The organism is Pontibacter harenae (assembly GCF_020907245.1).
In the GTDB taxonomy this organism is placed as follows: domain Bacteria; phylum Bacteroidota; class Bacteroidia; order Cytophagales; family Hymenobacteraceae; genus Pontibacter; species Pontibacter harenae.
The window spans coordinates 1-115,343 of the sequence record NZ_JAJJWH010000011.1 but is presented as its reverse complement, the minus strand read 5'-3'; the positions used below and the strand labels follow the sequence as shown (position 1 = coordinate 115,343).

Here is a 115,343-nt window from a genome sequence, read left to right as displayed (position 1 = left end):
GTGGTAAACCAGACTGCTTTTTTTGATGGAGCGGCCTCTGTTTCTTATGCCACTGTAGAACTGGTGGAGGAACTAACGCAGTATATGTTAAACCCAAGGGTGTTGATGATTGGCGTGGGTGAGATTGGGGCAAATGTTTGTGATAACTTCCAGAAAAGGAACTTAGACAACATAGTAATAGCCAACCGTACATACCGAAAAGCACTAGAGCTAGCGCAACGTACTAACTCAACTGCTGTATACTGGGAAAACGTGTGGGAAGAGATCAGCGTGGCCGATGTGATTATTTCATCAGTTCCTGGTGGTTGCTTTTTCATTAGCAAAGAAGCCGTTCAAAGGCAGGTACCTCAGTCGCCGAAGTTTTTTATCGATTTGTCAATGCCACGCAGCATCGACAGCGAGTTAGAAAACCTGCCTGGCATGAGCGTTTACAACGTTGACTCTATCCGAAACCGTGCAACAGAGGCTTTGGAAAACAGAATGGCTGCCATTCCTGTTGTGAAAGAAATTATAGCTGAGGCTGTGGCTGAGTTTCGAGCTTGGTCAAAAGAGATGGCTATATCGCCAGCTATTCAGCAGTTCAAGCAGCGCCTGGAGCAAATCAGGCAGCAGGAAATTGCACGTGCGTTTAAGAACTTAGGTTCTGAAAACAGAGAGCTGATAGAGACCATCACAACTAACATCTTGAACAAAATTGTGAAAATGCCTGTGTTGGAGCTGAAGTCAGCTTGCCAGCGCGGCGAATCTGAAGCTTTGATTGAAGGATTGAGTGCCTTGTTTAACCTGGAGAAGCAGGAGGCATAAGCTGCCTCCTAAGTAAAATATTATTTTATGTTTGGTGTAGCTCTTGTGCTGCGTTAGTAAAACAACGTGGAGCAAGAGCTATTTGTTTTTAATATAGGACTTTAGTTGTATAGTTTTACATTAATCTGGCTAATGGCTGTTTTTGCACTTTTACGTCAAAATTTCTCTTATATTTAACTAAAGCTCCTTCTGTAAATACTAACGTCTGATACCAGATTATTTTAGGAAAGGGTAAACTAATCTGGTTAAGTATGATGTTAGGGTACTGTTTTTTAAGGCTTCCTGAGCCTTAATTAAGGAGCCAAGCCAATATAGTTTTAAGAGGAATGAATCACAGAGAAACAGCTGAACAACAGGACCTGCTACAAAAGCTTATCGAGACGCAGCAAAAGTTGGAGGAACGTAATGAGCAGTTGGAGTTGCTTAACCAGGTAGGTGCCATACTTACTTCAGAACTGGAGCTAGAGAAGGTTGTTCAGAATGTGACTGATATTGCTACAAAGGCCAGCAAGGCACAGTTTGGCGCTCTCTTCTATAAAAAGCAAAACGAAAAAGGCGAAGACTATACACTCTACGCCTTGTCGGGTGCAGACAGAAGCCATTTTGCACATTTACCAGTACTACGTGAAACTCCAATGCTTTCTATCACTTTCCACGGGGAGGGAGTAGTAAGGTCTGATGACATTACAAAAGATGCTCGTTACGGAAATAACAGCCCTCACCGAGGAATGCCCAAAGGACATTTGCCTGTTAAAAGTTATCTGGCGGTTCCTGTTATCTCTAAAAGCGGCACAGTGCTGGGAGGTTTGTTCTTCGGCCACCGCGAGTCAGGTATATTCACCCAAAAAGAAGAAGATTTAGTAGTAGGCATTGCTGCACAGGCTGCTGTGGCTATAGATAATGCTCAACTGTATGAGGCAAAGCTACAGGCTGAGCAGCGTGTAAGTTTAGTTGTAGAGTCTATTCCTCACATGGCCTGGACTTCGCTATCTGACGGAATACCGAACTACTACAACAAGCGATGGTATGAGTATACAGGGCAAACAAAAGAACAGGTACTAAGCGAAGGCTGGGCAAGTGTGCTTCACCCACAAGACCTGGAGCATTCTATTTCTGTGTGGGAAGAAGCCAAGAAGCATGAAGAAGTTTATGAAGTTGAGCATCGTTTCAGACGCGTATCAGATGGAGCTTACCGTTGGCACATTACCAGGGGAGTACCTGTAAAAGATGACAATAACAGAGTTGTGCTCTGGGTGGGTACCTGCACCGATATTGACGATTACAAGAGGGCTCAAAAAAGCCTGCTGGCGAAGAATGAAGAACTGGTGAAGATAAATGAGGATCTGGATAACTTTGTGTACATCGCCTCGCACGATCTCAAGTCTCCTGTTCTGAACATTATGCAACTTGTAAAAGAACTGCACCAGTCTGCCACCTATACCTCAAAGGATTCTGAGGTACTGCTAGACTATCTCGATAAGTCGTTGCAGCGGTTAAACAGCACGATTAAAGACCTGGCAGAGGTTGCTAAAGTGCAGCGTGATGTAGGTACATCGGAAGATGTGTTTTCTGTAGATGAAATAGTGGAGGATTTGCTCGGAAGCCTAGTCGATATCACGAAACAAACGGGTGCAACTATCACAACAGATCTGCAGCCAGGTACTTCAGTTGCATTAACAAAGGTTAACCTGATGAGCGTGTTGTATAACCTGATTAGTAACAGTATCAAATATCGTTCTCCTGATCGGCCATTAGAAGTAAATATTACAGGAAGAGAGGAAAAAGAGTATTATAAGCTTGTTTTGGCTGATAACGGTTTGGGAATGGATATAGAAGGGCAGCGGGAAAAACTGTTTCAGATGTTCCGCCGTTTCCACGACCATGTGCCTGGTTCTGGTGTAGGTTTGTATATTGTAAACCGCATTATTAAAAACCAAGGCGGTTACATTGAGGTGACCAGTAAGGTAAACGAAGGTAGTACCTTTACACTCTATCTCAGAAAAAGGGATAAAGAGAACTAATACTAACTTGTTTAAAGGTGCTTCCATTGCTCAGAACTTTGTACGAACCTATTATGTCTATCTGTAATTTTTGAGGCACATTGCATTCTGCTGGCTTTTGCCTCGCCGGCATGGCCTTACTTTTCTCCTTGATGAGAAAAGTAAGCAAAAGAATCAAGACGATTTTGAACTCGCTGAACGCTCAAACAAAAAATCGTCGTTGCTGCACCTAGCAAAAGCCTTCTATTTTGTAGCAGAAACTGTGAACCTTATTTGTTACACAGATATGGAAGATGCTGGATACTAATTGATATAACTACAGGCGCTCTATAATATATAAAAGCAAAGGCCTCTCCTGATATGGAGAGGCCTTTGCTTTTTTTACGCTGTAACTATAGGTGGAGTATTATCCGACACCGTTGCCGTCACCTTGTTTTGTGTCGTCGTTGCGGATGCTCTTTTTCGGCTTGCGTGGCTTTTGCTGTTCCATTTTACCGAAGTTATAGTTAAAGGTCATTCTTACACCGCGGTTGTAGTTGTTTATGCGGATGTGCTGCTCATAAGCAATCGGGTTGTTAGGTGTTGCCGCAGCTTGAATATTGTGCTTCATGAGCATATTCTGACGGAAGGGGTTGTCCAAACCGATGCTGATGCCACCTTTCTTGTCAAACAGTTCTTTTTTGATGGCAAGCCCGTGATAGGAGAACGAAGCAAACTCTCCAAGCAACTGGATTCTTTGGGAGTTAAAGCCTCCGTTAAACTGCGCACTGAACCCTTTTCCGAAGTCATAAGAAGTGTTCATGTTAATGTTGTACATCCAACCGCTGTTGCTGGCGTAGGCACTGTTCAAATCGACATAATAGATGTTAGAGCTACCACTGATCATCCAGGCATTGGTTGGTTTAGTATTACCAAACAAGCTGATGCCATATGTCTTGTTCTTGGCAATGTTCTGGAAGCTCAGCAAAGTGGCAGGGTTTCCTTCTTCATCCTCGAAAAAAGTAGCCAAAGGCTCAATGGCATTATCAGTCTGGCGCATGTAGAGCGAAGCACTCAAAGAAGTTGTTTTAAAATAAGTGCTGTAGCCTAATTCATACAGGTCTGTTAGTTCTGCATCCAGAGTTGGATTACCCTCCATATAGGTGTTAGAAGTTTGCTTCTGACGGTAAGGGTTCAGGTAAAACATAGACGGACGCTGAATACGTTGTGTGAAATTTGCCTTCAGAGTGTGCTTATCCTTGATGTTGTACGAGAAGGCTATACTAGGTATGAAGTTATCGTAGTTGGTGCTGTAATTCTGTTCGTCATCCTGCAGGTCGGCGTTTACATCCGTATACTCATAGCGGCCACCCAATTTAACGTTAAGCTTTTTCTTTAGCGTAAAACCATAGGTCAGGTAAGAGGCATATACATCCTGCTCATAAAACAAATCGTTATCTGGCCTCGGGTTGGTAGAGGGAGATTCCATATAAGAAGCATCGCTTTCTACATCACGCAAAATGTTTTTTACACCAACCTCCAACATAGTTTTGTTTGCGAAAGGGTGGGTATAATCAACCTGAAAAGTTAATTCTTTGTTGATGTTCTCGTTTGTGTTATGAATCTGCTGGAATGGTTCTTCACCCTCGTTGTAGTACTCCTGGTTAATTTTATTGTCAGCGTTTGTAACAGAGTAAAGCGAAAGTATCGCCAACTCCTGCTGCGGCTTTTTAAAGGAATGTACAAAGTCGAGGTTATAGTCTGTGCCAATGCGCTGCGTGCGGTTCTTTATCCTGTTCAGGAAATCGTAACTCTGAAAACCAGTTGCATGGGCTTCCTGGTTATTGCGCATACGGAACCGACCGCCGTTTGTACGGATGCCACCAGACAGGTTATTTTTTGGCGTAATATCATAATCAAACCCCAACTGGCCGTTCATAAAAGCACCGTTTATGCGAGTATCACCGCTCTGGAAGCTGTAAGAACTTTCGTCTTGAGGCGTAGTGATGTTATCAAAAGAAGTAATGGTATTGCTCATGCTACCTTTGTTGTAGAACATGTTTCCGCCGAAGGTGCCGTTAATACCTAGCTTTCCACGTCTGACATTCAGGTTGGCGTTACCGTTGCTGCTGCGCGTACCACCAGTTAATGAAACAGAACCTGTTACACCCTGTAAGCCTCCATCTTTCTTCGTGATGATGTTGATAATACCAGCCGTGCCCTCAGCATCGTACTTGGCAGATGGGCTGGTAATTACTTCCACAGACTTGATCTGATCTGCTGGAATTTGCTTTAGTGCATCGGCTATGTTACCAGCCATAATTGCTGATGGCTTGTTGTTGATAAGCACACGCACGTTAGAACTTCCGCGGAGCTGCACGTTACCATCGTTATCCAAAGAAAGGGAAGGAACCTTTTGCAGCACATCGGCGGCATTGCCTCCAGCGTTGGTTATGTCTTTTTCAGCATTATAAACCGTACGGTCTATCTGTTCTTCTACCAGTGGCCTTTCGCCTGTTACCACCACTTCGCTCAATTTTTTGGCATCAGAAGCCAAAGAAACAGTGCCGAGGTTTACATTGGCATTATCAGCGGCAACATCTACATTCTCTACAACCTGCTGTTGATATCCCAGAAAAGAGACCTGTAATTTATACTTGCCTGCTGCTACTTTATTTATGGTGAATTTACCTTTATCGTCGGCCATGGTGCCGTCTACTGGTTTGCCTGTGCTCACACTGATGAGTGCCACCGTAGCAAACTCAACTGGTTTTTTTGTTTCGGCATCCAATATGATGCCACTTACTGTTGCATTGCCTTTGGGTGCTACAGCTACAGCGCTCTGCTGCTGTGCAGGCTGCCCCTGGCGGGGAGCAGGAGCTTGGGCAAATGCAGGCGCGGTTGCCAGCCCTAGCAAGATTAGAAGTAATTGCTTTTTCATAGTTTAGAGGTATAAGTCGTGATTTTCAATTTAATTTGGAGGCTTGATTATGCTCCACATTACAAAGTAAGAGAGCATTTTTTAGCTGCTAAAACAGATTATACCAAAGCAGGGCTTTTCTATATGAATAGGCAGAAGAAGACTATCAGCCGTTCGTCGTGAGAATTGGCGTTTTGATCTTTAAAAGCGGAAAATATGCTGAAAGCAGCGATTGCAAAGCTTAGCCAGAGAGTGGGTTTTAGGTGGTATTTTATACCTTAAACTATAGCTGCGGCTTTACGTTTATTTACAGTAGGATGGCAAAGGAACTATTTAGCTGTATTATTGGTAGGAAATAACGAACGTTATTTATAATTTTGCAACTTAATACTATCGCCTAGCAGCGGTAAATTTATAAAGAAGAGACGAGAGAACAGGCTCCGCGACCCTCTGGCAACCATCCTTTGGAAAGGTGCCAACTCCTGCCCAAACCAATTTCGGGGAATATAAATAAAATGACCATGAACAACTCAAGAGGCTCCATATACATCACAGGGTTACCAACCTCTACTCGTTTATCCGTGGCACTTCCTGCCACAGGATACCTTACATGCTGTTGTTGCTGTTGTTAAGGAAGTAATTTCCTCACGGTCTGTTGTCGCGTTTAATTATAAGTACTGAGACAGCCAGACATAACCAGTTTCAAACTAGATCACCCACACCAAGCATTTTGCAGCGCCATATTAGCGGTACCAGAACAAAGCAAGGTGAACAAGCAACAGCCCATGTATATTATAATAAATTGTTTTACTTCCTTTTTATACCTTACTCATGCTCCTCGTGTTTTTACAGGGCGTGTAGCTGTTAATATATAATTGTACCTGATGTGCTGTTAGGGCGATATCAGGTAATTAAACTATAGATCCAGACTTTATTTAAATAACAATGCAAAGTTTTAGAACTGAATTAGAAAATCCTCTGGTAGAGAAAGATATAATTGACCTGGAGCGAAAGATTCGTCTTTTCCGCGAGGGTAAATTACAAGAAGATAAATTCAAGAGCCTGCGCCTGGCTCGCGGTGTTTACGGACAGCGCCAGCAAGGGGTGCAGATGGTGCGCATCAAGCTCCCTTTTGGCAGACTGACCACAAAGCAGTTGCTCAGAATTTCAGATATTTCAGACGAATACTCAACAGGTAACCTGCACCTGACTACGCGCCAGGACATACAGATTCACTTTGTGAGCCTGGACAGAACACCTGAATTGTGGGCAAAACTGGAGCAGGACGATATTACACTGCGTGAGGCCTGCGGTAACACTGTGCGTAACATCACAGCTTCGCCAGAGGCAGGTGTAGACCCGAATGAGCCTTTCGACGTGTCGCCTTATGCCGATGCAGCCTTCGAATATTTCCTGCGTAACCCGATTTGCCAGGACATGGGCCGTAAGTTTAAGGTTTCCTTCTCCTCAAGCGACAGCGACACTGCCATGGCCTACATGCACGATATTGGCTACATTGCCAAAGTGCGTGAAGTGAATGGCAAACTAGAGCGTGGCTTTAAAGTAATGCTTGGCGGCGGTTTGGGCGCACAGCCTGTGCTGGCCGAGGTGGCTTACGAGTTCCTGCCAGAAGACCAGTTTATACCTTTCATGGAAGGTGTAATCCGCATCTTCGATCGCTACGGCGAACGCAACAACCGTAACAAAGCTCGTTTCAAGTACCTGATGAACAAATTCGGGAAAGAAGAAGTGATGCGCTTAGTAGAAGAGGAGGCGAAAGCTTTTAAAGTACACTCTTTCCAGGTTGATAAAACAAAAGACTATACACCTGCTATCCCTGCGCCACAGGAAATTCCTGATTATATAATTGAGGATACCGATAAGTATAACACTTGGCTGAAAACGAATGTATTCAAGCAGAAGCAGGAAGGCTACTATGGTGTTTACCTTAAAATTCCGATTGGCGACATCAGCAGCGTGACAGCCAGAAAACTGGCACCGTTGGTGAAAAACTTTGCAGCCGACGAACTACGTGTAACGCAGAGCCAAAACCTGTTGCTGAAATGTGTAAGAGAAGAGGCGTTGCCTTACGTTTTTGCTGAGTTGGATGTACTTGGTTTGGCAGAGCCTGGCTTCAACAGCGTGGCTGACATCACGACTTGCCCTGGTACTGATACTTGTAACCTGGGTATCTCTAACAGCACCAACTTTACAAAAGTGCTGGAGAACGTGGTGGTACAGGAGTATCCTGAGTTGCTGTTTAACCGCGACATTAAAATCAAGATCAGTGGCTGTATGAACTCCTGCGGTCAACATGGTATGGCAGATTTGGGTTTCCACGGTTCTTCTATCAAGAACGGTAAAAACGTGTTGCCAGCACTGCAGGTGTTGGTTGGCGGCGGTACGCTGGGCAATGGCGAAGGCCGCATCGCGAACAAAGTGATCAAGGTTCCAAGCAAGCGAGGTATAGATGTGCTGCGCTACGTGATCAACGACTATAACGAGAACAAGCAGGAAGGCGAGAAGTTCTATGCCTATTACGACAGACAAGGCAAAGACCACTTCTACCAACTGTTAAAGCCGTTGGCAGACCTGACTACCCTTGCACCAGAAGACTTCGTTGACTGGGGCCACCAAGAGGAGTTTGCTACAGCAATTGGTGTAGGCGAGTGTGCGGGTGTAATGATTGACCTGGTTGCTACGCTATTGTTTGAATCAGATGAGAAGCTGGAGTGGGCAGAAGAAGCCTTTGCAGATAAGCGTTTTGCCGATGCGATTTACCACAGCTATACTGCTTTCATCAGCACAGCAAAAGCGTTGTTGCTTGACAAAAACGTGAAGTGTAACACGCAGAGCGGCATCATCAACGACTTTGATACAAATTATGTAGCGGAAGGTATCTTTAAGTTTGAGCCTGACTTCAAGAGCGTTGTGCTGCAGCTAAACCAAAACGAGCCTACCGATGCGTTTGCAAAAGAGTACCTGAGCCAGTCGCAGTTGTTCCTGCACGAGGCAAGCAGATACAGACAAGAGGAACTGGGCAAACCAGCACCACAACCGCTTAAGTACGAAGCATAAAATGATATGAGGTAGCTGAATGATTGATTGCAGATTATCTCTTTCAGTTGTTCAGCTACTTTATCATTCTAATCAATGAGGGCGGAGTTCAGTCTATGCTGTGATTCGCCCTTTTTTTGGCTGTATAGTTTTTAGAAATGATAATACTAGTGGCCGATTAATACTTAAAGAATGACTACTACGCAACAAATATCAACCGTTCAACCTGCCGCTGCTGAACCCAAACAGCAGTTTAACCCGCTGTTCCCTGTTTTTCTGAAGCTAGAAGAATTGCAGACTCTGGTTGTGGGTGGTGGTAATGTAGGGCTTGAGAAATTAACTGCTGTACTAGGTAATAGCCCCAAAGCTGCTGTTACAGTAGTTGCCCCTCTTATTAAGGAAGAGATTTTTGCTCTGACGGCCAAGCACCCTGGTTTAGTATTGGTACAGCGGGAGTTTCAAGAAGAGGACCTGCAGGACAAAGATATTGTACTGGTTGCAACCGACGACCACGAAGTAAACATTAGGGTTAAAGCTCTGGCAAAAGCCAAGAAAATACTCACTAACGTAGCCGACACACCGCTGCAATGCGATTTTTATTTGGGTTCTATTGTGCAGAAGGGCAGCCTGAAGCTAGCTATTTCTACCAACGGTAAATCCCCGACAGTTGCCAAGCGCATCAAAGAAACGCTGAACGAGACTTTTCCTGAGGAGATAGAGCAGGTGCTGGATAACCTGACGCAGATACGTGCAGGACTGGCAGGCGATTTTGCTTTCAAAGTAAAAAAGCTGAACGAGATTACCCAAACGATGGTAGCGCCAGTAGAGGCGAAGCCTAAGCCTAGGAAGCGGTTCAGTGTGAAATGGACACTGCTGATTAGTTTGGCTGCGCTGGCTTTAATGATAACTGGCCACCTGCTGTTCAGCTACATTCCGTTCGAGACTATCGGAAATTATGCGCTGGATCGTTTCTATGAAATTGATTCGGAGATACTGGTATATATTGCAGCTGGTTTTGTGGCGCAGTTGATAGATGGTGCACTGGGAATGGCTTATGGTGTGAGTGCGACTACTTTTCTGCTGAGTTTCGGCGTGAGCCCTGTTTTTGCAAGTGCCAGCGTTCACGCTTCCGAAATCTTCACCTCGGGCGCTTCAGGCCTGATGCACCTCAAGTTCGGCAATGTGAACAGCAAGCTTTTCAAGTCGCTGCTGATACCTGGTATACTGGGAGCCATAGTTGGGGCATACATGCTTTTTGCCTTAGAGGAATACCTTTACATCATCAAGCCGATTGTAGCCTGCTATACGTTGTTCCTGGGTATTCTGATTATCCGAAAAACGCTCCGTAAGAGGGTAAAGAAGAGCCCGATCAAAAGGCTGGGACCTTTAGCGACCGCTGGTGGTTTCTTTGATGCCATTGGTGGTGGTGGCTGGGGGCCGATTGTTTCTTCTACGCTTATTGCCAAAGGTCGTCACCCAATGTACACCATCGGTTCGGTTAACCTGGCGGAATTCTTTGTCTCTATCGCCAGTTCTATTACCTTTATTTCACTGACAGGACTTTCGCATTGGCAGGTTATACTGGGTCTGGTGTTAGGTGGAACAATTTCGGCTCCGCTTGGTGCTATGCTTGCCAGGAGGTTGCCTATCAAAACTATGATGATTATCGTAGGTTTGGTTGTTATTGTGATGAGCCTGCGCCTTATCTTTATGGCGTTTGTATAGCAGACACAGTATGTAAGGCTTTTTTGAGGTAAAGCAAATCGTCATTTCGAGCAAAGCGAGAAATCTGCTACTTTAGAAGACACGACGAAACACGCGTTTTTGCATTGTGTTTAGTACCTTTGCCGCTGTTGTGTGTTTTCACCAACAGCAATAAAAACTGACTAAAGACATTTAACATATAAAATAGTGTCGGATAATAAAGAAACCCAAGCCATACGACTACAGGCGCAGCGTTCGCAAAACCGCGAGCACTCGGTGCCTTTATATTTAACCTCCAGCTTTTTATTTGAAGATGCTGAGCAGGCAAGAGCTGTTTTCGCCGATGAAGAGGAGGGAAGCATTTACTCCCGCTACTCAAATCCTAATGTGGATGAGTTGCTGGAAAAAGTATGTTTCTTGGAAAAAGCGGAAGACGGCTTTGCTTTTTCTTCTGGCATGGCTGCCGTTTTTGCTAGTATGGCGGCACTGCTAAAGTCAGGCGACCATGTGCTTTCGGCTCGTGCGGTGTTTGGCTCAACGCACCAGTTGTTAACACGCGTGTTCTCGAAGTGGGGTATTACCCATTCGTATGCCGATGCCAGCGCACCCGAAACCTGGGAAAGCCTGATCAAGCCAGAAACGAAAATGATTTTAATCGAGACACCCTCTAACCCTGGGTTGGAGCTGATTGATCTGGAGTTTATTGGAGAGCTGAAGCGCAAGCATGACCTGATTGTGGTGGTGGACAACTGCTTTGCCACCCCAATTCTGCAAACGCCAATAGATTACGGCACTGACTTAGTTGTACATTCTGCTACGAAGTATATGGATGGGCAGGGGCGCGTGTTGGGCGGTATTGTGGTAGGTAGAAAAGACTTGATTGAGGAGATTCGTTTCTTCTCTCGCCATACTGGTCCTGCCATGTCACCGTTTAATGCTTGGGTTATTTCTAAGAGTCTTGAAACGCTATCGCTGCGTGTAGAGAAGCATTGCGAAAATGCACTGAAGCTGGCGCAGACGCTGGAAAATAACGAGGCGCTGGAGTTTGTGCGCTATCCGTTCCTGCCGTCGTTCCCGCAGTATGAGCTGGCTAAAAAGCAGATGAAAGCTGGTGGTGGTATCGTAACGTTTGCCGTAAAAGGTGGCTACGATGCAGCTAAGCGATTTATTGATAACCTGCAGATGCTGAGCATTACTTCTAACTTAGGCGATACCCGTTCTATTGTTACGCATCCTGCCTCTACCACACATTCTAAGCTAACAGAAGAAGAGCGACAGGCAACAGGTATTACGCCTGGTCTGATTCGGGTGTCGGTTGGTTTGGAAAATGTGGCAGATATTATTGAGGATATTACACAGGCTTTGGCAAAGGTGTAACCTCCCCCTGTCCCCTCTTAAGAACAGGAGGGGGTGTTGTTAAAGTATCTTTAAGGCCAATACTACTCTTTTGAAAAGGCAAGACGACATGCTGCAAGTTGAAAACTTGCTTCATGAAAAGCTCCAAGTTGAAAACTTGAAGCATAGCCTCGGTCAGCGTAGTTCGAGGGGGGGCGATTAAAGAACATAAATCAGATAAAACAATAAGAGCCGTTACAGATGTTGTAACGGCTCTTATTGTTTTATAAAATACTTGCCTCTTAAGCAGTAGCTTCAGTCAAATTCACTTCAAAAGAATGTGTGATGGTAGCTGTTTTGTAAAGTATAGCGGCAACAGAGCAATACTTATCCAGCGATAAATCAATTGCTTTCTTCACCTTCTCCTTATCCAGCGGACCACCAAGTATAAAGTGGATGTTAATCGATTTGAACAGGGACGGAACTTCTCCTGGCGTACGTTCAGCTGTTACCTGTATGTCGAAACTGTCGATTTGCTGGCGCTGCTTTTTTAAGATTTGAATAACGTCGATGGCGCTGCAGCCACCGAGGCCCATCAAAAGCAACTCCATCGGGCGTGCTCCTGCGTTATGCCCGCCTATTTCAGGGGAACCATCTATATTAATTGCCACACCAGAAGCACCTGTTGCCTGGAAGTGGAAGTCCTGATCTACACGTGTTAAATTTACCTGCATATTTATATGTAAGTAGCACTAAGGCTATCTTTAGGTCTGTGATCTATTAATTCTATTATTCTGAAAAGTCTTTTGTTTTATAAGCGAGTGCTTAACTTCTCCCTGCAAACAAGATCTTTTTAGGATGACAACAGTAAGACAAAGGTAAAATACAGAACGGAAAAGTCTTACGTCCTGTGTCTTACGTCTATACTTATTAAATCATGTAGCTGAGTTTGCTCTCGTCTACGGTGCTGGTTACCATACCTGCGCCTACAGTAGTGAAAGAAATTTCGTCTACTAATATAAAGCCTCCATTTGAGCGGTTGTCCTCGTACTTATCGAGCAGGAGAGGAGTGGCAGTACGGATGCGGACACAGCAGATGTCGTTAAGCTGTACCTGGTCTACGTCCTGAACATCTTCCAGCGCATTTACATCTACTTTATACATGATCTCTCTCACAACAGCACGAGAGTCTGTAGAGTTGTGACGAAGCAGCAGCTTAGCACCAGGCTTCAGTGGCTTGGTAGCCATCCAGCATAGTAATGCTTCAAATTCCTGTGTTGTCTCCAGTTCATCCTCTTGCTTTACAAGCACATCTCCACGGCTGATATCTACAGCGTCTTCTAGTTGCACTACAACCGACATGGGTGCAAAAGCTTCTTCCAGTTCTTTGCCGCCTAATTGTACAGATTTGATAGTTGATGTCTGGCCAGATGGCTGTACCACTACTTTATCGCCTTTTTTATACACACCGCTGATTACTTTACCAGCATAGCCACGGTAGTCGTGGTATTCTGTAGTGTGAGGGCGAATAACGTACTGCACAGGGAAACGGGCATTTTCTAAGTTGATATCAGAAGAAACAGGTACCTGCTCCAGGTGCTCCAGCAGGCTAGGTCCGCTGTACCAGTCCATAGCCGTAGATTTCTCTACAATGTTATCGCCTTTGAGGGCGCTAACAGGTATAAACTGGATGTCTTTGGCGTTCAGCTTCTGCGCGAAGAGCTTGTAATCTTCTACAATTTTATTGTAAACAGCTTCATCGAAACCCACCAAATCCATTTTATTGATGCAGATAACCAGGTGCGGAATTCCCAGCAGCGATGATATGATGGAGTGGCGGCGTGTTTGCTCCTGCACTCCTTTACGAGCATCAACCAGAATAATGGAAAGGTTAGAATTGGAGGCACCTGTTACCATGTTGCGGGTATACTGAATATGGCCAGGGGCATCAGCAATAATAAACTTACGCTTCTCAGTGTTGAAGTACTTGTAAGCCACATCAATCGTAATACCTTGCTCACGCTCGGCCTTCAGACCGTCGGTTAGCAAAGAAAGGTCAACCTCTCCGCTCTCGTTCAGGCGGCCAGATTGCTCTATTGCCTCTAGTTGATCGGCAAAAATCTGCTTTGTGTCGTACAGCAGTCGGCCGATCAGGGTACTTTTACCATCGTCTACGCTACCAGCGGTAATAAATCTAAGTATATCCATGTTAAAAGTATCCTCCTTTTTTACGGTCTTCCATTGCGGTTTCAGACAGCTTGTCGTCTATGCGGGTGGCACCGCGTTCGCTTATTTTTGATTCGATGATTTCGGCTATCACGCTATCGATGTCGAAAGCGACAGACTCAACGGCGGCAGTACAGGTCATGTCGCCTACAGTACGGAAACGCACCTGACGCTTGATCACCACATCTTCTGGATCTTTGTGTATAAAATCAGACCAGGCCATCAGCTTGTTGTCGCGTACTAAACACTCACGCTCGTGTGTGAAGTAGATGTTCGGCAGGGCAATTTCCTCACGCTTGATGTAATTCCAAACGTCTAGCTCCGTCCAGTTACTAATTGGGAACACACGCACATTCTCACCTTTGTGGATGTGCCCGTTATAGATGTTCCATAGTTCTGGGCGCTGCAGTTTCGGGTCCCACTGGCCAAATTCGTCGCGCACCGAGAAGATGCGTTCTTTGGCTCGGGCCTTTTCTTCGTCGCGGCGAGCACCGCCTATACAGGCATCAAAACCGAATTCCTCTATCGTTTCGAGCAAAGTATAGGTTTGAAGTCCGTTGCGGCTGGCATATTTGCCTTTTGGCTCGGTCAGGTTCTGGCGTTTGATCGTGTCTTCTACGTTGCGCACAACCAACTTTTCACCCAGGCGCTCAGCCAGTTCATCGCGGTAAGCAATAGCTTCAGGAAAGTTATGGCCTGTGTCTATGTGCACCAGTGGAAATGGGAATTTGCCAGGGCGGAAGGCCTTCTCTGCCAGTCGTACCAGGGTGATGGAGTCTTTACCGCCTGAGAACAGCAGCGCTGGTTTCTCAAACTGCCCTGCCACCTCACGCATAATGTGTATGGCCTCTGCCTCCAGTTGATCCAGGTAATCGAGATATCTTTTAGTCATCGTTTTAAGTTAGAAAGTTAGAGCATTGAAGAGTTAGAAAGTTGAATATTACTCTTTGCTCCACCTCTAAATATAATTTCTAATTTTGAATTTCTAATTCTTAATTAACTCGCGTGTAAGCCGCACTCTTTTTTAGAAGTATCTTCCCACCACCAGCGACCTGCTCTAAAGTCGTCGCCTTCGCGAACAGCGCGGGTGCAAGGGGCGCAACCTATACTTATAAAGCCTTTATCGTGCAGCGGGTTATACGGTACGTTGTCTTTTTTGATAGCGGCTCTAACTTCATCCAGCGTCCAGTGCAGGAGCGGGTTATACTTGATAAGTTGGTTACCTTCATCCCACTCAAGCAGTTGCAGGCTTTGGCGCGCATCCGATTGGTCGGCACGAATACCTGTTACCCACAGCTGCACACCTTTCAGCGCACGCTTCAACGGCTCTACTTTACGAATAAAGCAGCACTCTTTTCTATCTTCCAAAGACTGGTAAAAGCTCAACGGACCTTTCTCGGTCAGCAGTTTTTCCACCGCCTCATTCTTCGGAAAGTATACCTGAATGCGCTTATCGTAGCGGCTGTTAGTTCTGTTCAGCAGGTTGTATGTCTCGTTAAAAAGACGGCCTGTGTCCAATGTGAAAACACGAACAGGTATATCGTTAGAAAAGATATAATGCGTAATCAGTTGGTCTTCGATGCCAAGGCTGGAAGAGAAGGCAATAGAGCCTTCGAATTCTTTTGCCAGCAGGCGTAGGCTATCTTCAATAGAAAGGCCTTCCAAAGCTTCAAGGAGCGCTGGTATTTTTGTTTCTAAAGCTGGTAAATTGCTCATGAACTATAAATTAATGTTTTTGATCTTGTTTAGGTGGCGGCACAACATGTATTTCAGGTGGTTTGTCTTTGGTTGCCTGGTGCCTTTGGTAATGCAAATGCGAATATAATGCCAGACAAAGCCAATAAAGGCGAAAAAACAGAGCTGAACAGGGAGTGGCGCTTGTGCTACAGCAGAACTATAACACTTCAAATCTTTAGGAGCTTAGATTTGAAAAGCTAAAATTTGCAACAGCAACAACAACACACAAGCCTTTGTTTGAAGGCGGCATCAGTAGCTGCAAAATAAGAAAATAGAGGAGAGGAAGTAGAAGTACTACTGCCTGAAACTGATGTCGATGTGTTTACGGTCGTTTGCATTGCGTTTTCAAATTTATATGTCCCGACTGTTCGGGATAGGACTTGGCACCTTCCAAACTGGTGGTTGCCAGAGGGTCATGGAGCCTAGTCTCTCGCCTCTTCTTTATAAATTTTCTTTAACTTACGTTGTGTATAAGTATAAGAAGTACAAAGGTATAGCTTTTTTAGATAATCTGAAAACCATCTGCAAAAAACTATGCCCTTTGATGTTTAAACGCAATAAGGAGGGTGGATTGTTCCATTCTTGTATAGACAAATAATTTAAGTGGTGTTGGTGTGATTATGTCTGCGCTGGAAACATGGAGGACTGGTAGGACCTGTGCATGACTTGCCTCTTCACTTCTTGTCATTTTGGAAAATCTTGGAGGAAGGGAGGTTAAGCATTTACTACTGGCATAGAAGTTTAAGTTCGCATAGCAAACTTAATGTTTAACATCAATTGAGCATGTTTTATAGCTTAAGTCTCTGTTCTTTTTGTCTTGATACAAAAAGAACCAAAAAAATCAAGACGATTTAAACTCGCTGAACGCTCAAACAGTAAATCGTCAAAATGTGCACCTGGTAACAGTTCTCTGCCCTGTAGTTTCCGAACTTTGTTGCTGGTACTCAATAAACTCGCTTAAGTTGTGATAGCTACTTAATGCAAAATGGAAAAAGTATTCTTGTAGCCAAGTTTGCAATAGCCAGATATGGAACTGTCATATTTAACGATAGTTAGAGTCTGCTAGTTGCCTTACGTCGAGATGGCAGCTTTTACGCTGCCATCTTCGCCACATACTTTACTAATGTGCGTTTGGCAATGGGCAATAGCGAGTGCTCCAACGGTACTGGTACTTTGGAGGCTATTACAAAAGTGGCAGGGTTGGGCAGTTCCTGGTTTTCTTTTAGCAGCTGCACTTTCAGGTTTTCGTGGGTTTGGCTTAGGCCACGGCGAACAGTTTTCAAGTGCTGCGTATTTATGCCTCGGTACTTTTCGTAGGTGTTTTCGAATACGGTGATGCGGTAGAGGTATACCTGGGTTTCTTTGCCAGGAAAAGCATCCAGGAAAAGATAACCTTCATTGAAGTACATAGGAGAAATACCTACAGGGTTAATCTCGATGTGGCGCTCAATAAAGTCGTACAGTTCTTTGCCTTCACCTACAGCGTTTACCATCAGCGGTGCTGCAAACTGAATTATTTCCTCAATCTGCTGCATGGTTTCATCATCTTCTATAATCTTTTCGTATACGAGTTCCAGTTTCTCAAAATCGGCGCGGCTGATGCGTTGCGGGAACTGTTCGTACACGAGCTTCTTATGCTCCTTTACCTGTTGCAGGTTGCGGTAATGCATAATCAGGTCCGAAAAGATAGGGTAGAGGCGCTGCTTTCCGAATTCGGTTTTGGCGGTTTGTAGGTAAGCCAGCAGCATGTATTTCTTATACTCGAAGTCGAGCAGTCCTTCTGTAAGCCAGTTGATGGGAAGGGTGTTCATAGCCTTCAACTTTTAATGGTATAGAAAAATGTGGTAATTAGCTCGTAACCATAGTACGAAGCTTAACAAAAGATACAGATTAAATTATTTTTACGCAATTGCTCTTTGCAGTTTCTGTTCACAATAACGAATAATTTACACTTTATATTTTGTATAAGGCGTTAGAGGAGAAATTTTAGGTTTAGATTAGTGTTGTAACCTATTATTTGGGTTGCATTGCTGATAACATATATCGTGTTACGATGGCTAAAACTATAGCCAGCAGTTTAAGAAATGAGAAATAATGTAGCAACTCACTTTTATCATATGAAATTGTAGAATTAACACTATATTGAGTTCGCATTTACCTTGGCACCACTGCAGGAGCCACCTTTAATTTAACATCCACTTTAAAAATTAAGCAGAAAATAATCAGTACGATGAAAAAAAGGTCTTTCTTACAAAATTGTGTCAGTGCGTACTTACTACTGGTCTGTATGATTGTTATTGCTTCTTGCAGCGACAAACGCTCAGGTCAGCCTAGAGTACTTGTTTATAGTACTTCCAGCGATTTCCATCGTGCTTCTGTAACGAATGGAAATGCAGCAATCTTTAAGCTAGGCCAGGAAAATGACTTTGCCGTAGACACCACTTCCAACCCTGGCTTATTTACACAGAATAACCTGGAGAAATATGGAGCGGTTGTTTTTCTGAGCACTTCAGGCGAAGAATTGAATTCAAATCAGCGTGCAAACTTCGAGCGCTATATTCAGGCTGGTGGTGCTTTTGTGGGCGTGCATGCTGCAGCAGACACTTCTTATACTTGGGATTGGTACAGCAACTTGCTGGGAGGCACCTATCAAGGCAATCCGCAGACAAGACAGACTACGGTGCAGGTGGTGGCAAAGAACCATGCAGCTACCGAAGAGTTGCCAGCGCAATGGCAGCTTACAGATGAGTGGTTTACATTCAATAATCTGAACAAAGATTTACAGGTGCTGCTCCAGCTAACAGGCGGGAAAAACAATTCACCCGTAGCATGGTACCACAACTTTGATGGAGGACGTTCTTTTTATACGGCTTTAGGCCATACGCCTGCTTCTTATGAAGACCCGCAGTTTCTGAACCACTTGTTAGGAGGCATAACATATGCTATCGGCGATAACGAGGAGTTGAACTATGGAGCTGCCACTTCCGAGCAAATACCAGAAGAAGAGCGTTTTGTGAAAACTACTCTTACTGAGGGAACACTTTTTGAGCCAACAGAGATGGCAGTGCTACCGAACCTGAACATATTGGTGGCGCAGCGAAGGGGTGAACTAATGCTCTATAACCAGCAAGACAAAAGCATTAAGCAGGTTGGTTTCCTGAATGTGTATTTCAAAACAAATACCCCAGGAGTTAACGCTGAAGAGGGTTTGCTAGGTATAGCTGCCGACCCTAACTTTGCCGAGAATAACTACATCTATCTTTACTATAGCCCAATAGATACTTCTGTAAACAGACTATCACGGTTTGTATTTAAGAACAATAAGCTCGACTTAAGTTCCGAAAAAATTGTTCTGCAGCTTTACTCGCAGCGAGAGATTTGCTGCCACACTGGTGGTTCCATTGCCTTTGGCCCTGATAACATGCTGTATCTTTCTACAGGTGATAACTCAACACCATTCGATGAGAAAGGCCAGGCTTATTTAAGCCACGGTTTTGCTCCGCTTGACGACAGACCTGGGCACGAACAGTATGATGCACGACGTACAGCTGGTAATACAAACGACCTGCGCGGTAAAATTCTTCGCATTAGGGTAAAACCAGATGGTACTTACGAGATACCAGAAGGAAACCTTTTCCCTAAAAACGAGTCGAAAGCACGACCTGAGATTTATGTAATGGGAGACCGAAACCCTTACCGTATTTCGGTGGACCAGAAAAACGGCTTTTTATATTGGGGCGAGATAGGGCCAGACTCAGGTGTTGATAGCTTAAGTACACGTGGCCCACGTGGCTACGATGAGGTAAACCAGGCACGTAAGGCAGGTTTTTATGGGTGGCCGTATTTTATCGGAGACAACTACTCTTACAACCGTTACGACTATGGCACAGGCAAAGTAGGTGCAGGTTTCGATCCGAAAAACCCTATTAACGACTCCAGAAATAATACAGGCTTAAGACAGCTGCCGCCTGCTCAGCCTGCTTTTATCTGGTACCCATACAGCGATTCACCTGATTTTCCGCAGGTTGGTTCTGGCGGGCGTTCGGCAATGACTGGCCCCGTATACTACACCGATATGTTTCCTGCTGCCACCCGCTACCCTGACTACTATAACGGCAAGCTGTTTATATATGAGTGGATTAGGAATTGGATAAAGGTAGTAACCTTGAAAGAGAACGGTGACTATGACAGGATGGAGTCTTTTATGGGAAGCGCCAAGTTTAATGCCCCAATAGACATGGAAGTTGGTCCTGATGGCAGGTTCTATGTGTTAGAGTACGGTGCAGGCTGGTTTGCCAAAAACCCTGATTCGGGTATATCCAGAGTAGATTATGTGTCTGGTAACATGCCACCACAAATAGCCTCTTTCTTAGTAGATAAAAGGAACGGTGATACGCCTCTAACCATAAAAGCTTCCGTAGAAGCTAATGATCTGGAAAATGACCAGTTAAAGTATATTTGGAAGGTTGGTAACTTTCATAAAGAAACAAAGGAGCCTCGGTTTGAATATACTATCAACAGCAGGGGAGACCATAATGTTAGCGTAGAGGTAGTAGACAGCAAAGGCGGTATAACCAAGAGCAGCGAAATACCTGTGTATGTAGGTAATGTGCAGCCTCGGGTAAATATTGAGGTACAAGGCAACCGCTCTTTCTACTTCCCTGGCAAATCTGTTAAGTATAAAGTGGCTGTTACGGATGAGGACGGAGAAGTTGATCCTGAAAACCTTTTTGTCTCAAAAGACTATGTGCAGGGGCTGGATTTGGCTGGAGCTTCTATGGGGCACCAGGTACTGACAGAGGCTATGATTGGTAAAAACCTGATGTTGGAATCAGACTGTAGGTCTTGTCATCAGGTAGCAGAAAAATCTATCGGGCCATCTTTCACACAAGTGTCAGTGCGTTACCAGAAAGATCCTGAAGCACCTGCCTTCCTGACGCAGAAAATTATAAAAGGCGGCGGCGGCGTATGGGGCGAAACGGCTATGCCAGCTCACCCGAACATGCCAGAAGGCGAGGCTCGCCAGATTGTGCAGTGGGTACTTTCTTTGGCTGATAGAGAAGCCATGTATAAGTCTGAGCCAGCCAATGGAGAGCTAAATCCAACTGTAGAGGCAGCGGGTAAGCAGAATTCTGTTCTGAAGCTTACAGCTACTTATACCGATAAAGGCGGAAAAAACGTGAAACCACTGGCAGGTTCGCAGGCACTGTACCTTCGTAGCAACACCATTAATGCAGGCGAGCTAAAAACTTATAGCTGGTTTGCAGAAAGGAAAACTGCTGGAAACACTTCATTGGCTTTCCCGACAGGCGACGGTTGGGTAAAAGTAGATAAAATTGATTTAACAGGTTTAAGTGCTGTAGAACTAACTGGTGTAAGCAACGGACAGGCTGCTCGCTACCAAGTAGAACTGCGAGTAGGTGACAGCGAAGGCACAAAAATAGGCGAGGGTACAATTGCTTTTGGAGATGGTAACAGCGAAGCAACAGGTCGTATTCCGGTGCAGGCAAATTCAGCTAAAAATGAACTGCAGGATGTGTATGTGGTGGTAAGACCTATAACTGAAGTTGGTAAGAACCGACCTTTACTAAGAACGATTAAGTTCTTGCCGAAGTAATCAAGGACACTAAGAGCGGCACCTAAAAGTGCTTTAATGTTATAAGCAACAAAGCAGGCTTCCATCTAATGGAAGCCTGCATTGTTTTGGAATAAAGCGTAACAAACGTAGTTGCTTGAGTAGCTGTTCTTTTTGAATGGAATCGTGAAAGCAGCAGCCTAGGCGTTAGGAGCGACTTTAGCAATAAGCTAAGGCCACTGTTTTGGTAGCTTAGCTTTTCGAGCCTGAAGTGGTGCTACTTTCTGGTGGAGCTGCGTTAGAATGTAGTTCACATGGCTTTCGTGTTCCACATAAAAATCTTCATGTAGCTTTGAAAGTTTTTGCAGCACAACCTGCATGCGCTTTACCAGGTAATCCTGTAGTGATTCGGCACGATAGAGGTGAGCCACGATAAAATCCACGTGCTCTTCCAAAGCTAAGCGCAGCATGAATAAGGTCAGCTGCACTTCGCCTTCTTTGTCTTTGGTATACTTTACATGCCGAGAGATAACACCGTTAAGCGAACGAAGGTCCATCATGAGGTAACCTGGTGAATAAGGATCGTACTTTAGGGTTCTCCTGATTTCCTCTTCTACAGCATCTCGCCGTTCATGCAGCGATTCTTTCTGCTCTACCAACTCATACTGCAGGCGGTTGCACAGGTCCAGGTCTTTCTTTAGGAGGCGAAACAGCAGCTTGTCTTTTTCGGCATGAGGCAGATTGCTGATGGCTTTCTTAAACTCGGCTGGGAATTGCATAGTATATCTGTTTTTGAAGAACTACGGAATAGAACTGAAAAAGCTTAATAATGCTTTCTGATGTCTTTGCTTAAGTTAAGATTAAAGCTTTCATCAGAAATTTAAGCTTAAAACCAAAAACACTTTACTATGAAAGACTATTATACTTCCAAAACAATACTTATAACAGGCGGAGCACAGGGCATAGGAAAAGGCATTGCGCAAGCTTTTGCCAGGGCAGGAGCTCAGGTTATTATCACAGATATTGACCAGGAAGCAGGTCAGGAGGCGCAGGAATGGCTGCAGAATCAGGAGTTGCAGGTGGAGTTTATAGCTTGTGATGTAAGTGAAGAAGAGCAGGTGGTGGCACTGATGGAGCAAGTGGGGCAGAAGTATTCGCAACTAGATGCTTTGATCAACAATGCTGGTATTGCCAACCCAGATGTAGGGCCGCTTCAGGACCTTTCAATCTCTAGTTTCGATAAAGTAATTGCCGTCAATTTGCGCGGACCTTTGCTATGCACTAAATATGCGCTGCCGCTGCTGCAGAAAGCAACCCATCCTGCAATTCTTAATATCAGTTCAACAAGGGCTTTTATGTCTGAGCCAAACACGTTCCCCTATTCTGCCTCTAAAGGCGGGCTAGAAGCGCTGACCCATTCGCTTGCTGTTAGCCTTACAAAACCACGCATTCGCGTAAACGCCATTGCACCTGGCTGGATAGAAGTAGGCCCTTGGGAAAAAGAAAGCAAACGATACGAGCCTAACCATAGGGAGCAGGACAAAGAGCAGCACCCAGTTGGCAGAGTAGGTTTGCCTGAAGATATAGCGGAAGCAGCCCTGTTTTTATGCTCAGATAAAGCTGGATTCATAACGGGACAGAGCTTAACTATAGACGGTGGCATGACCGTAAAAATGATTTATAGCTAAATGAAATAGAGCAACTTGGCGATACTGTAACTTATAGCTTATATATTGTTTCAAGGGTGTGATTACACCAGAAGAATAGAATTACCCAACAATTCTGTTGCTCTTGCGGTACACTATAGGCAGGAATAATGATTACAGACAGGTTAATTTTATGCAAAATAATCTTCAGAACCCTACTCTTCTTTATATAACCAACCCTATGTGTAACTGGTGCTATGGTTTTACGCCAGTTGTAAGAAGGCTGAATGCACTTTGGCAAGGCAGACTTAATATTCGTGTTTTGTTGGCTCCATTTCAGGCTCATGCCAAAGACCCCGTTTCTGCTGATGAAAAAGAAAGGTTGGCTGTGGCATGGCATAGGGTTCAGGAACGTACCAACCAACCTTTCGATTACAGAATTTTCACAAAAAAAAATGCTTTTGTATACAACACAGAGCCGGCTTGCAGGGCTTTACTGTGTGTGAGGCTGCTACGACCTGTGCTAACCCTGGAAGTATTGCGGGCGATGCACTCTGCTTTTTACGCTGATGGCAAGGATCTGACAGATGTTCGGGAGCTTGTTAAAATCGCAGGACTGTTTGGGATATCAGAAAACCTGTTCCTAACCTTGTATGAATCCGATGAGGTTATTGCGCAACTGGAGGATGAATTTAACTACGTGCATAACTTGGGTGTAACTAGTTTTCCAAGCATCTACATTGAAACAACGCATGGACCTGAACCTCTTACCAAAGGTTATTTTGAACTGCATGAACTCGAGGAAAGACTTTTAAAAAGACTTTCTCAGGTTACAGGTTAGTTTAGCAAGATATTCTACTTGAAGATCGTAAGATAATAGTATGCTTGCATAAATATCAATATAGTAGTATATTTAGGCTCTCTATAAATCGACAGAGAGCGCTAAACATATGAGAACTAAGACCACTGCGAATCAGGTAGACGAATACCTGGAGAAATTGACGCCAGAAAAGTTAGAACTAGCCCAGGAAATACGCCGCATCATCAATAATTCTGTTGCGCACCTGGAAGAATGTGTCCGTTGGGACCAACCCTGTTATTTCTTTTACGGACCTGTCTGTTATTTCGCATCCTCCCGCAGTGGTATCCATTTTGGCTTTTTCCGAGGAAAAGAACTTGCGGATAAGGACAACAGGTTAGTTAGCCGCAATGGGCAAATGCCGCACATAAAGGTTCGTTCTATGGAAGACATCGACGAAGAATATTTTTCGGAACTGATTCGTGAGGCGGTACTTCTAAATCAAAACTAAATTTCTAGAGCTTACCTGCCTTACTAGTACCAGCATTTGTTTTGAGCAGAAGGAAGGTTTTCCTTCAGGGCACAGCACGCTCTTTTGCAGCTTTTGGGTTGCAAAAGAGCGTGCTGTGCCTATACTTTTCATGAGTTTTTAATGGGTAGGAGATAAGCTAGTTTAGAGCAGCTGCAGTAAAAGCTTATGTACTGCAGTCCTGGTGCCTACATTCCTGGCCTGGCATTTCCAGTTCAACTGTCACGTGTTTGATTTCCATATTGGCCATGGCAGCACGTACCTGTTGTTTTATCTGTTCTGCCTCCTGCATCTGCAGGTTAGCATCAACCACAGCATGTAGGGTAAGTATGTGGTTGGTGCCATCTAAAGACCAGACGTGTAAATCATGAACCGATCTAATGGGAGGCAGCTTTTCCAGCTTCGTTTGTATATCCTGGATGTCTAATTGAGAGGGAGTGCCCTGTAACAAGATCTTCAGGCTCTGGCCTAAATTTCTGAACACGTTGTAAACCACGAAGAGCGTGATGCCGATCGAAAGAAGTGGGTCAACGATAGGAATATCGAAAAAGTAGATGATGATGCCCCCAACCAGTACGGCCACCCAACCCAGTACATCCTCTAAAAGGTGTAGCCTCACCACGCGTTCGTTTAGCGATGCACCACCTTGCAGGCGTAAAACAGCTGCTCCGTTCACGATGATGCCCAGAACAGCCAAACCCATCATGCCTGGTGCATTTACAGACTGTGGGTCCCAAAGCCTCGGAATAGCTTCTGTGAGTATAACAACAGAACCTACCAGTAATATAACCGAGTTTATAACAGCACCCAGCAAGGAAAAGCGTTTGTAGCCATAAGAGTAGTTTTGATCCCTGCCACGCTTCGAGAGGTTCTCGAAATACCAGGCCAGCCCCAATGAAAGTGAATCTCCTAAATCGTGCAGTGCATCCGAAAGTATAGCAACACTGTTTATGTACAAGCCGCCTATAACCTCGATAATGGTGAAGCTTAGGTTGAGAAAGAAGGCTACCTTAATGTTATCGCTGGCGTGGTGGTGATGTCCATGCCCTTCGTGCTTATGATGTTCATGTGCCATAGTTATCGGAACGAATTAGTGCTGGAATTGATGCAGTGGCTTATGATTTATCGGCATTGTAAAAAATTGTAGTTTTGTATAAGAGCAATATACTGTATAGAGCTAACGTAGCATAACAGATTTTCCGCAAACCATACCATGAAGATACTGCTGATTGAAGATGAGCCCAAAGTGGCCTCTTTTATAAAAAAAGGACTGGAGGAACAGGCATATGAGGTTGACCAGGCTTATGATGGAACTTTTGGGGTAAAGCTAGCTCTGCAAAATGATTACGACCTGATTTTGCTGGACATTATTTTGCCGAACATGAGCGGGATAGAGGTTTGCCGTGAAATAAGAAAAGAGAAAAATTCGGTGTCTATTCTTATGCTTACAGCGCTGGGCGCCACCGACGATAAAATAGCTGGCCTGGATGCTGGAGCAGATGATTACCTTACTAAACCTTTCGAGTTTAAGGAGCTATTGGCTCGTATCAGGGCGCTAACGAGGCGAGGAAACGAAAGCAACTACAGCGAAAAGCTATCTATTGCCGACCTTGAACTGGATACGATGAAGAAGACAGCAACACGTGGCGGTAACCCCATCAACTTAACGGCAAGGGAGTTTACGCTATTACAGTACCTGCTCCGCAACCAGGGCAGGGTAGTCTCTAGGGTAGATATTACAGAACAGGTGTGGGAGACGTCGTTCGATACAGGCAGCAATGTGATAGATGTTTACATCAACTTTCTGCGAAAGAAAATTGATAAAGGTCACGAGACCAAACTGATTCATACACTGGTGGGGATGGGATATGTGCTAAAGGTTCAGGAGTAAGTATGAAAATAAGAACAAAGCTGACCCTGCAGTTTTCGAGTATCTTCGCATTTATATTGCTTCTTTTCTGCCTGGTTGTCTACTACTTTACCTCTATTTATCGTCAGGATGATTTCTACGAGAGCATCAGAGGGCGCACCTTAGTTATTGCCAAGTATGTGCTAGAAAATGGTGAGGTGTCTGCAGAAACACGCCATCAGAATGAAATAAAATACTACCACGAGCTTCCTGACGAAGCTGTGCGTGTTTATAAAAGCAATGGCGAACTTATTTTTTCTCATGGTGATGGAGACCTGGGTGTTGTAGAAGAGGTGTTGCAACGTGTGCTAAGCAAAAAGTATTTGCAGTATACCCAGGGCGTAAGGCAAGTAGTAGGAGTGCGTTATCAGGATAGTCAGGGCGATTTTGTGGTACTTGCTTCCGCTGTGGATGCTTATAGCCTTAAAAAGCTACAGCACCTAAAAGTTATTTTGGTAGTAGGCTTTTTAGGTTCTATGGTGGTAGTGGTGCTGGCAGGTTGGGGTTTTGCAAAACAAGCGATGCGGCCTATAACTAAAATTGTAAAACAGGTGGAGCGCATAAGTGCAACAGACCTGGACAGGCGCCTGAGCAACGCAGACGGAAAAGACGAGGTATCGCACCTGGCACAGACCTTTAATAAAATGCTTGACAGGCTGGAACTGGCATTTGAGATGCAAAGCACCTTTGTTTCAAATGCTTCGCACGAGCTCAGGACACCACTTACCGCCATGATCGGAGAATTGGAAGTGGCCCTGATGAAGCCACGGGAACAGCAGGAGTATGAGCGTGTACTGCAGTCTACTTTAGAGGATGCCCGTTTGCTCGCAGAGCTTTCGAACGGTTTGCTACAGATAGCACAGGCAAGTATAGATGCCTCTAAAATAAAGCTTACGCAGCTTCGTTTCGATGAACTGGTATGGACGGCACGTGAGCAGGCGTTAAAACGACACCCAAAGGCACAGATCGCTATCGATTTTGAGAATTTCCCAGAGGATGAAGACCGCTTGCTCGTAAAGGGAAACGAAGCACTGTTGCTAATCGCAGTGTTAAACGTGCTTGAGAATGCTGTAAAGTTTTCTCCCTCTGGTCAGGCAGCCACTGGGCGTATAGTTGTGCAACAGCAGGATGTGTTGCTACAGGTTAGTGATAGGGGTTTAGGTATAGCAGAAGAAGACCTAAAACATGTTTTTGTTCCGTTCTTTAGGGCAGATAATGTCCGCAATATAACAGGGCATGGCATTGGACTGCCGCTGGCAGAGCGGATTCTGAAAATTCACCGCGGTAGTATCAGCGTAAACTCTAAAATTAACCAAGGCACCGAGGTAACGATAAAGCTTCCACAGGCTAAATTATTTGTGTCTTAAACTTGCTTTCGGTGCTGCTTTAAGTTGAGATTAAGCTTTATACAAGAAAGGCCCTGGCTTAGTAGTCAGGGCCTTTCTTGTATAAAGCATCATCTTCTGCTTAATGACTTACAATATAGCTCAGCATTAGTTTGAAGCCAGAGTTGCGAATCTTTCTGTCGGTTAAAGAACCTTCGTCAAAAAGGTTCTTGAAACCACCGTTGTATCTTAACTCTATACCTAATCCAGCGCGGTTTCTGAAGCCTAAACCAGCCACGTAGCTAAAATCTGTAGGGTAAGGAAGGTCAGTGATTTCATTATCAACAGTAGTGGTGGAAGAACCAGAAGTTGTTTCGCGTATATAGCGACCTTTTGTGATGAAGGACACCTGCGGGCCAACATCTACAAACATGCCACTTGCAGAAAAATGTAGCAGAAACGGCACATCCACATAGTTAAGCCTGTATATTTCTTCTGTGTTCGTGTTTTTGATTTTGGCTCCTTTAGAAGTATAAAGAGCCTCAATCTGAATACCCACTAAACTGTTAATGTGTTGCTGGTACATCAAACCAGCAGTGTAGCCCATTCGGTAGTCAAAGTTTTTGGCGTCGTCGCCTTTAAAGGAGGAATAGTTGGCACCGCCCTTTATACCCATAAACTGAGCAAAAGCTGCGCTGGACATGAGTGCAAACAGTACTAGTAAAAAACTTTTTTTCATGATAATCTAAAAAGGGTAGAAATAATATTTAATGGCGCGAGTATGCAGACACCACAAAATGTCTTGTTGGCAAAAGTATAAAAATTTGTTTATCGTGATGCTATAAAAGTAAAAAGCCCCGATGTTTTTCATCGGGGCTTTTCTGTGGAGTTTCATCCACTATTCAAAGTATAACTTAAATCAGGTGATTGTACAAAAAATATTACCCGTTTAAGTTTCTACCATTCATAATCTCTTCTAGAAGATGATCCGTAAGAGTAGGGAGGTCCGCTATAGGTGCTTCTGGAAGAGGTGCCTCCTGACCTTCCATATCGTTGATCATCGTTGCGGTCGCGCATTTCGTCTCTTCTTCTGCGGCGCTCCGACTCGTCGTCACCAAACCAGGATTTTACTTCATCACCGGCACGGTCAAAAAAGCCACGATCGTTGTTGTTTCTGTCCCTGTCGTAGTCCGAAGAAAAACGGTTGCGATCGTTGTTGTAGCCAGAGTTATTGCGCCAGCCATCAGTGTCGCCAGTCCAATCGTTTGATCTTCTTGAATCATTGGTTCTGTAGCGAGAGGCAGCGTTGTTGCTCCAGTTGTTTGAGGAGGAACCGTAGAATGAACCTGTGTTTAGAGATGAACCAGAGTTGTTTCGGTCATTTCTATCGTTGTCATAGTCTCGGTTGAAATCATTATTTCTGTTGTAGCTGTTACTTCTGTTGTAGTAACCTCTATCGTCTGATCTTCTTCTATCGTCATCGTCGTTAAACCACGATTTTACCTCGTCTCCTGCTTTATCAAAGAAACCGCGGTCATTGCGGTCGTTGTTCCAGTTGTCTCTGTCGTTGTCCCAACGGTTGCTAGAGCCTCTTCTTGAAAAGCTCTGGTCGTCGCCGTAAGAATTTTGTCTTGAACTGTAGTTGTTATTGTCCGAAGAGCCATAGTTAGATCCGCCGTAATTATTAGATCGGCCAGCTGAACGACCATAAGTTGAAGTACCTCCGTATCCAGATGTTACGTTCACATCACGGTCTGTACCTAAAGCACTATTGTGGGAGCTGCCAAAGCTGTCTGTACCATGTGCACCTCGCTCACGACCTGTTAAATCAAAATCGTCAGAGTAGTAGTTTCTTGCCGAACTCCTGCTCTGGCTCCTGTAATTGTCATTATATGGGTTATACCCCGAATTTTCATAGCTTCTCATAAGTTAGTCTTATTTTATGTTACACAAATATTTCTTTTGTCAAGGCAGATTATACATCCGCTACATTTTTTTACGACATAAACAGCTATAAGTTATCCCGCACCTCAAAGGGCTATACTGCATCATGATAGTAGGAAACAAAGCTAGCGCTGTGTTTCCTGCTTATTTATACATGGTCAGGAGTAGCCACTCTAGCTATTCTAAAAAATAGGATTAATTTTTAATAAAAACATAACAAGGAACTGCTACTTTTAAACAATGGTTAAGCAAGCTTATGATTGCATATTTAAGATTAAATATGCTTTCGGTTCAGAAGTAAACTTTTGTACATTAGCAGGAAATTTGGCTTAGTTAGTTTAGCCAGTTGAATCTAAATAGCGAGGTTGTGCTCTTTAGCCAGAGGTAAGGCCCGCCAGTTTTAATGGGTAAAATTTAATTGTATGAAATTAAGATCAGTGATATGCAGCGTGGCTGCATTGGTTCTGTTTGCGGCATGTGATGATTTGTTTGATGATGGGTTAACGCCAGACGGTTCTGTTCCTAATCTGACGCTAAAAGCCCCTGTAGCAAATCAGAACATAACGAAAGCACAGGGAGTGTCTATAGATGTGATAGTAACGGATAAAGACGCTGTAAAGGAGCTTAACTTCCTAATTAAAAAGGATAACGCTGTAACTCCTTTAGTTAGTTTTAAAAAAACGCCAGACAAAAACATTGTTGAGTTCGATACACTGGTATCAGTTAATGCTTTTGAGTCAGGAACTTACAAATTAGAAGTGAATGCTACCGATGGCCGAACAAACCTTGCTACAAAAGAAGTTAGCTTTAGAGTGCAGTAGTGAAGAGTTAGAAAGTTAGAAAGTTAGAAAGTTTTTTCCTAGCTAACAGGTTAAGTTTGATATTTATAACTAGGGGCGGCAGCTAAAATAAATAGCTGCCGCCCCTGGCTTTTAATCGAACTGGTAGACTACTTGGCCTTGCTCGTTTATAGTTAGGGATGCATCGAAGGCGTTGCCTGTTTTAGCTGAAGTAAAGCCTTTTATCTTTCCTGTTTTGCCTTTCAGCAACAGTGTCCCGATTTGTTTTTCAGTTAGCTGCTTACCACCCATCTCAAAAGGAACCACAAATTGGCAACCTTCTCTAAAGCGGCTGCAACCGTAGGCAGCTTTGCCCTTCAGTAGTTTACCTTGCTTGCAACGTGGACATTTCTCAAAGGGATTTGCGCTACTGGCTTTTTCTGCCTGCTCAAACAGTAGCTGGAAGTTAGCGTCTAGTTTTACGATAGCATCAAAGCTATCGCCGCTGTCGTTCTTAAAGCCTTTTATCGTTCCCGTTTTGCCTTTGCTAAGCAAGGTGGTAACCTGCTTTTCGGTTAGCTGCTTGCCGTGCTGCTCAAACGGAATCAGGAAACGGCAACCTTCTTTGTAGCGAATGCAGCCATAGGCTTTCGAGCCCTTCAATATATGACCTTCTTTGCAGGCAGGGCAGGAGCCAAGGCCTGCTATTTGTGTTTCGGTCTTTGCTGGCTTCTCTTTCTTCTTGCCTTTCTCTTTTCCTTCTTTAGCAACAGGTGTTGCTGCTTCCTGCTGCGGCTCAAGGGTTACGGTGGCTTTGTCGTACTTTACTTCCTGCACCAGGTTTACCACAAAGTCCTGCAGTTCCTGCAAAAAAGCCTCCGCTTTAAACTCTCCGCCTTCAATCTGGCGTAGCTTGCGTTCCCATTGCCCCGTCATCTCCGCCGACTTCAGTGTCTGGTTTTTGATCACGCCAATCAGGTCAATTCCCATTTGAGTAGGAATTATTTTTTTCTTTTCCTTTCGGATATACTGGCGCTTAAACAACGTTTCTATAATAGCAGCACGAGTAGATGGCCTGCCGATGCCGTTTTCCTTTAGCGCATCCTTCAGTTCCTCGTCCTCCACTTGCCTGCCAGCTGTTTCCATGGCTCTAAGCAGAGTAGCCTCGGTATATTCGCGCGGCGGGTTTGTCATTTTCTTGTCCAGCAACGGCTGATGCGGACCATGCTCGCCAATATCAAAGTGAGGTAAAACACCCGCGGCTTCCTCCTCGTCTTTACCATCTTTACCCGAAGGCGTATCGGACGATTTTATATCCTCAGCACCATAAATAACCCGCCAGCCTGGCTCCAGTATCTGCTTTCCTTTCACTCGGAAAGTATAACCAGCCGATTCTGCCATCACTGTAGTATTACTAACAATACAATCGGGGTAAAAAGCCGCTATAAAGCGACGCGTAATAATGTCGTAAACTTCGGCCTCACGACCGTACAAACCACCTGCCGCTGCACCTGTCGGTATAATGGCGTGGTGATCGGTTACTTTGTTATTGTTAAATACTTTCTTTGTTTTTCTGATTTTGCTTTGCAGCAGCAGCGCCACTTCCTGGCTATAGTTGCTCAGGCCCTGCAAAATGCCAGGTATTTTCGGGTAGATATCGTCTGGCAAAAAGGTAGTGTCTACACGCGGATAGGAAACCACTTTCTTCTCGTAGAGGCTCTGCACCGTCTTCAGGGTTTCATCTGCCGAAAGGCTCAGTTTGTTGTTGCACTCAATCTGCAGCGAGGTCAGGTCGAAAAGCTTAGGCGGCGACTCTGTGCCTTTTTTAGTGTCAACATCCGTAATCTTCAGCTCCGCTTGTTGTATCGCCTCTAATATCTTCTGCGCCTCTTCCTCTTTCTGAAAACGGCCATTGGTGCTGGAAAAGGTGGTTTCGCGGTAAAGTGTTTTGAGCTCCCAATAGGGTTGCGGCACAAAGTTGGCGATTTCGTGGTGGCGGTTCACCAGCATAGCCAGCGTGGGTGTTTGCACACGGCCTATTGAAAGCGTTTGCCTGCCTTGCCCGTATTTTAAAGTAAACAATCGGGTGGCATTCAGGCCCAGCAGCCAATCGCCAATGGCGCGGCTTTTACCAGCCTGGTAAAGCGAATCGAACTCAGAACCTTCGCGTAGTTTGGCAAAACCTTGGCGTATGGCTTCTTCTGTAAGCGATGAAATCCAGAGGCGTTTGAAAGGCCTTTTGTATTTTGCCTCCGTTAGTACCCAGCGTTGAATTACTTCTCCTTCCTGCCCTGCGTCACCACAGTTTATCACTTCCTTGGCTTTTTCCAGCAGTTTCTCAATTATTTTAAACTGCTGCTCTACCCCCTTGTTCTGTATAAGTTTAATGCCGTAGCGCTCGGGCAGCATGGGAAGGTCGTACATACTCCAGCGCTTCCACTCGGGGCGGTAATCATCAGGTTCGCGCAGCTGGCAAAAGTGGCCAAAGGTCCAGGTTACCTGGTAGCCGTTGCCCTCGTAGTAGCCGTCTTTCTTGGTTTTAGCACCAATTACCATGGCTATCTCGCGGGCGACACTCGGTTTTTCAGCAATGCAAACTTTCAAGGTAAAGAAGATTTAATGAGATTATAGAAGCTAGATTTTAGAAGTTAGACTCTTTTCTTGACTAATAAAGAATGAGAAGTTAGCCTGTTCGGATGCTTATACCGCACGAATAAGCAAAATTTCTAATTCTTGATTTCTGATTCTTAATTAGGCGCAGCCGTCACACTAGCTTTCAAAGTTACTGCTTTTGGCGCTTATTTCCGAGCCTGTTTCCGAAGAGAAGTAGTGGCATATTGGTTGTCTTTGGTGCGCCATCTGGTTTAGTTTTATACTTTTGTAGCCGAAGCATAAAGAAGCTATAATGAAAGTCAGTGGGTTTACTTTTGTCCGAAACGCCATCAAATACGACTATCCAGTTGTAGAGGCTATCCTGTCTATACTTCCGCTGTGCGATGAAGTAGTGGTTGCCGTGGGCAAGTCAGAAGACGATACGCTTGGTCTGATCCAGGGGATAAATTCACCTAAAATAAAGATAATAGAAACTGTTTGGGACGATAGCTTGCGAGAAGGTGGACATGTGTTGGCTGTGGAAACAAATAAAGCTTTCGCGGCTGTGTCAGAAGACGCAGATTGGGCTTTTTACATTCAAGGCGATGAAGTGCTTCATGAGCAATACCTGGATGCTGTACGCGAGGCCATGCAAAAGTATAAAGATGCACCTGAAGTAGATGGGCTGCTACTGAAGTATCGCCACTTTTACGGTTCTTATGATTATGTTGGCGACTCATTGCGTTGGTACCGTCGGGAGATAAGGGTGGTTCGGAAGCGGAAGGATATCTATTCTTTTCGTGATGCACAGGGCTTTCGGAAAGGCGACAACCATAAGCTGAATGTAAAGCTGGTTGATGCCTATATGCATCACTACGGATGGGTAAAAGAGCCCAAGGCGATGCAGGGAAAGCACGAGAGCTTTGGAAAGCTATGGCACTCCGATGAGCAACTGGAAAAGATAGTGGTGAAAGCAGAAGAGTTTGATTACTCGGGTATAGATGCTCTCAGGCTGTACGAAGGTTCTCACCCAAAAGTAATGCAAGAAAGAATAGAAAGGCTTAACTGGAAATTTAACCACGACCTGAGCAAAAATCACCTTAAACTGAAAGACAGAATAAAACTTTTCGTGGAGAAGATTACTGGTAAAAGGTTAGGAGAATATAGGAATTATAAAATAATATAGAATAGAGAGTAATTATTCCTGATGCAACCATTTCTCTTGTTAAGGTATCTTCATAATACTAGTGTCGCTGAAACTAAGTGCAATTCGTGAAGTATAAAACAAGGTACTGCTACTTTAGTTGATACTATGAAAGCTATGAGAAATGAAAAGAAATATTATACCATACGTACTAGTGCAGTTTGTGCTGGTATTCCTTTTGTCGTCTTGCGAGAAGTTTGAATATAGCCCCTACGAAGTCCGACTAAAGAACGGGGAAAAAGATCTGAACGCCAAAAATGTTGCTCGAATAGAGGCCCTTAACTTAAGGGCTAGCGATACCGTTCGGTTTGTGCTGACAGGAGACACCCAAGGTTTTTATGGAGACAACGATGCCATGGTGGCACATGTTAATACCCGAAACGACGTAGCTTTTGTGCTGCATGGCGGAGATATAACAGATTTCGGACTGCTGAAGGAACATAAACTTATTCACAGAAGCTTGCGGAAACTGAAAGTGCCATGTGTGGCAGTAGTTGGTAACCACGATGCCACCAATAACGGCAAAGAAGTTTACCAAGCCATGTACGGAGACTTTGATTTCAGCTTTACGGTAGGGCGGCGCAAGTTTATCTTTCTAAACACGAACTACCTTGAGTTTGACAAGCAAGCCCCAAACCTGAGTTGGCTGGAACAGCAGTTTGCTGACACCTCACAATATGATCAGGTGTTTGTGGTGTCGCATATTCCTCCAACAAGTAATGAGTTTGGGAAAGAAAAATCGAGGCGCTATGAAGAGATCATAAACAAATACAAGGCAAGTTTTTCTATACATGGGCACAACCACAGCTTCGACTATTACAGAATGACGGCCGATGGCGTAGTACATCCTCAGGAAAGTATAGATAACCTAAACAATTTTGGAGAGGTGAATCTTACGAATAGTTCTTCAGCAAACAGTGCACAAATAGGAGTAGAGCACATTCATGTACCCACCACAAGCAAACGTGAATATATTGTGATGACGGCTTACAACGGAGGAGTTGAGTTTGAAAGGGTGGCGTTCTAAAGACTAAATAATGAGAAAATTACACCTTTTGCTGGCATTGTGGTGTATGCCCTGGCTGGCTAAGGCACAGGAAACAACTTTGCAGGATAGTGTTTCAAAATCGCGCACCTGGTTTGTTCCTGATGGCGCGGTGTTACAATTTGCTGGTAATATGGGTTTGTTGGCGGTAGGGCCAAGCTACGACCTTTTTGACGAGAAGCTAAGCGCTGAGTTGCTTTATGGGTATGTACCGAAGTTTGATGGAGAAACCCCCAATCACCTACTTACTTTAAAAGGAACTTATCACCCATTCCTTGTTAGCATAAGCGAGCGGTACAGTGTTACGCCTTTACGCGTGGGACTGGCAGGTAGCTATTACTTCGGAGACAGATATGCCTTATCCTGGGGAGATAATTATCCTAAGGGCTACTATTGGTGGTCTTCTGCCGTCAGGATACTAGGTTTTGCAGGTTCGTCTGTTAATTATAAATTTGGAGAGCAGCAAAAGCTGCTACGGGATGCTAGCTTATACGCTGAAGTAGGAACTTTTGACCTGATCCTGACTTCCTGGGTAAAAGAGGACGGACTCTCGCTTTGGGATATCATGAACGTGTCTGCGGGGTTACGAATTCGGTTTAAGTAGTAGAGCTTTCTTTACCCCCGTGAGTTAACTTGATCTAATTAACAAATAACAAAGATAAATGCAGCCAGTAGGAAAGTACATAGTTGTAGCGGGTGTAGTTTTGGTCTTGATCGGTTTGGTAGTTTGGTTGGCTGGCGATAAGTTTAGTTGGTTTGGCAATTTACCTGGCGACATTAAGGTAGAGCGTAAGAATATGCGCTTTTATGCCCCTATCACCAGCATGCTTTTGCTGAGCATTCTGCTATCTTTCCTGCTTTGGCTTTTCAGGAGGTTATTTTAAATCGTGTGTTATTTTGTGGAAGCCATTTTATATATTGTGCTGAATTTATAGGTGCGCAAGATAGAACTGTAAAACCATTTGCAAAGAAAAGAATAACGATGCAGATGCGACTCATTACCAGACCCTGCTTAGATGTTTTTCATCCTTTCTAAAATGTTACACTTTGTACTAATGCCTTTTTTGTGGGTGTTGGTGCTTTTGTTTCTGGCTCTTTTTCTGAAGTCTGCAAAGTGGAAAAGGGTTTCTTTGGCTACTGCGGTTGCTATCCTACTTGTGTTTTCGAACCCTTTTCTGGCGAATGAAGTATGGCGTGCTTGGGAAGTAGATGCCACGCCTGTAGCAGAAGTTGCTAACCATGAGATAGCCGTCATACTATCAGGAGTAACAGGTTATAGAGAAGACATGCCTGATCGAATTCATACCCATAAAGGTGCCGACCGTTTTTTGCATCCGCTGCAGTTGTACCGTTTAGGTAAAGTAAAACGTTTGCTGATATCGGGTGGGAGTGGTTATGTTACAGGCAATGCGGTGCCAGAGGCTGAGCAAATCGAGAAGATACTGTTGATGGCAGGAGTAGCAGAAGAAGACATCATTACAGAAGCCAATAGCCGGAATACACGCGAAAATGCCCTAAATACTGCTGCTTTACTTAAAGATTACCCTGATTGGCAACAGCCTTTGCTGGTAACCTCAGCTTTTCATATGCGCCGGTCCAGGGCATGTTTCGAAAAAGTAGGTTTGCAGCCCATTATCTACAGCACCGATTTTTATTCTACTCCCAGGCGCTTTACCCCAGACGAAACCATCATACCAAATGTGGGTGCCTTCGAAAAGTGGCACCTGCTTATACATGAAGTTACAGGGTTTATTGTGTACAAAATCTTAGGTTACTGCTAAACCTTGCTTCGCTCTTTCTTTAGCAATCACTTCGGTGGCTTTTGCTTCTTTCCTAATTCATCAGCTACTGTTGAGTGCATTACCTTACTTCATAATCCTTTCTTACACTATCGCCAGACCCCCATTTTTTACACAGCACTTGTACAGTAGCTAAAGGAAAGTTAATGTTTAACATTTAATTAACTTCAGGAATCGTATTAGCTATATTAGAATATTGTTAACTTGCTATATCAGCATTCATGAACGGAGTAATTTTACTATTTTGTAACCAAAAATTATGTTTAATGTTAAAATAGCTAAATAAGCTGCTCTTGCAAAACCTTACTTCAGATATCGCCATACTACTTTTCACCAATACTGCTACTCAGGAAGCAGTAGAAAAGAACTTTGTGCCTGGTAGTGGAGGTGGTGATGCTAATTACCTGATTGCCCATACGCTGTTGTGCTACACACTAGATATGCTGCAAGAGGTGGGGCTGCCACTCATTGTGTGCACATCAGAGGAGCAGCAAGGCTATACTTTTGGCGAAAAATTGTCTAACGCTTTTCATGATGTGTTTGAGCAGGGTTACCAACGGGTAATCTGTGTTGGAAGCGATTGCCCTACCTTACAGGCAAAAGATTTGCTAAATGCTGCTGAGCAACTCCTTAAGCATAACATGGTGGTGGGGCCAACCAAAGATGGCGGCGCTTACCTCATAGGCATGCACATAGACTGCTTTAACCCTGAGGCATTTTCTATGCTTAACTGGCAGACAAGTGAAGTGCTGAATGAATTAACTATCTATTCGTTCAGGCAGCAGAGCTGTATGGGCTGTTTCTTTAAACTGGATGAAAAGTCAGATGTTGATAACAGCGCTGATCTGAGGCGAGCTCTGCAAGAACTGCCTGTGCTAAGCGACCTCAAACGCGACCTTCTTGCCATTCTTTTAGAGGCGACAAACCCCTATTTACATCCTTCTAATTCCCGCTTTGTATTACAAGAGCAAAGCGTAAGGGATATGCACTTACGTGCTCCTCCTGTTTATTAAGATTTCTACCATTATTTAGAGCAAGTATAAAACACTTTGCTTTGGAGCTAGTATTAGCTGTCTGGCTGGTGTGTTGTTTATACTTATCCATAGCTTATCTAAAACATTTCGACAGTTTCTTGTTATAAAGCAAATTCAACAGATACATTCAAATGGAAAAAACATACTATAACCCCGCAGACCTTGCCAAGTTTGGCAGCATATCAGAATTGCAGCCAGAAATGGGAAGTAAATTCTTCGACTACTATGGAGAAGTGTTCAAAGAAGGAGCGCTAACGGCTCGTGAGAAATCTTTGATAGCACTAGCTGTGGCGCATGCCGTGCAGTGTCCCTATTGTATTGATGCCTACAGCACCGATTGTTTAGAAAAAGGAGCCGACGAAAATCAGATGATGGAGGCTGTGCATGTGGCGGCAGCCATTAAGGGTGGTTCAGCGTTGGTGCATGGCGTGCAAATGATGAACAAGATAAAAGAAGTGACGATGTAGCCTATGCTGAAATCTGTTAGATCTTTACAGGGCCAGCAACATGAACTGTCCGATCCTGCACTGCAATTAAACGTGTTGCAGCAGCCTGCCTTGCACGGAGACCAGTTTCCTGTGTTTGCCGAAAAACTGCTGCAGCACGACCTGTACCCACTCAAACCGACTGGCTCTACTATACTCCAGATTAATGTTGGCAAAATGTGCAACCAGGTTTGCAAGCACTGCCACGTAGATGCAGGTCCCGATCGGAAGGAGATCATGACAGCGCAAACCATGCAGCTTTGCCTCGATTCTCTAAAAGCAGCACCGCAAATTACGACCGTAGATTTAACAGGCGGAGCACCTGAGATGAATCCCAACTTTAGATGGTTTGTAGAAGAACTTTCTAAGCTGGGTAAGCAGGTGATGGTGCGGTGCAATCTTACTATTATTCTGGCTAACAAAAAGTACCACGACCTGCCGCTTTTCTTTAAAGAGCACCAGGTGCATGTGGTTTCTTCGTTGCCCTACTTTTTGGCCTCCCGTACCGATGCCCAGCGAGGAGACGGTGTGTTCGAAAAATCGATAAAGGCGTTGCAGATGCTGAATGAGGTGGGCTATGGTAAAGAGGGCAGTGGCTTGGTGCTGGACTTGGTGTACAACCCTTCGGGCGCGTTTCTGCCAAGCGGACAGCAGTCGTTGGAGGCGGAGTTTAAGCGGAGGCTCAAAAACGGGTACGATATCGAGTTTAACAGCCTGTTTTGCATCACTAATCTTCCTATTAGCCGCTACCTGGATTATCTGGTGAACAGCGGTAACTATGAGAGCTATATGCATAAGCTGATTGATGCTTTCAACCCAGCAGCAGCGACAGGTGTAATGTGTCGGAACACGATATCGGTGGGTTGGGATGGCTACCTTTACGATTGCGATTTTAACCAAATGCTGGAGTTGAAAGTGGCGCAATCGGCTCCGCAACATATCCGTGATTTTGATGTAGCAGCCCTGGACGAGCGAAACATTGTGTTGAACCAGCATTGCTACGGCTGCACGGCAGGAGCAGGCTCAAGCTGCGGCGGGGAAACAGTAAAGTAAATTCCAATTATATAAGGCTTGACTCAACTTTCTCAACTAAAGTTGACTTGCGCTGTCATTTTTTCTTAAGGAACGTTGCCCTTTGCAGCTGAAGTGGCTGTTGACAGGAGAGTGAATCCATACGATATGAAAAATAAAAAGCTGATAATGGTGTTTGTGCGCAATCCTGAACTAGGTAAGGTGAAGACGCGATTGGCAGCATCAGTTGGTGAGGAAAAAGCACTCCAAATATACCTGTATCTGCTTGAGCACACGCAAACTGTTACACAACATGTTGAAGCAGATAAGGTGGTGTACTATGCCGAAAGAGTTGAAGAACATGACCTGTGGCCATATGCCTATCACCATAAAAAGCTACAGCCTTCGGGTGATTTAGGCGAAAAAATGCTCGCTGCTTTTGAGGCTGCGTTTGCTGAAGCATACGAATCAGTGGTGATAATTGGGAGTGATTGCCAGCAACTTAAGCAGGAGATTATAGAGCAGGCCTTTGATGAACTGCAAACGCATGATGTGGTGATAGGCCCAGCGGTGGATGGTGGTTACTATCTTCTAGGAATGAATCGTCTGTACCCAGATTTTTTCCAGAACAAACATTGGAGCACAGATCAGGTTTTTACTGCCACAATAGAGGATATAGAGCGGTTGGAAATAACGTACAGTCTTTTGCCCACACTTAAAGATGTAGATTACCTAGAAGACCTGGAAAAGCCAGAGCAGTGGCTGAATATGAGCGGCTAAAATGACAGGTATAACGTAAGAACTATAAATTTGCGTGAAACCTTAATCAAGAAATGTCAACAACTATAAATAAAGCTACGCTTGAATTTTTAGCCGATCTGGTAGAACATAATACCCGCGAATGGTTTGCGGAACACAAGAAAAAATACGAAGCAGCTCGTAAAGACTATATTCTTTTTTTAGACGAACTAGTAAAGGAAGTGCAGCATTTCGACCCTGCTGCACAAGGGCAGCAAGGCAAAGACCTGGTGTTTCGGATTTACCGAGATGTTCGCTTCTCCACCGACAAACGTCCTTATAAAGATCATTTTGGCGCCTATCTGGCCGAAGGGGGCAGGAAATCCATCAACCCTGGGTACTACCTGCATTTGGCTGGTAAAAATAAATCTTTTTTGGCAGGAGGTATTTGGTACCCGCCTGCGGCGCAGCTTAAGGTTGTGCGCCAAGAGATTGATTATAACCTAAACGAGCTCAAAAGTATCATTGAAGCCGAGGATTTTGTGAAGCGTTTCGGACCTTTGCAGGGAGAGCAGCTAAAAACTACCCCGAAAGGCTATGACAAAGACAACCCCGCCATAGAATATCTTCGATTCAAAAGCTGGAATGCCATCATGCCTCTTTCTGATAAAACAGTGTTAAGCTCCGATTTTATAGATGAAGTGCTTGACGGGTTCAAAGCACTAAAGCCGCTAAACGATTTCTTTATGCAGCCTTTGCAGGATCTGGAGGGGGATTCTTAAAAACAGGTGGCATGTAAGAGTAGTATTCCTTCTGCTTACACATTTTCAGGCTCTATACCGTGGAAAGGTTGTTTTACTTATCCCAAAGCTGTCTACTACTCAACAAGTGTGCTGGATGGAACATTTTTAAACCATTCTTGTTTATATTTGCGAGAGTTTAGAGAAAAATCTGTAGGGAATGGACACTTTGAATATAGGAGATAAAGCTCCTGATTTTGAGTTAATGCGAAAAGATGGCCGGTTCTTTCGACTGTATGAGGTGCTAAAGGAGCACAGTGTGGTGCTTTACTTTTATCCTCGCGATAATACCTCTGGCTGCACAAAGCAGGCATGCGAGTTTAGAGACCAGTACGATGCGTTTAAAGAACTTGGTGCCGAAGTAGTAGGTATTAGTTCTAACAGTTTAGAATCGCACAAAAGGTTTGAGCGAGTCTATCATCTCCCGTTTGTGCTTTTGAGCGATGAAGATAGCCAACTTAGGAGTTTGTACGGCGTACCACGGAAATTCGGTATTTTACCTGGGCGTGTTACTTACGTCATAGATCAGAAAGGAATTGTACGTTATATTCACAACTCGTTTAACAAACCACTAGAGCATGTAGACAATGCTTTGATGGTGCTCCGAACATTGCGAAAAAAGGAAAAAGTACAAGCATAAAGCAAAGGCCCGTTCTTGAACGGGCCTTTGCTTTTATTGATCACTTACAAGTTTATACTCTCTTCTGTCATAAAGCTCATAGTACAGAACTCCATGAGATTTGTTAAACAGCAAACGCTTCAAACTATATGTTCTGGTGCTGTCGGCTGTTATTTCATATACATTGCTGTAGTTTTGCCCATTTACCTCTAGTGTTTCAAAGTCTGGGTTTTCTACATTTATTTCATGCATCCCCCGGCTTTCGAGCATAACGTTCACCTTCAACTTATCGGATGATCTGGTTACAGCTGTTCCAAAGGTCGGGTGCTGGTTTTTTAAATCCTGCATAGTTACAAGGTGCTGCACATCAACCTTCTCTATACATTCGTCAGAAGCTGAATAACCTTCACCAGGCAATTGGTTTTCTGTCGCATTTACACGCGTAAACGTGAGCAGCACATTATCCTGGTTCACAAATTTAATAGAGTCATCTTGTCCGTACACAAGCCACTCTAGGTCATCTGTAGTTGCTCGAGAGTATTTAACCTCATCACATTTGTCGCATGATGAAAAAAGCAGGGCGCCCACTACAAAACTGAGCATAAGGGTAAAGGTGGATTTCATAATGTTGTAAGGAAAGTAGTTATTGCAAAGTAAGCAGAAAAAACGGAAAGCCGTATCAGTTCCCCAACGTATTCAAGGCTGGCTTAGTATGCAAATGCTCCTGCTTGTTTAAACCACTGCACTACTTGCAGGAAGTGGTCTTTGGGCGCATCGGCATGCGTGAGCAGGCTAATGTGGTTGTAGTTGTGCAGGTTTCCGTTGGCTTTGCTAACTACATGAAATGCACTGTTCTTGCTACCCGTTTCCTGCATTAGTTTCTCCACAACTGTCGGGTGCCCCAGCACATCGTCATTTACTCCTGTTAGGTACAATGTAGGCGGGAGGTGCATCTGTTGCAGCGCAGCGGCGTAGTTGAAGCAATCCTTCCAGTCTAGCCACTTTTTCCGTACTACCCATTCGAGGGTTTGCTTGTGGGTGAGGCGTGTTTCGCTGTCTGAACCAATACGTAGTTTTTTTGCGGGTAACCAGCCTATTGCTGCAATCACTGCTTTCGAGAACCAGTTCCAAACTACACCTATCATCAAAAGTCTTTTTAAGCTCCAGATACTGATACGCCGCTTGCTGCCGAAAAAAGCCATAGCACGCACCTGAACTGCAACTATAGGGCTTGTCAGGTAAGCCAGCATTAATACCCCTCCCCAGGAGTGGGCACCCCAATATTGCGGCACGTCGCCTTTTAGTTCTTTTATTTTGCTGATAAAGGCAGGAAAGTCCTCCTGAAGTGTATGTGTTAATCCAAAATCTGATCTGCTAGAAATAGATGGTTTGCTTTTGCCGCGGCCTCTGAGGTCGGCCACAAACACATCGTGACCTTGCTTTGCCAGAAAAGGAGCAAAGCCTTTTCCTGATTTAGAATAGAAAATGTGTCCGTTTTCTATGGAGCCATGCACAAGAAAGACAGGTGCTCCGCCTTTGTCGGTATAGAACCGTTTCAGGTGCAGCGTGTCGGTGGGGGTAACAGGTATATAAATAGATTCTTGTTGCATTGTGAGTTCTGGGGCGGTAAAAAAGAAGCATTAGCTCCACTTGTCGAGGAGATAAAAAAGCAGCGAATCAGCGGCTTCTCCTCCTTTATTCAAAGATAAGATTTCTACCGCTCATTCGCTGCTGGTATTATACTGCTTTGTGCTTGACCTAAAGGTTAGCTTCTGACAGGGATAGGCTGTGGTTGTAAACGAGGTCTTAAAACGAGCCAGGCTAGTGTGCCAAAAATCGTTCCTGAGAAAAATGTTAGTGCAACAATCATAAATCCGTTTACACCGCGCTGTTCTGCATCGAAATAGACCCAGGTAAGAATAAAGCCAAGCAGTGCCAGGTACAATGCTATAGTTGCTAGTAAAAGTATATTTAAAATATTTATAGTGAATGGTTCCATAACGTCAGTATTAAATTGTATATGTGCAGAGCTGATTTTGCTTATGCTATACTTAATTAAACTGATGTTAGATCTTATTGTTTTGTATTATTATAATATAATTGTTTTAAATTGGTTGAATAAATAAATTTGAATAGTATTTTAGTTGTAGCTACTCTTGTTTTATTAATTGTACTGAATACCGATGGCTACTGCTTCAGGTTTAGGCGTAGCAGTTTCGAAAGCATCTCTGTAATATAGGTGCCGCTTTGGGGACCATAAAAGTTCATGTCTCGCACTTCGTATTTCTTGAGTGGGTAGTGCTCTTCTGGAACAACGTAGCCAAGGTAGCTGCCATTAAAGCTGGTAACTACCAGTTGCTTCTGCAGTTCAGAGGCAGTTGCTTGCAAATTTTCCATAAACTCCCCAGAATAGTCTGCTGGCACGCCTAAAAAGACAATATCTCCTACCTGCAGGCTTGTGAGGTACGCCTCATACTTTCCGAAAAAGGTGTTAAAGAGAAGTGGTGCAAAGCGTTTATTTTCACCTATTCTCCATTGTGGTTCTGGCAGATACAACGGAACACGCACCGATTGCAAATGAGTAGTGTGGGCCAGTGGTAACGAGGCTGAGGCTTTGAGTATAAGCTGCGCTAGTTCTTTTCCTACCTGTTCTGTACTTTCAAAGCTACCGCCGTGCTGGTAAACAGTTTGGTGACTACCCACAGCGCCTGCCGAAAAAGCTGCAAAGTCTACTGTACGTTCAAGTTCCTTTACCAACTCGCCTGGGTAATCTCTGGAGAGTATAGGTTGCATAGAAGGTAAAATAGTAGGGTGGCCTGAAAAGGTGCATAATAGTGCAGTCTGCCCATTAAGTTGCTCAAACTTTATAAAGCGTAAGGTAGAGTCGAGGGTGGTGGAGGAACCTGTTAGGCGGTTTCGTACAAAACCAGCTGCGCTTGCTTGGCCATAGCTCAGGCGAGTAGGTTGTAAATTTGCTTCGGCCTGTTTTATACTCTGAATAATATGCTGTACCGTTTGTGCGACTACCTGCTTTTTATACTTGCCTGCCATCAGGCGACCAGCCAGCTTTTTAGCCCAACCACCAAAACTAGTGTGGGTATGTGTGGCAGAAAGATATACCTGTTCGGGCTTTATACCTAGTTTTGGGTACTCCTTTTCCAATGCCGCTGTAACGCTCATCGGCACGATCAGCATATCCAAGGTAACAAAGTATGCTTTGTTGCTACCGTTGCTGAAAGCAAACGTACGAACCCAAGTCGAATCGTGCACCTGCTCATACTTCATGCCGAGCCGCTTACCGTAGCCAGCCATAGGTGTGCCTACAGGTGGCGTAATGTTTACTTTAGCCCAGCCTACTTGCAAGGTATCCGCCTCTATTGCTGTTGTAGTTTGCTTCTGTACCTCAGCTAACGTGGAGCGGTAATAATCCGTCTGTTGATAAGGAGTATGGTCCAGGCGTTGTACAAGGCAGCTTTGCAGCAGCACAGCATTTAAAAGCCAGTAAAGGTTGCGGCTAACTATATGTTGATACTGTTTTTTCAAGTATGCAAATTAACGCTATTAATGTAAAAAGTGATATTTTATGAAGGTTATGATGAGGCCTATCCTATCTACCTATTGATTGGTGTTTTTACGTTACAAAAAATGAGTATTTAATAACATATCTGTGTTTCATCCTATGCTTTGAAACAGCAGACGTGAATTTAATCTAAAGGAAATTTTCTCATTTAGGCATTATCCTTAAATTTGGTGCTCACTAATAATAATCCATCCAAGCGGTATGCTTAAAGAGGGGAAGGCAAGACAGGAGAAACTTATCTATTAACTTTCTGAATTTTCTGGCGATTCCGCCTTTCCAATCTATCTACTGAGACCAGTATCAAATTTACATATGGAACCCAATATCAATCATTTATTAAAAATTGCCACAGAGCTTGCTATTACAATCAAGCAAGTGGAGGCAACCGCTACTTTGCTAGACGAGGGAGCAACGGTGCCTTTTATCTCACGTTACCGAAAAGAAGTAACAGGCTCGCTAGACGAGGTGCAGGTAGCTGCCATCCGCGACAGGATGGAGCAACTGCGTGAGTTGGACAAGCGCCGCGAAAGTATACTAAAATCTATCCGCGACCAGGAGAAGCTGACGCCAGAACTGGAGGAGCAGATTATGGCGGCCGAAACCATGACCGCTCTGGAAGATATTTACCTGCCTTACAAGCCGAAGCGCCGTACCCGTGCCACCATCGCCCGCGAAAAAGGACTGGAGCCACTGGCGCAGCGCCTGTTTGAGCAGGAAAGCTTTGATGTTGCCAGCGAGGCCGCCAACTATATCTCGGAGGAGAAAGAGGTAAAAGATACGGATGCAGCTCTAGCTGGTGCCCGCGACATTATGGCCGAGTGGATGAACGAGAACGCAGAGGCACGTGCCACCATGCGCCAGCTTTTCGAGAAGAAAGGTGTGTTTAAGAGCCGCGTGATGATGGGCAAAGAGGAAGAAGGCCAGAAGTTCAAAGATTATTTTGAGTGGGATGAGCCAATAGAGAAAGCACCGTCGCACCGCATTTTGGCCATGCGCCGTGGCGAATCCGAAATGGTGCTGATGCTGACTGCTCAACCTGACGAGGAAGAAGCCGTTGCAAAGCTGGAGGATATGTTTGTGAAGGGCAATAATGCCGCTTCGGAGCAGGTTCGTTTGGCTGCGAAAGATTGCTTTAAGCGCCTGCTGAAGCTGAGCATGGAAACAGAAGTGCGCCTAAGCTCTAAGAAACGTGCCGACGAAGAAGCCATTCGTGTGTTTGCCGATAACCTGCGCCAGTTGTTATTGTCATCACCGTTGGGCCAGAAAACAGTACTGGCCTTGGATCCTGGTTTTAGAACGGGTTGTAAGCTGGTAGTGCTGGATAAGCAGGGCAAGTTGCTGCATAATGAAACAGTTTATCCGCATACAGGTCAGGGGAAAGCAGCAGAAGCAGGGCAAAGCGTAAAATACCTGGTAGACCGCTACGAAGTAGAAGCTGTTGCGATTGGTAATGGCACGGCCAGCCGCGAAACAGAGGCTTTTGTGAATAGCCTGAAACTGCCAGCATCGGTGCAGGTGGTGATGGTGAACGAAAGCGGAGCGTCTATTTATTCTGCTTCTGATGTTGCACGTGAGGAATTCCCTGATTATGATGTTACCGTTCGTGGTGCTGTTTCTATCGGCCGTCGCCTGATGGACCCATTGGCGGAGCTGGTGAAGATAGACCCGAAAAGTATAGGAGTAGGCCAGTACCAGCACGACGTGGACCAGTCTGCCTTAAAGCATACGCTGGATGATGTGGTGATGAGCTGCGTGAATGCTGTAGGTGTGGAAGTGAACACCGCCAGCAAGCAATTATTAACCTATGTTTCTGGCTTAGGCCCTGCGCTGGCACAGAACATTGTGGAATACAGAAACCAGAACGGACCGTTCCGTACGCGTACTGAACTGAAGAAAGTGGCACGTTTAGGCGATAAGGCTTTTGAGCAGGCAGCAGGCTTCTTGCGTATCCGCGATGCCGCACATCCGCTAGACTCTTCTGCGGTACACCCTGAAAGCTACCCAATTGTGGAGCAGATGGCGAAAGACTTGGGAGTAACGGTAAAAGACCTGATGCAGAAAGAGGAGCTACGCAAGCAAATTAACCTGAAGAACTACGTGACGGATACCGTAGGTCTGCCAACGCTGCAGGATATCATGAGCGAATTGGCAAAACCAGGCCGCGACCCGCGCCAGACCTTCGAAGCTTTCAGCTTTACGGAAGGAGTGAACGAGATAAAAGATTTACGTGAGGGCATGAAGCTGCCAGGTATCGTAACCAACATTACCGCCTTCGGTGCATTTGTCGATCTTGGTGTTCACCAGGACGGTTTGGTGCACGTAAGCCATCTGTCTGACCGTTTTGTGAATAACCCGCACGATGTGGTGAAAGTAGGGCAGAAGGTAGAGGTGACAGTGCTGGAGGTGGATGTGCCGCGCAAGCGCATCTCGCTAAGCATGAAAGGTGACCCTAATGCTGCCAAACCAGCAGGTGGAGGCGGTTCTGGTAAGAAAGGCAATCGCCGTGAGAAGGAAGAAGAGCCAATGGATGATTTCCAGGCAAAGCTGGCAAAGCTGAAGGGGATGTTTAAATAAGTAAAGTGAAAGTGCAATAAACTAGAGAAAGTGCAATAATCTAGAGGGAAGCCTTGGTTTTAATTAGCCAAGGCTTTTTTATATAGTTTTAGGTGAATATTTATAATTTATATTAAAATATTAAACTACCTATAAATGGGTATTGTGCACTGATATCCGAGGATATAATATTGTGTCGGCTTTGAATGTGTTGATTCAAAGTCTGTTATATCTTAAATTTTTTTTGGGCTTTTACCTTTTTGCTTTTGCAACGGTTATAATGGCACTTTGGTCATAATCACCTTCGCGCCGATAGCGGACCAGATGTACCCCGTGGCCCCATTCGAGCTGAAGGCCAGCGCGACCTCTGGGCTTGCGATGAAATACCAGGTGATCGGCGGCCCAGCCAGGGTGTCTGGCAATGTGCTCACAGTGACAGGCCCAGGCCTTGTGACGGTGAAGGCCATGCAGTGGGGCAACGGCCGCTGGGCCACGGCAGAGCCCGTGGAGCAGAGCTTCAATGTAGTGGGCACGGCAGTGTCGGCGGCCACGGCTGCGGCACCTGTTGCTAGCGAGGGGGTAAAGCTGCAGGCGGCTGAATCTATCACGGCCTATCCCAACCCTTTTGCCGAGACCGTGACGCTTGAGTTTGTGGCGAAGGAGTCAGGGAAGATGAAGCTGGAGGTGTTCAGCCTGCAGGGCGAGCTGGTGGAGACACTGTACCAAGGCGAGGCCGAGGCAGGCAAGACTTACAGCTTCAAGTTCGACGGGGGCAGCCATGCCACTGGCGTCTACCTCTGCAGGCTCACCACGGCAAACGGGGTGCTCTACAAGAGAGTGGTGCTTGTCAGGTAACGCATAGAGTATCAGTATATCATTAGTGTCAGTAAAGGCCGTTCCCGCTTAGGCAGGAGCGGCCTTTCTGCTTTCTGAGTTTATGCATTCGTAGGTAGTGTCATATTATAATAGTAACATATTCAGTTGCTTATCACGTATTCAGTATAAAACTATGAAATATGGATACATTCAACACAAAACTTTCTGAGCTGTTAAATACAGCACACATCAATCCTCCTTTAACTGGCTCAAGCCAAATTAATGTGGGTACAACAGAGCGCATTATATCTGCACTGGGTGGAGCCTTGCTGACTTACTATGGACTGAAAAAGCTGGATACGGCAGGTATAGCGATGGCCGTGGCTGGTGGAGCCTTACTTTTTAGAGGAGCAACAGGTTATTGCCCTGTTAACGAAGTGGCTGGACGTGATACAGCTGACAGCGAAAGCATTTTAATTCAAATTACACGCAGCCTAACCATTAGAAAGCCTCGTGCAGAAGTGTACCAATACTGGCGACGGTTAGAGAACCTCCCGAACTTTATGGAACACCTGCAGGATGTGCGGCAGCTAGGACCAAAGCGTTCGCATTGGGTAGCTAAGGTTCCTGGTGGGGTTGGTACAGTTGAGTGGGATGCAGATATCATTCAAGAAGAGGAAAACACGCTTTTGGCGTGGCAGTCTTTACCTAATTCCACTATAGACAATGCAGGTGAAGTCCGTTTTATGGATGCGCCACAGGATAGAGGTACTGTTGTGCAGGCTATTATTTCTTACCGTCCTCCTGTAGGATCTGTAGGTGGACTGGCAGCTAAAATGATGAATCCTTTGTTCGAGCAAATGGTGCAAGAGGATTTGCGTCGCTTTAAACGCTTACTGGAAACAGGAGAAATACCAATAATTGAAGGCCAGCCATCTGGAAGAACAAGCAAAAATTATTAGTTGAGCATTATCTAACCTTAAAAATAAAACTATGAAAGCACTATGCTGGAATGGCATTAATAAACTTAATGTAGAACGTGTACCAGATCCTTCTATACTAAACCCGGGTGATGCTATTGTTCGTGTAACGATGTCGTCTGTATGTGGTTCTGACTTGCACCTGCTCGATGGGTATGTGCCTGCTATGCGCGAGGGAGATATTATCGGCCATGAGTTTATGGGGGAAGTGGTAGAAGTCGGGCCAGAAGTAACAAAGCTGAAAAAGGGTGACCGTGTGGTGGTCGGATCGGTTTTAGGCTGCGGAGGCTGCGAATTCTGTCAGACAGATCAATGGTCGCTGTGTGATAACTCCAACACTCATCCTGAGATATTGGAGAAGGCGTATGGCTATGCAGGAGCAGGTATTTTTGGTTATTCGCATGCCTTTGGTGGGTATGCAGGAAGCCATGCTGAGTATATTCGGGTACCTTACGCTGATACAGGTTCTTTTAAAGTACCAGAAGGAATCAAAGATGAGTCGGCGGTATTTACTTCTGATGCCTTTCCGACAGGGTATATGGCTGCAGATATGTGCGGGATAGAACCAGGCGATACGGTGGTAGTATGGGGCGCAGGCGGCGTAGGACAAATGGCGATGCAGAGTGCCTGGCTATTGGGTGCTGGCCGAGTGATAGCCATTGATCGCTTTCCTGAGCGTTTGGCGATGGCGAAGCTATATGCTAAGGCCGAAGTGCTGAACTACGAAGAAGTAGATATACTTGAAGCCTTGCGGGAAATGACAGGAGGCAGAGGACCCGACCGCTGTATAGACGCCGTAGGCATGGAAGCCCACACAACAGGAGTAGAACAGTACTACGACAGAGCCAAGCAAGCGGTAAGACTGCAAACAGACAGGCCTGCTGTGCTCCGCCAGGCAATTATGGCATGTCGTAAAGGCGGTACCATTTCTATTGTGGGAGTATACGGTGGCTTGCTTGATAAATTCCCGATGGGTGCCGCCATGAACAAAGCCCTTACTTTTAGAATGGGCCAGATGTTTGCGCAGAAGTATATACCAAAGCTGCTGGACATTGTAGCGGACGGACAGGTCGACCCTGCATATCTGCTCACACATAAATGGTCGCTGGACCAGGGGCCAGAAGGGTATAAGATGTTCAAAGAGAAAACTGACAATTGCATGCGAGTGGTTTTCGCACCATGAATTTAGCTGTGTGTGTTTAAAGCGTGGCCTTCAGCCACGCTTTTTATTACCCGTATAGCTTGAGCTTTTTGAAGGTATGTAAGTAAAATCTGCTGTAAGTTTTGTGCTTATAGAGGCCAAACTGTATAAGATTTATGAAGAAACAATTATACTTAGTTCTAGTGCTGCTCCTGATCTTCGCAGGCCATGGCTGCAAACAAGTGCAGGATATTAAAGCGTTTACTGAAGCAAATTATAGGCTGGAAGGGGTTGAGAACGTAAAGCTTAATGGCGTAGACCTGGATAAGCGTTTGCAGACAGAACAAGGCTTATCAACCAGTGAGCGTGACAGTTTGTTGACGGCAGTTACCACCAACAGGCTACAGATGGGAGCAATCCTTTTATTACGTGTAGAGCTACCCGACGCAAATCAGGATAGTAAGCTAACCCTGACAAAGCTCCAGTGGCTCTTGCTGATTGATGGTAAAGAGGCTATGACTGGTACAGTAGACGAAACTATGGTATTGGAAGAAGGTTTGAACACATTACCAATTCAAACGCCAGTACAGCTTACCGAGGTAGACGGACAGCCAAATTATGAAGGCTTGAACAGGATTATTAATCTTGTCAGCAGGAATGCAAACTTGAAGCAGCACATAACTTTTCAAATAAAGCCAACCGTAAAAACGCCTGTAGGTAATATTACAGCTCCAAACTACATCACGGTAAGCAAGCCTCAGAACGAAAATGTGTGAGATGGCTCAGCTTTGGGAGGAGATGTCAGCTTTATAGGAGTTACTATTCGAGGGCCACAGCATTCCGATGAATAAGCCAGCTATACTTCCTGCCAAACCGTACAACATCGGGTTAACTTCTGTAGCTAAGGCCATTGCAAGTAACCATGTTCCCATACCCGTCAGAATGGAAAAGATAGCGGCAGTAGCTGTTGTTTTTCGCCAATACAAACCTGCCACCAAGGGTACAAACAAGCTTACCAAGCTTAAAGCTGATGACTCGCTTACCAGTTCATAAATGTTGCTGCGCATCAAGGCCATGCCCAAGGAAACCACGGCAACTAACAGTACACACATCCTGGAAAGCAGCAACAGCTGTTTATCGTTTATGTTCTTAAAGAAAGGCTTTAGCATGTTTTCGCTCAGAATAGAGGCTGGTGCCAAAATAGCACCACTGGCCGTACTGATAATGGCTGAAAGTAGAGCTCCGAAAAACAGTACTTTCATCCAAAGAGGAGAAAAGTTCAGAATTAGCCCTGGCACTAGCAGTTGAGCATCCTGGGCCATTAATTCTGGATGCAGCGTTTTTGCGTACAAGGCCAGCACCAAAGGCAGGAAAGCAACCGTTAAGTATAGAAATCCCGCCGAGATAGAAGAAGCTACGGCGATACGTTCCGACTTTGCAGACATTACCCGCTGAAAAACATCTTGTTGCGGAATAGAGCCTAATCCAATTGTAATCCAGAGTGCTATATAGTTGAGCCAGCTTTCAGCGCCGCCTTCAGTTGGTGTTAACTGGAAAAAGTTATCTGGCAACTGTGCTGTAACCTGTTCCATTGGCACTTGCATCATCACTGAGGTTGTAATCAATATAAGGCCGCCTACAATCATTAGCATCTGCACAAAATCTGTGATAGAAACAGACCACATGCCGCCCAGGAAAGTATAGCCAACTACCATCAGCGATCCGATTATGATACCTGCTACTGTGGAGGTGCCAAGTACTTGGTTCATCACAATACCCAGAGCAACCATTTGGGCCGCAATCCAGCCGAAGTAAGAAATCACCATAAAAAATGAAGATACTATTTCTGTAGTTCTGTTATAGCGGATGCGATAGTAGTCGCCGATGGTGAGCAGGTTGAGGCGGTAGAGTTTTTTAGCGAAGAAAAAGCCCACCAGCACCAGGCATAGGGCAGCTCCAAACGGGTCTTCAATTACACCGAGTAAACCATTGGCCGCAAACTCAGAAGAGGCACCAAGCAGTGTTTCGGAACCAAACCAAGTGGCAAACACAACTGCTGTCGAAATGTGAAATGGTAATCTGCGGCCAGCGAGTAAAAAGTCTTGTGTATTCTTGACTTTGCGCGAAGCCCAATAACCTATACCAACGTTGCCCAGCAAGTAGAGCAGAATGAAGAATATCAGCATTTACGTATTCAGGATTTGCGGCTAAAATAGGTATAAAAACAATTTTTAAGAGGTGAAATTTAGCACTATGTATGGCAGAGCGCGTTGTGCAGGTATCACTTTTAGCGATGGATTTGAATGTTAAAACAGCAATTAAAAACTTGTAATGCTTTCGTAAGCATAGAATAAGCAAACCTTTTTAAGGAAAAAACTTATAAGTAAGGGCACCTAATTAGTTTAAACAATCCGTGTCCAAAAGTATTGGAGTGGTATGATGTAAAAAGAAACTATAAAAGCTTTCTACATGCATTTCACAACAATTTATCAGGTGCTAAATATTGTTTAATGTAATTCCATCCAGTTACTTATGTAGAAGTGTCTTAATATTCCATACTTTCTAAAATTATGAAAAAGAACAACTACCCCAACAACCAAAACCGCCGCAAATTTATCAGAGGATTTTCGTTAGTGCTTGGTTCTACTGCTATCGGATTGCCTATGCTAAGTTCCTGTCAGTCCAGCAACACCGAAAATCAGCAGCAGGATGGGGAGGTAGTGCAGAACAACAACTCTAATAGAAAGCTGGGAATAGCGTTGGTAGGGCTCGGAAGCTACAGCAAAGGGCAGCTGGCACCAGCGTTGCAGGAAACAGAAGATTGTTACCTGGCAGGCATTGTAACAGGAACTCCCTCAAAAATTCAAGAGTGGAAAGATGAGTATGCTATACCTGACAAGAACATCTACAACTACGAGAATTTCGATATGATAAAAGACAATCCTGATATTGATATTGTGTATGTTGTGCTACCGAATGCCATGCATGCGGAGTACACGATTAGGGCTGCAAATGCAGGCAAGCATGTTATCTGCGAAAAACCGATGGCAACTTCGGTGGAAGACTGCAAGCGCATGATTGAGGCTTGTAGCAGAAATAATGTAAAGCTCTCGATTGGTTACCGTCTGCACTTTGAGCCGCACAATAAGCGAGTGATGGAACTAGGGCAAAAGCAAGTGTTTGGGCCTGTAAGAAAGATGCAGGCTGAGGACAGCTTTGTGATTGGGAGTCCCGACGTTTGGCGACTGGATAAAGAACTTTCTGGTGGCGGCCCACTGATGGATTTGGGCATTTATTGTGTGCAGGGTGCCACTTATACGGTAGGAGAAGCGCCGATAGCTGTAAAAGCTCAATTCGGAGAAGTAACCAAACCTGAATACTTTGATGAAGTGGAAGAGACCATTACCTGGCAGTTAGAATTCCCGAACGGTGCCGTGGCAGATTGCAGAAGCAGCTATAATGAGCAAGCAGGCTATCTGTCTGGCGAAGCTGAAAACGGTTGGTGGCGCTTAGAGCCTGCCTATAGTTATTCGGGCATAGACGGTGAAACAAGTGAGGGCGATATGAATTTCCCGCAGGTAAACCAGCAGGCTAGGCAGATGGATGATTTTGCTAGGGTGGTTCTGAATAACGGCCAGACACCAGTGCCAGGTGAGATGGGTATGCGGGATGTGACGGTTCTGTTGGCTATTTATGAAGCTGCCCGAACAGGACAGAAAGTAAACATTCAGTACAGTTGATTTTACTATAGTTTTTCGAACAACGGACTTTGCTCCTGCTTTTGCTAATGCTGCAAAAGCAGGAGCTTTTTTGTGTACGATGTGGTATGCGTATTTACTAGTTTAGGCTAAGGAGAATATAGTCGCTTACCAGCGGGCATCTTTTAATGTCTGAAAATTTGTTCAAAAAAATTAAAGTTTAAGATTTTCTGCTAACCTCTGCTGAAATTTGGCAAAGAACTTGCTATTAACAAGATACCATGCAAAAAGTATTATTCCGTTTTAAGCATGGGCTAACCCGATACAAGACAAATATGAAAATATACTTGAAGAAACTGATTTTAATGGTGACTGTAGCTTTGGCTCCTGTACTTGCCTCAGCTACTGATGTTAATCCAACTGATAAAACTAGTACAACACTAAAAGTTACTGGCACACGCGATATTGTACAGGAAATAATCAACGCAGTAGGTCTTAAGCCTAGGTTTGAGCTACGTGCAGCAGACATTGAGAATGCCGCCGCTGTGGTGTACAATGGCAAGCGCTATATCTTGTATAACGATAACTTCCTAAACAAAATTAATAATGCAGTACAAACTGATTGGGGTGGTGTAAGTATTTTAGCACACGAAATTGGCCATCACCTGAACGGCCACACATTATCACGCGGTGGTAGCAACCCTGGCGATGAATTGGAAGCAGATGAATTTTCAGGATTTGTTCTTCGTAAAATGGGAGCTAGCTTAGGAGATGCACAAGCAGCTATCAGCTTGCTTTCTGAGGAACAAACCTCGGCTACCCATCCAGGCAGGCGCTATAGATTAGCAGCCATCAGCAAAGGGTGGAATAATGCAGAGACTCAAATTTTGGCAAGCGGCGGTAATGCTGGCGATGCGACAGTGCGTGAAAGCATAGCCCGTAGGTCGGAGCCCAGAACAACAGCAACTCCTGCCAGGCAGCAAGTAAGCCATAGGCTAGATAGCCAGTCTATCCTGAGCAAGGTAACTTTCTCGCGCTTGCCGCAGGAACAATTTTATGTAACCAAGCAGCTGAACCTGGTGCATGTAAGCAGAAACGGTGAGCTGAATGTAATGGGTAAACTAGCCCGCACAAACAGCAAGCGGTTCCCTTACTACTTCGATATAGAAGACCAGCCTGTGTTTGTAACTGATGCTGGTTTGTTGGTAAATGAAGACGGACAGCGCGTAGGCTACCTGAAATAATTTTGAAGTATATTTGCCTGCCACACCTACCAGTTTTATACTTGGCAGGTGTGGCAGCTTAATTTATAGAGATGAAGAAACTACATATACGCAGCACTTTTTTTCTTTTGCTACTAGCAATAGTTAGTACAGCCTGCAGTACCAAGAATGACTTGGAAGCATTTAAAGAAGCTGAATATAAGTTGGCAGGCATAGATGAAATCAGCCTGAACGGCATAAATCTGCTAGATAAAAAGCCGAGTCAATTTTCGTTTGGTGATGCCGCTACACTTTACACTGCCGTGGCCGAGAATAAACTAACGGCGCAATCTAGGCTGGGTTTGAATGTAGAGCTACCAGAAGGTGAGGCAGACCGCACTATGAAAGTAAACAGGCTAAAGTGGCAGTTGCTTGTAGATGGTGTGCATACCTTAAGTGGTGTAGTGGACGAGCCTGTAGAACTGCATCATGGCTTTAATAATTTAGCCGTGAAAACGCCAGTATTGTTTGAACAGAATAATGGCAAAACAGATTTATCTCAGGTGATGCGGTTGGTAGCTGTGCTGTTGGAGAAAGACAAAAGCAAACGTCCTGATGTAAAACTTCAGATAAAGCCAACTATACAGACGTCGGTAGGGCCATTTGAGATGCCTGCTTTCATTAGTGTAACAAAGTAAATTATAAAAGCCAGCTGAAAAGTTGGCTTTTCTTTTAGGTGTTGCTAGAGTACCTTTAGCCAGCTTTCATTTAACCAGATCTATGACAACTATAACTAAGCATCTTTTACTAGGTTTATTTTTTGCTTTACCTTTTACAGGCATCGCACAGAAAACAGTGCTGCAGAAGGAGCAGCTGCTTCAGGATATAAAAATACTTTCTGCAGACTCGTTGGAAGGTAGGCTGAGCGGAACCCCTGGAAATAAACTGGCACAGGAGTACATCCAAAAAAGGTTTAAGCAAATAGGGTTACAATCTTATGGTGACAGCTACAAGCAGCATTTTAAGCTAGAATCTAAGAGAGTTGTGGTAGAACAGGCTAGCAATTTAGTCGGTTACATTCTTGGTAAAAAAGAGGGTTTTATAGTTGTTACCGCACATTACGACCACGTAGGTGTGAGAGAAGGCGAGGTTTATAACGGTGCCGACGATAATGCTTCTGGTGTGGGTGGCTTATTAGCAGCTGCATCTTATTTTAAGAAACACAAACCAAAACATACGATTTTATTTGTTGCCTTGGACGGAGAAGAACTTGGGCTGCAGGGAGCAAATGCTTTTTTGGAAAACACTCCTGTGCCAAAGGAGCGAATCCTACTTAATGTAAACATGGATATGCTCAGCCTGAATAATAAAGGTGAGCTGTACGCTAGCGGTACCTATCATTATCCGTTCCTGAGGCCGTACCTGGAGCAAGTGGCGCCACGTCCACAGGCAAAATTGGTGCTAGGGCACGACCTGCCTGAGCAAGGTCACGACGATTGGACGGGCCAATCTGATCATTATCAGTTTCATAAGCGGCAGATACCTTTTGTGTATTTTGGTGTAGAAGACCACCCTCACTACCACAAGCCAACAGATGAGTATCAAAACATAAACGCTTCTTTTTATCCTGATGCAGCTTCCCTTGTAATTGATTTTGTGCAGCTCGCAGATCAGAATTTAGAACATTCTCGCCAGAAAAAGCAGTAGGAGGTACCGAGTATTCTTTCTTATTTATACCAGTATTTTGATGCAAACACGAAAGGCTTTGGACTATGCATTCCAAAGCCTTTCGTACTTGTATTCTGGGTGTATAAGTTTTGATTATTCAATCATTTCATTATCGAAATATAATACTAATCGTAGATACTGGCAGAGTAAGCGTTAGCATGTTTGCTTAACGATTGACCTGAACTGACTTTTAGATGATTATAGCTCGTAAGCAGTACAGGTAGTTGTGAAATGTAATGTTGAAACAGACCCTGTTACTTGTTGGTGCTATGAGCAGAATCTTTTACCCTTTTATATTGCTTTTATTTCTCTTTGTTTCTTTTGAAGCTAATGCACAGGCTAGGTTCCTTAAAAGAAGCCAGATTAGCAGCCAGCCAGAAAAGGGTCTAGTTATTCAGGTAGGTCTGGGAGCGTCGGGCGTTAAAAGCGATATTTGCGGTAGCCCCCAGTGTATGAATATTGGCCCTTATCTTAGCTTTGGTGGTTTGTACAAGCTTTCCCCTTACTTTTCAGTCGGTGCCGAGGCTGGTTATATCAAACTGGGAGCATCAGAAAAAGATCCCCGTCGTCCACTCAATGTTTCTTTCCGATCGGAGGTGATTGAAATGACAGGTAGTGCTATGATTAACTTATTTGATAGCTATAGCGGATCAGGTAACTACAGGTCATCCAGAAAACGTTTTGTAGTGCCATATGCAAAAATTGGGGGTGGCTTTATTTATTATACGGCTACATCTTACGAAGGCCAGGGTAGGCTAAGTGAAGCGCCTGTTACTTATGACAGAGAACGACCTTATCCAGCTGTTGCACCCATTGCTTTGTTGGGAGGAGGACTACGGTTCCGTCTTTCTGATGAGGTAGCCATAGCCCCTGAATTACTTTATCGTATTACCACCACCGATTATCTGGATAACATTGGAGCACGCATTATCTTACCGCAAGGTGGGCCTGACAATAATGATCATTATTATACCTTAGGCGTGAAACTTATGTATACCCCTGTAGTAAAGCACAATGTCTTCGCAAAGAGGCGATAGCAGCTTTATCTGTAAAATTTCTGAGCATTAACCATAGCCTGTGCATTCCGTAACTTATTACAAAGTGCACAGGCTCTTTTGTGTCCGCTACTACTCAATTTTGTGTAACCTCTCTTTTTACTATGAATACAAAAAACAAAAATAACTTATGGTGGCTTGCTGCGGGTGCAGGGGCTTTTATGGCTGCACGTGCAGTATACAGAAAGCTCACAGCCTATGATTTTAAATATAAAGTTGTGCTTATAACAGGCGGCTCTCGTGGACATGGCCTCGTGATGGCGCGGCTGTTAGCTAGCGAAGGAGCAAAGCTGGTGCTGTGTGCCCGCGATGAAACAGAACTTGAAAATGCCCGCATGGAGTTGGCTGGGCAAGGCGTTAGTGTAGAGGTAATACCTTGCGATGTAACAGTACAGGAACAGGTAAACAGCATGATCAGCCAGATAGAACGTGTGATGGGGCCTGTTGATGTGTTGATAAACAACGCAGGAATAATTCATGTTGGCCCTGTTACCGAAATGGATGTAAAGGAGTTTGAGGAAGCAATTAACCTATACTACTGGGCTCCGATTTACACGACGCTGGCTGTGCTCCCGAGCATGAAAAAAAGAGGAGGCCGAATCTTAAATATTGCTTCGATTGGCGGTAAGGTAAGTGTGCCGCACTTGGTGCCTTATAGTGCGAGTAAGTTTGCGATGGTGGGGTTATCAGAGGGGTTACGAGCAGAACTGAAGCAATATGGTATATCCGTAACCACTGCCAACCTAGGTTTAATGCGCACAGGCAGCCCAAGACATGCATTGGCAAAAGGGCAACATGAGAAAGAGTATGCCCTGTTTAAGATTATGGATTCTATCCCGCTGTTTTCTGAAAGTGCCGAGGCAACGGCTAAAACCATATTAGATGCGCTTCGCCATGGTGACGCTGAAGTAACTACAACGCTTCCTGCTAAAGTTGGCTCACTTGTTCATGGCATTAGCCCAGAACTTACCACCGAAGTTTTAGCATTAGTAAATAAATTTTTACCAGGAGAGGGAGGCATTGGTACAAACAGAGCAAAAGGATACGAAAGTGAGTCTGATTTATCTATGTCAGGTTTAACTAAAACTACACAAAAAGCAGCCTTCAAGAACAATGAACTTTAAATCTATTAAAAGAATTTTTCTTGATCAGATTAAAAGTTATATTGCTTACAAGCTATATTTTTAGCAACCCACTGTATCTAAACTTTTCAGATAAACCTTATCTAAATTAAACATCACCTGCGCTACTTATACAAAAGGCGCAGCGGTAAAAATACTATGGAAATTAAAAGCAGAAAGTTAGCCTACGATGGCTATTTTAAGATAGATGAACTCACGATAGAACACGAGGGAGCTACCTTCACCAGAGAACAATTTAAACGAGGTGATGCCGTGGCAGCCTTGGTGTATGATACTGAGCAGCAACTTTATGTTTTGACGAGGCAGTACCGCACAGGTCCTGAGCATGAATTAGTAGAAGTTGTGGCAGGTATGGTAGACGAAGGCGAAAGCCCTGAAGAAAGTATAAAGCGTGAAGTAGAAGAGGAGATAGGCTACCATGTAGAGAAAATGGAGCACCTGCATACTTTTTACTCTTCTCCAGGCGGTTGCACCGAGCGTGTATTCTTATATTATGCCGAAGTATCGAAGCAACATGCCAGCGGTGGCGGTAATGAACATGAAAACGAGCACATCGAGATTCTGAGGTATACCACCCAAGAGTTAGCAGAACTTGTTACCCAAGATGCCAAAACCATTATTGCTCAGCAGTGGGTGAGACTGAAGAAGTAAAACACTCCTGAATTTTAACTACAAAAGCCAGCGAAAGCTGGCTTTTGTAGTTAAATGAGAAAACAACAGCTCCAGAACTTTACTGCGTCTTTCATGCTCTAGAGTGTACGGCAGCATGTAAGGCAATATTTTAATTCTGTACTCCTCTAACGGCACTACCTACATCAGCACTTCCCTCTAGAGCTAAGTATTCAGTTTGCAGCGCCCGAATTTTGAGTTTATCTCCAGTACTGATATTATTCTCAATCTGGCGGCGACGGTCATTAAGTTGGCTGTATACATGATCAACATAGTCCCAGTCATCCTGATTCCAGTTGCTGCGCTTGGCCCTAACGGTGCCCATAAAGGTGAGGTAAGCCTCGCGCACGTTTTGAGAGGTAATGGAGTTAAGGTCATCAAACTCACGCAACAATTGTTCTTGCCATTGCTCAAGCTTTTGCTGGTCTAACGGTGTGTTTTGGCGTCTTTCCTGGCGTTCTTCCCATCTGGCATAGCGCTGTTTTAGTTGTTTATACTCTTCCTTAGATTTAGCAGAAAGGCTGTCTACGTTGCTCTCCAGTTCTGCATTTCGTCTTCTGAACTCCTCTCTTATCTCAGGCCACTCTTCTCTAATGGCTGTATCAGTACGATCAGCTTTGTTGTTCAGCCAAGAGCGGAAAGACTCTAGGCGTTCTTCGGCTGTTCTGCCCGTCTCTTCTACTCGAATGATATTATCATCTTGAGTAGCAGTATCTACGGTAACTTCCTCTGTTTCTTGTGCAGTTCGGTTTCCCTCGCAACTCGACAGCAAAAGAGCTAGCACTAGCACAGGTAAATATTTTAGTCTTTTATAAAGCGCTTTCATAGTCTATCATCTTTTGTACTAAGATGCTATACTTACGGAAAGAAACTTTAGAAGATACTCTGACGCTGAGACAGCAGTGGTTTGTCTTTGCTGATGCCGTCCCCGTACCCGAAATGCTTGTTAACGGTAACTGGCAGTTTGCCACGCGCTGGCAGTTCTCCGAAGATAAGTTTTGCGGCGGCTTCCTGCACATGAAAATTAGCTTGGTAGGCCAGCACAAAAGCCCTGCTATTTTCCAGGCCTTTAAATTGATTTATAGTGTAGGCATTGTCAAATAACACTATCACAGATCTTTTTTGGTTGGCTAATTCCTGCACCAAACCTGCGGCCTCTTTCGAATAGCCTAACCTGTTGCTGGGGCTACTACTTGGGCCGTAAAGTGCAACCAGTACCACATCATACGTTTGCAACTGCTGCTTTAGCTGTTTAACTTCTTTGGCCTTTGCCTTTCTAGATATAATAAAATTTTTAGTGGTGGCATACTGCTTTAGCTCACGCTGAAAAGCAGTTGGTCGTACTGCTCCAAACGATACGGCGGCAATTCTTTTGTTGCGTTGGCGCACAGGTAGTGCTCCATTCTTATTTCTTAACAAAGTTAAGGCTGCTTCGGCCAGTGCCCTGTTCGTGCTATCGGCTGCGGGTGGGTTTAGGTCCTCGTAAAGGTTGTCTAACTCAATCGGTTTATAGTTATCCAGCCCTAACCACTGCTTGGCTGCCAGCATGCGCTTGCAGCGTCTGTCTATCTCTTCTTGTTTTAGCCTGCCATCGGCAACGGCTTTTTTTATGGCTCGGATTGCTCTTAGCACACTATTCAGTCGTTCCAGTACATCATTGCCTGCTATTAGGGCGCGTGCCTCAGCCTCACCAGAAGGAAAGTATTTAGTTACTCCTTTCATAACCATGGCGTCTGTAAAAATCAAGCCTTGGTAGTTGAGCTTCTCTTTCAGCAGTCCAGTTACAATAGGTTTAGATAGTGTAGAAGGAAGATTATCTGTAGAATCTAAGGCTGGAATATGCATATGCGCTACCATAATGCCTCCAACGCCTTCTTCAATTAAAGTTCGAAATGGGTATAGCTCCAAGGAGTCGAGGCGTTCGCGGCTGTGCGGAATAATGGGTAGGTCGTAGTGTGAGTCAATATCGGTGTCGCCGTGCCCTGGAAAATGCTTGGCAGTAGCAATGATGCCATTTTCCTGCATGCCTCGCATAAATGCCAAGCTTTTGGCGGTAACCGCTAATCTGTTTTCACCAAAAGACCTGTAACTGATAATCGGGTTGTTAGGGTTGTTATTGATATCGGCAACTGGTGCAAAGTTTACGTGCATGCCTAAACGCTTGAACTCTTCGGCTACCTCGGCTCCCATGCGGTATATCAGCCCGTTGTCTGCCACTGCACCCAGCAACTGCTGGTACGGGTACTGCACAGCACTGTCTAGACGCATGCCCACGCCTGTCTCCGCATCCATAGTTATCAGGAGCGGCACTTTAGAGGCAGCCTGGTATTTATTCGTAAGCTTTGCCTGCCGCACAGGCCCCCCCTGAAAATAGATCATGCCCCCAACTTTATACTTTTGTATCAGGCGCATCACGTCTGCTTCGTATGCTGCACCTTGGTCAGAGAAAGCTTCTATAATGATGAGTTGGGCAATCCGTTCATCAGGTGTGAGTGTGTTGAAGACAGAATCTACCCAAGGTGAGGAAGGGTTTTTGAGCGCATCAATAAAGTTTGCAGCCCTAACCCATGGTTGCTGCTCCAAGGGTTGCTCTTCTTCTGGCGTTATAATTTTGCCAGAACCGTCAGAGCGGTCGCAGGCTAAAAGGAAAAGTAGCGGCAGGAAAAGCAGCAGGATAAACGGCTTTTGAGTTACTATGCTTCTGAAAAAAAGAGTTATTTCTGCCATGGCTCCGTAAAATGCCTCCTGTACATACTTGCTTTTGCTGTTTTAGTTTACAAATTGCAGCTTAGATATAAAGCAGCATGGCTTTATGCAGTTGTTAGGCTTCAGATTGTTCTTAGCAAGAAAGCAGTAACTTAATCTGCTGTTTTTGTAGGAAGAAGTGTGGTTGTACGGTGTCTGCATAAATCGAAATAATGAAAACATTCCCTCTAGCATGAGAGAAAATAATATAAGCACCTCTTTGAAAGAAGAAAACGAAAAATTCTCCTATAGCTTTTTGCCAGGAGCGCTTTTTGTTTCTCTTTTATGGTTGATAAGCACACTTTCTTACTTAACAGATGCCAATCTAGGTTGGTTGGGTGTTTTTCCGCGCCGTTTCTTCGGGTTGATAGGAGTTGTCACAAGTCCACTGATCCATTCGGGGCTGGACCATTTACTGGCTAACACTTTCCCGCTGCTTTTGTTATCTGGCGCTATACTTTTTCTGCATCGGGAAGTATCAGGAAAGGTGTTTTTGATGGTGTATGTGCTCAGCGGAATTTTTACCTGGTTCATCGGCAGATCCGCTTATCATATAGGGGCCAGTGGCCTTATTTATGGATTGGCTGGCTTTTTACTTTTTTTGGGAGTGGTCCGCCGAGACAGGGCTTCGCTGGCGGTGTCGCTGGCGGTACTTTTTTTGTACGGAGGACTTTTTAACGGATTGTTTCCTGGAGAGGAGCGCATTTCATGGGAGGGGCATTTAGGGGGCTTTTTGGCTGGTATGGTGGCAGTTGTTGTTTACGGCGGAAACCCCACAACTACTGACGATGCTAATGCTGCTGCGGCTGGAGTGGCACCTTCTGTACATCCGCATGTGAGTAGCACCGTTGGGCCCCAGTATTCTGCTATGCCCATTGCCTATCACGCACAGGCAAGCCAGGAGGCTAAAACATATACCTACAGGCTCAATTCAAGCACAAGCGCTATAGAAGGGCCAACCAATTACGGTGCTACTTCGTCTAAAAAGGCAGAACAACTACAGCCCAATGACGACGGAGAATCAAAGCCATCATAAAAACGAAGACAACGAAACAGTAGAGAGCAAATGGCCTCTCATCATCACGGCAGTAATCATTGGCGGGCTAGTAGCTTCTTATTTCATTTTCCCCAGTTTTCAGGAGCAGCTGAAACAAGGCTGGGAGGTAATTACCAGCGGCGAAGAGGAACGCATTTCTGAGTGGGTAAGCCAGTTTGGCTTCTGGGGGCCGTTCTTTATTGTGCTGGCCATGGTAGCCCAAATGTTTTTGCTTGTTATAAACGTGGTGGCCCTGATGCTGGTGGCTATTATTGCCTATGGCCCTGTCTGGGGTTCTGTTATTGCCGTAAGCGCTGTTGTTGTAGCCTCATCCATAGGTTATTTTATTGGAAGAGGAGTAGGAGAGGCAGGGGTCAGTAAGCTCATTGGCAAAAAATCTGAACAGAAAGTAGAAGGCTTTGTGCATAACTATGGGGTATGGGCTATCATTATTGCCAGAGTGTCTCCCTTTCTGTCTAACGATGCGGTAAGCTTTGTAGCTGGTCTTGCTGGTATGAACTACTTTAAGTTTATATTCGCCACACTGGCTGGTATTATACCCTTGACTGTTCTGCTGGCTTGGCTCGGAGAAAACAATGATAGGTTAAAATCAGGTTTAATTTGGGTATCCGCAATCAGTTTGGCTGCATTTATCTGCTATGTTGTTTATGATAAATATATAAAGAAGAAAGACTAAGGTGCAAGAAAGCTGACACAAGAACCAACGTATGAGAATACTCAAATGCTCTTACCTTGGTATGCTTTCATTCTATAGTTCTGAAAAATGATAGAGGCTCTTTTGGATAGGCATGTCTAAAAGGGAAGACATATTATTACTACAAACCCCATGCCTATTTGCAATTTATCGGAACAATGTGCTATTTAGATACAAGAACACCTTATCCGATGAAGAAGACATTACTCTCTATTTTATTAGGGGCAAGTTTATCCAGCGCATTTGCGCAGCAGCAGGAAGTATATTTTGCTTCTACTCCTACTATTAGCCCCGACGCACAAACCATTGTTTTTAGCTATGAAGGCGATCTTTGGCAAGTGCCCGCTAAAGGCGGTTCTGCTATGCGCCTTACGGCAATGGAAGGGGAAGAAAGCCTTCCTCGCTTTTCGCCAGATGGCAAATGGATTGCCTTTACATCTACACAGTTTGGCAACCGCGATGTATTTATGATGCCAGTAGGTGGCGGAAGTGTAAAGCAATTAACATTTCATGAAGGTACGGACGAAGTAGAGTCCTGGAGTTGGGACTCGAAGACAGTATACTTTAACTCCGACCGCTATAACCGCTTTTCTACCTATAAAATCAGTCGGGAGGGTGGTACTCCACAAAGGCTTTTTCCGCACTACTTCCACACGGTGCATAATGTGGCAGAACACCCTAGCAGTGGCGAAATTTTCTTCGACGAAACCTGGGAAAGCAAATCTTTTGCCCATCGCAAAGGCTATAAAGGCGCCTACAACCCCGATGTGCAGTCTTATAATCTCAAAACAAAAGAGTACAAACGCTACACCGATTATGAAGGGAAAGACCTCTGGACCTCTGTCGATCTGAAGGGTAGCTTGTATTTCGCATCAGACGAAGCCAATGGAGAATACAACCTGTATACCTTTAAGAACGGCAAAAAAACGAAGCTAACTAATTTTGATACTTCCATAAAGTTACCCTCTGTAAGTGCCAATGGCGAGAAGGTGGTTTTTGAGAAGGACTATCAACTGTATGTATATGATGTAGCTGCGGGCAAAGCCGACAAAGTAGCCATTAATGTGCTGCAAAATAACACGCTCGAGAAAGAGAAAGATTTCTCGGTTGCGGGCAATATCTCAGCTTTCGATGTGTCTCCTGACAACAAGAAGATGACTTTCGTGTCTAGAGGCTCATTGTTTGTGTCGGATGTGGAGGGCAAGTTTGTGCACGAGCTAAAGACAAAAGCAGGCGAGCGGGTAACGGAGGTGAAGTGGCTGGCAGATAACAGACGCGTGCTGTACAGCCAAACCGTGGATGGCTATCTGAACTGGTTTGTTGCAGCTGCAGATGGAAGTTCGGCAGAAAAGCAACTTACCAGCGATAAACAAAACAACCGCAACCTGGTGCTGAACCACGACCGTAGCCAAGGCGTTTTTTACAGTGGCCGCCATCATGTTAAGCATATCGACCTGAACAAGCTTGTGGTTAAAACACTAATTGAGGATGAAATTTGGGCTATGCAAAATGCCAACCCAGGTTTCTCGCCTGATGGTAAGTATGTTGTTTTTAACGCCTATCGTAATTTTGAGCAAGATATCCTTATTCATCATCTCGAGAGTAACAAAACCTACAACCTTACCAACTCTGGCGTAACTGAAACAGAGCCATTCTGGTCGCCGTGCGGTAATTATATTTACTTTTCTTCGGACCGTACCAGCCCTAATTACCCATATGGTATGAAGGATCCGAACCTGTACAGATTAGCTTTGAACAAACTGGATAGGCCTTACCGCTCCGATAAGTATAACGAGCTTTTTGCATCGGCACCTGTCGCAGGCACGGCTGATGCCACTACTAAAAAAAGCAAAAAAGGAAAGAAAGAAGAGGAGAAAAAGCCTGAGACAAACGCACTGGTAACGCTGGATTTAACAGATTTACAGGACCGATGGGAGCAAGTTTCGGTGAGTTTCGGCGAACAAAGCAATCCGTATGTAATCCAGAAAGATGATAAGACAACGGTGCTCTTTACCTCTAACCACGAAGAAGGAAAACACAGCCTTTGGAAGTACACTACCAGCCCTTTCGACAAGCCTAAAACAGAGAAAATAGCAGGAGCTAATACCCGCTCACTAGAGTTGGCAACGGCAGGAGGTAAGTACTACATTCTGTTAGACGGGAACATCCATAACCTGAATGTTGACGGCAGCAAAACCGATAGAATAGAAATGAACCGTACTTTCAGGAAGAATCTAAAGAATGAGTTTAACCAGATGTTCTACGAAGTATGGGCAGGCGTAGAGGAGAACTTTTACGATGACCACTTTCATGGAGTAGATTGGGCCAAGAAGAAAGAGGTATACAGCCAGTTGCTCCCTTACCTGAACAGCCGTCAAAACCTGCGCACTTTGCTTAACGACATGCTAGGTGAGCTTAACTCTTCCCACATGGGCTTCTCTTCTACGGGAAGTGAGGAAAGCGGCTACTATAGAACAAGGTCCTTGGCTACAGGCCTATTATTTGAAGACGATAAGCCTTACCAGGTTAAAGCGGTAGTGCATAAAAGTGCCCTGGATTTAAAGGATAAAGACGTAAAGCCAGGCGATGTTTTGGTGAAAGTAGACGGAATAGCAGTTGACAATTCTCTGAACCGCGAGTACTACTTTGTGAAGCCATCTTTGGCAGAGGAAGTTGAGCTAACGCTTGAGCGTAACGGTAAACCTTTCACAGTTAAAGCTCATCCGTCGAACTTCTACAGTCAGCGCGAAAACCTTTATGACGAGTGGATTGAGCATAACCAGAAATATGTGGATGAAAAGTCGGGCAAGCGGATTGCTTATGTGCACATGAAAAATATGAGCACGCAGGCTCTGGAGCAGTTTATGATAGAAATGACCACCGAAGGCTACCAACGCGATGCCCTGATCCTGGACCTGCGCTATAACACAGGAGGTAACGTGCACGACGATGTGCTGCGTTTCTTGGCGCAGAAGCCTTACCTGCAGTGGAAGTACCGTGGCGGCTCGCTTACAAACCAGCCGAACTTTACACCTTCAGCTGGTCAAATTGTGCTACTCACAAACGAGCAAACGCTTAGCGATGCTGAAATGACAGCCACAGGCTTTAAGCAACTTGGGTTGGGTAAAGTGATCGGAACCGAAACCTACCGTTGGATTATTTTCACTTCGGGAAAAGGGCTAGTGGATGGTTCTTTCTACAGACTACCTTCTTGGGGTTGCTATACTTTAGATGGCGAAAATATTGAAAAAGAAGGTGTTACGCCTGATATTCATGTGCAAACCACCTTTATAGATCGCCTGCAGAATAAAGATCCGCAGTTGGAGCGAGCAATACAGGAAATCACAACGGCGCTTCGAACGCAGAAATAGTTTTAAGTTTAGTTTGATTACCATAAAGGTCAGCTGCACGTGTAGCTGGCCTTTTTTTTGTGCAACGGAAATTGTACTCATATCTACACTTTTTTTTGCTTGTATCTACATCAATGAACAAAAAATATAAACAGGGCAAAGGAGCCTATTGGAGCTTGATAAAGGAGGGGAACTACAGATAATACAGGATGCTATAGTTATGATTTAGCGCAATCTATATAAGATCAGGGATTTATATATTTATAGAATGTTAGTAATATCATATATAACAAAAAATATACGACATAAAAATCAGTCAAAAAATGCCTTAGCATATTACTAAAGCCATGTTGTATAACCATTCTGTAAAACCATCGTTTAAGCGGGTTTAGTATTAAAATGATGTTCAACGAAATGGATTGCTTATGTTTAGGTTTAAATTACTCGCAGCTTTGGTATCCTTATTTGTAGCCTTGGCTGAAGAAATTTCCTCTCTAACTACAGATAAACCCGAAGAGAACAAAACCGAGATCAAAGAAAAAAGAATAATTACTATTGAGGCTCCAGCGGAGCAAGTGCCTGACCCCACTACCCTTACCGTTTCTGCTTCTATTTATTTCCCCGAGCCTCAGCAAACAGATTCCTCTCCTTTTATAACCGCAGATGGCTCTCGTATTAACAAGAAAAATCCAGGAAAACACCGTTGGATTGCCGTTTCACGCGATTTACACAGTCGTTGGGGAGGCGAGATTAGCTATGGAGACTCCGTTAAAGTTTCTGGCATATCAGACCAATTAGACGGGACTTATATTGTGCGCGATGTAATGAACCGCCGCATGCGCAATCAGATAGATATCCTTGTCGGGAAAAACGACGATGTGATGGGGTACTGGCGTGATGTGGAGATTGCTAAACTGTAAATCCAGTTAACAGCCTTTTTAGCTCTCAGTAGATTTTGCTTACTTTGTTAAAAAGCCATTAGCTATGACAAAAGAAGAAGCAAATACTATACTGGAGCAAATGACCAACGGCGCGAGCCTGTTGCGCCATGCCCGAACCGTGGAGCTGGTAATGGAAGCTTATGCCAACAAACTAGGAGAAAGCGCCGAAGAATGGGCTGTTACAGGCCTACTGCACGATGCTGATTACGAAGCCTACCCCGAACAGCACCCTAATGTGATTGTGAAGCTACTGCGGGAAAAAGGCGAGGAGAAAATAGCCCATGCTATATCAGCGCATTATACCAAGTGGGGCGTCAGTTATGATACCTTGCTGGACAAGGCGCTGCTGGCTTGCGACGAGCTGACAGGTTTTATAGTGGCCTGTGCACAGGTAAGGCCGCAAAGGCTAGAGGGGCTGGAAGTGAAATCTGTTCTGAAAAAGCTGGGCCAGAAAAGTTTTGCCGCCTCCGTAGACCGTGAAGAGGTAAGGATAGGAGCAGAGCTTTTTGGGGTAGATATGAAGGAGCATATTGCTTTTATCATTCATGTGCTGCAACAGCACCAGGAAGAGTTGCAGCTGATGCCGCAGCAGGATACGCAGGTATAAATAGAAAGGCAGTTTACTGCTGCCTTTCCCATACTTCACCGTCTGCGTTCTCCCATTTTACCAAGCCAAAGTCTTTTGCAAAGTATAGCTTATGCGTGGTAGGGCCTTCAAAGTCGTCGGCATGTGAAATATCGTTTGTGTATACATACACATTAGAATAGGTGTTGCCGCGCACTTTCAGCTCATTTAGCTGCTCAGGGAACTGTGAGAACAGCTTTTGTAAGTTCAACTGCTTCCAGTAAAACGAGGTAACAAAGCCCTTCTTTTGCGATTTCTTTATTTGAATAAACAGCTTGGTTTGCGCAGGGTCGGCAGGTAAGCGGAAGTATGGATTATCGCTTAAGAAATAGTCTTGGTATATAGTTAAAGTGGAGGGGCAGGGAATTTCAGAAATTCTCCCGTCTTCGTAGGCTGTGTATAATTCGCTGTGTAGTTCGTAATATATTTTTGATTCGCCTGTGCTGCTGATGTAGGTGATTTTATCTTCTTCTGTTTTACCAGGAAGCCAAGCTAATTCTTCGGCTGTGAAAGTGGGTAATAATCCGCTGCAGCTTTCGTCTTCCTTTTCACAACTGGTTAATAAAAAAAGGCTTAGGAAAGACAAAGAAAGTAGGTATAAAAGCTTTTTCATTTCTGTTGTTAATTTATTCTTTCCCAATAAGCACCTTTGGTGTTGTCGTAGCGAACAATGCCTTCTTCCTGAGCATAAAAAACTTTATACACAACATTGCCTTGAGCTGTGTTATCTGTTGTGTCGGCTACAATTTCGTACACGTTCTGGTATGCTTTCCCTTTTATAACATAAATCGGATGAAGTACAGTATTGTTTACAGGAACGTACTTGTTTAGCAGAAAAGCGCCTCCAAAGCCTGATGTATAAGGCTCTGTATCAGACTTCGTTACTTGTGCACTAAACACGATTTTGCTAAACCCAACGACATCTGTGTACATTATTTCACCAAGGGCATTACAGTATGTTCCTTTCATAAGGGACCCCATTCGCTTATGCTTTACCTCATTTAATGTTTTCGAAAGCACGTACAGCTTACTGGTAACGCCTTTGTTACTTTTAAACTCGAGTGTATCGCCTTTTTTCTGGTCAGGAATAAGCGCTCTTTCTTTTTCGGTAAAGGTAACAGGGCCGCAGCCGTCGCAGCTTGTCAGAGAAATGGCAGCTAACAGGAGAGCTACCCAGGCATATTTTATCATCAGTTATAAATGAGGATTACCGCACAGGAACTTGTGTATTTTAATAGTTGCTGTAGCTTTTCCAGATGATCCCATAAATGAGCAAAAGGTTGCCTCTTTAAATAAATATTTAGGAGATATAGTATGTTAGAGCGTCCATCCCTTCCGTATTACTTTCTGCTTCCACTACTTCGTTTATCACATATTGTATTTCCTGCTCAGACCATTTTTCTTTTTCAGCGGCTTTTACAAACAAATCCAGGGCTTCGTATCTGGTCACATGCGCAGGTAGCTGTATTTTTACTTTCTTCTTGATGTTCATCTTTAACTATATTTTAATAATTGTATCAACAGCTTACGAACCAGTATCTTACCTATTATCGGGGTGCTGATGGCTTTAGGAGGTTTAACTCTAATGTATGTTATTCGTTGAATTAAGTAAGTATAGAGACAAATTAAGTTAGCTAGAATTTTAAAAGCATCAGTTTTTAGCATGTATAAATTTTATACATGATGGATGCAAAAAGTCGTGATACTTATATGCTTATACTTACATTCTGATAGGCAAAGGTATAAAACTATGGGAAAAGAAATGCTCACTTTTGAGCAGTTGGAGGGGCTTAACGACCTTACCATTATGCACTATGCGATGCCTCTCATAGCGCTGTCGGTGGTGGTGGAATGGCTTTTGGATGTATACCATAAGAAGGGCAGCTACTCTAAGAAAGAGTTCTTTTCGGCCCTGACCATTGGGGCAGTTAACACTGTATTAGGAGCTTTGCTAAAGATATGGCTGTTTGGTATTGCCATGGTTATTTACAATATGGTGCCATGGGCAGTGCCCAGAGCCTGGTGGGGCTACATTCTATGCTTTTTTGCTGTGGACTTTTGCCGCTATTGGGCACATCGCGTGGCACACGAGCAGCGTTTTTGGTGGGCGACACACGTCACGCACCATTCCTCAGAAAATATGAACTTTACCGTGTCTTTCCGTACTAGCTGGACGCAACACATAAAGTTTGTGTTTTTCCTGCCTGTGCCGCTGCTGGGTATAGATCCGTTTACTTTTTTTATATGCCATCAAGTGGCGGTGCTTTACCAGTTTTACGTGCACACGGAACTCATAAAGAAGTTACCAGCCTCAATCGAATATTTTTTTGTAACACCGTCGCACCACCGCGTGCACCATGGGTCTAATCCTAAATACATAGACAAGAACTATGGTTCTACCTTTATTATCTGGGATCGTATGTTCAATACTTTCGAGCCTGAAGTGGAGAAGCCAATTTATGGTATAACCAAGCCTGTGCGTTCCCTAAACCCTGTATACCTGGTATTTCATGAGTGGATGGATATATGGCAGGATATAAAGCATGCAAAATCTTTGAAAGAGGTTTTCCTGATACTTTACAAGCCACCTGGAGCCTTAGTTACCGAACACCAGAGACAAAGCCAACAACAGGAGGTAATGCTAGAAGAGAGGGAGTTGGTTGGCCTGGAGCAACTAAGCACAAGCGGGGTTTTGGGAGAGAGTAAATAAAAAAGCATGGCTTTGGTGGCCATGCTTCTCATAATTAGTTGCTATAGTATTGGGCGTTCTGTTCTTGCCTGCTGGGGTTACCCTGCATCTGCTGCGGCACTCCCATTTTCTCCTCACGGCGCTGCTGATATTTAGCAAACTGCAGCGGAGAAAGCACGTCTTTTAATTTTGATAATCTTGTTTGGCTGATGAGGTCTACCTGTTCGGCAATTTTACGAGGTTCGCCTTTGTAAAGCACACGAGCCTCTGCCACACCTTTTAGGCCGAAGACATTAATTTCCCGAACCTTTTTTACCTGTGCTGGCGTCAGTGCAAGGTTTTTGGCCATGCCTGCTGTTATCTCATCGGCTTGCTGGTCAATAGTCTTAGGTGCTTTTTGTGCTGCTGCTGTTCGCGGCGCAGTATTTTGAGCAAACGTAGCAGATGCTGTGGCAACTATCAAAAGTAAGGCTACTACAATGTTTTTCATTTTCTGGATTGGTAAAAGGTTCTTTCTCCCTTATTCAAAAACTGTTCCTGTTTTAGAGCTTCAAGCGAAACAAAGCGGTTAGCGCTATAGTTTCCGTGTTTGTTCCTTAAGATTCGTTGTAGAAGTACACTTTATAAAAGTGCATACCGCGTTCCTGATCAAAACCCCGCTCCACGTACTGCTCGCTTTGCTCAGGATTGTAGCCGCTGAACTTAATCTCTATCTGGGTATCCAGCTTTATAAAGTTACGGAACTTGCGCTTCATGTTGCGCACGGTGTTTTTGTTGATTTCAAAATCATCAAAATGATCAAAACCTCTTTTCTCTGCGTAAGACTGCGTGTAATTCTTAAACCGCTCCGCAGATTCAGGCTCGTCAATTACGCTGCTGGTGAATTCTTCCAGATCAAAGGTTTCGCTTTTAGAGAAATAGTCTACAGACCTTGAGATAAAATCCACTTGCGCTTTCTTGCTTTCACTTTGTGCAAAAACTTCCTCGGAGTAGTCTTTGCACAAATTCATAACTGCCTTCGTGTTAAAGTTAGTGTCCTTTAGCTCTGTTACGTTCAAAAAGTCTTCTTTCCAGAACAGCGCATCGGTACTGTTGGCGTCTACAAGCTTAACCCTATAACCGTCTTCTGCCTCAATGTTAAAGATCATGCAGCCTTTGTCCACACTCTTGATATTCACGCCTGTGTGGTAGTTTACGTTCAGATCATCGTCGCTGTCTTGGAAGGTAAGGAAGTTGTCCTTGTTCTCTGATTTAAAAATACCGATAGCATCTACTTCTTGATCTTCCATCATACAGCCTGCAAAGTGCACCACGTACAACTCTCCACTCTTCACCTTCGGGTGGTCGGACTGTTCGTAGAGGTGATTTAGAATGTGTACAGAGTACTCAAAAAAGCTTGACGGCTCATTAAACATTAGCGTGGCATAGGCGAAAAGCTCATTTAGCGCCAGATCAGAAGTGTGGGTAAACCTGAAAAATTCTTCCTGCTTAAACGGCGCAAGAAAGTAATTCAGCAACAGGTCTCGCAGGTAATCGTCATGCAGATCAACTGGCTCTTTCGACACTACCACACCTTCTTCTTTTGCTTTGTTTCCTACCCTATGTACCGCCAGTTGTTTCAGGCGTACCTGCGATTTGTCTTTCATATCTAAATCAGAATTTCAGGCTGCAAAGGTAGCTGAATTAGCCTAAACAGGAGGTAGAAAGCAAGAACTTATATGCTTTATGAATTAGTATCGCTCTTTAAGCTAAAATATAGTTATGATTCTTTAATTAATTATTTGGCTTATAATCAATGTGTTATGTTTTTGTAGCATAGATATGTATGTGGCCTGTACTTTTTGGCACAGTTTTCTCAAAACTGAACTTGAGCAGCGCGGCTTATGGACGAAGAGTTGAATTATTAAACTGAAGAAATCATGAAAAGAATATTTTTACTTATAGCTGTAGTACTTGGCTTTATAGCCACAAAAGTAAATGCACAGCAACAACCAGTTCGTTTTGGAATGAAGGCGGGCTTAAATATGGCAGAATGGCAAGGCGAAACGGTGGAGAGTGCACAGGGGTTGCTTGATTTAGCCGATGGAAACCTGAACAGAAAGATGCGAGAAGGCTTTCATGTGGGTGGTGTGGTGAGCATACCTGTAGCTAAAGGTTTTGAGATAGAGCCAGGCTTAATCTATTCACAGAAGGGTACACGCTTGGTAGGTACTTTGCCTATTGAGCGTCTGGATCTGCTGAACGCCAATGCAACTATCACAAATAAAGCCGAGTACATTGATTTACCAGTAATGGCAAAAGTGTTTGTAGGCGAAGGTTTCCACATTTTCGGTGGACCGCAGTTGTCTTACTTGGTTTCAAATAAAGTGCAGGTACAGGCAGGAGCTTTTGGTTTTAATGCTGTCAATACCGAGTGGGACATGAAGAGCGGCTTCAGAGAACTAGATGTAGCTGTGGCTGGTGGTGTAGGCTATCGATTTGCTAACGGCATAAATCTGAGCGCTGGCTATGATTATGGCCTGAACCCAATTGATGAGAACGGAAGTTTTAAAAGCTATAACCGTGTAGCGAAAGCCTCTGTGGGCTTTTCCTTCTAAATAAAATTAAGTGATTTGTATTTATGGTGAATAATGGGCCGTTGCTGTTGCAATGGCCTGTTATTTTGCTGTTAAAGATTGGAGGCGCTACTGTGCCGTTTGGTGGTAAGCAGGCTAAAAGGTAAACTAAAGCATCACGCCGTTCTGTATACACAACCTATACCCTTGCCCATGTATGTTGATTATTTCTACACTAGGGTCTTCTTTTAAATATTTTCTGAGTTTGGCGATATAGACATCCATACTGCGGGCTGTAAAATAGTTGTCTTCGTGCCAGATGCGCTGTAGCGCTATTTCGCGAGGCAACACGTCGTTTAGGTGCTGGCAAAGCATAAGCAGTAACTCAGACTCTTTTGGTGAAAGCCTCTGTTCTATGCCGTTGTGGTGCAACTGACGGAGCTTGTGCAGAAAACGATAGCGGCCTATAGTATACTCTGCAGGAACTGCTTTTTCCAGCGTTTGACCTCCTTTACGATTCAGGACTGCTTTTATTTTGTACAAGAGTACTTCCGAATCAAAGGGTTTGGTAATATAATCATCGGCACCAATTTTAAAGCCTTCCAACATATCGTCTTTCATACTTTTGGCTGTTAGAAAAATTAGCGGTGCCTCTGGCTTTAGTTTCTTTATCTCCCGTGCAAGTGTAAAGCCGTCTTTCTTTGGCATCATCACATCCAAAATGCATAGGTCAAATTCACCTTTCCGAAAAGCTGTAATAGCCAGGCATCCATCTTTGCAGAGCGTGACGTTATAGTCGTGCAGCTCCAGGTAGTCCTTTAGTACAATTCCAAAGTTCGGATCGTCTTCAGCTAGCAATATGTTCAACACCTTTTCGGACATAGCTTTATGCAATTATGAATTATTTATTACGAATTATGAATGGAAGGCTTATACTATGGCCGCTTCAACTGTTGCATAAGCATCCAATTCAATTATTCAAAAGTCAGTTATTCAAACTTTAACTCAGGGGCAAGAAAACCTCAAAGCGGCTGCCTTTGCCTGGCTCGCTCTTCAGCTTTATATCACCGTGATGTGCCTGCACAATAGCTTTAACATAGCTTAAACCCAAACCAAAGCCTTTTACATTATGCAGATTTCCTGTCGGTACACGGTAAAATTTTTCGAACACACGCTGCTGTGCATCTTTACTCATACCAATACCTTTGTCTTCCACGGCTATAAGTAAACCTCCGTTTTTATTACTAGTTGTTAGGCTGATGATGGGTTCGGTTGGGGAGTACTTGTTTGCATTGTCCAGCAGGTTGCAAATCACGTTGTAAAGGTGTACTTCGTCTAAGTTCAGTTCATGCTCCAGGGCCTCCAATTGTACCCAAATCTGACCGTAACGTTGCTCCACCTGTAGTTTTATACTTTCAATGGCCTTCACAATCAGCAGGTGTACATCCACAGGCTGCAGGTTCATCTTAAACTCGTTCTTTTCCAGCAAGGCAATTTGCAGCACGTTCTCCACCTGTCCGTTCATGCGCTTGTTTTCCTCCCTGATAATGTTGGTGTAGTACTTAATCCTGTCGGGGTTCTCGTACACTTTAGGGTTTGAAATAGAATCGGTGGCAAGCGAAATGGTGGCAATGGGTGTTTTAAACTCGTGCGTCATATTGTTGATGAAGTCATTCTTCATCTCCGACAGCTTTTTCTGCTTATAAATAATATGGATGGTTGTGCCGAAGGTAGCTACAATAACCATCGTGAAAAGAGCCGAAAGTGTTAGCATACCCCAAAGAGATTTTAGGGCATAGGTTTTACTGTCAGGGAAGTATATACCAAGCTGATCCGTCTTATCAAAAATGTCGTTTGGGAAAAGACTGGCTGTGTACTTTGGCAGATGAGCTACTTGCGTAGCCAGTGTGTTCTGAGCCACTACGGTATCGCTTTCACCAGAAACTACCCAATAGCCGAAGTTTATGTTTATTCCCTGGTTCTGCAGCTCTGTTTTGAGTAGCGAGGGCAGGTAATCCAGGTTTATACGGTCTTTAAGTGGCACATCTTTCACCAAGTATTCCACCACCATTTTTTGAGCAACATCATTTAATTTATCTTTCTTTATTTCGATTCTAGAAATGTTAGAGACATTATGATGTAACTGGTTCTTTTTAGCAGGTTTGGTCGTGTGAACTTCTTTTACTTCTGGAGCGGGTACAGCTGCTTGTACAACTTTTTCTGCTTCTTTCAAGCGTATTCCACCTATCGTAATACCCGAACCCTTAACTGATTTAGATTGGGAAGGTACTGCATGGCTATCATAAATGACCTTTGGCTCTTGTCCTATTTTATAGATAAACACACTGTCCATCCTAACGGAGATAGAACTGATGTCATCAGGGCGAAGTGTGGTCTTGAAGGTTATGTTGCGACTTAGGCTATCTAACTTAGAAACCATATACTTCAAAGTATCCACTGAGACTCTGATAGGTTGATTATGGATTCTTACAAAGTTTATATCGGGTTTGCTGCTTCTTAGAGCTCTGAAGGCACTATCTGGAAAGTTGCGCTCGAGATGAAGGGAATCAGGAAACAAACTATTAGCATGCTCCACTACTTTTATACCTTTGCCAGCAATAACAGCAGGTACCATCGTAGTTCTTCCTGATGGAGCTTCACGATAACGTTGCAGCGCCTTAAGCGAATCCTTTTGTATTAGGTTTATTCGTTCAACACCTGAGCCGCTTCGGTGCATGTATATAATAGGGCTGGATCCTTGGCCTGCAACCGCACTCAGATTTTGCATCTGAACCGAAGCAGATAACTTTTTACTTTTGTTTGATAACACTTTATCTCCTGTGGGTTCAGCCGCAGAGTCTGTTTTTGATTGTAGGTGACCTGTTCCCTGCGCTTTGGCAGGTTTGGGTGCTGTGGCTTCTGGTTTAGGGTTTTCTGAGTGCTGTACTTTGGGTTGCTCTGTTGTTTTCGTTTCAGTTTTAACAAGCGTGGCGGACAAAGTATCGCTTGCATTCTTTTGTAACGATGCCATGTTATCGGCTACCACCGAGGCAGCTTCTTGGGTCTCCAGTTTCTCTACCACCTTCGAAAGTACTTCATTCACGCTGCGGTCGAACTGCTCCTGCCTCACTTTTATGGCATCAGATATCCAATATAGTTGCAGCCCTACTATGCCCAGCAGGGAAATGCTCATCAGCACAATTACTCCGATTATGGTATGCTTGCTCACAAAACAAATGTAACATTTTGAGCAATCCGCTGCCCGACTTTAACTTTTTTTTAACGTCTCCATACATCTTTCGCTACAGGGTAATAAGGCTGGCGCTGAGATGCTTACTCTTTTAACTTTTCTTTAACATACTTTAACAAGCCCTTAACTACAAGGTAGCAGGTAGGCTTGTAATTTTGGTACAGTACTTAACTTATTAGAATTAACTCTTATTAACATGAAAAAAGCCATACTTACTCATAATCGTTTTAAGCTCCTGCTGTTGCTCCTGCTTGTGCTGCCCTTGTATGTTATAAATGCCCAGGATTTGGAGAAGAAGATGCGGGTGAAAAAGATTACTACCATAAATGGTAAAATATCAGTGAAAGATACTACCATAAGTGCGTTAGATTATGCCGACAGAATAAGTGGCATAAAAGGATTACGAGTGGATACAGCGGCACTAAGTCGCTTATTTAGAGAGGTGCATATCTCGGACACGCTTTTGCTGCCGCGTATATCCAGGTCAGCTTTCATAATGCTAGACAGGGCTAGAATAGACACTTTAGTTTTTAAACGCTTACAGGGTTCAAGAATTTTAATTTCTGGTTCAGACACAATGGCCTTGGCAGGAAAACGAAAATCGTGGGAGGAAAAGTTGTTGTTCAAGTATAGCACCGCGGATTCTGCAGCTACTAATCATATACGTTTTAGAGTTATGAAACTAGACACGTTAAAGGCCTCCAGGTTAGATACCTTAAAAGTGTCTAGAAGAGGGGAGGGAGCCATTTTTGAAAGAACAGAACCCATAATAATTTTTAGAAGTCAACCAGGAGAAGGCAATATCATCAGGTTGAAGGCTGCCGAAGCGGGATTGTCGGCACTAAACCCCAAGAACATTGAACAAATTATCGTCCGAAAGAATGACAGTATACTGCCATTGGACTCTATGCTTGTATTACATGCTTCTAAAACCAAGTTTAAAATTACAACAGACGATAAAACAGGAGAGAAACACCTCATCCGTATTGATTCAGCAGGCAATGAACATGAGCTTAAGATGGATGTGCTGCAACTCAATAACAACCAGAGTACAATCGTCATCATACACAAGGCAACTGTAACCGACATAAATGCCGCCGATAAAGCATCGTTACAGGAAATGGGAAAATCGGTAGAAACAGGGGAGAAGAGCGAGTTACGGCTTAGCCATATTGATTTTTACCCGAACCCGAGCAGTGGCCGTCTTAACCTTGAGTTTGCATTAGAAGATAAAGGAAGTGCAACGATCCGAGTGCTGGATGGCCAGGGAAAGGAAATCTTTTCGGATAACTTAGATAGGCAGGAGGAAACGTATAGTAGAGAAATTGATATTTCTCAGTATGGCAGCGGCATGTACTTCCTGCAAATTGCACAGGGTAAGAAATACTTAACTAAAAAGATACTGGTGCAGTAAAAAATATAAAATTAGATTAGTATAAACTGGCAGAACCTGTGATTATCATAGGTTCTTACTTTTTAAAGCTCTTAAAAGATTTAGTTGCCAGTATTGCAGACTATACTTAATGGTGGTGATGGTGTCCATGATCATCATCGTTGTTTCTGAGGTTTACGATGGTACCAAGTGTGAAGAAAACAAACCAGCATATATACAAAGCCTCAAAATTTTGGATAGACTTGCCTATAATAACAAGAATAACATGTGCCACTAACGACATAATCATGCCTGTTGCAGAAACAAATTGGTAGGAGTTCATCTCCTGAGGATTGTATATCTTCGATAATTTCATGTTGTGCTGAATTTGTGGCTCCTATAACACTTGCAACTGCAAACTGGTGCCCTGCAGAGGGCAGTAAGTTTGGCAAAGATAAGTGTAGTGCATGGCTTTTCTTGTAAATGCAGAATTTTTGTAGGTTCGCTTTAGGTTTTTGTTCATAAGTCTTTAAGTCTAAAGCCAAAGTCTTAGTTGGTGTTGTACTTGGTTATCCTGGCAATACCTTACTCTTACTGAACATGTGGTGTTAGGAAGCGTATAGTCTAAAGTATAGAACTAATGAATCAGACTTATGGCAAACGAAGAAAATAAAAGAGATAGTGCTCCAAAGGGGCCAGAAAAAATAAATAACGACTACAACGAACGCATGACGATGGGTAACCATCCAGACCCTTCGGCCAAGCGTAATATTAGCCAGGATGGCTCAACTGAGCGTGCAGGACAGAAGGATAAGCTGGAAAATCTGCATATTGGTGGGAATGAAGCCACAGGATACGGTGCAAACGATAAAACAGACGTAGAATCTTTTGCTCAAGGTCCTGGTTTTGAGTACGAAGGCAGTGATACCGCCATGGATGATAGCGTGAATGGTATACGGACAGGTGACCAACCTTTTGGCGAAGACCAAACAAAATCAGATGATGCTGACCATGGCAGACGCTAAGGCTGCAATGGCACATGAAATTACAATAAGAGTAAAAACGGAAAAGCACAGGCGTTAGTTATAACCTGTGCTTTTCCGTTTAACTGTCTGAGCAGTTTAAGCCATTATAAACTCGTCTTTTATGAATTCAAGTATTTCTGGTGAAAGGGGTTTAGAAAAGAACTCCTTTACTTCCTCATGGCTTTTAGCAGAAACGATGTCTTTACGGTCTACAGCAGACGAAAGCATAAATAAGCAACATTTCTTTGTCGCAGCCTCAGGTAACTTACGATACTCGTCAATAAAAGACCAGCCGTCCATGCCTGGCATATTTATATCCAGAAAAATAAGGTCTGGAAAAGCTGCAGGAGATTCTGAAACTGCGTTCTTTAGAAACTCCAATGCCTCTTCGGCCCACTGAAAGCTAATGACTTCATCAGCAAATTTTTCTGTTTTAATGATACTTTCGCAAACAAAGTTGTTTACTTGGTCATCATCTATAAGTATTACTCTTTTTAACGTGCTCATTACTACACTTAGTTTTTAAAAAAGATACTAAAAGTAGTACCTACTCCTACTTGGCTTTCGACCTCAACCCTGCCGCCCAACAGTTCTGCCTGAGTCTTTACCAGGTGTAGCCCTAGCCCCTTTCCTTCTATATTAGGATGAAACCGTTTATACAGTCCAAAAACCTTTTCTTTTTCTCTTGCAAGATCAATACCAAGACCATTGTCGCTTACGGTGAGGCAAATATAGTTAGGAAGAGTGAAAGTTTTAAGTTGTAACTGTAATTTTCTGTCTGGAGAGCGATATTTTACGGCATTTGTAATAAGATTTTGCATTATACTTTGCACATAACTACGAATAGTTACCACACTGGGCGCCGCATTAAAATCACTGTTTAGGTAAATTTCTTCTAAACTTACATCAGTTCTTACACTGGTAGCAATATGCTCCAGCACCTGCTTAAAGTGTACCTCCTCCTGTACTTTATTTATTTCGGATCTAACAGTTAATATGTCGTTTAAATCTTTTATTGTAGAATCTAAAAGCTCTGCAGAGGTAGCCAGGTTATCAATCACCTTACTATTCATCATCTCATTGCCGTTCTGCCGATCATAAATAGAAGTAAGGCCAAGTATATTTGCGATGGGTGCCCTCAGGTTATGAGATACAATGTAGGCAAACTGCTGTAAGTTTTTGTTTTGTCTTAGCAGCTCATCCGTAAGCTCATTTCGTTTGGCCTCAATCTTCTTGTTATGCGTAATATCTGCTGCAGATCCATCAGAACGCACAAACCTTCCGTGTTCATCTAAAACTGGAGAGATTCGAAGTTGCATCCACTTTGCTTCATTGTGCTTGTTCACAATTCGGACAGCAAAGCTTTGCCGTCTGCCCAGTTTAAGGTTTGGCTTTACCTGCTTTTCAATGATTTTATGGTCTTTTTGGTGAATGATTTTGAGCCACAACTGCCCATCACCCAGAAAATCTTCTTCTTTGTAACCTGTCAGTTCAAAGCATTGCGGGCTGATGTAAGTGATACTTCCTTCTGCGTTCGTGGAAAATACAATCTCAGGAATATTTTCTAGCGTTGTCTGAAGCAAGTTTTTTGCCTCCGTTACATCACGTTCTGCCTGCTTGCGGTCGGTAATGTCCTGTACTGAGCCCGATAGCTTTACAGCCTTACCAGTATCATCGCATACAATTTCTGCAACTTCGTAAATATTGCGTATGCTGTTGTCAGTGCACACAATCCTGTACTCCAACTGCATAAGCGATTGCTGCTTTACGGTATCCTCAAAAGCCTGAATAACTGCATTACGATCTTGTGGATGAGCGAAAGCCGCTTTACTTAAAAATGTAGGCCTAAAGCTTTCTTTGTCAACGCCGTAGATGCTATAAACTCCATCCGACCAAGTTAAGATATCTCGCATTAGATCGTACTCCCAATTGCCTAGGTTTGCCAATTGCTGTGCACGGGCTAACTGTAGCTGGCTTCTTTTTATTATTTCTAAGGCCTGCTTTTGCTCAGATATATCATGAATACTAAGCGACACGGCCAGCACGTCGCCATTATTGCCAAACACAGGCCTAAAAGCAACCTCGTGCCAAAATTCGCCCTGCCCAGTTTCGTAGATGGTGGTTTTGCCTTCCAGCGCATTTGTATGGTTTTGCAGGGTTGATTTTATCATTTCCCCATCCAGGAAGTGCATGATGCTTTCACCTACTACCAAATCCTTTAGTAAGAACTGTTTTACATCAGAGGCAGCCACTGAGTTGAAAGAAACAATTTTAAGGTCTTTATCGAGCAAGTAAATGGCTTGTGGAGAGCTGTTAAGTAAGGCGCGAAGGTTTGCCTCACTGTTCATTAGCTGGCTTTGAGCTTCTTTCTGTTTTGTGATGTCAATCAGAGTTCCATTCCAAACGATTACCTTATTTTCCTTTAGCGTTGGCAAGCCGTGGCCTCTAATCCAAATCCATTTGTGCAACACAGAGTTCCAGAACCTATATTCTACCTCCCAAGGGGTAAGCTCCTGGTAAGAATGCTGTATGGTGGCCTCTACGTATGCTAAATCTTCTGGGTGAATATGGTTGCTTATTACGTCGGAGTTTTGGTATGCTTCTTCAGGGTTTAGACCATATAAACTTTTTATACCCTCGCTCAGGAAGATATAGGCTTGCTTACCGTTTTGATCTCTGTAGAACTGGTACACTGCTCCTGGTATGCTGGAGCTAATCTCTCTAAGCTGCTGCTCGTTGCGTTTTAGCATCTCCAGCATTCGCACCTGGTCGTCTACATTAAGGGCAGCTTCTAAGCGTGGGTGTAGGCCCTCATTTTCAGGTAAAGCGTGAGATCTGACTTCTACTGTTAAAGTACTGCCATCTTTTCTTCTGTGGCGTATCCTGCCACTGCCATCTACTCCCTTGTCTGATGTTCCGTTTCGGTGCCGCAGTACCGATACTTCCTCCACAGGCGAGATGGCATCCAGTGTAGTTTCTAAAAATTCATCGCGCGTGTAGCCATATTCTTTAATGGCGGCTTGGTTGACTTCTAAAAATTTAAGGGTTTGCTGATCATACACCCAAATAGGCAGTGGGTTTGTATCGAATAGCATCTTGTACTCGCGCTGGCTTTCGCTTAAGGCCTTTGATAGCTGTTGTCGTTCCTGAATTTCCATTTGCAGCACCAGGTTATCACGCTTAAGCTGCTTAAAAATCCGACGAATAAACAGGCCAGCTGCAAGGGCTAAAACTAGTATAAGCACCAAAAGCGCATTATAAACTTTTACGGCATAGCTTACAGCGTCTACGGCATCCTTCCCGCTCTTGTGCATAGACTCCTGTATGCTTTTACCCAAATTCGAAATTAGCGTTTGGTGTACATCGTAGGCTGGCGTAAAGGTAGAATCATTGAAAGAGGCTGCCTTTTGTTGCCTGCCCTGGCGGCTATAGGCAATAAGATTGCGGAGGTGCCTGTAATACTGCTTGCGTTCCCTCACAAACCTTTGCAACAGTATTTGCTGATTACCTTCCTCTATCTGTGGGCGTAGTTGCTCTAATGTGGTTTGGCTGAGTTGTATTCTTCGCTCAATTTCTTGCTCATATCGGTGCTTTAGAAGCGCATCTGTGGTAGATACATGTGCCTGTGACGTGTGTTGGATGGCATCTTCATGATGACCTACCGCATGGATCAGCTCCAGCTTCTTCAGATCATCGGAAACCAGGCTGTTATAGTTGTCCTGAACGTTTCGTGCACTGATAAAGGAAAATATACTTACCGAGAGCAGTGCCACCAACAAAATACTGAAGGCAATGGTGATGTATCGTATCGTTTGGTTACTGCTGGTCGCTGCAAAAAGGCTACTCTTCTTAAATTTCATCTACGTCAGCGTTAAAGAAGTACAAAGGCTTGCAGCTCTCAGAGTGCAAAACATCATCAGATGTGTAGAAAAAGCTTTTACTACTTGATTCCTTCACAAGCTACGGCCTAAGCCATTCTTGTAATATCAAAATTCTAACTGATTTAGTTCCATGTCTTAGTGTGTGTGGCAGGTACTTTTTCTGTTAGTAGCTGTTAGTAAAAGAGATAAAGGTGTCTTGTTTAGCTAAAAAAATGTAAGCTTTAGGAAGAAATGTATAACAGGTAGCGATACGTTGAACTGTACCTTTGTAAAGACAAAAACAGTAAAAGAAAACCTATGGAAACTGCTGTAGAGAAAAAATATAAGAAGTCTACCTTTCCTGTAGAAGGTATGTCTTGTGCCTCATGCGCAGCGAGCATAGAAAGCATGCTGCGTACCAAAGAGGGAGTGCAGGAGGCAAATGTAAACTTTGCTGGCAAAACAGTGCAAGTTGCCTATGAGCCTGCTACCGTAACACCTGCTCAATTGCGTGAAACGGTGCAGGAAATAGGCTTCGACATGCTGATAGATAAGCAAACGGAGGAAGAACTGGAGGAGCGACATCAAGCCAGCCTGGATAAGCTAAAACGCAAAACAATAGTAGCAGGTATTTTGGCCCTGCCTGTGTTTGTGTTGGGCATGTTCTTTCACGATGCCTTTGTGGGCATAAACTGGGTGATGCTGCTGTTTACGGCACCTGTGTTGCTATGGGCTGGGCAAAGTTTTTTTGTAAATGCCTGGAATCAGGCGAAGTTTTTCCGTGCCAACATGGATACGCTGGTGGCGCTAAGCACTGGTATAGCTTTTATCTTCAGTGTGTTTAATACGGTGTACCCACACTTCTTTATGAGCCGTGGACTGATGCCGCACGTGTACTACGAAGCGGTGGCCGTTATTATAGCATTTATACTGCTGGGTAAATACTTAGAGGAAGGTGCAAAAGACAGAAGCTCTGCTGCCATAAAAAAACTGATGGGACTTCAACCTAAAACGGTTAGGGTATTGCGCAATGGTGGCGAACTAGAGATTAAAGTTGAAGAAGTGGCTGTAGGCGACAGGGTTGTGTTGCTGCCAGGTGACCGTGTGCCAGTAGACGGCGAAGTAGTAGCTGGTACCTCTTTTATTGATGAAAGTATGCTGAGCGGAGAACCGCTGCCTGTTAAGAAAGAGCCAGGTAGTAAGCTCTTCGCAGGTACCATCAACCAGAAAGGCAGTTTGCAACTGATAGCAGAGAAAACAGGTGGCGAAACTATGCTGGCACACATTATAAAAATGGTGCAGGAGGCACAGGGAAGCAAAGCGCCTGTTCAGAAGCTAGTGGATAAAATTGCAGGCATTTTTGTGCCTGTGGTACTGGGTATAGCCCTGCTTACGCTAGCTGCCTGGCTTATTTTTGGTGGAGAGGCTTACTTAACGGAAGCTTTATTGTCCATGATATCGGTACTTGTTATTGCTTGCCCTTGTGCGCTGGGTTTGGCAACACCTACAGCTATTATGGTAGGTGTAGGCAGAGGTGCCGAAAACGGTATTCTTATAAAAGATGCGGAGAGCTTAGAAAGAGCGCATCAGCTGGATGCTATTATTCTGGATAAGACAGGAACCATTACAGCAGGTGAACCAACCGTGACAGATGTAGTTTGGGCTGAAGGTGTGGCAGAGCAGGAGCGCCTGGAACAATTATTTTTCTCTATGGAGGCACAATCTGAGCACCCAATAGCACAGGCAGTGTATACATTCTACAAAGACAAGGGTTTGCAGGCTATACAACCAAGTTACTTTAATAGTCTGACAGGGCTTGGGGTAGAAGCTGATTTCGGAACTGAAAGGTACTTTACTGGAAATGAGAAATTGGTGAAGAGGCAAGGTGTGCAAATTTCCCAATCCCTGATTCAGGAGGCTAGAAGGCTACAGGAGCAGGCCAAAACGGTTATATTTTTTAGCAACGAAGCCAAAGTGTTGGCCGTGTTTGCGGTAAGTGATCCTATAAAGCCGAGTGCCGCAGCGGGAATAAAGGCTATGCAGGAAGTAGGGTTGGAGGTGTATATGCTGACGGGAGACAATAGCCAAACTGCAGCTGCAGTAGCCAAACAAACTGGTATCAAACACTTTCAGGCAGAGTTGTTGCCACAAGACAAAGCCACTTTTGTTCAAAAGCTGCAGGCAGAAGGTAAAAAAGTGGCCATGGCGGGAGACGGTATAAACGATGCTCAAGCTCTGGCTACAGCCGATATCAGTATTGCGATGGGGCAGGGAACAGATGTGGCCATGGATGTGGCAGGGATTACGCTCATGCGCTCCGACCTGACCCAAATAGCTGCAGCGGTTAAGTTATCACAAGCTACAGTCAGGACAATACGCCAGAACCTGTTTTGGGCCTTTTTCTATAACGTAATCTGTATTCCTGTGGCAGCTGGCTTGCTGTACCCTTTCACAGGCTTTTTGCTAAGTCCGATGTTGGCTGGAGCAGCCATGGCGCTAAGTTCTGTCTCGGTGGTTGGTAACAGCTTGCGGTTAAGAACTCAAAAACTATAAGTTGAAATCAGAAGTAAATAATTATTTAAATCAAATTAGAGAAGTATGAAAACCTATAAATTCAAAACAACTATAAACTGTGGAAGTTGTGTAAAAGCAGTGACACCTCATTTAAATAAACTGGAAGGAGTAGAGGAGTGGAAAGTGGATACAGACAACCCTGATAAAGTGTTGGAAGTAACAACAGATTCTCTGGATGCTCAAACCATCAAAGGAACGGTTGAAAAAGCGGGCTTTAAAGCGGAACAACTATAAGTTGTAAGTAACAAGCTAAAAGAAGCTAGTTTATAAAAAGGTTCTAAAATATGGATATTCAGATTTTAATATCATTAAGTGAATCTTTAATACTTGATTATGAGTATAATGGATTAAGTTAGCAAGTAGCATTGAGCAGCGGAACGGTACCTGGTATTGTTCCGCTGCTCTCTTTTATGCTTACCACGCCCACTGAGGGCAGATCACTTTGTTGGCGTTAATCAATTTAAAACCGACAACTACTTCATGGCTTCCAGCACTAACCATTCCTAAGGGAGAGGTGCTGGCATCGTAAGAGTAGGCGACATCCATCAAAGGGCTGAGGTTTATGCCTGCCATAGCTGTTACAGATTCTTTGTGCCTGTACGAGGCGCCTGCCCAAACTCTGTCTGAATAGATGGCTTTTACGGTAGCGTCTACTGAGGCAGGGCTGGGTTCTGCCATTTTAACCATAACAGAAGGAACAAGCGCAAAGCCTGGTGCCAAGTCCAGGCGGTACCCTGCAGTGGCATAGTAGTGCTTTTGGAGGGCACCCGTATTGTCGCCTACTGTGTTCCTGATAGTTATCAGGTCTCTTTTGCTAGGCACCAGTTGTGCGCCTGCAACACCTATGTAAAACTCCCGTGAGTACAGCCAAAGACCCATGTTCAAATCAAACTTCGTTTCATTTACCCGGCCATCCGAAAGGGCTGGATCGTTGCCTTGCACTACCCTTACCGAGGTTGGGTCTAGCCTGTACTGTATGAAGCCAGGTGAAACCCCTGCTGAAAGACGGGTGGTTTTGCTGACAGGTAAATGATAGGCATAGCTCATGCTAAAGCTGCTGCGCTTTAAGGTACCTGTTTGCGTGCTCATGGCCATAGCGCCAATACCGTGGTGTGGCCGAAGCCTGCGGTGTACGTTTGGGCGCTTCGTGCTTGCCTCCTTTGCTACAGTTCCTGTTCTTCTGCCTCTATACGTTGGAGTAATCTCTTTCATAATAGGCATGTGCATGGTGGCGTAGTAAGATTTAGGCGCACCCTCCAGGCCCGACCATTGGTGGCGCATACCGAATTTTAAATCGGCATAATCTTCTATACCCGTTATAGCCGGGTTTAGTAGGTAGTTGTTTAGCGTGTACTGCGAGTACTGTGGCTTCTGTTGAGCAAACACTTGGCTTGCAGAGATAAGCGTAATGGCTAAGGCTAAAAGTTTTTTCATCGACTCTTATTTAACAATAGTTACACTGCCTGAAAGTGGCTTTTCGTTTTTATCTAGGTAAATGATGTAGTAATAAGTGGCCATTGGAAGGTCTTGCCCATTGTAGCGTCCGTTCCAAGTTTCTTTATAGCCTTCGGAGTTGAATACCATAGTACCCCATTGGTTAAATACCTGCACCTTGCAATTAGGATAATCTTGCAGGTACTTGATCTCCCAACTGTCGTTGAAGCCGTCGCTGTTTGGTGTAAAGGTGTTCGGCACATCTACCAGTGGCAGAACTATTACCGTCACCTCGTCTGTCGAAACGCAACCAGTTTCGCCGACCACAGTTACAGAATACGTAGTTGTAACCTCTGGCTTCACGAGTTGTGTGGCCGACGTAACATCTGTGATGCCTGGTGCAGGCTCCCATCGGTAGCTAATACCGCCGCTTGCTGTAAGAGTTACTGCTTTACCTAGCAAAACCGTAATATCTTCGCCTGCATTGGCCGACGGTTGTGTTACATACACCTGTACTGCTCTGCGCTCGCTTGCACACGAAAGGCTTACTTCCTGCACGTAATAAACAGTGTTATGCTTAAGTGCAGTCGTAACAAAGTTTTCGCCTACATGAATTGGTAAGCCTCCTGTAGCCTCTGTAAACCATTCTATTCTGCCTCCTGTGCCTTTAGCCTGAAGTGTGGCTGGTGAATTGTAGCAAGTTGTAACCGCCGAGGCTACAGGAACAGGCACTAAGGCCTTAACTGTTACCAGAACAGGAGAGCTGACAGAAACATCACACGATTCTGATTTCACAATTCGTCTGAACCAGGTAGTTTGGGTTAACACACCAGGGCTATAGTTGCTGGCGTTGTTTACGCCTGCCGCCAGATTAAAGCCGCTATTCGGACCACTGGTGCTGCTTTCCCAAGTATAGCTCAGGCTTCCGCTACCGCCAGCAGGAGTTGAGGCTGTTAGCGCAGCTGGTTGTGTGCCAAAGCAGATGGTTTGGTTTGAGCTTGTAATCTTGTTGTTCGTGATGGCAGGCGCAACAGCTACAAGTATAATGTTACTGGTGGCTGCATATGGGCCAGAAGTAACCACACGTCTGTACCAGGTGTTCTGGTTTACAGGAGCAGGTTCAAAGTTCTGTTGATCGTTACCTTTGCCTTGTGCTGTTACAAACACACCGTGAATTCCCGTCGTAGAGCTTTCCCAACGGTAAATCGGTGCATCATCTCCTCCTGTTGGCACAGTGCCTTCGAGTAGGGCAGGCGTGCTGCCGATACATACTGTCTGGTCCGCCGTTATAATGTTGTTCGTGATTTCAGCAATTACTTTTATCTCTACTACATTCGAAATCACCTCACAGTCACCTGACATTACCACTCTTCTGAACCAGGTCGTTACATGCAGGCCACCCTGGAAGACATAGTCTTTTTCAGAGTTGGCACCGCTTGCTGTTGTGAAGGTTTTATTTGCACCCTCATCGGTACTGAATTCCCAACGGTAGGTGTAGTGGCCGTTGCCTCCAGAGATCGGTTTTGTGGTTAGTCCTGTTAGCGTAGCTGGCTTCGTGCCTTTGTATACACTTTGGTCAGCCTTTATTTCATAATTTGCTATCGGGTCGTTTACTGCTATTTTGACAGGCTCCGAGATAAAGGAACAACCTCCTGCAAACACAGTCCTGCGGAACCAGGTATCCTGCTGCAGGGCCTGCGGCTGGTATGAACCATTTGCACGGTTGTTAGTGCCAGGTGCTATTCTGTAGCTGCCAGCTTGGCCCGTGGTGCTGTATTCCCACACATACTCAAAAGAGCCTTGTACATTTCCTGAAGGGGTAAGGCCAGTAAGCTGGGAAGGGGTAGCGCCACTGCATATATCCGTTTCCTTGGCGAAAATTATGTTGTTTTCCAGGTACATTACATCAACCAGCACTGGTTCGCTAACAATGCTCACACAAGAGCCGTCTTGTACAGTGCGTCTGAATAAGGTTGGACCAGTTAAAGTACTTTTGTGGATATAGTCTTTTGCATCTTTCGAGGTAGAAACAACCTGATAGCTTTGGCCATTGTTCGTGCTCATCTCCCAAACATAAGTCGGAGAACCGCTACCACCTGTAGGTGTAGAAGCCGTGAACACTATTAGGGAGATATTAGCGCATACTAACGGTGTGTTGGTGCTGATAGTGTTGTTATCTAGCTTGTCATACACTCTTACACGTATTGCTGTGCGTGGACTTACACAACCATTGGCATTGATAGCTTCTACATAAAAAGTTGCATCGCTGTAAAGTGCTTGAACTGTGGTATAGATGCTTTCGGTGCCTCTATGCAGTAGGTTGTTGTTACTATCGTACCAGTTGAACTGCATACCGTTGCTTCCAATAACTTCCAAAGTGGCCTGTATGCCATAGCAAACTGGTTCTACTCTTGTAACAGGTGCTGTAGGGAGTGGGTGTATAACAACTTCTACCTCATTAGAAGAAACAGTACAAGCTCCAGAAATTACAGTTCTGCGGAACTTTGTGGTTTCGGTAAGGTTGCTAGGAGTGTATCCTGGGGCGTTTTGAGCATTTTTGATAACTTCAAAAGGCCTGTTGTTCGTGCTATATTCCCAGATGTAGGTATAATTTACACCATCACCGCCAGTAGCTGGCTCGCCGCCTAAGGTGCTTATTTCGTCACCAATACATCTTTCCTGTGAGCCTGTAATCGTATTTACCACCATAGGAGTAACCGTTACAGTAACAATGTTACTTGTGCTGATGGCGCAGTCGCCAGACAGAACGACTCTTCTGTAAGAAGTGCCATTGACTACATTGCTTACCTGAAGGTCTTTTGTAGTAGTGCCACGGCTGTTAGGTACCTCAATAAAGTCTCCTCCAGTTACACGCGCTTCCCAGTAGTAAGTATAGGCGTAACTGCTGCCTTCATAACCTCCTGCAGGATTTTCACCTGTAATAGTCAAGGATTCGCCTTCGCATATAGGCTGTACATTGTTCAAAACATTATTAGTGATAGCAGGTATAACCGTTACTTTCACCACATTACTCTCCACCTCAGTACAACCTCCTGACGAAGCCATGCGCTTGAACCAGGTGTCTTCTGTTAATGCGCCAGCTTGATAGCTCTCCACGTTACTGTCAGAAATCTCTTCGAAACCTGTATTGTGGGTGCGCTTAAACCAGCGATAAGTATACTGTCCGTTTCCGCCAGCTATGGTGCCGTTTATTGCTGCTGGGGTTTGGTTAGCACAGATAGTGGCTACTGGTGCAATTTCGTTTTTAGTAATGGCAGGTATAACGACAACCTCTACTGTGTTAGATTCTATTTCACATCCTGCTGAATAAACGATTCTTTTAAACGAAACAGGTCCAGTTACAAGCGCATCTCTAGATTCGTAAGTAGCATTGGTAGCTCCGGCTATTGTTTCAAAGTCTGTGCCGTTGATGCTTCTCTTCCAGGTGTAGGTGTAAGAGCCAGCTCCTTTGCCACCTTCTGGTTCGCTTCCTGTTATGGTAACTTTATTGCCTGCGCAAACAGGATCTACTGCATCTAGCATGTTGTTGGCAAGGGCAGGATAAACAATTACGTCTACTTCTTGGCGTTGGCTTGTACAGTTGTTTAGTACAGCTTCGGCGTAGTAAATGTAAGTACCGCTTTCAGTAAAGCTTGGTTCAAATACCTTGCCTGTGGCTACTAAATCGCCTGCCTGGTTGTACCAGTTGTAGTTTTGCGTGGTTCCTTCTGCAACTAAAGTTGCCATGCCTGGTCCGCAGATAGGTGCCGTTTTGATAACAGGTCGGGCTATCTCGGGCCTCACAACAACACTAACCTTTGTGCGCGGACTGCTGGCACAAGCATTTTCGCCAACCAGTTCTACATAAAAATCTGTTGATTTTGTTAGTAAGGCTGTTTCGAAGCCACTGCCGCTAGGTATAGAAGCAAGCAAGGTGCCGCCGTTTTGCTTGTCATACCAGTTTAGTGTTCCGTTTTCGGAATTTACAGTTAACGTAGTGCTGGTGTTGTAGCAAAGTTCTGGTGTGGCTAATGCTATTGGTGCGGCTGGCAATGGCTTCACCTGTACCTGTATCTGATCGGTGGTGAAGCAGGTACCTGTATAGTAGGTGTAGGTAACAGTAAAGGTGCCTACTGCGTCAGGCGTAAAGGTGCCATCTTCTGTTACATGTTCAGAACCGCTCCACTTGCCGCCAAATGGGTAGCCTTTCAGTACAAAAGCGCCACTATTCAAGCAAATAGGTTCTACTTCTTCTGCGTCGGCAATCATCACATCCGTTACTGTTACCGACATCTGGTCAGCATTGGTACAGCCTTTGGCATCGGTGTAGGTATAAGTAAGTTCGAAAACACCTTTCCCGTTTGGTACAAAAGTACCATCGGCACTAACATTTTCTCCAGACCATACGCCACCAGCAGGGCTGGCTTGTAGTTTGAAAGGTGTAGGCTCATCGCAGACTACCTGGTCAGGTCCTGCACTTACTTCTGGCAACGGATTTACGACCACCGTAACAGTGGTTGTACTGCTGCAGCCTGTCTCTGAGTTATAGCCTGTAACGGTATAAGTAGTAGTCTCTGTAGGAGAGGCTGTAACTTCATTGCCAGTGGTTGCGCTAAGGCCCAGTGCTGGTTCCCAGGTATAAGTGTCGGCTCCTGCTGCGGTTAAAGTTGCGCTTCCCTGGCCAAAGCATATTTCTGGCGTGGAGCTGCTTACAGTTACTTTTGGCAACTCGTGCACCACTATTGTTATAGAGGCTGTAAAGCTACAGCCTGTAGTGGTGTTTGTGCCTGTAACTGTATAGGTAGTAGTAGCCGTTGGCTTAACTGTAACTTTGCTGCCTGTCGTCACGCTTAAGCCATTTGCCTGCTGCCAAGTATAAGTGTCAGCACCTGACGCGGTAATGGTGATGGACTCACCTATGCATATTGCTTCTTTAGGAGCCGTAAGTGATACTTCAGGAAGTGGGTTTATTTTTATTTTCTGTACTGCAGGAGCTGAAGCACCACATTCGTTTATGGCAACAACAGAAACTTCGTATTCACCAGGCTCTGTAAAAGTAATGCTCGGGTAAGCAGAAGCTTGATCGGTGTTATTCTGGTATGTTACTTCTCCAGGGCCTGTTACCGACCAGATATAGCCTGTTATGGTGCCTAAATTGGAGTTGTAAACAGGAGTATGGCTGCTGTTGTCTGGGCCAAAACTTATGGTTGTTGGTGTGCAATAAACTGCTGGTGCGGTTGGTAAAATGGCGGTAGGCTTTCCTATAATTGTAATTGTTTTCTCTACGGTACTCGTAGGGCTACAGCCATTTTCTGCCAACAGTGTTATGATATAAGAGCCTGGCTCGGTAAAATTAAATTCTGGTTCTCTAGAGGCGGCTGAGGACCCCGAGGCAAAGCTCCATCCGCTCGTTTCTTTACCAGCGTCTGTTTTCACGCTCCAGGTGAAGGACAAGTTTTCTCCTTCCGAAGTGTTTGATACTCCTATGCTGCTGGGGCTACACTGCGGCTCCTGTAAATTTGTAAAGTTGAAGGCGGCTTTAGGAGGCGCTACAATAGTAATTGTCTTCTCTTTAAAGCTACCAGAGCACTTTGAGTTAGGATCAAGCGGATCAACTTCAATTTTTATAGTATAGCTACCTGGTTCATTAAATATAATAGTTGGTCTAGCCAAACTCATGCTACTGTTGGGGGCAACGCTCCAACCTGTTTCAGGAAAAATGCTCCATTTTCTTCTGTACCTGTCTGTGCCTGTAGAGGAGTCGAAGCCGCTGTTAGAATTATCCTGAAAAGTAATGCTGTGGCCCACGCAGGCACTTTCTGCGCTGGCTGCGAAGTCGGCCTCTGGTCCTTTAGAGACACGATTGCCCGTAAACGTGTGGACGTCTGTAAAACATGGGTTAGATACTGTAACGGTAAGTGTATATCCCTGTGGCTTTCCCTTAGATGGTTCCAAAAACTCATGGAGAACGACTTTCTGCTCAACTAACTCTTTGTGCGTGTAAGTAATAGGGTCTGTGCCATCATCAAAATGAAAGGTATAGGTTGTGTTATCTGTGTTATTTTCTATGCCCTCTACAATGTATTGGAAGGTAACTGGGGCACAGTCCACTGTGTTTCCAGATAACTTTAGACCAAAAGCAGGGTTACTGCCTATGAAAACTTTCTTTTCGATAGGTATGCCAGTACAACCGCCTTCTCCAGTAGCTGTAATCTTTAAAATGTAGGTTCCTTTTGCGGTATACGTATGCTTTGCAGTCTCATAGCTCTGACCTAGGTTTTCAGTCTTGCCATCACCCCAATCCACAAAGTATCCTGTGTTAGTTGCCTTTGTTTTTGATATGTTAAAGATTTCCAGATCAAAAGTGGCGCCTGTTCCTGCGCTGCTACAGTACGTAAAGTCCCAGTAAGGGTCTTCTATACTGGCATCAGGCTGGCTAGCTACTGTAACCACTTCGGAAGTGCCTGTACAACCATCGGCTGTAGTGGTTTTTACCCAATAATTACCCGCCTGTGTTACGGTTATAGATGGCGTTGTGGCACCGTTCGACCATTCATACCTGGCGGCTTCTGTCGCAGTTAGTGTTACATCACCTTGCTGGCACAGGAGTAAAGACCCTGAGGTTACGGTTATAATAGGCTGGCAATCTTGGGCAAAGGCACTAGAGGTACCTGGCATACTCAGCAAAATGAGAAGTATGGCATACATGCGCAGTAAATATGGCTTCATGGCTAAAAGCAGTAAAAGTTTACTATATAGTTAGTTTTTGAAAGTTGACTTAGCTTTTCATATGAACAGAGGCTGTAACTATAGCTTGACCTGTATGAAAAACTGATTTAGTAGCTTAAATATGAATATTGTAGTATTTAATATGTGTAAAACTGTAGTTTATTTATTGGGGTAATAAGCATAAGTTCATAAAAATAATATTGCATAATTTAAATAAAGCTTGCTTTGTGTATTAATAGCTTGTGATTATTAAAATACAATTTGTTTAGGTCTGATCACGGCTCTAAACTAGTGATTAATATAGAATTGATAAAGGTTTTGTACTTGTAATGAAGAAAAAAAGGAAGATTTAATTACAAGTTCTTATGAGGGAGGAGTAAGATATTGTTAATGTTTTATGTTATATTATTTTAATATAAAAACTTATATAGTGTTTAAACGTTAAACCTGTGAATAACAAGAAGCTGAATTTAATTTAAACAATAAAGTTGTTGTAGTTGGTAGCCTAATATTCAAAAGTGCTAATTGTTGTAAGTACATTGATGTAATATCATATACTTTATATATAATAAATGTTAAATATATAAATTTGGTGGTTATGTAAGTTTTGAAGAATTATAACTTACTTGTTTATAGGTATATATCGATACATTTTATTAGAAAATTTTAATTTATTAATAAATGTCAGATTATCTCAAACCTAGGTAAAGTTATAGTCGTAATTAAGCATGAAAAGTAATACAAAAATGATAAGGTGTCGAAAGCAAATTGAAGTTGGATAATCTTTTACAAGTAATATTTCACTTTACAATAAACAGCCTTCGAAACCTTTATTGTAAGCCATAAATGTCAGCGTTATGTATAACGAATGATTTGTGGAGAGTGCATCTGTTGCCAGGGAAAATACTTTAGACTTACAGTAAGATTAAATTAATATATGAATAAATAAGTACAACATAAAGCTATGAATAAATACCGTCACTATTACAGTTTTAATAGAGTCGTTCTGTTAATACTCGATATCACTCTTATAGCTTTCTCTTTTAAGGTATCAAACTATTTTAGATATGGAAATCTAGAGTTAGAGCACCAATACAGTGTGTTTTTCGTGCTATTTGCATTAGTTTGGTGGGTTGTGTCAGGGTTTTCGAACTTTGTCTTCAGAATCGACAGCTTAATACCTTTAGAAAAGAAGTTAGCAAATCTTATCAATGCCTTTGTGCTGCATGCGTTTCTGCTTGCAAGCTGTATTGTAGTTTTCAATCTGGAGGAAATATCTAGACTGCTCTTACTCTATACTTATATAAGCACTGCCTTACTCATTATCATTAATCGCCTGGTGTTGATGGAGTTCTTTAACTACTTCACCAAGTCAGACATGGCTTATACCCGTTTTGTGATTGTTGGTACAGGGCCTGCTGCCATGGCACTTCACCAGACGTTTAACACGCACGACAATCCAGGTGCAAAGTTTATGGGTTTTTTCGATGACAATGTAGAAAAGAATAGCCCCGTGGCCAGCCAAATTGTTGGCTCTATAGATGAGTTAAAGGAGTATTGCCTTCAGAACAGCATTGATGAGGTTTACTATGCTCAGCCCCTGACGAACAAGGAACAAATCGATGACTTGTCTAACTTTGCTGATGATAACTTTATGTACTTCAGGATAGTGCCGGACTTCAGTGGTATCGTTGAGAAAGAGGTGAATATGTACTTCTATCATAATATCCCGCTAATTAGTATCCGTAAGGAGCCGTTGGAGCAGGTGTCGAATAGGGCTGTTAAAAGAGTTTTCGATATAGCATTCTCTTTGATGGTGATCTGCCTTCTTTTCCCGATTGTGCTACCTATTATAGCCATAGCTATTCGTTTAGAGTCTAAAGGTCCTATATTCTTCAAGCAATTGCGACCAGGTAAGAAGAACAGACTCTTTGTCTGCTACAAGTTCAGAACCATGTTTGTGAACAACCAAACTGAGATGCAGGCTACAAAAGACGATCCGAGGGTAACGCGTGTTGGTCGCTTCTTAAGAAAGACTAACCTAGATGAGATACCGCAGTTCTTTAATGTGCTTTTAGGGGATATGTCCGTAGTGGGCCCTCGTCCGAACCTGGTGTCACAGTTAGATCATTATTCAAAGCTTATATCAAAGTATCATATAAGACACTTTGTTACGCCTGGTATTACAGGATATGCGCAGGTTAGTGGCTACCGTGGCGAAACAAAAGAACTGCAGTTGATGGAGAAGCGTGTAGAGTACGATGTTCAGTACATGGAAAACTGGAGCTTTATGATGGATATGAAAATTATCTTTCTGACGGTGTGGAACATGATTAAAGGAGAGAAAAATGCATACTAGAGATACTCATGCTGTGGCTCCTGCAGCTATGCCGCCTCTAAAGGAAAAGCGTAAGTTGTTCAAATCCTTTATTTCTGCAGGTTCTTTCGATGACTTTGTACAACACATTTTCTGGTTAACTGAGAGCAAGCTTTCTTCTTATGTGTGCTTTGCTAACGCGCATATGTTAATTGAGGCTTATAAGGATAAGTCTTTTAACAAGATACTTAACCAAGCAAATGTGGCTACTCCTGATGGAGGTCCGCTTTCGAAACTGATGAATCTACTTTATGGAGGTAAGCAGGACCGTGTGGCAGGTATGGATCTGCTGCCGCGCCTGCTACAGGAAGCAGCAGTGCGTGGCAAGTCAGTCTACTTTTACGGCTCCACAAACGAAGTGCTTAGTGCTGTTGTAAATACAGCTCAGCAAAACTTGCCAAACCTGAAGATAGCTGGTTCGTACTCGCCTCCTTTCCGAAAGCTCAGCGACGAAGAAGACGAGTCTATTGTGAACATGATCAATGAGGCGAATCCTGATTTGGTGTTTGTTGCTCTGGGCTGCCCAAAACAGGAGCGTTGGATGGCTGATCATAAAGGACGCGTAAAAGCGTGTATGTTGGGAGTAGGTCAGGCTTATATGACATATGCTGGACTGGAGAAAAGGCTTCCTAAATGGGCGCGTGATTTATCTTTGGAGTGGGTGTATAGATTATACCAGGAGCCAGGCAGGCTTTGGAAACGATACCTGCACACAAATAGTCTTTTTGTTTTGCTAACGCTGAAAGTGTTGTTGCAAAAAGCAGTGGGTAAAAAGGAATTCCAAAATACTCAAAGGTAGAAGTGCAAAGCTAAAATTGCACTTATTCCAATCCAGTTGAAACCCATCATATTTTAGGCGAAAGCTAAGCTTGTCGCCTTGAAGCAATAATATTTAAAACAGATACCTTCTTATAGTTTGATTTATACAGTTGTGCCGTTTGATGGCAATTAGAGGTGTACTTTATCTGTATAAGTGTGCCTACATTGGAATAGAGCGCCAATTAAAATGTTTTAAAAAGGTACTTGAAAAAACATCTAAATATAGTAATTACCGTATCAATTTATAGAACTTGAATTCCTTGGAATAACACATAATAGGGGTTCAGTCTAACAAAAGATAACCTTAACCTTTTACATTCATGAAAGCAGTTATACTAGCAGGTGGCTACGGAACAAGAATAAGCGAAGAGAGTGGTGTACGCCCAAAGCCAATGGTGGAGATTGGTGGTAAACCTATCCTGTGGCACATCATGAAAATTTACTCACACTATAACATAGATGAGTTTATAATTTGCTGTGGCTACAAAGGTCATATCATAAAAGAATACTTTGCCAATTATTGCCTTTACAACTCTGATGTAACGTTTGACATGCGCAAGAACAGCATGGAGGTGCATCAAAACAACACGGAGTCCTGGAAAGTAACCTTGGTGGACACTGGTGAGGGCACCATGACAGGTGGTCGTTTGAAGCGTGTGAAAGACTATGTTGGAGACAGCACTTTTTGCATGACCTATGGTGACGGTGTAAGTGATGTCAACATTTCTGAAGCTTTAGATTTTCATAGGCAAAATGGTACGTTGGCCACACTTACAGCCGTACAGCAGCCAGGTCGCTTTGGCGCATTTAACCTTTCTTCTGAAGAAACACGCATAAACCAGTTTAAAGAAAAGCCAGAAGGGGATGTGATGCCATGGATAAACGGTGGCTTTTTTGTATTAGAGCCCGAAGTTTTCGACTATATAGAAGGGGATAGCACCATTTGGGAACGAGGACCTATGGAGAAATTAGCCGAGGAAGGGGAGCTTTCTGCTTTTAGGCATAAAGGCTTTTGGCAGCCAATGGATACGCTACGTGATAGAAACCTGTTAGAGGATTTGTGGCAAAGCGGAAAGGCACCATGGAATGTTTGGCACAAGATGCTTTCCAAAGCTATAAATTAATAGAGTGTGTCGTAATGTGCTGACTGAGCCAACTGATGCACTGGAATTCATAGCTACTACCCTGTATTTTTCAGCCATTTTGAATTACCCAATAGGGCATTATCAGGAGGTATAACACTGGGTGTAAATTTATAAGAGTTTACGAGTATCTGAAATGGTCAAGGCTTCAGGCATTTAAAAGTTGTTTTCTCTAGCTGTAGTATGATGGTACGTCCCTTCATTGCATGCTAAAAACGAATACGCTGCTTTTAATCCAGTGGCTATGCAGTTCAATGCTGCCACTTTTGTTGAAGTGAAGTTTGAAGAGGTTGGCTACAGTAATTTTCTGCGGAATCTTCCGAAAATGTTAACTAGTATTGAAGATTCAGACAAAATCCTAAATAGAGATAACGCTGCACTCAAAGTACTTATGGCGGTAACAGAGTAAAAACAGCCTAATCACCAAAACATGATATTTACAGAAACGAAACTAAAAGGAGCATACATAATTGATGTAAAGCGCCTCGAGGATGAAAGAGGTTTTTTTGGAAGGTCTTATTGCGAACGCGAGTTTGAAGAATATGGACTAAACGTAAATGTGGTGCAGGCAAACGTAAGTCATAATCCCCAAAAAGGGACACTACGCGGCATGCACCTCCAGTTAGCTCCTAACGAAGAAACAAAACTAGTACGTTGTACGCGTGGCGCACTCTTCGATGTGATTGTTGATTTGCGAGAAGGATCTGAAACTTACAAGCAGTGGGTAGGAGTGGAGCTTACAGCAGATAGCTTTCGTATGCTTTATGTGCCTGAAGGCTTCGCACATGGCTACCTTACCTTAGAAGATAATACGGATGCTTTTTATCAGGTAACACAATTTTACTCCCCTGGTTCTGAGAAAGGCTTGCGTTGGGATGATCCTGCCTTCAACATCGAATGGCCAATAGAGCCACAGCTTATTTCTGAGAAGGATAAATCTCATCCTTTCTTCTAAAATATGTACCTAAACTCTTGATTATGTAAAGCTGTTGATTTAAATATTGGCAGCTTTTCTTTTATTCTCCTCTAAGCAAGTGAAATATTCATAGTTAAAAGGGTTTAAAACACCTAGTCGAATATTGACTAGGTGTTTGGCTATGGAGGCTGAAATTTTTTGTAGTTTATCAAATTCTGTAGGCATATTTTTTGTGGGCTAGATATGCTCTAAAAGGGAAAAGTGCAATACTTTACTGAGCATACACCAAACATCGTATAGACGGAATCGTACAAATTTTTGACTTGTCTTCTCGTGTTAAATCATGCTTCGGTTTGGCACTATTTGAATCAGGGATTAAAGTAGCTGATGAAGAGTAAAGGGAGTGGCATGCAAATATGTACATGTGAGGAAACAAAACGATGTGGTACTTAGCTAAAAGAATAGTAGCAAAGCTGAAAAGTTTGCTAGTGAAAATTATTCCCTATAACCGCATTTACAAGCCCAAAGGAGTATACCCTACTGTTAAAGCCTATCTGGTAGCGGATAAGGAGAGGCACCCTGAATACCTCGAGATATATCCAGGATGTGTTTCTTCATTGCACATAGCAGAAGATTTCTGCGAGAATAGTCCTTCTTATCTTAATTACGAATCCAAAGAATCTATACCTCCGTCGTTTGTAGTAGAGGTGCCTAATGGAAGGCTGCATACAAATAGAATTACTAACGTAGCGGTCATTTCTGACGATAATAAGGTAATAGGCGAGGTGTCGTTACAATTAGGCCGAAGTGGGCCTGAAAACAACTATATTTTTGAGCGAAACTACTTTACAAAGCCGAAGAAGCTTAGGGGAGTAGCATTTCATATTCTGATTGGTGGCAGTGGCGACCATAACTATTTCCATTGGATGTTCGATGCGCTGCCACGCCTTGATCTTTTACAAAAAAGCGGTTGGTTCGATAGAGTTGATTGGTTTATTGTGCCGAGTGTGAAGCATGATTTCCAGAAAGAGACACTGCGGCTATTAGGAATAGAGGATCGTAAAATAGTGGAGGGGCACCTGCACACACATATTCAAACTGATTTGTTGCTAGCGTCTTCTTATGTGCGCTTTCCAGAACACATTCCGCAGTGGGCATGCAATTTTCTTCGGAAAACCTTTCTGCCTGCTGCGTCTGAAGAAGTGGGGGAGATTCCATTTATGTACATAAGCCGTACCGACGCAAACAGCAGAAACATACTAAATGAACTTGAGCTTATTCAGACTCTAAAAGAGTTTGGGTTTAAAGAGGTTCAATTGCGGGAGTATTCTGTGGCAGAGCAGGCGCGCTTGTTTGCTGGAGCTAAGGTTATAGTAGCACCTCATGGCGCAGGCCTTGCAAATCTAGTGTTCTGTAGCAAAGGAGCAACAGTTGTAGAATTGTTTCCAGAGGGGTACGTACTGCCGCTTTATTACGATCTAGCTAGTAAAGTGGGTTTAAAGTACACGCACATAGTTTGTGAGGCAGATGCAAAGGCAAATAGCGTAAAGCAAGGTATGAAGCTAAACCTGCTGGTTGATCTGAAGCGCCTAAAGAAGAAAGTAGAGGGTATAATGGAAACATATACCGCAAGTATAAATTGAATTATCGTCTTCTTCTTAGTAGAACTTACACTAGAATTCTTACAGCTTCAGTTAGCAGTATTGAGCTATCAAAAATGGGCTAGTGAAATTTCATAAACACAAAAACACAGAGCAAGAAGGCAGCTGGAACAACCAAGACAACGACCTGCAGGTGCAATCCGTAATGTTTGTGAAAGGAAGCTGCCTTAATGAAGGCATTCAAGACGACACTTGCATTACGCGATAGATTTGTTGCAATAACTACTACACTAACACCCTTACATGCGCATACTACTTGTTCACAATCATTATAAGATATCGGCGGGGGAAGATACAGTTTTCTTTGCCGAGGCAGCATTGCTAGAGCAACATGGTCACGAGGTTGAAAAGCTGACGGTATCAAACAATGACGTCAATACCTTGTCTGAAAAATTAAAATCTGCACTAGGAGTTGTTTATAATACGGCCAGTGCTAATAAGCTAGAAAAGAAGATCCTTTCCTTTCAGCCAGATGTGGTGCATGTGCATAACTTCTTTCCGCTCTTATCGCCAGCAATTTTTTATGTTGCCCGCAAACATAAGGTGCCCGTGGTAATGACGCTGCATAACTATAGGCTAATTTGCCCAAGTGCCTACCTCCATTATAACGGGCGGGTGCACATGGAAAATGTGCAGAAGATTTTCCCTATGGCCGCAGTAATGGAAGGCGCTTATCGAAACTCGAAAGTCGAAACGGCTTCTGTGGTTCTTGCAACGGGTGTTCATAAACTGCTCGGGACCTGGAAAAAGAATGTTGACCGTTTTATTACGTTAACTAGTGGTGCAGCCGAGCTGTTTTTGAATTCTTCGTTAAACCTAAAACCGCAACAGCTTGTGGTGAAACCAAACTTTACGGCAGATCTAGGTTTAAGCACTTCTGAAGGAGAAGACTTTTTGCTGTATGTAGGCAGGCTATCTCCAGAAAAAGGAGTAGACACTTTGTTAAGAGCAAGTGAAAAGTATCCTTTCAGACTCAAGATTATTGGAGATGGATCATTGCGGGAGGAGGTAGAAGAGCATGCGGCTAAACATGCTCATGTAGAATACTTGGGTTATCAGAAGTTAGATAGCGTAGTGCAGGAATTGAAGAACTGCCGAGCACTTGTGTTTCCATCGGAGTGGCCCGAAATGTTTGGTATGTCCATTATTGAAGCTTTCTCTACAGGAACGCCTGTGGTGGGTGCTAACATAGGTGGAGCAGCCCAACTGGTGCAGGAGGGCTATAATGGGTTGCTTTATACTCCAGGTAGCGCAGAGGAACTTATTCAGAAGGTTAAGCTTATTTTGGAAGATTCTGCCTTGGTAGAAAAAATGGGAAGAGGAGCCAGAGCTAGTTATGAAGCCTATTACACCCCTGAGCAGAACTACCGCATGTTGCTGAAGATATACGAGGATGTGATCACGGAAAAAAAGAAGCACACCTCATCTGCGCCTGCACCCACAGAAGCCAGCTTGCTGAACTAAGCTTTAACTCTTAAGCACAGCTGGTCGTAAATTGTTTTATTGATGGAGTAGCGTTCAATGCTAAATTTCAACGCTACTCTATTGTGTCAGTTGATGTACTCCTGTAGTTTCGATTGCAGCTAAACTCTTTAACTCCCTAACCCTACAACTCTCTAACGCCTTAGCTCTGTAATGCCTGCTCCTGTTCTTTCTCTGCATCTATTTCAGCCTCAACTGTTTCTTCTTTTGTAGGTATATCTAATTCTTGCAACAGGGCCAGTATCTTATCAATCTCAAATACAACATGTTCTTTCATGCCCTGGTCAGCGGTTTTTACGTTTTTGTTTCCTTTGCAGATAACATATTGGTGATCCAGGTTAGTTTTCGTAGCAATGTCGTAGAACGGCTCTAAAATAAACCCTTCGTTATATACCTCGATTAACTTAGTGCCTGGCTGGCAGAAGAGCATGTTAATAAGTCCTGCGCCGCATGCACCCATAACTACTTTCGCCTGCGAAAAGAGCTTTATCTTTTCTATAATGCTTAGCTTACTGGAAACTACATTTTTAAAACCATAAGGCTCTAGGGCCTCTAGCAGTTCTTTTTCATTTAGAACGTTGCGTATGCTCGAATCGCTGCGACTAATATAAAGATAAGGCGCCTCTTCTGTTGCTGAGGAAACATCCTGCTCATCAGCATAAGGCATAAAAGAATCTTTAATGTACTGGCACAACCAAGTAGGCACCAACGTGTGGTTTCCTCGGGGAGCAGTAGAAGCTAGAATGCGGTCTGCAGTAATATGGATATGTTTATCTCCTTCAATCAACTTGTTTGCAGGTATACCCAATAACTCTAGGGTTTCCCGCTGGTAATCGTAACGCAGGCTTGGCATTAAAAACCAATCAACCTGATCGTATAGCCCACTTTGCTTTAGCAAATGTAAGCGAGGCAGCACATCAACAAACCAGTGGCTAATGTTGTTTATTCCTGCACCTCCTGTTAGCAAAGAAAACACGGTGCCCTCAAACTTAGTAGGTTCAACAAAATAGCGTTGCTCAAAAATGTTGTTTAGGTTCGGTTCTGTCACTTTTCCTCCTGTAAGGCTTAGCGACACATTCTCAACTACCTTGTTATAACGTGTAATAATAGCTACACTGCTTTCATGATCGGTGTACAACCTGCCCATAGGTACGTCTACCACCATATAGTCAGTCGTTACCTGACGCTGGGGCTTCCAGTAATCAGAAATAGCATCAAAGAGATCTTCTGAGATATCTAGGGAAGTAACAAGGTTAGGATAAACAGGATGCACTGTTATTTCACTCTTTTTTAACAGCTCAGGATTTTCTTGGTTGATTTTACAAACGCCTGTGGGTTTATACCTGGTGTTATAGGGTATAAATCTTCCTAGTATTTTCTTAATGCGTTTGCTTCCTTTTGTGTACAGTACTTTTATTTTCATCTGCTTAATCCCTTACTGGTCTCAACTAAATATCTATACGTAGCTATAAACAGTTATAGCCGTTGTTATTTAGTTAAATTTACAAAATGTTTTTTTTCTGATTTCTTTGAATGCTGTGGCTGCAGTTCGTTTGCTAATAAACTTGCGGCAGCCTCCACAGCTTTCTCGTTCCAATGCGCATCGTCTCTAGGGTATAAAGCCATGTTCTTCTGCTCGTGCAGTTGCCTGAAGGTGCTTTGTGTATCTAAATACGGTATGTTTCGTTTTTCAAGTTCTGCAAAAAGTCGTGGCAAAAAGGTAGCCTCTTTCTGAGAGGGTAGCATTTTGTAGTAGACGTTTTCTTTATTGGGAATCGGCATAAAAAGAAATCTGATGCCTCTCTCATCTAAGGCATTTTTATAACCTTCCAGAACATCTGAGATACGCATAATCTCTTCCTCGCTGTATTCTCTGTTGGCATATTCACCTTCCATAAACAGCTCGTTGTTGTAGACAATATAATCTCTGTTGCCTAAGTTTCTGTCTATGTTGGCAAGGGTGCGTCGGTAGAGGCCTAGCTTCGAGACACGGTCTGCTGTAACTGCAAAAGAAGTTAATATTTGAGAAGAGCCTATGATGGTACCTGTTATGTTTCTCAGCTTTGAGTTTATACCATTGGCTCCAACGGCAGGTAACTCAGGCACACGCCGTTCTATGCTGGATACAACCACAACTTCTGGCGGGTCTTCCTGAAATCTTTCAGTAGCCAAAAAACGGTTCATGGTAGCGGGGGCAAACGAATACACATCTTTTTGAAGCATGCGCTCGAGTACCTCGGCCATTGTTTCATCCTGGGTTAACTTTGCTCCGGTTATGTTGGAGTCGCCTATCAGCAACACATCGCATTTAGAGTCTCTGTTGCGGTAGCCGTACTCATCTGTGTACCACTCCACCAGTCGCTTTTCAGAAAACTGTGTGCGCGGGGCAAGCTCTCCCTCTTCTTCCATTTTCATGTAGATGTTTGGGTAGAAAGGCCCAGGCATTACCTTCATGGTGTTCACCGATATTGTTTCCCAGATCCTGAAAGTGAAGAAGTTCATGGGAAGTATGAAAACCTCTATCAGAGGCCACATAACAAAAGGAAGTAGTAGCAAGGTTAGTTTAAGCAGTAGCTTTCTTACGCCTCTATGTTGCATAACCTTTAATTCTTTTAAAACTGAAAATAAATAAACTCCTGGTGGCCAAACTGCCCGAATAAAAGTACAGCTATAATTGCCAGGTAGTAAACCCCCCACCTTACCCATACAGGCCGTTGTAGTATAAGCCTCGACGGACTGCCATGCCGTTCCAGAAGATGCACAGTTTCCATAACCATAACGGAGAGTACCGACACCGCAAACACTTTAAAACCTTGATCCATGAACAGGATGTGCTCTAGGTTTACGGCTGCAAAGAGCTGCTGGATGTTGCCGATGCCCGTAAAGCTGTGCTCTATAACAAAAAAAGCATCTCCGATGGTGTTTGCCCGAAAGAATATCCAGGAAAAACAAACTAAAGCAAACACAGTGGCTACCTGTATCCACTTGTAAAGCGTAGGGTGATTTGTAAGACCAACGGCACGCGCAGCGGCGTTTCGCTGATCTTTGGTAACTATTGCAAATACTTGGTAGAGGCCATGCAGAGCGCCCCAAACTAAAAATGTCCAATTGGCACCATGCCAGAAGCCACTCACTATAAACACGACCACCAGGTTATAGTACCACCTCCATTTCACTACACGGTTACCACCTAACGGAATGTAGAGGTAGTCTCTAAACCAGGTAGAAAGCGAGATGTGCCAGCGGCCCCAAAATTCTGATATGGTTTTAGAGAAATAAGGCCTTCTGAAGTTTTCCATCAGCCTAAAGCCCATCACCTCAGCGGCACCAATGGCAATGTCAGAGTAACCAGAAAAGTCGCAGTAGATTTGGAAAGCAAAGAAAATGGTGGCCAAGATAAGCGAGATACCTTCAAACTCACTAGGGTTGTTGTACACCTGGTTTACCATCAAAGCCATGTTATCGGCTATCATGAGCTTCTTAAAAAAGCCCCAGGCCATTCGCCTTAGCCCTGAAACAACACGGCTGTAGTCGAACTCATGGTGTTGGTGCAATTGCCCCAGCAAGTTGCCTGCCCGTTCTATAGGGCCAGCTACCAATTGCGGAAAGAACGTAACGAAGAGTGCAAAAATACCCAGGTGCTTTTCTGCTTTGATACGACCATGATACACATCTATGGAGTAGCTCATGGTTTGGAAGGTATAAAAGGAAATACCCATAGGCAGCAGCAGTTCAAAGGCTGGCATGGCATACTGCATATCTAGCAGCTGTGCCATGTCGCGGGCACTTTCGTTAAAAAAATTATAGTACTTAAACAGCAGGAGGGTACCTAGGTTAGAGAGCAGGCTTAGGTAGAGGTAAGGCTTGCGCTTCGGCTTTTCCACGTCCGAGTACCTGGACATGGCACGGCTGCAGAAATAATCTATGAGAGTGGAAGCCATTAGGATGATAGAATAGGCAGGCTTCCAAGACATGTAGAAATAGTAGCTGGCTAGCAGCAGTACAATCCACCTCCTGTTATAGGAGGTAAGAAAGTATAGTGTTACTACTACTGGAAAGAAAATAAAAAATTCAGTAGAGTTAAATAACATATAGCAATGCGTAAGGGTGTTAGATAAAATTTTAAAGCATCGAATACAAGGCTACACGCTCTGTAGCATCCCAATACCTTGCAGATATTTATGTGCAAATGAAATTCTCTATATTATATAGAAGTTACGCCAAAAGGTTGGGTATTTGGGTATATATTTTTTTACCGATGTAATGGACAGCATTGTCTAGATAGTTATATCCAGTGGAGGAGTTGAATTGTTATATAAACTAATAAAAAAGCATTATTTATGAAAAATGTAGTTTGAACATCAAAACCATATTGCGCCTGATACGTTTCTGTTGTATTCACGTCTAGCTATATGGTAATATATATCTGCTGTTTTTATGCTGCACCCTTATCCCTATAGGCATTTGTTTGTTTTTGCATTTAGCCTTTTTTTTGCCTCAGTTGTCCCTACAAAAATGTATGCTGATTTAGCTGCTAAAGCATCTTTTGTTACAACTGAGACAGATAAGACTTTAGGAACCCTCAGCGCACCTACAAGCGTGAAGGTGATGCCCTCGTTGGCAGGTGCTTTAAGTATAAAATGGACTGCAGTAACAGATGCTACACATTATGTTATCCAATCTTCGGCCACACCCGATAATCCTGAATCCTTCACAGACCTGGCCACTGTTGAGGTCCCTCTTACTACTTATCGCCACACAGGCTTAAGTTTTGATCAAACACTTGGCTATAAAGTGAAGGCATGCTACGGTAGCGACTGCTCTGGGTGGAGTGAGACTGTAAAGGGCACTACGCACGCGAAGAATTATACCTATAAAATTATGCCGTTGGGGGATTCGAATACGTATGGGGCTGCTGGCAGTAGTACTGCACCGACAGACGAAATTACTTCCTACAGAGCGAAACTAGCGGATCTTTTAAGAGGTCAGGGTACAAAATTTGAGTATGTTGGAAGTGAAGATACTGGTAGTAAACTTGTGTATAACAGTAATAATGAAGCTAATGGAGATAACGCTGGCTTTCCAGGAGCCAGAAACAAGGATATTGTAGATGTGCTGGAGCATAGCTCCTGGACAGAGTACTGGAAAAGAGAAAATGAAACCGATTATCGAACACATAATCTGATTCAGAAGGAGGATGGGAGTACTTATACTGGCTCTTACTTAGACGTGTATCATCCAGATATAATTTTGTTACACATAGGAACAAATAATGTAGGTTATACCCAACAAATTGATGATCTAAAAAGGATTCTTGATCGAATAGATTCCTATGCAGAAGAAAATAATAAGGAAGTAACTGTTGTTCTTGCTAGGATAATTAACAGAATGTACTACATAAATAATGGTAAAGATAATAAAATTGATATAGACAATACTACTGCATACAATACTGCATTTAATGATCTAGTAGCTAAACGTAAAGCTGCTAGCGATAATATAGCGTTAGTAGATATGGAAAATGGTGCAGGAATAAATTATGATTATACTGACATGGCTGATGTTCTACACCTAAACTCAAAGGGCTACGCAAAAATGGCTAATGTGTGGTTTGATGTTTTGAGTGAAAGGCTACAGCCAACCTGGCTACCTAAGCCCTCACCTCAAAATGTTTGGATAGCCCCTTCATTGGCTGGGGCTTTGGGTATTCATTGGGATATTGCAAGTAGTGGAGTAACAGAATATGTGATCGAAAGTTCTGAGACGTTAGACGGTGAGTTCAAGGAAATAGGAAGAGTGGCTGGAACTGCAAGTTCATACAGAGTTACTGGCTTAATAGATTCTTACACTAGCTACTATCGTGTTAGGTCGTATGATGGCGAGGCTTACTCAAACCCTAGTCCTGTTATGGAAGGTACAACTTTGGCAAAAGACTACACATATAGAATTATGCCTATGGGAGATTCTAACACGGATGGAGAAAGAAATAATCTAACAGACGAAGGAGAGAAGGTTGCCTATAGACTAGAACTGTTCAGGTTGCTAAAGAAGAATGGTCTGAGTGTGAATTTTGTAGGAGGAGTAAAGTCAGGGATGAGTTATGCTTTAGGAGGGGAGAAAGACGCTGGTATAGGCTTTGACGTTGATCATGCTGGATTTGGTGGTATCACCGATAATGAGTTAGCAGGTCAAATACTAACGAAAAGTCATTGGACTAGAGGTTGGGATAATATAAGTTTTAGAATTACATGTGAGGATATTGCTTTATATAATATTGAAAATAATACCCAGCTTAACTGCTCTGAAGATGGAAACTACTATACAGGACCTTACTTAGATGCTTTCCAGCCAGACATAATATTACTGCATGTTGGTACAAACAGTCCAAGTACTGATGAAAGCTCAATAGAGGAAATACTTAAATTAGTAGATGCTTATGAGCAAAGAGTAAAAAAAGAAGTTACTGTTGTTGTAGCAAGTACTATTCTTGGTATTAAGGATGATGTGCCTGAAATTTATGAAAAAATACCTACCTACAATACTAATGTACGGAATTTAGTAGATAGGAGAGTTAGCACTTTGGGGGATGGGTTATTAAAAGTGGATATGGAAAATGGAGCCGAAATCATCTATGACTATACTGACATGGCAGATGCTAGACATTTAAACCCAAGCGGCTACAAAAAAATGGCCGTTGAATGGTACAACGGCTTGGCAGAATCACTGAATGTTTCCACTTATCCCGTAGAACTCGTTTCTTTTAACGCAAAACAAGTCTCTAATAAGGTCGTTCTAAATTGGAAAACAGCTTCCGAAAAAGATAACAGCCATTTTGTGGTGGAGCGCAGCCTAGGGGGGCGGAACTTTACAGCGATAGGGAAGGTGGCAGGTGCAGGTACAAGCACCCAGGCCCATAGTTATACTTTTACAGATGCAGCAGCACCTAATGGTACAGTCTACTATAGGTTAAAACAGGTAGATTTCGATAGTACCTACACTTATTCTACCGTAGTGGCTGTGCAGCAGCAAGTAACTATTAAGCCCGTGGCAGTTTTCCCTAATCCCTCTGATGGCGAGCATCTTTTGCTAGAGGCAACAGGGTATGTGCCAAACGAAGCGGCCTCTGTTGCAGTGTTAGATGTACTGGGCAGGCAAGTAGAAACACAAATAAGTAGAGTTGGTGCAAGTGGGAATCTGAGTTTGGATATTCACTTCAAACACAAGCTGCCCACAGGCTTGTATATACTGACTGTTTCAACTCCTCAAAAATCGGAAAAATCTAAGTTTTTGGTGCAGAATCATATATAATGTGTTGTTTGTGATAATGTTCCAAAGCTTCCGAGATAGCTGTTAAACTGCTTCCGTTGGTGTGTGTGCCGCATCTATCATGTAGGAGGATAAAAATTGATCCAGACTTTTAAACCTCCCTCTAAAAAAGGCGTAATATAATTGAATTCTTATAAATAGGTACTGCTATAAATAAAGTCATAAATCTTTGTGGCTCATTTATACTGTAAATAAACACGACTAGTATAAGAGGCAGGTTCAAATTTTGAAAGCAAAACTTGTTTCCACTACTACAGTTCATACCTGATTTTAAAAGGCGTTAAGTTCTTTATAATCTATTTTAACATGACGAAACTTTACCACACACTTCATCTTCTTTCAGAGGATGAACCTTGCTCTAACTATCACGCTAATAACACAGGAAGTACGGCGGTTAAACCGCTTTGCACTTGCTTCTTAGTGTTGGTGATGGCCATGGTTTTTATGAGCCTTACTGGAACTGATGCGCAAGCACGTCAATCTGATGCCGATCAGCTGACTGACTGCCCGAGTGGCTTAACGCACTACTTTGGCTTAGACGAAGATGGCAATAGCGCAACTGCCTATACAGACTATGTTACAGGCACAGAGGCAACTTGTACTACCTGTCCAACTCCTGTTGCTGGTCTTTTTGCAGGAGCACAGCTTTTTGATGGTACTGATGAAATTGATTTTGCAACCACCGCGAACTTTAACTTTCCGTTAGCAGGAAGCCTTTCGGTTGAGTTTTGGGTGAAGACGGATTACAAGCCTAACGGCAATGTGGTAATGGTAGGCCGTAATGCTACCGACAGCAGAATGAGATGGTGGGTTGGCATGAACCAAAACGGTTATGCTGCCTTCGAGTTATGGGACCAGCAGAACAACGGTTTTACCATGACGGAAGACAGAGGCCCCAAGATAAACGATGGCAAGTGGCACCATATAGTTGCTGTTAGAGAAGGTGGCAGCAACAGGAACAAGTTATTTGTTGACGGTTTTGCAATCGCAGATTTTGAATACTTCTACAAAACAGACTTTTCAAGCGTATCTCCTGTAAACATAGGATATTTGAAACTCGATGATGGTTACCATTTTAAAGGTGTGTTGGATGAAGTAATGTTCTACAACAGGGGCCTTGACAATGCACTGGTACTATCGCGTTACAACAGTGGCGCTGGAAATTACTGCGGCCCGCAAACTGTGAAACCATTGATTACCACTACCCCTGTAACGCATGCTGTAGCAGGCCAAGGATATACATACGATGTAAATGCCACTGGTAAACCTTTGCCCGTTTATTCAATAGTAAGCGGTCCTCAGAACCTTAACATCGATGCCTCAACTGGAGTCATCACCTGGATGCCAGGCACAGCAGGTAGCTTTAATGTTGTAGTAAGAGCTGCTAACAGCGAAGGGCAGAATGAGCAGGCTTTTACAGTTGATGTGAAGCGAAGCCTAGGCGAGCAGGCAGGCATTGTGCACCATTGGATGTTGAACGAAACTTCTGGCACCAGATACAGGGACTATTATACGCCTTATTTTGCCACAGCCACCGATGTGTCTAAACCAACGGCTATATCGGGGGCCGTTTCAGGTGGCCAGCGTTTCGACGGGCAGAACCATGGCTTAGATGTGGCCGAGAGTGTAAACTTTAACTGGGGTCCAGAGGTAAATTTTTCTATTGAAATATGGGTAAGAGGAACATCAACTGCTGCTGATAACCAAGTCTTTATTGGGCGGGATGCGAAAGATTCTAATGTGCATTGGTGGTTAGGTACTAATGCTGGTGGTAAGGCGATGTTTCAGCTTCGGGAGATGGACTACGACGGTGCCTTGATTGGAGGCTCAGGACCTTTGCTAACAGATGGACAGTGGCACCAGGTAGTTGCAGTACGTGACGCAGAAACAGGAATGAATAAGCTTTTTGTGGATGGTGCCAAAGTTGCTGAGGCACAAGTGGCGTACCAACAAGGATTCTCAAGTGTTGCTAGCGTTAATATCGGCTACCTGAATAGAGAGCATGGTTACCGCTTTGCAGGCGATCTGGATGAGGTGAAAATTTTCAGAAGGGCACTTACAGATGCAGAAATAGTTAATCGGTTTGAAAGTACCTTCAATGCTATTACAGAGCTAACCTTGTTTGAAGGCCACTTCAGAAACAGAATGGTTAATTTGGTTTGGGAAACGATGAACGAGGTAAATCTAAGCAACTTTGGCATTGAAAGATCTGTTGACGGAGAGTTTTTTGAACCGATAGGTGATTTGCAGGCAATTGGTAATACAAACAACAAATCATCTTACAACTTTAGCGATAAGGAGCCTTTGCAGAAGATGGGATATTATCGCCTTAAAATAAACAAACAAGACGGATTGTACACCTATTCTACTATTGTTACAGTAGAAAACTCGGCCTTAACGACTACCTCGTTTACTTTATACCCTAATCCTGTTGTAAATGGTGAAGTTGCAGTTGAGGTTGCAGACCTTGCTGCAGATGAAGACGCTACCATTCTTTTATCCGACCTCTCAGGAAAGAAGATGCTGGAGAAGCAGGTAAGAACAAACGCTGAAGGTGTTCTAACTCTTAGGATGCCTATAAACGGAAAATTGCGGCCTGGTATTTATAATGTTACTGTTATCACAAACGCAAAATCTGTAAGTAAGAAGCTTGTTATACTTTAAGGCAAGACGCATTTTGAAGAGGGTGTGATTTTCTTATCAGATTTGCCACTGATGCTAATGCGTAAAGTCAGGACTTTACTGAAAAGGTATTTTTAATAGATTGTGGTAAACCTAAAACAAAAAAGAGGCCCTCGATATTCGAGGGCCTCTTTTTATTCTGTGTAGTATACTGCTACTGTTTTATTATTTTAAGGCTGTTGCTGTTGCCTTGGTCATCTGTATACTTCAGTATGTAAAGACCTTTGGCTAAATTCAGTGCAGACAAATTTATTTCTAAGCTATTGTTCTCTAACTCCAGGTTGTTCTTTTGTTCATAAACAACTTTACCTGTTTGGTTTAGAATAACTATCTCTTGCAACTTAACATTGTCCTGGCCAAGGTCCAGCGTTATCACATCATTGAATGGATTTGGATAGGCTGTAGCAGTCTCGAATTCAGGGTTAAATTCAATGGATCCACTTGCTGTTAAAGCTGAAACATTTTCAATTTTAACAGGCGATAATCTGTTCCCTGCTATTGGCCTCTCCATTGTGCCATTCGGTAACTGCCATCCTACAGCCAAGTTATCTCTGCTATAGGCTTCCTTATGCACGGCTTCGATATAGTAACGCTTGCCTGCTTCCAATGTAATTTTTGCAGACTGCTGTGAGCGATGCTTATCCCACTGGCGGGCATATGTCCAAGAATGTGCGTAGGCAATTCTTACTTTCTTGTTTGGGTCTTCTGAAGTACTCAACCAAAGTTCTGCCGCATCGTCTGCAGCAATCCAGAAGGTATATTGTCCAGATACTGGTGCCGTAATGTATCCTCTTATACGCTGTGCGTAGCTGTCACCAACATTAGAAGGCGCTTCAAAAAGGCTTAGTTCTCTTACCTTAGTTGGAGTACCATCCATTGATATGTCGTTGATTGAACTTCCGCGTATGTCATCCCAGAACTCATGGGTTATCTTACCAGTGGCTGTTGTCGATATAGATACAGGCTCAGTCGGAGCAGTAGCAGCAGGTGCAGAACTATCTAGCGTAGACAGTCTATTTCCTGCTATCGGTCTCTCATAAGCTCCGTTTGGCAACTGCCATCCAACAGCTAAGTTGTCGCCGCCGCCGCCTTCAAGGTGTATGGCTTCGATGTAGTAACGCTTGCCTGCTTCCAAAGTAATCTTAGCCGACTGCTGTGACTTGTTTTTAGTCCACTCACGCGGGTTTGTCCATTGGGATACAGTTGCAATTCTCGCCCTACCATTCGGGTCTTCTGATGAACTTAACCACAATTCAGCCATGTCATCTGCTGCAATCCAAAACGTGTACTGACCAGAGATTGGTGCTGTTACATATCCTACAACCTGCTGACCATAGTTGTCACCTACATTAGATGGTGTCTCAAACAATGTCAGTTCGCTTACCTTAGATGGTGTGGTTGTTACTGGTACTTCTGCTACAGAAGATCCATGTACACCATTCCAGAAGTTTCTAGTAATCTTGCCAGTACCAGCTGTGCTTGTTGAAGGTGTAGCTGTAGGAGTAGCTGACGGGGTAGCTGAACTTGTTGCAGGTGCTACACTTATACTAACTCCTTTTGAAGTACTAACAGCTCCTTTGTTATCAGTTGCTTTTGCAGTAAGGGTAAAAGTGCCAAGTGTTGTAGCGCTTAAAGACGTGCTATAAGGGCTTGTAACATCTTCTCCAATCTTTGTTGAACCAAGGAAGAACTCAACTTTGGTAACGGATCCATCAGCATCGCTTGCATTGGCAGATACTGTAATTGTATTACCTTGAGTAATGCTAACTTGTTGAGCTGGGGAAGTAAGGTTTACAGTAGGAGCTTGGTTAGACGGCGTGGCAGGTGCTGAGCCATTAGGTCCTAATTTGATACCGTTTTTGGCGATTTTGGAGTTCCA

88 protein-coding genes and 2 riboswitches (1 of these 90 running past the window's edge) are annotated in these 115,343 nt (G+C 43.8%); of the genes, 55 read left to right on the top strand and 33 right to left on the bottom strand.

Annotated features, from left to right (window positions below):
- Together hemA and LN893_RS08280 are read left to right on the top strand one after the other, a co-directional pair.
- Nucleotides 1-804: the 3' portion of a glutamyl-tRNA reductase gene (hemA, locus tag LN893_RS08285; protein WP_229969343.1), read on the top strand. The gene continues 459 nt to the left of window position 1, outside the view; the window shows 804 of its 1,263 coding nt (coding positions 460-1,263); the start codon falls outside the window, past its left edge; it ends in the stop codon at nt 802-804.
- Between the two features lie 326 nt (nt 805-1,130).
- A complete protein-coding gene (locus tag LN893_RS08280; protein ID WP_229969342.1) occupies nt 1,131-2,825 on the top strand; it encodes an ATP-binding protein in 1,695 nt (564 codons plus the stop codon).
- A gap of 385 nt (nt 2,826-3,210) precedes the next feature.
- Here the strand turns inward: LN893_RS08280 and LN893_RS08275 are convergent, their stop codons facing one another.
- Entirely contained in the window at nt 3,211-5,724 is a 2,514-nt protein-coding gene (locus LN893_RS08275) for a TonB-dependent receptor (RefSeq protein ID WP_229969341.1), read from the bottom strand.
- Between the two features lie 388 nt (nt 5,725-6,112).
- Nucleotides 6,113-6,216: riboswitch (SAM riboswitch) on the top strand.
- Between the two features lie 432 nt (nt 6,217-6,648).
- Here LN893_RS08275 and LN893_RS08270 point away from each other — a divergent pair.
- The 3 genes from LN893_RS08270 (at nt 6,649) to LN893_RS08255 (ending at nt 11,841) form a co-directional block, all read left to right on the top strand.
- The gene (locus LN893_RS08270) at nt 6,649-8,781 is read left to right on the top strand and encodes a ferredoxin-like domain-containing protein (protein WP_229969340.1); all 2,133 of its coding nucleotides are present in this window, start codon (nt 6,649-6,651) and stop codon (nt 8,779-8,781) included.
- A 171-nt stretch (nt 8,782-8,952) separates the two neighbouring features.
- On the top strand, nt 8,953-10,485 hold the full coding sequence (locus LN893_RS20710; RefSeq protein WP_369427663.1) for a TSUP family transporter: 1,533 nt from the start codon (nt 8,953-8,955) through the stop codon (nt 10,483-10,485).
- 186 nt (nt 10,486-10,671) lie between these two features.
- Nucleotides 10,672-11,841: a trans-sulfuration enzyme family protein gene (locus tag LN893_RS08255; RefSeq protein WP_229969339.1), complete on the top strand. Its 1,170-nt coding sequence runs from the start codon at nt 10,672-10,674 to the stop codon at nt 11,839-11,841.
- Nucleotides 11,842-12,101: 260 nt separating this feature from the next.
- Here the strand turns inward: LN893_RS08255 and LN893_RS08250 are convergent, their stop codons facing one another.
- The 5 genes from LN893_RS08250 to LN893_RS08230 all read right to left on the bottom strand — a co-directional run bounded on the left by LN893_RS08250 (nt 12,102) and on the right by LN893_RS08230 (nt 17,573).
- Entirely contained in the window at nt 12,102-12,533 is a 432-nt protein-coding gene (locus LN893_RS08250) for an OsmC family protein (protein ID WP_229969338.1), read from the bottom strand.
- 196 nt (nt 12,534-12,729) lie between these two features.
- Nucleotides 12,730-14,007 carry a sulfate adenylyltransferase subunit 1 gene (locus LN893_RS08245; RefSeq protein ID WP_229969337.1) on the bottom strand — a complete coding sequence of 426 codons (1,278 nt, stop codon included), beginning with the start codon at nt 14,005-14,007 and terminating at the stop codon, nt 12,730-12,732.
- A 1-nt stretch (nt 14,008) separates the two neighbouring features.
- Nucleotides 14,009-14,917, bottom strand: coding sequence for a sulfate adenylyltransferase subunit CysD (cysD, locus tag LN893_RS08240; RefSeq protein ID WP_229969336.1), 909 nt, complete (start codon nt 14,915-14,917; stop codon nt 14,009-14,011).
- 104 nt (nt 14,918-15,021) lie between these two features.
- Nucleotides 15,022-15,741: a phosphoadenylyl-sulfate reductase gene (locus LN893_RS08235; protein WP_229969335.1), complete on the bottom strand. Its 720-nt coding sequence runs from the start codon at nt 15,739-15,741 to the stop codon at nt 15,022-15,024.
- Nucleotides 15,742-16,110: 369 nt separating this feature from the next.
- Nucleotides 16,111-16,212: riboswitch (SAM riboswitch) on the bottom strand.
- Nucleotides 16,213-16,853: 641 nt separating this feature from the next.
- Nucleotides 16,854-17,573 carry a hypothetical protein gene (locus LN893_RS08230; protein ID WP_229969334.1) on the bottom strand — a complete coding sequence of 240 codons (720 nt, stop codon included), beginning with the start codon at nt 17,571-17,573 and terminating at the stop codon, nt 16,854-16,856.
- 476 nt (nt 17,574-18,049) lie between these two features.
- Between LN893_RS08230 and LN893_RS08225 the strand changes: the two genes are divergently transcribed.
- A complete protein-coding gene (locus tag LN893_RS08225; RefSeq protein ID WP_229969333.1) occupies nt 18,050-21,379 on the top strand; it encodes a ThuA domain-containing protein in 3,330 nt (1,109 codons plus the stop codon).
- 188 nt (nt 21,380-21,567) lie between these two features.
- On the opposite strand, the gene LN893_RS08220 is transcribed toward LN893_RS08225, so the two are convergent.
- Complete coding sequence (locus LN893_RS08220) at nt 21,568-22,116, bottom strand: hypothetical protein (protein WP_229969332.1); 549 nt, start codon at nt 22,114-22,116, stop codon at nt 21,568-21,570.
- A 129-nt stretch (nt 22,117-22,245) separates the two neighbouring features.
- Between LN893_RS08220 and LN893_RS08215 the strand changes: the two genes are divergently transcribed.
- The 3 genes from LN893_RS08215 to LN893_RS08205 all read left to right on the top strand — a co-directional run bounded on the left by LN893_RS08215 (nt 22,246) and on the right by LN893_RS08205 (nt 24,293).
- Nucleotides 22,246-23,025 carry a glucose 1-dehydrogenase gene (locus LN893_RS08215; protein ID WP_229969331.1) on the top strand — a complete coding sequence of 260 codons (780 nt, stop codon included), beginning with the start codon at nt 22,246-22,248 and terminating at the stop codon, nt 23,023-23,025.
- A gap of 151 nt (nt 23,026-23,176) precedes the next feature.
- Nucleotides 23,177-23,824, top strand: a complete 648-nt coding sequence (locus LN893_RS08210) for a DsbA family protein (protein WP_229969330.1) — start codon at nt 23,177-23,179, stop codon at nt 23,822-23,824.
- 109 nt (nt 23,825-23,933) lie between these two features.
- On the top strand, nt 23,934-24,293 hold the full coding sequence (locus LN893_RS08205; RefSeq protein ID WP_229969329.1) for a DUF1801 domain-containing protein: 360 nt from the start codon (nt 23,934-23,936) through the stop codon (nt 24,291-24,293).
- A gap of 184 nt (nt 24,294-24,477) precedes the next feature.
- Here the strand turns inward: LN893_RS08205 and LN893_RS08200 are convergent, their stop codons facing one another.
- Nucleotides 24,478-25,386: a cation diffusion facilitator family transporter gene (locus LN893_RS08200; protein ID WP_229969328.1), complete on the bottom strand. Its 909-nt coding sequence runs from the start codon at nt 25,384-25,386 to the stop codon at nt 24,478-24,480.
- Nucleotides 25,387-25,524: 138 nt separating this feature from the next.
- On the opposite strand from LN893_RS08200, the gene LN893_RS08195 reads away from it, so the two are divergent.
- Together LN893_RS08195 and LN893_RS08190 are read left to right on the top strand one after the other, a co-directional pair.
- Nucleotides 25,525-26,202 (top strand): response regulator transcription factor, encoded by a 678-nt coding sequence (locus tag LN893_RS08195; protein ID WP_229969327.1) that lies wholly within the window; start codon nt 25,525-25,527, stop codon nt 26,200-26,202.
- 2 nt (nt 26,203-26,204) lie between these two features.
- Nucleotides 26,205-27,587, top strand: a complete 1,383-nt coding sequence (locus LN893_RS08190) for a HAMP domain-containing sensor histidine kinase (RefSeq protein ID WP_229969326.1) — start codon at nt 26,205-26,207, stop codon at nt 27,585-27,587.
- Nucleotides 27,588-27,687: 100 nt separating this feature from the next.
- Here LN893_RS08190 and LN893_RS08185 read toward each other — a convergent pair whose 3' ends face one another.
- Complete coding sequence (locus LN893_RS08185; RefSeq protein WP_229969325.1) at nt 27,688-28,284, bottom strand: porin family protein; 597 nt, start codon at nt 28,282-28,284, stop codon at nt 27,688-27,690.
- Nucleotides 28,285-28,502: 218 nt separating this feature from the next.
- Complete coding sequence (locus LN893_RS08180) at nt 28,503-29,471, bottom strand: SWFGD domain-containing protein (protein ID WP_229969324.1); 969 nt, start codon at nt 29,469-29,471, stop codon at nt 28,503-28,505.
- 440 nt (nt 29,472-29,911) lie between these two features.
- On the opposite strand from LN893_RS08180, the gene LN893_RS08175 reads away from it, so the two are divergent.
- A complete protein-coding gene (locus tag LN893_RS08175) occupies nt 29,912-30,310 on the top strand; it encodes a hypothetical protein (RefSeq protein WP_229969323.1) in 399 nt (132 codons plus the stop codon).
- 111 nt (nt 30,311-30,421) lie between these two features.
- Here LN893_RS08175 and LN893_RS08170 read toward each other — a convergent pair whose 3' ends face one another.
- Nucleotides 30,422-32,872: a type IA DNA topoisomerase gene (locus LN893_RS08170; protein ID WP_229969322.1), complete on the bottom strand. Its 2,451-nt coding sequence runs from the start codon at nt 32,870-32,872 to the stop codon at nt 30,422-30,424.
- 301 nt (nt 32,873-33,173) lie between these two features.
- Between LN893_RS08170 and LN893_RS08165 the strand changes: the two genes are divergently transcribed.
- The 11 genes from LN893_RS08165 (at nt 33,174) to LN893_RS08115 (ending at nt 41,616) form a co-directional block, all read left to right on the top strand.
- Nucleotides 33,174-34,046, top strand: coding sequence for a glycosyltransferase family protein (locus LN893_RS08165; RefSeq protein WP_229969321.1), 873 nt, complete (start codon nt 33,174-33,176; stop codon nt 34,044-34,046).
- A 142-nt stretch (nt 34,047-34,188) separates the two neighbouring features.
- On the top strand, nt 34,189-35,091 hold the full coding sequence (locus LN893_RS08160) for a metallophosphoesterase family protein (RefSeq protein ID WP_229969320.1): 903 nt from the start codon (nt 34,189-34,191) through the stop codon (nt 35,089-35,091).
- 10 nt (nt 35,092-35,101) lie between these two features.
- Nucleotides 35,102-35,713, top strand: a complete 612-nt coding sequence (locus LN893_RS08155; protein ID WP_229969319.1) for a hypothetical protein — start codon at nt 35,102-35,104, stop codon at nt 35,711-35,713.
- A 58-nt stretch (nt 35,714-35,771) separates the two neighbouring features.
- A complete protein-coding gene (locus LN893_RS08150; RefSeq protein WP_229969318.1) occupies nt 35,772-35,993 on the top strand; it encodes a DUF2905 domain-containing protein in 222 nt (73 codons plus the stop codon).
- 171 nt (nt 35,994-36,164) lie between these two features.
- Nucleotides 36,165-36,890 (top strand): YdcF family protein, encoded by a 726-nt coding sequence (locus LN893_RS08145; RefSeq protein WP_229969317.1) that lies wholly within the window; start codon nt 36,165-36,167, stop codon nt 36,888-36,890.
- 311 nt (nt 36,891-37,201) lie between these two features.
- Complete coding sequence (locus LN893_RS08140) at nt 37,202-37,921, top strand: TIGR04282 family arsenosugar biosynthesis glycosyltransferase (RefSeq protein ID WP_229969316.1); 720 nt, start codon at nt 37,202-37,204, stop codon at nt 37,919-37,921.
- 152 nt (nt 37,922-38,073) lie between these two features.
- On the top strand, nt 38,074-38,409 hold the full coding sequence (locus tag LN893_RS08135) for an arsenosugar biosynthesis-associated peroxidase-like protein (protein WP_229969315.1): 336 nt from the start codon (nt 38,074-38,076) through the stop codon (nt 38,407-38,409).
- 3 nt (nt 38,410-38,412) lie between these two features.
- Nucleotides 38,413-39,480 (top strand): arsenosugar biosynthesis radical SAM (seleno)protein ArsS, encoded by a 1,068-nt coding sequence (arsS, locus tag LN893_RS08130; RefSeq protein ID WP_229969314.1) that lies wholly within the window; start codon nt 38,413-38,415, stop codon nt 39,478-39,480.
- A gap of 126 nt (nt 39,481-39,606) precedes the next feature.
- Nucleotides 39,607-40,218 (top strand): TIGR04282 family arsenosugar biosynthesis glycosyltransferase, encoded by a 612-nt coding sequence (locus LN893_RS08125; RefSeq protein ID WP_229969313.1) that lies wholly within the window; start codon nt 39,607-39,609, stop codon nt 40,216-40,218.
- A gap of 53 nt (nt 40,219-40,271) precedes the next feature.
- Complete coding sequence (locus LN893_RS08120; protein WP_229969312.1) at nt 40,272-40,958, top strand: DUF2461 domain-containing protein; 687 nt, start codon at nt 40,272-40,274, stop codon at nt 40,956-40,958.
- A gap of 178 nt (nt 40,959-41,136) precedes the next feature.
- Nucleotides 41,137-41,616 (top strand): peroxiredoxin, encoded by a 480-nt coding sequence (locus LN893_RS08115; protein WP_229969311.1) that lies wholly within the window; start codon nt 41,137-41,139, stop codon nt 41,614-41,616.
- A 33-nt stretch (nt 41,617-41,649) separates the two neighbouring features.
- Here LN893_RS08115 and LN893_RS08110 read toward each other — a convergent pair whose 3' ends face one another.
- From LN893_RS08110 to LN893_RS08100, 3 genes are all read right to left on the bottom strand, one after another.
- Nucleotides 41,650-42,219 carry a hypothetical protein gene (locus tag LN893_RS08110; protein WP_229969310.1) on the bottom strand — a complete coding sequence of 190 codons (570 nt, stop codon included), beginning with the start codon at nt 42,217-42,219 and terminating at the stop codon, nt 41,650-41,652.
- 83 nt (nt 42,220-42,302) lie between these two features.
- Nucleotides 42,303-43,205, bottom strand: a complete 903-nt coding sequence (locus tag LN893_RS08105) for an alpha/beta fold hydrolase (protein ID WP_229969309.1) — start codon at nt 43,203-43,205, stop codon at nt 42,303-42,305.
- Between the two features lie 577 nt (nt 43,206-43,782).
- Nucleotides 43,783-45,138, bottom strand: coding sequence for a neutral/alkaline non-lysosomal ceramidase N-terminal domain-containing protein (locus LN893_RS08100; RefSeq protein ID WP_229969308.1), 1,356 nt, complete (start codon nt 45,136-45,138; stop codon nt 43,783-43,785).
- A 349-nt stretch (nt 45,139-45,487) separates the two neighbouring features.
- On the opposite strand from LN893_RS08100, the gene LN893_RS08095 reads away from it, so the two are divergent.
- From LN893_RS08095 to LN893_RS08075, 5 genes are all read left to right on the top strand, one after another.
- A complete protein-coding gene (locus LN893_RS08095; RefSeq protein ID WP_229969307.1) occupies nt 45,488-47,749 on the top strand; it encodes a Tex family protein in 2,262 nt (753 codons plus the stop codon).
- A 267-nt stretch (nt 47,750-48,016) separates the two neighbouring features.
- The gene (locus LN893_RS08090) at nt 48,017-48,583 is read left to right on the top strand and encodes a T9SS type A sorting domain-containing protein (RefSeq protein WP_229969306.1); all 567 of its coding nucleotides are present in this window, start codon (nt 48,017-48,019) and stop codon (nt 48,581-48,583) included.
- Between the two features lie 161 nt (nt 48,584-48,744).
- Complete coding sequence (locus LN893_RS08085; protein WP_229969305.1) at nt 48,745-49,506, top strand: YgaP-like transmembrane domain; 762 nt, start codon at nt 48,745-48,747, stop codon at nt 49,504-49,506.
- Nucleotides 49,507-49,537: 31 nt separating this feature from the next.
- Nucleotides 49,538-50,707 carry a zinc-dependent alcohol dehydrogenase gene (locus tag LN893_RS08080; RefSeq protein WP_229969304.1) on the top strand — a complete coding sequence of 390 codons (1,170 nt, stop codon included), beginning with the start codon at nt 49,538-49,540 and terminating at the stop codon, nt 50,705-50,707.
- A gap of 134 nt (nt 50,708-50,841) precedes the next feature.
- On the top strand, nt 50,842-51,441 hold the full coding sequence (locus LN893_RS08075) for a hypothetical protein (RefSeq protein ID WP_229969303.1): 600 nt from the start codon (nt 50,842-50,844) through the stop codon (nt 51,439-51,441).
- 6 nt (nt 51,442-51,447) lie between these two features.
- Here the strand turns inward: LN893_RS08075 and LN893_RS08070 are convergent, their stop codons facing one another.
- Complete coding sequence (locus tag LN893_RS08070) at nt 51,448-52,851, bottom strand: high affinity choline transporter 1 (protein WP_229969302.1); 1,404 nt, start codon at nt 52,849-52,851, stop codon at nt 51,448-51,450.
- Nucleotides 52,852-53,235: 384 nt separating this feature from the next.
- Here LN893_RS08070 and LN893_RS08065 point away from each other — a divergent pair, with 384 nt between their 5' ends.
- The 7 genes from LN893_RS08065 (at nt 53,236) to LN893_RS08035 (ending at nt 60,141) form a co-directional block, all read left to right on the top strand.
- The gene (locus tag LN893_RS08065; protein ID WP_229969301.1) at nt 53,236-54,405 is read left to right on the top strand and encodes a Gfo/Idh/MocA family protein; all 1,170 of its coding nucleotides are present in this window, start codon (nt 53,236-53,238) and stop codon (nt 54,403-54,405) included.
- Between the two features lie 239 nt (nt 54,406-54,644).
- Nucleotides 54,645-55,607 (top strand): M48 family metalloprotease, encoded by a 963-nt coding sequence (locus LN893_RS08060; RefSeq protein WP_229969300.1) that lies wholly within the window; start codon nt 54,645-54,647, stop codon nt 55,605-55,607.
- Nucleotides 55,608-55,678: 71 nt separating this feature from the next.
- Nucleotides 55,679-56,263 carry an outer membrane protein assembly factor BamD gene (locus LN893_RS08055; RefSeq protein WP_229969299.1) on the top strand — a complete coding sequence of 195 codons (585 nt, stop codon included), beginning with the start codon at nt 55,679-55,681 and terminating at the stop codon, nt 56,261-56,263.
- Between the two features lie 82 nt (nt 56,264-56,345).
- The gene (locus LN893_RS08050; protein ID WP_229969298.1) at nt 56,346-57,272 is read left to right on the top strand and encodes a M28 family peptidase; all 927 of its coding nucleotides are present in this window, start codon (nt 56,346-56,348) and stop codon (nt 57,270-57,272) included.
- Between the two features lie 290 nt (nt 57,273-57,562).
- On the top strand, nt 57,563-58,330 hold the full coding sequence (locus LN893_RS08045; protein WP_229969297.1) for an outer membrane beta-barrel protein: 768 nt from the start codon (nt 57,563-57,565) through the stop codon (nt 58,328-58,330).
- Nucleotides 58,331-58,452: 122 nt separating this feature from the next.
- Entirely contained in the window at nt 58,453-59,472 is a 1,020-nt protein-coding gene (locus LN893_RS08040) for an SDR family NAD(P)-dependent oxidoreductase (RefSeq protein ID WP_229969296.1), read from the top strand.
- Between the two features lie 156 nt (nt 59,473-59,628).
- Nucleotides 59,629-60,141, top strand: a complete 513-nt coding sequence (locus tag LN893_RS08035) for an NUDIX domain-containing protein (RefSeq protein ID WP_229969295.1) — start codon at nt 59,629-59,631, stop codon at nt 60,139-60,141.
- A gap of 130 nt (nt 60,142-60,271) precedes the next feature.
- On the opposite strand, the gene LN893_RS08030 is transcribed toward LN893_RS08035, so the two are convergent.
- Both LN893_RS08030 and LN893_RS08025 read right to left on the bottom strand, forming a co-directional pair.
- Nucleotides 60,272-60,985 (bottom strand): DUF6565 domain-containing protein, encoded by a 714-nt coding sequence (locus LN893_RS08030; protein WP_229969294.1) that lies wholly within the window; start codon nt 60,983-60,985, stop codon nt 60,272-60,274.
- A gap of 47 nt (nt 60,986-61,032) precedes the next feature.
- Nucleotides 61,033-62,886 (bottom strand): glycoside hydrolase family 3 protein, encoded by a 1,854-nt coding sequence (locus tag LN893_RS08025; protein WP_229969293.1) that lies wholly within the window; start codon nt 62,884-62,886, stop codon nt 61,033-61,035.
- Nucleotides 62,887-63,097: 211 nt separating this feature from the next.
- Between LN893_RS08025 and LN893_RS08020 the strand changes: the two genes are divergently transcribed.
- From LN893_RS08020 to LN893_RS08000, 5 genes are all read left to right on the top strand, one after another.
- The gene (locus LN893_RS08020) at nt 63,098-63,940 is read left to right on the top strand and encodes a rhomboid family intramembrane serine protease (protein ID WP_229969292.1); all 843 of its coding nucleotides are present in this window, start codon (nt 63,098-63,100) and stop codon (nt 63,938-63,940) included.
- Complete coding sequence (locus LN893_RS08015) at nt 63,912-64,637, top strand: TVP38/TMEM64 family protein (protein ID WP_229969291.1); 726 nt, start codon at nt 63,912-63,914, stop codon at nt 64,635-64,637. Before LN893_RS08020 ends, LN893_RS08015 begins: the two co-directional genes overlap by 29 nt.
- 209 nt (nt 64,638-64,846) lie before the next feature.
- The gene (locus LN893_RS08010) at nt 64,847-68,026 is read left to right on the top strand and encodes a S41 family peptidase (protein WP_229969290.1); all 3,180 of its coding nucleotides are present in this window, start codon (nt 64,847-64,849) and stop codon (nt 68,024-68,026) included.
- Between the two features lie 452 nt (nt 68,027-68,478).
- Nucleotides 68,479-68,925 (top strand): RlpA-like double-psi beta-barrel domain-containing protein, encoded by a 447-nt coding sequence (locus LN893_RS08005; protein WP_229969289.1) that lies wholly within the window; start codon nt 68,479-68,481, stop codon nt 68,923-68,925.
- Between the two features lie 64 nt (nt 68,926-68,989).
- The gene (locus LN893_RS08000) at nt 68,990-69,553 is read left to right on the top strand and encodes an HD domain-containing protein (protein ID WP_229969288.1); all 564 of its coding nucleotides are present in this window, start codon (nt 68,990-68,992) and stop codon (nt 69,551-69,553) included.
- 13 nt (nt 69,554-69,566) lie between these two features.
- Here the strand turns inward: LN893_RS08000 and LN893_RS07995 are convergent, their stop codons facing one another.
- The 3 genes from LN893_RS07995 to LN893_RS07985 form a co-directional block, all read right to left on the bottom strand.
- Nucleotides 69,567-70,184, bottom strand: coding sequence for a hypothetical protein (locus LN893_RS07995; protein WP_229969287.1), 618 nt, complete (start codon nt 70,182-70,184; stop codon nt 69,567-69,569).
- Nucleotides 70,185-70,192: 8 nt separating this feature from the next.
- A complete protein-coding gene (locus tag LN893_RS07990) occupies nt 70,193-70,762 on the bottom strand; it encodes a hypothetical protein (RefSeq protein ID WP_229969286.1) in 570 nt (189 codons plus the stop codon).
- A 109-nt stretch (nt 70,763-70,871) separates the two neighbouring features.
- A complete protein-coding gene (locus tag LN893_RS07985; protein ID WP_229969285.1) occupies nt 70,872-71,063 on the bottom strand; it encodes a hypothetical protein in 192 nt (63 codons plus the stop codon).
- Nucleotides 71,064-71,321: 258 nt separating this feature from the next.
- Between LN893_RS07985 and LN893_RS07980 the strand changes: the two genes are divergently transcribed.
- On the top strand, nt 71,322-72,281 hold the full coding sequence (locus tag LN893_RS07980) for a sterol desaturase family protein (RefSeq protein ID WP_229969284.1): 960 nt from the start codon (nt 71,322-71,324) through the stop codon (nt 72,279-72,281).
- Nucleotides 72,282-72,315: 34 nt separating this feature from the next.
- Here the strand turns inward: LN893_RS07980 and LN893_RS07975 are convergent, their stop codons facing one another.
- The gene (locus tag LN893_RS07975) at nt 72,316-72,750 is read right to left on the bottom strand and encodes a DUF4890 domain-containing protein (RefSeq protein WP_229969283.1); all 435 of its coding nucleotides are present in this window, start codon (nt 72,748-72,750) and stop codon (nt 72,316-72,318) included.
- Nucleotides 72,751-72,856: 106 nt separating this feature from the next.
- Nucleotides 72,857-73,906, bottom strand: coding sequence for a nucleoid-associated protein (locus LN893_RS07970; RefSeq protein WP_229969282.1), 1,050 nt, complete (start codon nt 73,904-73,906; stop codon nt 72,857-72,859).
- 273 nt (nt 73,907-74,179) lie between these two features.
- On the opposite strand from LN893_RS07970, the gene LN893_RS07965 reads away from it, so the two are divergent.
- On the top strand, nt 74,180-74,857 hold the full coding sequence (locus LN893_RS07965) for a porin family protein (RefSeq protein WP_229969281.1): 678 nt from the start codon (nt 74,180-74,182) through the stop codon (nt 74,855-74,857).
- A gap of 126 nt (nt 74,858-74,983) precedes the next feature.
- Here LN893_RS07965 and LN893_RS07960 read toward each other — a convergent pair whose 3' ends face one another.
- Together LN893_RS07960 and LN893_RS07955 are read right to left on the bottom strand one after the other, a co-directional pair.
- On the bottom strand, nt 74,984-75,697 hold the full coding sequence (locus LN893_RS07960; RefSeq protein WP_229969280.1) for a response regulator transcription factor: 714 nt from the start codon (nt 75,695-75,697) through the stop codon (nt 74,984-74,986).
- Nucleotides 75,698-75,815: 118 nt separating this feature from the next.
- Entirely contained in the window at nt 75,816-78,044 is a 2,229-nt protein-coding gene (locus tag LN893_RS07955; protein WP_229969279.1) for a sensor histidine kinase, read from the bottom strand.
- A gap of 217 nt (nt 78,045-78,261) precedes the next feature.
- Here LN893_RS07955 and LN893_RS07950 point away from each other — a divergent pair, with 217 nt between their 5' ends.
- On the top strand, nt 78,262-79,479 hold the full coding sequence (locus LN893_RS07950; RefSeq protein WP_229969278.1) for a T9SS type A sorting domain-containing protein: 1,218 nt from the start codon (nt 78,262-78,264) through the stop codon (nt 79,477-79,479).
- Nucleotides 79,480-79,585: 106 nt separating this feature from the next.
- Here LN893_RS07950 and LN893_RS07945 read toward each other — a convergent pair whose 3' ends face one another.
- Nucleotides 79,586-79,813, bottom strand: coding sequence for a hypothetical protein (locus tag LN893_RS07945; protein WP_229969277.1), 228 nt, complete (start codon nt 79,811-79,813; stop codon nt 79,586-79,588).
- A 277-nt stretch (nt 79,814-80,090) separates the two neighbouring features.
- On the opposite strand from LN893_RS07945, the gene LN893_RS07940 reads away from it, so the two are divergent.
- Nucleotides 80,091-80,462, top strand: coding sequence for a hypothetical protein (locus LN893_RS07940; RefSeq protein ID WP_229969276.1), 372 nt, complete (start codon nt 80,091-80,093; stop codon nt 80,460-80,462).
- A 96-nt stretch (nt 80,463-80,558) separates the two neighbouring features.
- Here the strand turns inward: LN893_RS07940 and LN893_RS07935 are convergent, their stop codons facing one another.
- Nucleotides 80,559-80,969 (bottom strand): response regulator, encoded by a 411-nt coding sequence (locus LN893_RS07935; protein ID WP_229969275.1) that lies wholly within the window; start codon nt 80,967-80,969, stop codon nt 80,559-80,561.
- Between the two features lie 8 nt (nt 80,970-80,977).
- Nucleotides 80,978-84,322 (bottom strand): PAS domain-containing protein, encoded by a 3,345-nt coding sequence (locus LN893_RS07930; RefSeq protein ID WP_229969274.1) that lies wholly within the window; start codon nt 84,320-84,322, stop codon nt 80,978-80,980.
- Nucleotides 84,323-84,640: 318 nt separating this feature from the next.
- On the opposite strand from LN893_RS07930, the gene LN893_RS07925 reads away from it, so the two are divergent.
- Nucleotides 84,641-86,875, top strand: coding sequence for a heavy metal translocating P-type ATPase (locus tag LN893_RS07925; RefSeq protein WP_229969273.1), 2,235 nt, complete (start codon nt 84,641-84,643; stop codon nt 86,873-86,875).
- Between the two features lie 45 nt (nt 86,876-86,920).
- The gene (locus LN893_RS07920) at nt 86,921-87,130 is read left to right on the top strand and encodes a heavy-metal-associated domain-containing protein (protein ID WP_229969272.1); all 210 of its coding nucleotides are present in this window, start codon (nt 86,921-86,923) and stop codon (nt 87,128-87,130) included.
- A gap of 180 nt (nt 87,131-87,310) precedes the next feature.
- Here the strand turns inward: LN893_RS07920 and LN893_RS07915 are convergent, their stop codons facing one another.
- Together LN893_RS07915 and LN893_RS07910 are read right to left on the bottom strand one after the other, a co-directional pair.
- Nucleotides 87,311-88,330, bottom strand: coding sequence for a PorP/SprF family type IX secretion system membrane protein (locus LN893_RS07915; protein ID WP_229969271.1), 1,020 nt, complete (start codon nt 88,328-88,330; stop codon nt 87,311-87,313).
- Nucleotides 88,331-88,336: 6 nt separating this feature from the next.
- Nucleotides 88,337-95,059, bottom strand: a complete 6,723-nt coding sequence (locus LN893_RS07910; RefSeq protein WP_229969270.1) for a DUF8696 domain-containing protein — start codon at nt 95,057-95,059, stop codon at nt 88,337-88,339.
- Between the two features lie 964 nt (nt 95,060-96,023).
- Between LN893_RS07910 and LN893_RS07905 the strand changes: the two genes are divergently transcribed.
- The 7 genes from LN893_RS07905 (at nt 96,024) to LN893_RS07875 (ending at nt 103,438) form a co-directional block, all read left to right on the top strand.
- Nucleotides 96,024-97,418 carry an undecaprenyl-phosphate glucose phosphotransferase gene (locus LN893_RS07905; protein ID WP_229969269.1) on the top strand — a complete coding sequence of 465 codons (1,395 nt, stop codon included), beginning with the start codon at nt 96,024-96,026 and terminating at the stop codon, nt 97,416-97,418.
- Complete coding sequence (locus LN893_RS07900) at nt 97,408-98,235, top strand: WecB/TagA/CpsF family glycosyltransferase (protein WP_229969268.1); 828 nt, start codon at nt 97,408-97,410, stop codon at nt 98,233-98,235. Before LN893_RS07905 ends, LN893_RS07900 begins: the two co-directional genes overlap by 11 nt.
- Before the next feature lie 340 nt (nt 98,236-98,575).
- Complete coding sequence (gene rfbF / locus LN893_RS07895; protein WP_229969267.1) at nt 98,576-99,379, top strand: glucose-1-phosphate cytidylyltransferase; 804 nt, start codon at nt 98,576-98,578, stop codon at nt 99,377-99,379.
- Nucleotides 99,380-99,827: 448 nt separating this feature from the next.
- Nucleotides 99,828-100,352, top strand: a complete 525-nt coding sequence (gene rfbC, locus LN893_RS07890) for a dTDP-4-dehydrorhamnose 3,5-epimerase (protein WP_229969266.1) — start codon at nt 99,828-99,830, stop codon at nt 100,350-100,352.
- Between the two features lie 449 nt (nt 100,353-100,801).
- Nucleotides 100,802-101,956 (top strand): glycosyltransferase family 61 protein, encoded by a 1,155-nt coding sequence (locus LN893_RS20705; RefSeq protein ID WP_229969265.1) that lies wholly within the window; start codon nt 100,802-100,804, stop codon nt 101,954-101,956.
- An 82-nt stretch (nt 101,957-102,038) separates the two neighbouring features.
- Complete coding sequence (locus LN893_RS07880; protein ID WP_229969264.1) at nt 102,039-102,182, top strand: hypothetical protein; 144 nt, start codon at nt 102,039-102,041, stop codon at nt 102,180-102,182.
- Between the two features lie 35 nt (nt 102,183-102,217).
- Entirely contained in the window at nt 102,218-103,438 is a 1,221-nt protein-coding gene (locus LN893_RS07875) for a glycosyltransferase family 4 protein (RefSeq protein ID WP_229969263.1), read from the top strand.
- 160 nt (nt 103,439-103,598) lie between these two features.
- Here LN893_RS07875 and LN893_RS07870 read toward each other — a convergent pair whose 3' ends face one another.
- The 3 genes from LN893_RS07870 to LN893_RS07860 form a co-directional block, all read right to left on the bottom strand.
- Entirely contained in the window at nt 103,599-104,879 is a 1,281-nt protein-coding gene (locus LN893_RS07870) for a glycosyltransferase family 61 protein (protein WP_229969262.1), read from the bottom strand.
- Between the two features lie 65 nt (nt 104,880-104,944).
- A complete protein-coding gene (locus LN893_RS07865; RefSeq protein ID WP_229969261.1) occupies nt 104,945-105,958 on the bottom strand; it encodes an alginate O-acetyltransferase AlgX-related protein in 1,014 nt (337 codons plus the stop codon).
- Between the two features lie 110 nt (nt 105,959-106,068).
- On the bottom strand, nt 106,069-107,547 hold the full coding sequence (locus LN893_RS07860) for an MBOAT family O-acyltransferase (RefSeq protein WP_229969260.1): 1,479 nt from the start codon (nt 107,545-107,547) through the stop codon (nt 106,069-106,071).
- Between the two features lie 424 nt (nt 107,548-107,971).
- On the opposite strand from LN893_RS07860, the gene LN893_RS07855 reads away from it, so the two are divergent.
- Together LN893_RS07855 and LN893_RS07850 are read left to right on the top strand one after the other, a co-directional pair.
- Nucleotides 107,972-110,764 carry an SGNH/GDSL hydrolase family protein gene (locus tag LN893_RS07855; protein WP_229969259.1) on the top strand — a complete coding sequence of 931 codons (2,793 nt, stop codon included), beginning with the start codon at nt 107,972-107,974 and terminating at the stop codon, nt 110,762-110,764.
- Between the two features lie 324 nt (nt 110,765-111,088).
- Entirely contained in the window at nt 111,089-113,446 is a 2,358-nt protein-coding gene (locus tag LN893_RS07850; protein WP_229969258.1) for a LamG-like jellyroll fold domain-containing protein, read from the top strand.
- A gap of 172 nt (nt 113,447-113,618) precedes the next feature.
- On the opposite strand, the gene LN893_RS07845 is transcribed toward LN893_RS07850, so the two are convergent.
- A partial coding sequence (locus tag LN893_RS07845) for a PA14 domain-containing protein (RefSeq protein WP_229969257.1) occupies nt 113,619-115,343 on the bottom strand: 1,725 nt, incomplete at its 5' end.

Excerpts from the sequence above, each read along its gene's own strand:
- LN893_RS08280 (WP_229969342.1), top strand. The coding sequence starts at position 1,131 with ATGAATCACAGAGAAACAGCTGAACAACAGGACCTGCTACAAAAGCTT.
- LN893_RS08275 (WP_229969341.1), bottom strand. The coding sequence starts at position 5,724 with ATGAAAAAGCAATTACTTCTAATCTTGCTAGGGCTGGCAACCGCGCCT.
- LN893_RS08270 (WP_229969340.1), top strand. The coding sequence starts at position 6,649 with ATGCAAAGTTTTAGAACTGAATTAGAAAATCCTCTGGTAGAGAAAGAT.
- LN893_RS20710 (WP_369427663.1), top strand. The coding sequence starts at position 8,953 with ATGACTACTACGCAACAAATATCAACCGTTCAACCTGCCGCTGCTGAA.
- LN893_RS08250 (WP_229969338.1), bottom strand. The coding sequence starts at position 12,533 with ATGCAGGTAAATTTAACACGTGTAGATCAGGACTTCCACTTCCAGGCA.
- LN893_RS08245 (WP_229969337.1), bottom strand. The coding sequence starts at position 14,007 with ATGGATATACTTAGATTTATTACCGCTGGTAGCGTAGACGATGGTAAA.
- cysD (WP_229969336.1), bottom strand. The coding sequence starts at position 14,917 with ATGACTAAAAGATATCTCGATTACCTGGATCAACTGGAGGCAGAGGCC.
- LN893_RS08235 (WP_229969335.1), bottom strand. The coding sequence starts at position 15,741 with ATGAGCAATTTACCAGCTTTAGAAACAAAAATACCAGCGCTCCTTGAA.
- LN893_RS08230 (WP_229969334.1), bottom strand. The coding sequence starts at position 17,573 with ATGAACACCCTTCCCATCAACTGGCTTACAGAAGGACTGCTCGACTTC.
- LN893_RS08225 (WP_229969333.1), top strand. The coding sequence starts at position 18,050 with ATGATTGTTATTGCTTCTTGCAGCGACAAACGCTCAGGTCAGCCTAGA.
- LN893_RS08220 (WP_229969332.1), bottom strand. The coding sequence starts at position 22,116 with ATGCAATTCCCAGCCGAGTTTAAGAAAGCCATCAGCAATCTGCCTCAT.
- LN893_RS08215 (WP_229969331.1), top strand. The coding sequence starts at position 22,246 with ATGAAAGACTATTATACTTCCAAAACAATACTTATAACAGGCGGAGCA.
- LN893_RS08210 (WP_229969330.1), top strand. The coding sequence starts at position 23,177 with ATGCAAAATAATCTTCAGAACCCTACTCTTCTTTATATAACCAACCCT.
- LN893_RS08205 (WP_229969329.1), top strand. The coding sequence starts at position 23,934 with ATGAGAACTAAGACCACTGCGAATCAGGTAGACGAATACCTGGAGAAA.
- LN893_RS08200 (WP_229969328.1), bottom strand. The coding sequence starts at position 25,386 with ATGGCACATGAACATCATAAGCACGAAGGGCATGGACATCACCACCAC.
- LN893_RS08195 (WP_229969327.1), top strand. The coding sequence starts at position 25,525 with ATGAAGATACTGCTGATTGAAGATGAGCCCAAAGTGGCCTCTTTTATA.
- LN893_RS08190 (WP_229969326.1), top strand. The coding sequence starts at position 26,205 with ATGAAAATAAGAACAAAGCTGACCCTGCAGTTTTCGAGTATCTTCGCA.
- LN893_RS08185 (WP_229969325.1), bottom strand. The coding sequence starts at position 28,284 with ATGAAAAAAAGTTTTTTACTAGTACTGTTTGCACTCATGTCCAGCGCA.
- LN893_RS08180 (WP_229969324.1), bottom strand. The coding sequence starts at position 29,471 with ATGAGAAGCTATGAAAATTCGGGGTATAACCCATATAATGACAATTAC.
- LN893_RS08175 (WP_229969323.1), top strand. The coding sequence starts at position 29,912 with ATGAAATTAAGATCAGTGATATGCAGCGTGGCTGCATTGGTTCTGTTT.
- LN893_RS08165 (WP_229969321.1), top strand. The coding sequence starts at position 33,174 with ATGAAAGTCAGTGGGTTTACTTTTGTCCGAAACGCCATCAAATACGAC.
- LN893_RS08160 (WP_229969320.1), top strand. The coding sequence starts at position 34,189 with ATGAAAAGAAATATTATACCATACGTACTAGTGCAGTTTGTGCTGGTA.
- LN893_RS08155 (WP_229969319.1), top strand. The coding sequence starts at position 35,102 with ATGAGAAAATTACACCTTTTGCTGGCATTGTGGTGTATGCCCTGGCTG.
- LN893_RS08150 (WP_229969318.1), top strand. The coding sequence starts at position 35,772 with ATGCAGCCAGTAGGAAAGTACATAGTTGTAGCGGGTGTAGTTTTGGTC.
- LN893_RS08145 (WP_229969317.1), top strand. The coding sequence starts at position 36,165 with ATGCCTTTTTTGTGGGTGTTGGTGCTTTTGTTTCTGGCTCTTTTTCTG.
- LN893_RS08135 (WP_229969315.1), top strand. The coding sequence starts at position 38,074 with ATGGAAAAAACATACTATAACCCCGCAGACCTTGCCAAGTTTGGCAGC.
- arsS (WP_229969314.1), top strand. The coding sequence starts at position 38,413 with ATGCTGAAATCTGTTAGATCTTTACAGGGCCAGCAACATGAACTGTCC.
- LN893_RS08125 (WP_229969313.1), top strand. The coding sequence starts at position 39,607 with ATGAAAAATAAAAAGCTGATAATGGTGTTTGTGCGCAATCCTGAACTA.
- LN893_RS08120 (WP_229969312.1), top strand. The coding sequence starts at position 40,272 with ATGTCAACAACTATAAATAAAGCTACGCTTGAATTTTTAGCCGATCTG.
- LN893_RS08115 (WP_229969311.1), top strand. The coding sequence starts at position 41,137 with ATGGACACTTTGAATATAGGAGATAAAGCTCCTGATTTTGAGTTAATG.
- LN893_RS08110 (WP_229969310.1), bottom strand. The coding sequence starts at position 42,219 with ATGAAATCCACCTTTACCCTTATGCTCAGTTTTGTAGTGGGCGCCCTG.
- LN893_RS08105 (WP_229969309.1), bottom strand. The coding sequence starts at position 43,205 with ATGCAACAAGAATCTATTTATATACCTGTTACCCCCACCGACACGCTG.
- LN893_RS08095 (WP_229969307.1), top strand. The coding sequence starts at position 45,488 with ATGGAACCCAATATCAATCATTTATTAAAAATTGCCACAGAGCTTGCT.
- LN893_RS08085 (WP_229969305.1), top strand. The coding sequence starts at position 48,745 with ATGGATACATTCAACACAAAACTTTCTGAGCTGTTAAATACAGCACAC.
- LN893_RS08080 (WP_229969304.1), top strand. The coding sequence starts at position 49,538 with ATGAAAGCACTATGCTGGAATGGCATTAATAAACTTAATGTAGAACGT.
- LN893_RS08075 (WP_229969303.1), top strand. The coding sequence starts at position 50,842 with ATGAAGAAACAATTATACTTAGTTCTAGTGCTGCTCCTGATCTTCGCA.
- LN893_RS08070 (WP_229969302.1), bottom strand. The coding sequence starts at position 52,851 with ATGCTGATATTCTTCATTCTGCTCTACTTGCTGGGCAACGTTGGTATA.
- LN893_RS08065 (WP_229969301.1), top strand. The coding sequence starts at position 53,236 with ATGAAAAAGAACAACTACCCCAACAACCAAAACCGCCGCAAATTTATC.
- LN893_RS08060 (WP_229969300.1), top strand. The coding sequence starts at position 54,645 with ATGCAAAAAGTATTATTCCGTTTTAAGCATGGGCTAACCCGATACAAG.
- LN893_RS08055 (WP_229969299.1), top strand. The coding sequence starts at position 55,679 with ATGAAGAAACTACATATACGCAGCACTTTTTTTCTTTTGCTACTAGCA.
- LN893_RS08050 (WP_229969298.1), top strand. The coding sequence starts at position 56,346 with ATGACAACTATAACTAAGCATCTTTTACTAGGTTTATTTTTTGCTTTA.
- LN893_RS08045 (WP_229969297.1), top strand. The coding sequence starts at position 57,563 with ATGAGCAGAATCTTTTACCCTTTTATATTGCTTTTATTTCTCTTTGTT.
- LN893_RS08040 (WP_229969296.1), top strand. The coding sequence starts at position 58,453 with ATGAATACAAAAAACAAAAATAACTTATGGTGGCTTGCTGCGGGTGCA.
- LN893_RS08035 (WP_229969295.1), top strand. The coding sequence starts at position 59,629 with ATGGAAATTAAAAGCAGAAAGTTAGCCTACGATGGCTATTTTAAGATA.
- LN893_RS08030 (WP_229969294.1), bottom strand. The coding sequence starts at position 60,985 with ATGAAAGCGCTTTATAAAAGACTAAAATATTTACCTGTGCTAGTGCTA.
- LN893_RS08025 (WP_229969293.1), bottom strand. The coding sequence starts at position 62,886 with ATGGCAGAAATAACTCTTTTTTTCAGAAGCATAGTAACTCAAAAGCCG.
- LN893_RS08020 (WP_229969292.1), top strand. The coding sequence starts at position 63,098 with ATGAGAGAAAATAATATAAGCACCTCTTTGAAAGAAGAAAACGAAAAA.
- LN893_RS08015 (WP_229969291.1), top strand. The coding sequence starts at position 63,912 with ATGACGACGGAGAATCAAAGCCATCATAAAAACGAAGACAACGAAACA.
- LN893_RS08010 (WP_229969290.1), top strand. The coding sequence starts at position 64,847 with ATGAAGAAGACATTACTCTCTATTTTATTAGGGGCAAGTTTATCCAGC.
- LN893_RS08000 (WP_229969288.1), top strand. The coding sequence starts at position 68,990 with ATGACAAAAGAAGAAGCAAATACTATACTGGAGCAAATGACCAACGGC.
- LN893_RS07995 (WP_229969287.1), bottom strand. The coding sequence starts at position 70,184 with ATGAAAAAGCTTTTATACCTACTTTCTTTGTCTTTCCTAAGCCTTTTT.
- LN893_RS07990 (WP_229969286.1), bottom strand. The coding sequence starts at position 70,762 with ATGATAAAATATGCCTGGGTAGCTCTCCTGTTAGCTGCCATTTCTCTG.
- LN893_RS07985 (WP_229969285.1), bottom strand. The coding sequence starts at position 71,063 with ATGAACATCAAGAAGAAAGTAAAAATACAGCTACCTGCGCATGTGACC.
- LN893_RS07980 (WP_229969284.1), top strand. The coding sequence starts at position 71,322 with ATGGGAAAAGAAATGCTCACTTTTGAGCAGTTGGAGGGGCTTAACGAC.
- LN893_RS07975 (WP_229969283.1), bottom strand. The coding sequence starts at position 72,750 with ATGAAAAACATTGTAGTAGCCTTACTTTTGATAGTTGCCACAGCATCT.
- LN893_RS07970 (WP_229969282.1), bottom strand. The coding sequence starts at position 73,906 with ATGAAAGACAAATCGCAGGTACGCCTGAAACAACTGGCGGTACATAGG.
- LN893_RS07965 (WP_229969281.1), top strand. The coding sequence starts at position 74,180 with ATGAAAAGAATATTTTTACTTATAGCTGTAGTACTTGGCTTTATAGCC.
- LN893_RS07960 (WP_229969280.1), bottom strand. The coding sequence starts at position 75,697 with ATGTCCGAAAAGGTGTTGAACATATTGCTAGCTGAAGACGATCCGAAC.
- LN893_RS07950 (WP_229969278.1), top strand. The coding sequence starts at position 78,262 with ATGAAAAAAGCCATACTTACTCATAATCGTTTTAAGCTCCTGCTGTTG.
- LN893_RS07945 (WP_229969277.1), bottom strand. The coding sequence starts at position 79,813 with ATGAAATTATCGAAGATATACAATCCTCAGGAGATGAACTCCTACCAA.
- LN893_RS07940 (WP_229969276.1), top strand. The coding sequence starts at position 80,091 with ATGGCAAACGAAGAAAATAAAAGAGATAGTGCTCCAAAGGGGCCAGAA.
- LN893_RS07935 (WP_229969275.1), bottom strand. The coding sequence starts at position 80,969 with ATGAGCACGTTAAAAAGAGTAATACTTATAGATGATGACCAAGTAAAC.
- LN893_RS07930 (WP_229969274.1), bottom strand. The coding sequence starts at position 84,322 with ATGAAATTTAAGAAGAGTAGCCTTTTTGCAGCGACCAGCAGTAACCAA.
- LN893_RS07925 (WP_229969273.1), top strand. The coding sequence starts at position 84,641 with ATGGAAACTGCTGTAGAGAAAAAATATAAGAAGTCTACCTTTCCTGTA.
- LN893_RS07920 (WP_229969272.1), top strand. The coding sequence starts at position 86,921 with ATGAAAACCTATAAATTCAAAACAACTATAAACTGTGGAAGTTGTGTA.
- LN893_RS07915 (WP_229969271.1), bottom strand. The coding sequence starts at position 88,330 with ATGAAAAAACTTTTAGCCTTAGCCATTACGCTTATCTCTGCAAGCCAA.
- LN893_RS07910 (WP_229969270.1), bottom strand. The coding sequence starts at position 95,059 with ATGAAGCCATATTTACTGCGCATGTATGCCATACTTCTCATTTTGCTG.
- LN893_RS07905 (WP_229969269.1), top strand. The coding sequence starts at position 96,024 with ATGAATAAATACCGTCACTATTACAGTTTTAATAGAGTCGTTCTGTTA.
- LN893_RS07900 (WP_229969268.1), top strand. The coding sequence starts at position 97,408 with ATGCATACTAGAGATACTCATGCTGTGGCTCCTGCAGCTATGCCGCCT.
- rfbF (WP_229969267.1), top strand. The coding sequence starts at position 98,576 with ATGAAAGCAGTTATACTAGCAGGTGGCTACGGAACAAGAATAAGCGAA.
- rfbC (WP_229969266.1), top strand. The coding sequence starts at position 99,828 with ATGATATTTACAGAAACGAAACTAAAAGGAGCATACATAATTGATGTA.
- LN893_RS07875 (WP_229969263.1), top strand. The coding sequence starts at position 102,218 with ATGCGCATACTACTTGTTCACAATCATTATAAGATATCGGCGGGGGAA.
- LN893_RS07870 (WP_229969262.1), bottom strand. The coding sequence starts at position 104,879 with ATGAAAATAAAAGTACTGTACACAAAAGGAAGCAAACGCATTAAGAAA.
- LN893_RS07865 (WP_229969261.1), bottom strand. The coding sequence starts at position 105,958 with ATGAACTTCTTCACTTTCAGGATCTGGGAAACAATATCGGTGAACACC.
- LN893_RS07860 (WP_229969260.1), bottom strand. The coding sequence starts at position 107,547 with ATGTTATTTAACTCTACTGAATTTTTTATTTTCTTTCCAGTAGTAGTA.
- LN893_RS07855 (WP_229969259.1), top strand. The coding sequence starts at position 107,972 with ATGTATGCTGATTTAGCTGCTAAAGCATCTTTTGTTACAACTGAGACA.
- LN893_RS07850 (WP_229969258.1), top strand. The coding sequence starts at position 111,089 with ATGACGAAACTTTACCACACACTTCATCTTCTTTCAGAGGATGAACCT.